Origin of the sequence: Nonomuraea sp. ZG12 (genome assembly GCF_052068115.1) — a bacterium.
Classification (GTDB): domain Bacteria; phylum Actinomycetota; class Actinomycetes; order Streptosporangiales; family Streptosporangiaceae; genus Nonomuraea.
Genome location: NZ_JBQHCW010000001.1, coordinates 952,072 through 1,067,414, shown reverse-complemented (window position 1 = coordinate 1,067,414; position 115,343 = coordinate 952,072). Strand labels below are relative to the sequence as shown.

At 71.2% G+C, this 115,343-nt stretch carries 98 protein-coding genes, 1 pseudogene and 1 riboswitch (2 of these 100 only partly in view); of the genes and pseudogenes, 41 read left to right on the top strand and 58 right to left on the bottom strand.

Annotated features, from left to right (window positions below; genetic code table 11):
- Positions 1–921, top strand: the 3' portion of a protein-coding gene (locus ACTMTF_RS04950; RefSeq protein ID WP_441109427.1) for a M24 family metallopeptidase. 93 nt of this gene lie to the left of the window's left edge; only the last 921 of its 1,014 coding nucleotides appear in the window; its start codon lies beyond the left edge, outside the window; it ends in the stop codon at positions 919–921.
- 8 nt (positions 922–929) lie between these two features.
- Here the strand turns inward: ACTMTF_RS04950 and ACTMTF_RS04945 are convergent, their stop codons facing one another.
- A complete protein-coding gene (locus ACTMTF_RS04945; protein WP_441109426.1) occupies positions 930–3,668 on the bottom strand; it encodes an ATP-binding protein in 2,739 nt (912 codons plus the stop codon).
- Between the two features lie 135 nt (positions 3,669–3,803).
- Between ACTMTF_RS04945 and ACTMTF_RS04940 the strand changes: the two genes are divergently transcribed.
- From ACTMTF_RS04940 to menC, 4 genes are all read left to right on the top strand, one after another.
- The gene (locus ACTMTF_RS04940; RefSeq protein ID WP_441109425.1) at positions 3,804–4,286 is read left to right on the top strand and encodes a DUF1579 family protein; all 483 of its coding nucleotides are present in this window, start codon (positions 3,804–3,806) and stop codon (positions 4,284–4,286) included.
- Positions 4,287–4,313: 27 nt separating this feature from the next.
- The gene (locus ACTMTF_RS04935; protein ID WP_441109424.1) at positions 4,314–4,457 is read left to right on the top strand and encodes a hypothetical protein; all 144 of its coding nucleotides are present in this window, start codon (positions 4,314–4,316) and stop codon (positions 4,455–4,457) included.
- Between the two features lie 187 nt (positions 4,458–4,644).
- Positions 4,645–5,412 carry a GNAT family N-acetyltransferase gene (locus ACTMTF_RS04930; RefSeq protein WP_396999710.1) on the top strand — a complete coding sequence of 256 codons (768 nt, stop codon included), beginning with the start codon at positions 4,645–4,647 and terminating at the stop codon, positions 5,410–5,412.
- The gene (gene menC / locus ACTMTF_RS04925) at positions 5,409–6,509 is read left to right on the top strand and encodes an o-succinylbenzoate synthase (RefSeq protein WP_441109423.1); all 1,101 of its coding nucleotides are present in this window, start codon (positions 5,409–5,411) and stop codon (positions 6,507–6,509) included. The genes ACTMTF_RS04930 and menC overlap by 4 nt, the downstream gene beginning before the upstream one ends.
- Before the next feature lie 72 nt (positions 6,510–6,581).
- On the opposite strand, the gene ACTMTF_RS04920 is transcribed toward menC, so the two are convergent.
- The 8 genes from ACTMTF_RS04920 to ACTMTF_RS04885 form a co-directional block, all read right to left on the bottom strand.
- Entirely contained in the window at positions 6,582–7,268 is a 687-nt protein-coding gene (locus ACTMTF_RS04920; protein WP_441109422.1) for an ABC transporter ATP-binding protein, read from the bottom strand.
- On the bottom strand, positions 7,265–9,064 hold the full coding sequence (locus ACTMTF_RS04915) for a dipeptide/oligopeptide/nickel ABC transporter permease/ATP-binding protein (protein ID WP_441109421.1): 1,800 nt from the start codon (positions 9,062–9,064) through the stop codon (positions 7,265–7,267). Before ACTMTF_RS04915 ends, ACTMTF_RS04920 begins: the two co-directional genes overlap by 4 nt.
- Positions 9,064–10,029, bottom strand: a complete 966-nt coding sequence (locus ACTMTF_RS04910) for an ABC transporter permease (protein ID WP_396999718.1) — start codon at positions 10,027–10,029, stop codon at positions 9,064–9,066. Before ACTMTF_RS04910 ends, ACTMTF_RS04915 begins: the two co-directional genes overlap by 1 nt.
- Positions 10,030–11,613, bottom strand: coding sequence for an ABC transporter substrate-binding protein (locus tag ACTMTF_RS04905; RefSeq protein WP_441109420.1), 1,584 nt, complete (start codon positions 11,611–11,613; stop codon positions 10,030–10,032). It lies immediately after the preceding gene.
- Between the two features lie 95 nt (positions 11,614–11,708).
- Complete coding sequence (locus tag ACTMTF_RS04900; protein ID WP_441109419.1) at positions 11,709–13,307, bottom strand: PucR family transcriptional regulator; 1,599 nt, start codon at positions 13,305–13,307, stop codon at positions 11,709–11,711.
- A 26-nt stretch (positions 13,308–13,333) separates the two neighbouring features.
- Positions 13,334–14,176: a serine hydrolase gene (locus ACTMTF_RS04895; RefSeq protein WP_441109418.1), complete on the bottom strand. Its 843-nt coding sequence runs from the start codon at positions 14,174–14,176 to the stop codon at positions 13,334–13,336.
- Position 14,177: 1 nt separating this feature from the next.
- On the bottom strand, positions 14,178–15,500 hold the full coding sequence (locus tag ACTMTF_RS04890) for a serine hydrolase domain-containing protein (RefSeq protein WP_441109417.1): 1,323 nt from the start codon (positions 15,498–15,500) through the stop codon (positions 14,178–14,180).
- Complete coding sequence (locus ACTMTF_RS04885; protein ID WP_441109416.1) at positions 15,464–17,392, bottom strand: S9 family peptidase; 1,929 nt, start codon at positions 17,390–17,392, stop codon at positions 15,464–15,466. Before ACTMTF_RS04885 ends, ACTMTF_RS04890 begins: the two co-directional genes overlap by 37 nt.
- 301 nt (positions 17,393–17,693) lie before the next feature.
- Here ACTMTF_RS04885 and tuf point away from each other — a divergent pair, with 301 nt between their 5' ends.
- Positions 17,694–18,860 (top strand): elongation factor Tu, encoded by a 1,167-nt coding sequence (gene tuf, locus ACTMTF_RS04880; RefSeq protein ID WP_441109415.1) that lies wholly within the window; start codon positions 17,694–17,696, stop codon positions 18,858–18,860.
- 160 nt (positions 18,861–19,020) lie between these two features.
- Here tuf and ACTMTF_RS04875 read toward each other — a convergent pair whose 3' ends face one another.
- From ACTMTF_RS04875 to fxsT, 4 genes are all read right to left on the bottom strand, one after another.
- On the bottom strand, positions 19,021–19,470 hold the full coding sequence (locus ACTMTF_RS04875) for a hypothetical protein (protein WP_441109414.1): 450 nt from the start codon (positions 19,468–19,470) through the stop codon (positions 19,021–19,023).
- 148 nt (positions 19,471–19,618) lie between these two features.
- Positions 19,619–20,155, bottom strand: coding sequence for a hemerythrin domain-containing protein (locus ACTMTF_RS04870; protein ID WP_441109413.1), 537 nt, complete (start codon positions 20,153–20,155; stop codon positions 19,619–19,621).
- Between the two features lie 37 nt (positions 20,156–20,192).
- Positions 20,193–21,128, bottom strand: a complete 936-nt coding sequence (locus ACTMTF_RS04865) for a DUF2332 family protein (RefSeq protein WP_441109412.1) — start codon at positions 21,126–21,128, stop codon at positions 20,193–20,195.
- 117 nt (positions 21,129–21,245) lie between these two features.
- Entirely contained in the window at positions 21,246–26,315 is a 5,070-nt protein-coding gene (gene fxsT, locus ACTMTF_RS04860) for an FxSxx-COOH system tetratricopeptide repeat protein (RefSeq protein ID WP_441109411.1), read from the bottom strand.
- Positions 26,316–26,523: 208 nt separating this feature from the next.
- Here fxsT and ACTMTF_RS04855 point away from each other — a divergent pair, with 208 nt between their 5' ends.
- Complete coding sequence (locus tag ACTMTF_RS04855; protein ID WP_441109410.1) at positions 26,524–26,730, top strand: hypothetical protein; 207 nt, start codon at positions 26,524–26,526, stop codon at positions 26,728–26,730.
- A 329-nt stretch (positions 26,731–27,059) separates the two neighbouring features.
- Here ACTMTF_RS04855 and ACTMTF_RS04850 read toward each other — a convergent pair whose 3' ends face one another.
- Together ACTMTF_RS04850 and ACTMTF_RS04845 are read right to left on the bottom strand one after the other, a co-directional pair.
- Entirely contained in the window at positions 27,060–27,479 is a 420-nt protein-coding gene (locus tag ACTMTF_RS04850; protein ID WP_441109409.1) for a hypothetical protein, read from the bottom strand.
- Between the two features lie 69 nt (positions 27,480–27,548).
- Entirely contained in the window at positions 27,549–28,274 is a 726-nt protein-coding gene (locus ACTMTF_RS04845) for a DNA-binding response regulator (protein ID WP_441109408.1), read from the bottom strand.
- Here ACTMTF_RS04845 and ACTMTF_RS04840 point away from each other — a divergent pair.
- Complete coding sequence (locus tag ACTMTF_RS04840) at positions 28,273–29,115, top strand: oxidoreductase (protein WP_441109407.1); 843 nt, start codon at positions 28,273–28,275, stop codon at positions 29,113–29,115. The two genes, ACTMTF_RS04845 and ACTMTF_RS04840, sit on opposite strands and share 2 nt — an antisense overlap.
- 139 nt (positions 29,116–29,254) lie before the next feature.
- Entirely contained in the window at positions 29,255–30,466 is a 1,212-nt protein-coding gene (locus ACTMTF_RS04835; protein WP_441109406.1) for an esterase/lipase family protein, read from the top strand.
- 135 nt (positions 30,467–30,601) lie between these two features.
- Here ACTMTF_RS04835 and ACTMTF_RS04830 read toward each other — a convergent pair whose 3' ends face one another.
- The 3 genes from ACTMTF_RS04830 to ACTMTF_RS04820 all read right to left on the bottom strand — a co-directional run bounded on the left by ACTMTF_RS04830 (position 30,602) and on the right by ACTMTF_RS04820 (position 32,740).
- On the bottom strand, positions 30,602–31,045 hold the full coding sequence (locus ACTMTF_RS04830) for a hypothetical protein (protein WP_441109405.1): 444 nt from the start codon (positions 31,043–31,045) through the stop codon (positions 30,602–30,604).
- A gap of 225 nt (positions 31,046–31,270) precedes the next feature.
- Positions 31,271–32,029, bottom strand: coding sequence for an SDR family NAD(P)-dependent oxidoreductase (locus ACTMTF_RS04825; RefSeq protein WP_441109404.1), 759 nt, complete (start codon positions 32,027–32,029; stop codon positions 31,271–31,273).
- 102 nt (positions 32,030–32,131) lie between these two features.
- Positions 32,132–32,740 carry a TetR/AcrR family transcriptional regulator gene (locus ACTMTF_RS04820; RefSeq protein ID WP_441109403.1) on the bottom strand — a complete coding sequence of 203 codons (609 nt, stop codon included), beginning with the start codon at positions 32,738–32,740 and terminating at the stop codon, positions 32,132–32,134.
- 101 nt (positions 32,741–32,841) lie between these two features.
- On the opposite strand from ACTMTF_RS04820, the gene ACTMTF_RS04815 reads away from it, so the two are divergent.
- A complete protein-coding gene (locus ACTMTF_RS04815; RefSeq protein ID WP_441109402.1) occupies positions 32,842–33,768 on the top strand; it encodes an NADP-dependent oxidoreductase in 927 nt (308 codons plus the stop codon).
- Positions 33,769–33,836: 68 nt separating this feature from the next.
- On the opposite strand, the gene ACTMTF_RS04810 is transcribed toward ACTMTF_RS04815, so the two are convergent.
- The 6 genes from ACTMTF_RS04810 to ACTMTF_RS04785 all read right to left on the bottom strand — a co-directional run bounded on the left by ACTMTF_RS04810 (position 33,837) and on the right by ACTMTF_RS04785 (position 46,006).
- The gene (locus ACTMTF_RS04810; protein ID WP_441109401.1) at positions 33,837–36,683 is read right to left on the bottom strand and encodes a glycoside hydrolase family 2 TIM barrel-domain containing protein; all 2,847 of its coding nucleotides are present in this window, start codon (positions 36,681–36,683) and stop codon (positions 33,837–33,839) included.
- Positions 36,684–36,767: 84 nt separating this feature from the next.
- The gene (locus tag ACTMTF_RS04805) at positions 36,768–37,991 is read right to left on the bottom strand and encodes a M20 metallopeptidase family protein (RefSeq protein WP_441109400.1); all 1,224 of its coding nucleotides are present in this window, start codon (positions 37,989–37,991) and stop codon (positions 36,768–36,770) included.
- Positions 37,988–39,139: an amidohydrolase family protein gene (locus ACTMTF_RS04800; RefSeq protein ID WP_441109399.1), complete on the bottom strand. Its 1,152-nt coding sequence runs from the start codon at positions 39,137–39,139 to the stop codon at positions 37,988–37,990. The genes ACTMTF_RS04805 and ACTMTF_RS04800 overlap by 4 nt, the downstream gene beginning before the upstream one ends.
- Before the next feature lie 136 nt (positions 39,140–39,275).
- Positions 39,276–42,536: a phosphodiester glycosidase family protein gene (locus tag ACTMTF_RS04795; protein WP_441109824.1), complete on the bottom strand. Its 3,261-nt coding sequence runs from the start codon at positions 42,534–42,536 to the stop codon at positions 39,276–39,278.
- Positions 42,537–42,776: 240 nt separating this feature from the next.
- Positions 42,777–44,948, bottom strand: a complete 2,172-nt coding sequence (locus tag ACTMTF_RS04790) for a hypothetical protein (RefSeq protein ID WP_441109398.1) — start codon at positions 44,946–44,948, stop codon at positions 42,777–42,779.
- A gap of 308 nt (positions 44,949–45,256) precedes the next feature.
- The gene (locus ACTMTF_RS04785) at positions 45,257–46,006 is read right to left on the bottom strand and encodes a Clp protease N-terminal domain-containing protein (RefSeq protein ID WP_441109397.1); all 750 of its coding nucleotides are present in this window, start codon (positions 46,004–46,006) and stop codon (positions 45,257–45,259) included.
- Positions 46,007–46,171: 165 nt separating this feature from the next.
- On the opposite strand from ACTMTF_RS04785, the gene ACTMTF_RS04780 reads away from it, so the two are divergent.
- The 3 genes from ACTMTF_RS04780 to ACTMTF_RS04770 all read left to right on the top strand — a co-directional run bounded on the left by ACTMTF_RS04780 (position 46,172) and on the right by ACTMTF_RS04770 (position 48,490).
- Positions 46,172–46,822 (top strand): hypothetical protein, encoded by a 651-nt coding sequence (locus tag ACTMTF_RS04780; protein WP_441109396.1) that lies wholly within the window; start codon positions 46,172–46,174, stop codon positions 46,820–46,822.
- Positions 46,823–46,946: 124 nt separating this feature from the next.
- Positions 46,947–47,630, top strand: a complete 684-nt coding sequence (merB, locus tag ACTMTF_RS04775) for an organomercurial lyase (protein WP_441109395.1) — start codon at positions 46,947–46,949, stop codon at positions 47,628–47,630.
- 137 nt (positions 47,631–47,767) lie between these two features.
- The gene (locus ACTMTF_RS04770; protein WP_396999768.1) at positions 47,768–48,490 is read left to right on the top strand and encodes a VIT1/CCC1 transporter family protein; all 723 of its coding nucleotides are present in this window, start codon (positions 47,768–47,770) and stop codon (positions 48,488–48,490) included.
- Positions 48,491–48,594: 104 nt separating this feature from the next.
- Here the strand turns inward: ACTMTF_RS04770 and ACTMTF_RS04765 are convergent, their stop codons facing one another.
- The 5 genes from ACTMTF_RS04765 to ACTMTF_RS04745 all read right to left on the bottom strand — a co-directional run bounded on the left by ACTMTF_RS04765 (position 48,595) and on the right by ACTMTF_RS04745 (position 54,016).
- Positions 48,595–49,176 (bottom strand): LysE family translocator, encoded by a 582-nt coding sequence (locus tag ACTMTF_RS04765; protein ID WP_441109394.1) that lies wholly within the window; start codon positions 49,174–49,176, stop codon positions 48,595–48,597.
- Between the two features lie 406 nt (positions 49,177–49,582).
- The gene (locus ACTMTF_RS04760) at positions 49,583–49,936 is read right to left on the bottom strand and encodes a GerW family sporulation protein (RefSeq protein ID WP_441109393.1); all 354 of its coding nucleotides are present in this window, start codon (positions 49,934–49,936) and stop codon (positions 49,583–49,585) included.
- Between the two features lie 210 nt (positions 49,937–50,146).
- Positions 50,147–50,527, bottom strand: coding sequence for a VOC family protein (locus ACTMTF_RS04755; RefSeq protein WP_441109823.1), 381 nt, complete (start codon positions 50,525–50,527; stop codon positions 50,147–50,149).
- 44 nt (positions 50,528–50,571) lie between these two features.
- Positions 50,572–52,203 (bottom strand): glucose-6-phosphate isomerase, encoded by a 1,632-nt coding sequence (gene pgi, locus ACTMTF_RS04750; RefSeq protein WP_441109392.1) that lies wholly within the window; start codon positions 52,201–52,203, stop codon positions 50,572–50,574.
- Between the two features lie 106 nt (positions 52,204–52,309).
- Entirely contained in the window at positions 52,310–54,016 is a 1,707-nt protein-coding gene (locus tag ACTMTF_RS04745) for an IlvD/Edd family dehydratase (RefSeq protein WP_396999778.1), read from the bottom strand.
- Positions 54,017–54,127: 111 nt separating this feature from the next.
- On the opposite strand from ACTMTF_RS04745, the gene ACTMTF_RS04740 reads away from it, so the two are divergent.
- The gene (locus tag ACTMTF_RS04740) at positions 54,128–56,431 is read left to right on the top strand and encodes a phosphoketolase family protein (RefSeq protein ID WP_441109391.1); all 2,304 of its coding nucleotides are present in this window, start codon (positions 54,128–54,130) and stop codon (positions 56,429–56,431) included.
- Entirely contained in the window at positions 56,407–57,591 is a 1,185-nt protein-coding gene (locus tag ACTMTF_RS04735) for an acetate/propionate family kinase (protein WP_441109390.1), read from the top strand. Before ACTMTF_RS04740 ends, ACTMTF_RS04735 begins: the two co-directional genes overlap by 25 nt.
- On the opposite strand, the gene ACTMTF_RS04730 is transcribed toward ACTMTF_RS04735, so the two are convergent.
- From ACTMTF_RS04730 to ACTMTF_RS04715, 4 genes are all read right to left on the bottom strand, one after another.
- Complete coding sequence (locus tag ACTMTF_RS04730; RefSeq protein ID WP_396999784.1) at positions 57,592–57,972, bottom strand: response regulator transcription factor; 381 nt, start codon at positions 57,970–57,972, stop codon at positions 57,592–57,594.
- Positions 57,969–59,399 carry a PAS domain-containing sensor histidine kinase gene (locus ACTMTF_RS04725; RefSeq protein WP_441109389.1) on the bottom strand — a complete coding sequence of 477 codons (1,431 nt, stop codon included), beginning with the start codon at positions 59,397–59,399 and terminating at the stop codon, positions 57,969–57,971. Before ACTMTF_RS04725 ends, ACTMTF_RS04730 begins: the two co-directional genes overlap by 4 nt.
- Before the next feature lie 46 nt (positions 59,400–59,445).
- On the bottom strand, positions 59,446–59,868 hold the full coding sequence (locus tag ACTMTF_RS04720) for an ATP-binding protein (RefSeq protein ID WP_441109388.1): 423 nt from the start codon (positions 59,866–59,868) through the stop codon (positions 59,446–59,448).
- Positions 59,869–59,938: 70 nt separating this feature from the next.
- Positions 59,939–60,601, bottom strand: a complete 663-nt coding sequence (locus tag ACTMTF_RS04715; RefSeq protein WP_441109387.1) for a response regulator transcription factor — start codon at positions 60,599–60,601, stop codon at positions 59,939–59,941.
- A 199-nt stretch (positions 60,602–60,800) separates the two neighbouring features.
- On the opposite strand from ACTMTF_RS04715, the gene ACTMTF_RS04710 reads away from it, so the two are divergent.
- The 3 genes from ACTMTF_RS04710 (at position 60,801) to ACTMTF_RS04700 (ending at position 63,218) form a co-directional block, all read left to right on the top strand.
- Positions 60,801–61,283, top strand: a complete 483-nt coding sequence (locus ACTMTF_RS04710; RefSeq protein WP_441109386.1) for a cation:proton antiporter regulatory subunit — start codon at positions 60,801–60,803, stop codon at positions 61,281–61,283.
- Positions 61,284–61,342: 59 nt separating this feature from the next.
- Complete coding sequence (locus tag ACTMTF_RS04705; RefSeq protein ID WP_441109385.1) at positions 61,343–62,452, top strand: cation:proton antiporter; 1,110 nt, start codon at positions 61,343–61,345, stop codon at positions 62,450–62,452.
- A 136-nt stretch (positions 62,453–62,588) separates the two neighbouring features.
- Positions 62,589–63,218 carry a pentapeptide repeat-containing protein gene (locus tag ACTMTF_RS04700; RefSeq protein WP_441109384.1) on the top strand — a complete coding sequence of 210 codons (630 nt, stop codon included), beginning with the start codon at positions 62,589–62,591 and terminating at the stop codon, positions 63,216–63,218.
- Between the two features lie 43 nt (positions 63,219–63,261).
- On the opposite strand, the gene ACTMTF_RS04695 is transcribed toward ACTMTF_RS04700, so the two are convergent.
- Positions 63,262–64,362, bottom strand: coding sequence for a hypothetical protein (locus tag ACTMTF_RS04695; RefSeq protein WP_441109383.1), 1,101 nt, complete (start codon positions 64,360–64,362; stop codon positions 63,262–63,264).
- Positions 64,363–64,413: 51 nt separating this feature from the next.
- Between ACTMTF_RS04695 and ACTMTF_RS04690 the strand changes: the two genes are divergently transcribed.
- Positions 64,414–64,770 carry a hypothetical protein gene (locus tag ACTMTF_RS04690; RefSeq protein WP_441109382.1) on the top strand — a complete coding sequence of 119 codons (357 nt, stop codon included), beginning with the start codon at positions 64,414–64,416 and terminating at the stop codon, positions 64,768–64,770.
- Here ACTMTF_RS04690 and ACTMTF_RS04685 read toward each other — a convergent pair.
- From ACTMTF_RS04685 to ACTMTF_RS04665, 5 genes are all read right to left on the bottom strand, one after another.
- The gene (locus ACTMTF_RS04685; protein WP_441109822.1) at positions 64,750–65,811 is read right to left on the bottom strand and encodes a fatty acid desaturase family protein; all 1,062 of its coding nucleotides are present in this window, start codon (positions 65,809–65,811) and stop codon (positions 64,750–64,752) included. The two genes, ACTMTF_RS04690 and ACTMTF_RS04685, sit on opposite strands and share 21 nt — an antisense overlap.
- A 220-nt stretch (positions 65,812–66,031) precedes the next feature.
- Positions 66,032–67,165 (bottom strand): FAD-dependent monooxygenase, encoded by a 1,134-nt coding sequence (locus ACTMTF_RS04680; RefSeq protein WP_441109381.1) that lies wholly within the window; start codon positions 67,163–67,165, stop codon positions 66,032–66,034.
- Positions 67,156–68,820 carry an MFS transporter gene (locus ACTMTF_RS04675; protein WP_441109380.1) on the bottom strand — a complete coding sequence of 555 codons (1,665 nt, stop codon included), beginning with the start codon at positions 68,818–68,820 and terminating at the stop codon, positions 67,156–67,158. Before ACTMTF_RS04675 ends, ACTMTF_RS04680 begins: the two co-directional genes overlap by 10 nt.
- 89 nt (positions 68,821–68,909) lie before the next feature.
- Positions 68,910–70,316 carry an FAD-binding oxidoreductase gene (locus ACTMTF_RS04670; protein WP_396999806.1) on the bottom strand — a complete coding sequence of 469 codons (1,407 nt, stop codon included), beginning with the start codon at positions 70,314–70,316 and terminating at the stop codon, positions 68,910–68,912.
- A gap of 83 nt (positions 70,317–70,399) precedes the next feature.
- Entirely contained in the window at positions 70,400–70,675 is a 276-nt protein-coding gene (locus ACTMTF_RS04665; RefSeq protein ID WP_441109379.1) for a hypothetical protein, read from the bottom strand.
- A gap of 444 nt (positions 70,676–71,119) precedes the next feature.
- Here ACTMTF_RS04665 and ACTMTF_RS04660 point away from each other — a divergent pair, with 444 nt between their 5' ends.
- The gene (locus ACTMTF_RS04660; protein WP_441109378.1) at positions 71,120–72,799 is read left to right on the top strand and encodes an exo-alpha-sialidase; all 1,680 of its coding nucleotides are present in this window, start codon (positions 71,120–71,122) and stop codon (positions 72,797–72,799) included.
- 226 nt (positions 72,800–73,025) lie between these two features.
- On the opposite strand, the gene ACTMTF_RS04655 is transcribed toward ACTMTF_RS04660, so the two are convergent.
- A complete protein-coding gene (locus ACTMTF_RS04655) occupies positions 73,026–74,078 on the bottom strand; it encodes a DUF2382 domain-containing protein (protein ID WP_441109377.1) in 1,053 nt (350 codons plus the stop codon).
- A 152-nt stretch (positions 74,079–74,230) separates the two neighbouring features.
- Positions 74,231–74,800 carry a DUF4142 domain-containing protein gene (locus ACTMTF_RS04650; protein ID WP_441109376.1) on the bottom strand — a complete coding sequence of 190 codons (570 nt, stop codon included), beginning with the start codon at positions 74,798–74,800 and terminating at the stop codon, positions 74,231–74,233.
- 199 nt (positions 74,801–74,999) lie between these two features.
- Here ACTMTF_RS04650 and ACTMTF_RS04645 point away from each other — a divergent pair, with 199 nt between their 5' ends.
- Positions 75,000–75,287 carry a HesB/IscA family protein gene (locus tag ACTMTF_RS04645; protein WP_396999816.1) on the top strand — a complete coding sequence of 96 codons (288 nt, stop codon included), beginning with the start codon at positions 75,000–75,002 and terminating at the stop codon, positions 75,285–75,287.
- Positions 75,288–75,347: 60 nt separating this feature from the next.
- Here ACTMTF_RS04645 and ACTMTF_RS04640 read toward each other — a convergent pair whose 3' ends face one another.
- A complete protein-coding gene (locus ACTMTF_RS04640; protein ID WP_441109375.1) occupies positions 75,348–76,328 on the bottom strand; it encodes an acetylxylan esterase in 981 nt (326 codons plus the stop codon).
- 109 nt (positions 76,329–76,437) lie between these two features.
- On the opposite strand from ACTMTF_RS04640, the gene ACTMTF_RS04635 reads away from it, so the two are divergent.
- Entirely contained in the window at positions 76,438–76,713 is a 276-nt protein-coding gene (locus tag ACTMTF_RS04635; RefSeq protein ID WP_441109374.1) for a hypothetical protein, read from the top strand.
- A 3-nt stretch (positions 76,714–76,716) separates the two neighbouring features.
- Here ACTMTF_RS04635 and ACTMTF_RS04630 read toward each other — a convergent pair whose 3' ends face one another.
- From ACTMTF_RS04630 to ACTMTF_RS04620, 3 genes are all read right to left on the bottom strand, one after another.
- Positions 76,717–80,787, bottom strand: a complete 4,071-nt coding sequence (locus ACTMTF_RS04630; RefSeq protein WP_441109373.1) for a hypothetical protein — start codon at positions 80,785–80,787, stop codon at positions 76,717–76,719.
- Positions 80,788–80,996: 209 nt separating this feature from the next.
- Positions 80,997–81,503 (bottom strand): methyltransferase family protein, encoded by a 507-nt coding sequence (locus ACTMTF_RS04625; protein WP_441109372.1) that lies wholly within the window; start codon positions 81,501–81,503, stop codon positions 80,997–80,999.
- Between the two features lie 163 nt (positions 81,504–81,666).
- Positions 81,667–82,266: a hypothetical protein gene (locus tag ACTMTF_RS04620; protein WP_441109371.1), complete on the bottom strand. Its 600-nt coding sequence runs from the start codon at positions 82,264–82,266 to the stop codon at positions 81,667–81,669.
- A gap of 288 nt (positions 82,267–82,554) precedes the next feature.
- Between ACTMTF_RS04620 and ACTMTF_RS04615 the strand changes: the two genes are divergently transcribed.
- Positions 82,555–83,250 (top strand): L,D-transpeptidase family protein, encoded by a 696-nt coding sequence (locus ACTMTF_RS04615; RefSeq protein ID WP_441109370.1) that lies wholly within the window; start codon positions 82,555–82,557, stop codon positions 83,248–83,250.
- Positions 83,251–83,282: 32 nt separating this feature from the next.
- The gene (locus ACTMTF_RS04610) at positions 83,283–83,816 is read left to right on the top strand and encodes an adenylyl-sulfate kinase (protein WP_441109369.1); all 534 of its coding nucleotides are present in this window, start codon (positions 83,283–83,285) and stop codon (positions 83,814–83,816) included.
- Between the two features lie 51 nt (positions 83,817–83,867).
- Here ACTMTF_RS04610 and ACTMTF_RS04605 read toward each other — a convergent pair whose 3' ends face one another.
- On the bottom strand, positions 83,868–84,851 hold the full coding sequence (locus ACTMTF_RS04605) for a helix-turn-helix transcriptional regulator (protein ID WP_396999838.1): 984 nt from the start codon (positions 84,849–84,851) through the stop codon (positions 83,868–83,870).
- Between the two features lie 130 nt (positions 84,852–84,981).
- Here ACTMTF_RS04605 and ACTMTF_RS04600 point away from each other — a divergent pair, with 130 nt between their 5' ends.
- Positions 84,982–88,398, top strand: a complete 3,417-nt coding sequence (locus tag ACTMTF_RS04600; protein WP_441109368.1) for a S8 family serine peptidase — start codon at positions 84,982–84,984, stop codon at positions 88,396–88,398.
- A 108-nt stretch (positions 88,399–88,506) separates the two neighbouring features.
- Positions 88,507–89,061, top strand: a complete 555-nt coding sequence (locus tag ACTMTF_RS04595) for a GNAT family N-acetyltransferase (protein ID WP_441109367.1) — start codon at positions 88,507–88,509, stop codon at positions 89,059–89,061.
- Between the two features lie 15 nt (positions 89,062–89,076).
- Here the strand turns inward: ACTMTF_RS04595 and ACTMTF_RS04590 are convergent, their stop codons facing one another.
- Entirely contained in the window at positions 89,077–89,631 is a 555-nt protein-coding gene (locus ACTMTF_RS04590) for a CGNR zinc finger domain-containing protein (RefSeq protein WP_441109366.1), read from the bottom strand.
- A 102-nt stretch (positions 89,632–89,733) separates the two neighbouring features.
- Here ACTMTF_RS04590 and ACTMTF_RS04585 point away from each other — a divergent pair, with 102 nt between their 5' ends.
- The 3 genes from ACTMTF_RS04585 to ACTMTF_RS04575 all read left to right on the top strand — a co-directional run bounded on the left by ACTMTF_RS04585 (position 89,734) and on the right by ACTMTF_RS04575 (position 92,206).
- Positions 89,734–90,207, top strand: coding sequence for a mycothiol transferase (locus ACTMTF_RS04585; RefSeq protein WP_441109365.1), 474 nt, complete (start codon positions 89,734–89,736; stop codon positions 90,205–90,207).
- Positions 90,204–91,370 carry a MalY/PatB family protein gene (locus ACTMTF_RS04580; RefSeq protein WP_441109364.1) on the top strand — a complete coding sequence of 389 codons (1,167 nt, stop codon included), beginning with the start codon at positions 90,204–90,206 and terminating at the stop codon, positions 91,368–91,370. Before ACTMTF_RS04585 ends, ACTMTF_RS04580 begins: the two co-directional genes overlap by 4 nt.
- A gap of 71 nt (positions 91,371–91,441) precedes the next feature.
- On the top strand, positions 91,442–92,206 hold the full coding sequence (locus tag ACTMTF_RS04575) for an SDR family NAD(P)-dependent oxidoreductase (RefSeq protein ID WP_396999850.1): 765 nt from the start codon (positions 91,442–91,444) through the stop codon (positions 92,204–92,206).
- Positions 92,207–92,210: 4 nt separating this feature from the next.
- On the opposite strand, the gene ACTMTF_RS04570 is transcribed toward ACTMTF_RS04575, so the two are convergent.
- The 10 genes from ACTMTF_RS04570 to ACTMTF_RS04525 form a co-directional block, all read right to left on the bottom strand.
- Entirely contained in the window at positions 92,211–93,050 is an 840-nt protein-coding gene (locus ACTMTF_RS04570) for a fumarylacetoacetate hydrolase family protein (RefSeq protein WP_441109363.1), read from the bottom strand.
- 134 nt (positions 93,051–93,184) lie between these two features.
- Positions 93,185–93,841, bottom strand: a complete 657-nt coding sequence (locus ACTMTF_RS04565; protein WP_441109362.1) for a CHAP domain-containing protein — start codon at positions 93,839–93,841, stop codon at positions 93,185–93,187.
- Between the two features lie 11 nt (positions 93,842–93,852).
- Positions 93,853–94,000, bottom strand: a riboswitch (cyclic di-AMP (ydaO/yuaA leader).
- A 231-nt stretch (positions 94,001–94,231) separates the two neighbouring features.
- Positions 94,232–95,659 (bottom strand): aldehyde dehydrogenase family protein, encoded by a 1,428-nt coding sequence (locus ACTMTF_RS04560; protein ID WP_441109361.1) that lies wholly within the window; start codon positions 95,657–95,659, stop codon positions 94,232–94,234.
- Between the two features lie 70 nt (positions 95,660–95,729).
- The gene (locus ACTMTF_RS04555; protein ID WP_441109360.1) at positions 95,730–96,986 is read right to left on the bottom strand and encodes a P1 family peptidase; all 1,257 of its coding nucleotides are present in this window, start codon (positions 96,984–96,986) and stop codon (positions 95,730–95,732) included.
- Positions 96,986–98,164: a M20 family metallopeptidase gene (locus ACTMTF_RS04550; RefSeq protein WP_441109359.1), complete on the bottom strand. Its 1,179-nt coding sequence runs from the start codon at positions 98,162–98,164 to the stop codon at positions 96,986–96,988. The genes ACTMTF_RS04555 and ACTMTF_RS04550 overlap by 1 nt, the downstream gene beginning before the upstream one ends.
- Complete coding sequence (locus ACTMTF_RS04545) at positions 98,161–98,961, bottom strand: ATP-binding cassette domain-containing protein (protein WP_441109358.1); 801 nt, start codon at positions 98,959–98,961, stop codon at positions 98,161–98,163. The genes ACTMTF_RS04550 and ACTMTF_RS04545 overlap by 4 nt, the downstream gene beginning before the upstream one ends.
- Positions 98,924–99,862, bottom strand: coding sequence for an ABC transporter ATP-binding protein (locus ACTMTF_RS04540; RefSeq protein WP_441109357.1), 939 nt, complete (start codon positions 99,860–99,862; stop codon positions 98,924–98,926). Before ACTMTF_RS04540 ends, ACTMTF_RS04545 begins: the two co-directional genes overlap by 38 nt.
- On the bottom strand, positions 99,859–100,701 hold the full coding sequence (locus ACTMTF_RS04535) for an ABC transporter permease (RefSeq protein WP_441109356.1): 843 nt from the start codon (positions 100,699–100,701) through the stop codon (positions 99,859–99,861). The genes ACTMTF_RS04540 and ACTMTF_RS04535 overlap by 4 nt, the downstream gene beginning before the upstream one ends.
- Positions 100,698–101,645: an ABC transporter permease gene (locus ACTMTF_RS04530; RefSeq protein WP_441109355.1), complete on the bottom strand. Its 948-nt coding sequence runs from the start codon at positions 101,643–101,645 to the stop codon at positions 100,698–100,700. Before ACTMTF_RS04530 ends, ACTMTF_RS04535 begins: the two co-directional genes overlap by 4 nt.
- A complete protein-coding gene (locus ACTMTF_RS04525) occupies positions 101,642–103,144 on the bottom strand; it encodes an ABC transporter substrate-binding protein (RefSeq protein ID WP_441109354.1) in 1,503 nt (500 codons plus the stop codon). Before ACTMTF_RS04525 ends, ACTMTF_RS04530 begins: the two co-directional genes overlap by 4 nt.
- Before the next feature lie 86 nt (positions 103,145–103,230).
- Here ACTMTF_RS04525 and ACTMTF_RS04520 point away from each other — a divergent pair, with 86 nt between their 5' ends.
- The 5 genes from ACTMTF_RS04520 (at position 103,231) to ACTMTF_RS04500 (ending at position 107,668) form a co-directional block, all read left to right on the top strand.
- Positions 103,231–103,995: a FadR/GntR family transcriptional regulator gene (locus ACTMTF_RS04520; RefSeq protein WP_441109353.1), complete on the top strand. Its 765-nt coding sequence runs from the start codon at positions 103,231–103,233 to the stop codon at positions 103,993–103,995.
- Positions 103,996–104,098: 103 nt separating this feature from the next.
- A complete protein-coding gene (locus ACTMTF_RS04515; protein ID WP_441109352.1) occupies positions 104,099–105,076 on the top strand; it encodes an adenylate/guanylate cyclase domain-containing protein in 978 nt (325 codons plus the stop codon).
- Positions 105,077–105,184: 108 nt separating this feature from the next.
- Positions 105,185–105,661: a SigE family RNA polymerase sigma factor gene (locus tag ACTMTF_RS04510; protein WP_441109351.1), complete on the top strand. Its 477-nt coding sequence runs from the start codon at positions 105,185–105,187 to the stop codon at positions 105,659–105,661.
- Positions 105,658–106,668, top strand: coding sequence for a hypothetical protein (locus tag ACTMTF_RS04505; RefSeq protein ID WP_441109350.1), 1,011 nt, complete (start codon positions 105,658–105,660; stop codon positions 106,666–106,668). Before ACTMTF_RS04510 ends, ACTMTF_RS04505 begins: the two co-directional genes overlap by 4 nt.
- 19 nt (positions 106,669–106,687) lie before the next feature.
- On the top strand, positions 106,688–107,668 hold the full coding sequence (locus tag ACTMTF_RS04500) for an LLM class flavin-dependent oxidoreductase (protein ID WP_441109349.1): 981 nt from the start codon (positions 106,688–106,690) through the stop codon (positions 107,666–107,668).
- Between the two features lie 11 nt (positions 107,669–107,679).
- Here ACTMTF_RS04500 and ACTMTF_RS04495 read toward each other — a convergent pair whose 3' ends face one another.
- Positions 107,680–107,934, bottom strand: coding sequence for a hypothetical protein (locus ACTMTF_RS04495; protein ID WP_441109348.1), 255 nt, complete (start codon positions 107,932–107,934; stop codon positions 107,680–107,682).
- A gap of 253 nt (positions 107,935–108,187) precedes the next feature.
- On the opposite strand from ACTMTF_RS04495, the gene ACTMTF_RS04490 reads away from it, so the two are divergent.
- From ACTMTF_RS04490 to ACTMTF_RS04460, 7 genes and pseudogenes are all read left to right on the top strand, one after another.
- Positions 108,188–109,222, top strand: coding sequence for a helix-turn-helix domain-containing protein (locus ACTMTF_RS04490; protein WP_441109347.1), 1,035 nt, complete (start codon positions 108,188–108,190; stop codon positions 109,220–109,222).
- A gap of 55 nt (positions 109,223–109,277) precedes the next feature.
- Positions 109,278–110,423, top strand: a complete 1,146-nt coding sequence (locus ACTMTF_RS04485; RefSeq protein ID WP_441109346.1) for a hypothetical protein — start codon at positions 109,278–109,280, stop codon at positions 110,421–110,423.
- A gap of 40 nt (positions 110,424–110,463) precedes the next feature.
- A complete protein-coding gene (locus ACTMTF_RS04480; protein ID WP_441109345.1) occupies positions 110,464–111,981 on the top strand; it encodes an acyl-CoA synthetase in 1,518 nt (505 codons plus the stop codon).
- 69 nt (positions 111,982–112,050) lie between these two features.
- A pseudogene (locus tag ACTMTF_RS04475) lies at positions 112,051–112,659 on the top strand (DNA-formamidopyrimidine glycosylase family protein); the annotation flags it as partial.
- 208 nt (positions 112,660–112,867) lie between these two features.
- Entirely contained in the window at positions 112,868–113,935 is a 1,068-nt protein-coding gene (locus tag ACTMTF_RS04470) for a spore photoproduct lyase family protein (RefSeq protein WP_441109344.1), read from the top strand.
- Positions 113,936–114,137: 202 nt separating this feature from the next.
- Positions 114,138–115,142: a glycerophosphodiester phosphodiesterase family protein gene (locus ACTMTF_RS04465; protein WP_441109343.1), complete on the top strand. Its 1,005-nt coding sequence runs from the start codon at positions 114,138–114,140 to the stop codon at positions 115,140–115,142.
- A gap of 47 nt (positions 115,143–115,189) precedes the next feature.
- On the top strand, positions 115,190–115,343 hold the 5' end (the start) of the coding sequence (locus tag ACTMTF_RS04460; RefSeq protein ID WP_441109342.1) for a tetratricopeptide repeat protein. It continues 1,265 nt past the right edge of the window; 154 of the gene's 1,419 nt are visible here — the first part of the coding sequence; the start codon lies at positions 115,190–115,192; the stop codon falls past the right edge of the window.

Genomic DNA, 115,343 nt, shown 5'->3' with positions numbered 1-115,343 from the left:
GACGCGCTGGTGCTGCGGCCCTCGCCCGACTTCCGGTTCCTGGGCGGGCGGGGGGCGGGCTTCCTGGTGGTGACCATGGACGAGGTGGCCGAAGCGGGCGATCCCGCGCCGTACGTGCCCGATGACGCGCGGCGGGTGGGCGTCGATCCGGAGATGCGGGTCCGGGAGCTGTTCGGGCTGGCGATCGAGGCGGAGCTGGTGCCGGCCGCCGCCGTGCTGGAGCCGCTCAGGCTGCGCAAACTGCCGGGAGAGGTCGACGCGGTGAGCCGGGCGGCGCGGGCGGCGGAGGCGGTGCTGGACGGGGCGGGCGAGCTGGCCTGGTTCGGCGCCACCGAGCGGGCCATGGCGGCCAGGCTGCGGGCGCTGCTGCTGGAGACCGGGTGCGAGGAGGTCCTGTCGGTGCGGGTGGCCGCGGGCGAGCACACCGCCCGGCCCGGCCACCTGCCGGGTGGGCGGGTGATCAATCCGGGTGACGCGCTGCTGGTGTCGCTGTGCGGCCGGTGGGACGGTTACTGCGCCGAGGTGGCGCGCGTCTTCGCCGTCGCCGAGCCGCCGGAGGACTTCGAGGCCATGTACTCGGTGGTGCTCGCCGCGCATCACGCGGCCCTGCGCTCGGTACGGCCCGGCGTCCCGGCCGACGAGGTGGCCGCGGCGGTCGCGGACGTGATCGACGGCAGCGGCTACGGCCGGTTCGCGGCCCCGTGCGCCGGCCGGGGCGTCGGCCTCGGCCATGACGAGGGCCCGCGTCTGCGTCCCGGCGACGACACCGTGCTGGCGGCCGGGATGACGCTCTGCGTCGAGCCGGCGATCTACGTACCCGATCTGTTCGGGGCGCGGCTCGCGGACGTGGCGGCCTGCACCGGCGAGGCGGCCACGGTGCTGACGACGAGCCCGCACACACTGCGCGTCCTCGACCACTGAGAGATGGATCAGGAGACGTGGGGAAGGTCGCCGGGCACGCCGAGGGCGGTCAGCTCGGCGCGGCCTTCGGCGGCCCGGTCGGGCAGGAGCATCAGGGTGCAGGCGCGTTCGAAGCGGGCGCCGATGCGTTCCCAGCCTTCGACGGAGGCGGCGAGCGCGTCGGGATCGCCGTGCAGACGCCAGGTGGCGCGGGCGAGGCAGGCGGCGGCCCAGTCGTTCCGCTCGCCCGTCGACGCCGCTTGGCGGAGCCGGTCGGCGGCGTCGGCGAGTCCGGCGACCACGGCCAGTTCGGCGCCGAGGGCGTGACAATATGTCGCGAAATAGCCGCCCCTGTGGTCGCCGAACGCGCGGGTCAGCAGGGAGGCGGCGCCGGTCACGGCCCCGGTGTGCAGCGCCATGCGGATGTCGGCGAACACCGGCGAAGGGAGCTTCGAGGCGAAGTCGGGGGTGACACCGGCGATCTCGTGGACGCGCCCGCGCCACATCCGGAAGTCGGACAGGTCACCGCGGAGCCCATGGGCGAGTGCGGCGCCGGCCACCGAGGCGACGAGCCGGCCATCGGCGGGCCGGCCGGCCCGTTGCCAGCCGTCCCACATCATGGTCGCGTACCGCAGCGCCTCCTCGAAGTCTCCGACCAGCATGAGAGGGGGAATGTGGATCCAGGCGGCGCCGTAGGACCTGCTGTCCAGCAGGTCGTCCGACAGGCTCATGCGGCCCACGGAGAGCGCCGCCTGCAGGTCTCCGGTCCGGAGTGGGCTTCGCGCCGCGGTGAAGAGCGCGTCCAGGATCTCCGGTCCTGTGTACGGGTCGTTCCGGTTCATCGTCGTGACCAGGCGCAGCCGCTCCGCGTTACAGAGCCGGTAGATCTCCGGAGCTCCCACACACCACTCCGCCCAGGCGAGCGCGTCGAGCGCGGCGCTGATCAGAACGGGGTCGCCGGTGCTGCGAGCGGCGTCCACCGCGGTCCGCGCCGAGGGGAGGTCGGCGGCGTACGAGGTGCTGCTGGTCGTCCATGACCGCGCCGACGCCAGGCGAGCCGCCACCACGGGGTCGCTCCGGTCACCGCAGGCCGCCGCCTCCTCCAGGAGCTCACGCAGCCGCTCGGCCGGGATCGCGATGGGGAACAGCGCCGGACTGCGTCTGGCGAACTCCACCACCCGTGCCAGGACGATCGCCTGGGCGTTGCCGTCACCGGCGGCGCGAGCGTGCTCGGCCGAGGCGAGCAGCAGGTCGACCACCTCGGTGCCGGACGCGCCGCCGGTGCGGGCGCAGTCGGCGGCGCTCCGTAGATCCGCCGCCGCCTGTGCGGGGGTGGGCGCGCGCCCGGCGGCGTGCTGGTAGTGGCACCTGGACTCGGCCAGGAAGCGCCGCGCGTAGGCGAGGTGGCCCAGCGAGCGGGTCAGCCGATGCGACCCGGCGTCGGGACCGGGCGGGGCGTTGACCAGCGCGCCGCGAAGATCGTCCACGACGGCGTCGAACTCCTCCCGCCACTGGCCGTCCAGCCGTTCCTCCAGCGCCGTCGCGGTGGCGGCCGCCCAGTCCAGATGCCGTCGCCGGACCTCCTCATACTCCCCGCCGGCCCGCAGCCGATCCTGGGCGAAGGCCCGCACCGTAGCCGCCAGCCGCCATCTGCCGCTGGCCCTCTGGTGGGCGACCAGGCTCTTGTCGGCCAGCCGGCCGAGCAGATCGGCGACCGCCTCCGGAGCCTGCGAGGTCACCGACACGACAGCGGCCACGTCGAAGCCGCCGACGAAGATCGCCAGTCGTCGGAACAGCGTCTGCTCCGCCTCGTCCAGCAGGTCATGGCTCCAGGCCAGGACCGCGCGTAAGGAGCGATGCCGCACGTCAGGGCCCCGGTTGCCGGCCAGCAGGCGTAAATAGTCGCCCATCGCGGTCAGCAGCCCGGCCGTGCCGAGGCTGACGCTGCGTGCCGCGGCCAGTTCGATGGCCAGCGGCAGCCCGTCCAGCCGGGCGCACACGTCCGATACGGTCGCCGGCTCCGCCGACCAGCCGGGATCGGCCGAGGTGGCCCGATCGCGGAACAACGCCTCGGCCGCACCGCCCAGCGACAGCGGCCCGACCGGGATCGTCCGCTCACCCGGCGCGCGGAGCCGCTCCCTGGTGGTGGTCAGAATCCGCGCCTGGGGACAGGCCGACAGCAGCCGCTCGGCGAACGCCGCCACCGCGTCGAGGAGATGCTCGCAGTTGTCCAGCACCAGCAGCGAGCGGCCCGGATGGAGCCGCTCCACGATGGCCTCCTCCAACGGCCGCTGGGAGCTTTCGGCCACCCCCAGCGCCGCGGCCACCGTCTGCGCCACGAACCCGTCCCGCACCGGGACGAGATCGACGAACGCCCCGCCGGACGGGTACGACGACGCCACCACCGCCGCCAGCCGGCTCTTGCCCACCCCGCCCGGACCCAGCAACGTCACCAGCCGCTCCTGCCGCAACGCGGTGGAGACCAGCTCGACCTCGACGCCCCTGCCGACGAACGTGGTGCGGGTGTCCGGAACCCCTGCCACCTCCGCAGGTGGCGGCACGCCCGGGCCGGCCGCGCCGGCCATCGCCGCCAGCTCCCGCCGGTCGGTCAGCCCGTACTTGCGCAGCAGGGATGACACATGGCCTTCCACCGTGCGTACCGAGAGGTGCAGGCGGCCCGCGATCTGTGCGTTCGAGCCGTGCTCGCGCAGGGCCGCCAGCACCTGCGCCTCCCGCTCGGACACCTCGGCCTGCCGTGCTGGGGTCACTTCGACATCATGCCCTACCCGTACAGACCACGTAGATCATACGTGGCGCAAACGTGATCACCACGGGTGTCCGGCAGTGTCGCGCCGGAGGATGCTTCAGGCTCACGGAACGACAGGAATCGAAGGAGATCACCGATGTCCGAAAGCACCGACTTCCAGATGCCGACCCCCGCTCCCGAGCTTGAGCGGCTGAACTTCCTGGTCGGCGACTGGATCCTGACCGGGTCCACGGTCGAGAGCCCGATGGGCCCGGCGACCCCGATCGGCGGCTGGGAGAGCTACGAGTGGATGGAGGGCGGCTTCTTCCTCATCCACCGCTGGGAGAGCAGCTTCGAGGTCGCCGGCATGAAGGTGGTGGACGCCGGTCACGAGTTCTTCGACTACGACGCCGCCACCGGCCGCTACCGCACGCACTTCTTCAACAGTCTCGGCCCCTACGACCACGAGGCCAGCAAGTACCACGGCGGCTTCGAGGGCGACGCCCTGGTGGTGACCGGGCCCGCCCGCATCACCCGTAAGCCGAACGCGGACGGCACGATCACCTTCGACTCCGACGTGCCCGTCGGCCCCGGCGAGTTCGCCCCCTTCATGGTCTGCACCCTGACCCCCGGCAAGTAGCCGTCGACCCTGAGGAACGGTGATCTGATGCGTGCGCCGGTCTACCTGCGGCCGGGTGTGCTGGAAGTGCTCGACGTGCCCGAGCCGGCGGCCGGCGACGATGGGGTGGTGCTGTCACGCGGGCAGCCGCCGGCGCTGCCCCGGCTGGCGGATGCTCGGCGTCCACCATGACGGCGGGTTCGCCGAACGCGTCGCCGTGTCCGCCGGCAGGCCGCGGTCCGGCCGGGACGGCGTGAGCCGGGGGCGTAGGACGCCCCGACGAAGACCGTCGCCCTCTTGGTGGTCTGGCACGAATCCCTCGCGCGCGCCGTCGCGTACCGTCGCGATGACATCCGATGCACCGAGAGGGACGACGGCATTGATCGCCATCAGGGAGCTCCACGAGATCGGGGAGTTCGAGCAGGTCATGGCGCTGTTCGAGGACATCTGGCAGTTCGATCCGGGCGGGCAGCCGATCACCGTGGAGCTGATGCTGGCTCTGGCGCACGCGGGCAACTACGTGTCGGGCGCCTTCGTCGGCGACCGCCTGGTGGGGGCGTCCGTGGCGTTCTTCGCGGCGGGTTCGGCACTGCACTCGCACATCACGGGCGTGTCAGGGGTCCCCGGTGCGGGGCTGGCGTTGAAGCTGCACCAGCGGCGCTGGGCGCTCGATCGCGGGCTGGAGCGGATCACCTGGACGTTCGATCCGCTGGTGCGCCGCAACGCGCACTTCAACCTGGCCAAGCTCGGCGCCAGGCCGGAGGAGTACCTGCCCGCCTTCTACGGGGTCATGGACGACGCGATCAACCAGGGTGACGAGTCCGACCGGGTGCTCGCCGTCTGGCCGCTCACCGCGCCGCACGTCGAGTCTCTGGTACGGCGCGGCGCCGTGCCGGTCGCCCTGCCCGAGGGGGCGGTGGTGGCGCTGGCCGATGAGAAGGGTCGCCCGGTGTACCGGCCGCACGAGGGCGCCGCGACCGTGCTGGTGGCCGTGCCGGTGGACGTCGAGGGGTTGCGCCGCGCGGACCCGGGAACGGCGAAGGCGTGGCGGCATGCCGTACGGGACGTCTTGGGCGGCATGCTGGCAGCTGGACGAAAAATCACCGGATTTCACGACAAGTCGTTCTATGTAGTGGAGAGTGCGTGAAGATCACAGGAGTTGAGCTGCGCCGGATCGCGATGCCGCTCGTCGCGCCGTTCCGCACCTCGTTCGGCACCGAGACGGTCCGCGACGTGCTGCTGGTCCGGGTCGTGACGGCGGACGCCGAGGGCTGGGGCGAGTGCGTGGCGATGTCGGAGCCGCTCTACTCCTCCGAGTACGTGGACGGCGCGGCGGAGGTGATCCGCCGCTTCCTGCTCCCCGCGCTGCCGGCCACCGTGGACGCCGAGTCCGCGGGCCGCGCGATGGAGCACGTCAAGGGCCACCGGATGGCCAAGGCGGCGGTGGAGACGGCCGTGCTCGACGCCCAGCTCAAGACGGCCGGCGAGTCGTTCGGCCGGTTCCTGGGCGCGACCAGGGACCGGGTGCCGTGCGGCGTCTCGGTCGGCATCATGGACTCCGTCCCGCAGCTCCTCGACGCGGTCGCGGGCTACCTGGACGAGGGCTATGTCCGGATCAAGCTGAAGATCCAGCCCGGCTGGGACGTGGCCCCGGTCAGGGCGGTGCGCGAGCGGTTCGGCGACGACGTCCTGCTGCAGGTGGACGCCAACGCCGCGTACACGCTCGTCGACGCCCGCCAACTGGCCAGGCTGGACGACTTCGACCTGCTGCTCATCGAGCAGCCGCTGGCCAACGACGACTTCGTCCAGCATGCCAAGCTCGCCAAACTGCTGCGCACCCCGATCTGCCTGGACGAGTCCATCGAGTCGGCCGAGCACGCGGCGGCCGCGATCGCGCTCGGTTCGTGCTCGATCGTCAACATCAAACCGGGCCGGATCGGCGGCTACCTGGAGGCCAGGCGCATCCACGACCTGTGCCGGGCCAACGGGATCGCGGTGTGGTGCGGCGGCATGCTGGAGACGGGCCTCGGCCGGGCGGCGAACGTGGCGCTGGCGGCCCTGCCCGGCTTCACCCTGCCGGGCGACACGTCCGGCTCGCGTCGCTACTACGCCACGGACATCACCGAGCCGTTCGAGCTGTCGGACGGCCACCTGGCGGTGCCCACGGGACCGGGCATCGGCGTGGACCCGATCCCGGACATCCTGGACGAGGTCACCACGTCCAAGGAGTGGATCGCCCTCTGAAAGGACATGCCCCCTGCGGCTTCCGGCCGCAGGGGGCATGGTCGTCGACCGCCACGCGGGATGCGCCGTCCGTCAGCGGTGCAGCCGGGGCACCGCCTCCAGCAGCATGCGGGTGTAGGGATCGGCCGGCGCGGAGACCACGTCCAGGGTGGGCCCGTGTTCTACGATGCGGCCGCGATGCATGACCGCGACCTCGTCGCACACGTAGCGCACCACGGCCAGGTTGTGCGAGATGAACAGGATCGGCAGCCCGAGCCGATCCCGCAGCGACCGCACCAGGTTGAGCACCGCCCCCTGCACCGACACGTCCAGCGCGCTGGTGATCTCGTCGGCGACCAGCAGGTCGGGCTCGGCCCCGAGGGCGCGCGCGATGGCGACCCGCTGCCGCTGCCCGCCGGACAGCTCGCGCGGATAGCGGCCCGCCACCTCGCCCGGCAGCGACACCAGGTCGAGCAGCCGCGCCACCTCGGTGACGCGGGCCCGCGCCGGCAGCCGCAGCAGCCCCTCCGCCACCGACTCGCCGACCTTCATCCGCGGGTCGAGTGAGGCGTACGGGTCCTGGAAGACCATCTGCACCCTGGACACCCCGGTGATGGTCCCGGAGTACGGCACCAGGCCGCTCACCGCCTTGGCCAGCGACGACTTGCCGCTGCCCGACTCGCCCACCAGCCCGACGATCCGGCCGGGCGGGACCTCCAGCGTGACGGAGTCGACCGCGGTGAACGCGCCGAAGCGCACGGACAGGTCCTCGATCTTCACTTGGCCTCCCAGCAGGCGACCTGGTGCGCGTCGCCGTACACGGACAGAAGGGGACGGTCGGCCGAGCAGCGGGCGGTCGCCAGCGGGCAGCGGGGGGCGAAAGCGCAGCCGTCGCCGACCTCCGCCGGGCCGGGCTGGCGGCCGGGGATGCTGGCGAGCGGGCGGGTCCGGTCGGTGTCCATGTCCGGCAGCGAGGTGATGAGCGCCCGCGTGTACGGGTGGGCGGCGCCGGTGGCGAGCCGGTTCACGGGCAGTTCCTCGACCACCCGGCCCGCGTACATGACCACGACCCGGTCGCACAGCTCGCCGACGACGGCGATGTCGTGGGAGATGAACAGGCCCGCCGCGCCGGTCTCCTCGGTCACCTCGCGCAGCAGCCGCAGGATCTGCCGCTGCACCGTGACGTCGAGCGCGGTCGTCGGCTCATCCGCGATGATCAACCTGGGGGTGCCCATGAGGCCCATCGCGATCACCGCGCGCTGGCGCATGCCGCCGGACAGCTCATGCGGATGCTTCTTGGCCTGCTCTGCCGGCTCGGGCAGGTGCACGTGGCCGAGCCGGTCGACGGCGCGCTTGCGCGCCTCTTCACGGCCGGCGCCCTGGTGGACGACGGCCACCTCGGCGAGCTGGCCGCCGACCTTGAGCGCCGGGTTGAGTGAGGCCATCGGGTCCTGGAACACCATGGCGAGCGAGGTGCCGAGCTCCTTGCGGCTGAGCTCGGTGACGTCCTTGCCGCACAGCCGCAGGCGGCCGTAGGCGACGGTTCCCGGGTAGGGGACGAGCCCGCCGATGGCGGCCGCGGTCAGCGACTTGCCGCTGCCGGACTCGCCGACCACCCCGACGATCTCGCCGGGCCGTACGCTCAGCGAGAGTTGCCGGACCGGGGTGACGCCGCCGGGGAAGGTGACGGTCAGGTCCTTCACCTCCAGTACGGCGTCCTCGTCGGGCTCCCCCGGGTCCGCCGCCACGGGGGTGGTAGACGTTTTTCCGGGTACGGTCGTGCGGGCTGCCCTCCTGGCCAGGGTGTCGCCGAGGAGGTTGAACCCGATGCCCGCGAGCGCGACGGCGACGGCGGGCCCGATCGCCACCTCGGGGGTGACGTAGATCCGGCCGAACCCGTCGAACAGCAGCCGCCCCCAGTCGTACGACGGCGGCTGCACGCCGAGCCCGAGGAACGACATGCCGGCCAGGCCGAGCAGCGCGCCGCCGAGCGCCTGGGTGAGATGGAGGATGAGCGGCTCGGCGATGTTGGGCAGCACGTGCCGCAGGAGGATGCGGCGGCGGGGCACGCCCAGCATGCGGGCGGCGGAGACGTAGTCGGCGCCGGCCACGGAGGCGGCGAGCGTCTGGGTGAGCCGGGCGAAGCCGGGCGCGATGGCCACGCCGATGCCGAGCACCGCGCCACGGGCACCGAGCCCGGCGACGACCGCCGTGAACATGGCCAGCAGCAGCCCGGGGAAGGCCACCAGCGCGTTGACCGTGCCGGTGACGAACCGGCCGAGCCTGGTGGGCAGCACCGACGGCAGCGCGCCGAGCACGATGCCCGCCACGGCGCCGATGGCAGCGGCCGCCAGCGCCAGCAGCAGCGAGAACCGGCCCGCGACCAGCACCCGGGCGAGCAGGTCGCGGCCCAGGTTGTCGGTGCCGAGCGGGTGCGCGGCCGAGGAGCCCTGCAGGATGGAGCCCGCGTCGATGAGGGCCGCCTGCTCGCCCCAGATGGGTGGCCCGATCACGGCCAGCACCACCATCAGGCCGACCAGAACGGTGCCCGCGATCGCCGAGGGAGTGCGGAACATCACGACTCCTTGATGGCGGAGGTCGGGTCGCTCATGCCGAGGACGACGTCGACCAGCAGGTTCACGAGCAGCACGATCGCTCCGTAGACGAGGATGACGCCCTGGGCCACCGGGTAGTCCTTCTGCGTGATCGCCTCGACGATCTTCATGCCCAGGCCGGGCCAGGCGAAGACGTACTCCACCAGCACGCTGCCGGCGATCAGGGAGCTCAGCAGCAGGCCGCCCAGGGTGAGGGTGGCGGTGAGCGTGTTGGGCAGGACGTGCCGCAGATGCAGCCGGCCGGCGGGCAGCCGTTTGGCCCTGGCCAGCCGCACGTAGTCGGTGCCGAGAACGCGCAGCGTCTCCACCCGCGCGATGCGGGCGATCATCCCGATCGGCCCGACGGCCAGCGCCAGCACGGGCAGCACGTACGACTCCGGCCCGTCCTTCCCGGCCGGCGGGAAGAGCTTGAGGCTGATGGCGAACACGGTGACCAGCGCGATGGCGTACAGGAACTCGGGCACGGCCACGACGGCGCTGGTGGCCGTGCCGAAGCCGGCCTCGGTGCCGCGGTTGCGGCCGTTCTCGGTCCGTACGGCGGCCCACATGCCGAGCGGGATCGCGGCCAGCAGCGCGATGACGGTGGCGAGCAGGGCGAGCGCCAGCGTGTTGGGCAGCCTGACGGCGATCACCTCGACGACCGGCTCCCCGGTGAGGAACGAGGTGCCCATGTCGCCGGTGAGCAGCCCGGAGACGTAGGTGGTGAGCTGGGTGAGGATCGGCTGGTCCAGGCCGAGCGCCGCCTGGCGGGCCTCGACCAGCTCGATCGGCGCGGCCGGGCCGAGCGAGGCCCGCACGGGGTCGCCGGGGATCAGGTGGATCATCGCGAACGAGGCGAGCACCAGCACCACGAGCGAGACCGCGAACCGCACGAGCCGCCGGAGGACCGGACGGCTCGTGGGGCCCGTGAGGATGGTCGCGGCCACTCAGCTTCCCTGGGTGAGCCGGATGGTGGAGGCGGCGAACAGGCCGCCCACCATCTCGAAGGTGGCGTTCTTGGAGGCCAGCAGCAGGGTGTTCTCCACGACGGGGACCAGGTCGGCGTTCTCGAACAGCGCCGACTCCGACTCCAGCCACAGCTTGCAGCCCGCGTCACCGGGCGTCTTCTGCGCCTCGGTCACCAGCTTCTCGTAGCGGTCGTTCTTCAGGTGCGCGAAGTTGGCGCCCTTGGGGGCGGCCGGTCCGGACAGGAAGCCGACGAGCTGGGTGGGCAGCGTGACCGTGATCGGCAGCCAGAACACGTCCCAGTCCTGGGTGACGTTGAGCGACTCGGCGAGCTTGGTGTCGAGCAGGCCGACGAGCTTCACCTCGACGCCGATCTTCTTCCAGGCGGCCGCCATGTACTCGGTCGCGGCCTGCACGCCCGGCCCTCTGGTGGTCGCGTAGAGCAGGCGCAGGCTCAGCTTCTTGCCGTCCTTGGCCCTGATCCCGTCGGCGCCGACCTTCCAGCCGGCGGCGTCGAGTGCGGCGGTGGCCGCCGCGGCGTCGAACGCGGGGACGTGGCCGGTCACCGTGTCGCCCTTGCAGGGGCGGGGGTCGAGGACCAGACCGGTCGCGGGTCGTCCGGTGCCGCTGGAGGCGATGCCGGACAGCTCCTGGAGATTGAGGGCCTGGGTGAGCGCCTTGCGGACGGCGGGGTCCTTGGCGGGCCGGTCGTCGCCCTGGTGGAAGAAGAACTGGCCGTTGCCGACGGGCGGCAGGACCTTGTTGATGCCGGGCGTGGCTTCCAGGCGAGTGCGGTCGGGGCCGTAGAACTGGGCGGCGTTGATGCTGCCGGCGACGAGCAGGTTGGCCGCCGTCTGCTCGTTCGGCACGACCTTGAGCACGACCTTCTCGGGCAGGTCCTTGCCGGTGGCGCCGTCACGGCCCCAGGCGTAGTCCCTGCGGGCCTTGAAGGTGTACTGGTTGCCCGGCGCCGCTTCGGTCAGCACGAACGGGCCGGAGCCCGAGGTACCGCGGGTCAGTTTGGAGCGGTCCTTGAGTCCCTCGCCGCAGACGATGAAGATCGACTGGGTGCTCTGCAGGATGAACGAGAACGGCTCGGGCGTGGAGAGGGTGACGGTCCCGGCGGCGTCGTCGGCCTCGGCCTTCATGCCGGTGGGCACGAGCACGCCGTAGATGGGCGACTTGGTGTCCGGGTCGGCGATGTGGTTGACGGTGTCGGCCACGTTGGAGGCGGTGAGCGGGGAACCGTCGGAGCAGGTGACGTCCTTGCGCATGGTGAACATGACCGAGTCCGGCTTCACCTCCCACTTCTCGGCGATCCCGGGGACCGGCGATCCGTCGGCGGCGGTGTGGACCAGGCTGTCGTAGGCGAGGGAGAGCACCGTGTTGGTGATCGACAGCACTCCCGTGGCGGGGTCGAGCGCGCCGGGGTCCGCGGCGATCGCGTAGGTGAAGGTGCCACTGGTGGAGACCGGCCCGGCCGCGGGGGCGTCCGCGGGGGCGTCCGCACCGCCGCAGGCCGTGGCGAACAGGGCCAGGGAGAGGGCCGCTGCTGCTTTTTTCATGGGAACTCCGGGAACTGGGAGGTGATGCCCCACCTTGTCCGCTGGCTGCGCCGCGTTCTTCGTGCCCAGTGACGAAATGTCCGACCGATCTGGTGCTAGGGCCCGAAGATCCGCATCTGCAGCGTCACGGTGAGTCTCGCGTCGGGGTCGGCCAGGTCGAGCCCGCTGATCTCGACGAGCCGCTTGAGCCGGTAGCGGAAGGTGTTGGCGTGGACGTGGACGCGGGCGGAGGCGAGGTTGACGTCGCCGAACGCGTCGAGGTAGGCCCGCAGCGTGGCGACCAGCTCGCTGCCGTGCTCCTGGTCGTGGGCGAGCAGCCGCTGGTAGGGGCCGGTGGGCGTCTGCTCCTCGGCGCCGGCGACGTCGGCGACCTGCAGCAGCAGCGACTCGAAGTGGACGGTGGTGTAGCCGGCCGCCTCGCCCGAGGTGCCCCGGGCGCGCAGCACGCGCAGCGCCCGGTCGGCGTCGGCACGCGACCTGGCCACCTGCCCGAGGCTGGCGGCCAGCCGTCCGACCCCGATGTTGGCCGGGTGGCGGGGGCCGACCCTGGCCAGGAAGTCCTGGGCGATGCGCACGGCCCGCGCCTCCTCGTCCGCGCCGCCGTCGCCATCGCCGGAGGTGATCGGCAGCACCGCGTAGGCGACGGAGCCGACGAGCGCGGCGGCCGCCTTGGGGTGGATGGTGGCCACGTGCAGGGCGAGCGCGTCGCAGAAACGCTGCCGGTCGCTCTCGCCGCGCGCCGGGTCGGCCTCGGGCGTGTCGGTCAGCTGGGCGGCCAGCACGCACAGCCGCTGGGTGGCGACGCCGAGCCGGCCCGCCGCCTCGGCCGCGCCCGAGCCGCCCGCGAGCACGGTGGACAGCAGGTCGGCGCGCAACCGCCGCTGGGTGTCCGCCCCGGCCCGCTCGCGCAGCAACCGCAGCGCGACGACCTTCGCGGCGTCGGCGAGCGCGCGGTGCCGCTGCTCGGTCAGCGGCTCGTGGACGGCGGCCCAGATGGAGCCGAGGATCTCGTCGCCCGACCGCACGACGATGGCGGTCCTGTTGGTGAGGTCGCCGGGCAGCTCCATGTAGACCGGCTCGCGGCTCTGGTAGAGCTCCTTGAGCAGGCCGCGCTCGTCCAGCATGCGCTGGTAGCGCTCGGGCACCTGGCGGCCCAGCACGGTCTCGATCCGGCCGGCGTCGGCCTCGTCCTGACGCCCGGAGTAGGCCAGCACCCGCGAGGACCTGTCCTCGATGGTGACCGGCGCGTCGAGCAGCGCGCAGAGGGCGTTGGCCAGCGAGAACAGGTCGCCGTGCGGCTCCTCCCCCGGCTCGGCCAGCTCGCCCTCGGCCAGCAGCGAGCGCAGCAGGGCGGCGACCTGCGCCCAGGAGGCGGCCCTGGTCAGGCCGAGCACCGCCACCCCGGTCTCCGCGACCGCCGCGCGGACGAACTCGTCGACGTCGACGGGCACCTTCACCACGATGCCGGCGGCCTGGCCGGCGGACCGCAGCAGGGCGCCGATGTCCTCGGCGCGGTGGATGCCGACGGCCAGCACGATCCCGCCCGGCGGCACCAGCAGCTCGTCGAGCGGGTCGTAGATGTGCACCCCGGTGACCTCGGCGTCCAGGTCGCCGGGTGAGGCGGCCACGTCGAGGACCGTGCTGCCCAGGTCGTGCAGGATCCTTCCCAGGCTGGCGCGTGGACGGCTGCTCATCCACTCACCATAGGCGTCGTACAGCGTCATCCGGCCCGCAGCCGGTCCACCGCCAGGCGGGCGGCCCGCCCGATCGCCGCGTCGGCCGCCGGATTGCGTCCGCCGAGGTCATGGGTGCGCAGGAACACCGCGACGGCGTACCGCCCGCCGTCCGGATACTCCACCACGCCGGCCTCGTTGCGGATCCCCCACAGCGTGCCGGTCTTGCCGGAGACCCGCACCTCCGAGGGGAATCCGGAGGAGAGCCGGTGCGGCCAGACCTGCTCGCCCATGATCTTGCGCACCTCGGCGCACGCCTCGGCGGGCCCAGCCTCGTCCCGCCAGATGCGGGCGAGCAGCGTGGTGGTCTCGCGGGGCGTGCTGGAGGTGGTGCGCCCGGGGTCGCGCACGGCCAGCGGCTCGATCAGCTCGCGCGCCATCCCGTCCACCTCCACGGTGCCCAGCTCGGCCTCCACCTGCGCGAACAGCTCGGCGCAGCCGCCGATCAGCCTGGTGCGCCGCAGCCCGAGCTCGGTGAGGGTGGCGTGCACCCGGTCCAGGCCGACCCGGCGCAGCAGCACGTCGGTGGCGGCGTTGTCGCTCATCGTCAGCGTGAAGTGGGCGAGGTCCCGGAGCGTGAGCGAGACGTCGTCGGCGCAGCCCGAGGTGCCGATGCCGCCGTCCTTGTCCGCCGCCGTCACCGTCAGCCGCTCGGTGCGCTCCAGCTCCCCGGCCGCGGCCTGCCTGGCGTACTCCAGCACCACCGGGATCTTGAACACCGAGGCGAGCACCACCGGCTCGTCGGGGTCGAGCCCGACCTCGGCGTCGCCGTCGACGTCGCGGGCGTGCACGAAGCCGCGCGCGCCCGCGTCGTCGAAGATCTGCCGCACGTCATCCCCTCTTGGGAGTGGCGCGCGCGCCCAGATGCACGTACGGGGCGCCGTCCTCAAGCTGGTAGAACACGGCGGACAGCCAGTCGGGGTCGCCCTTCCTGCGCCCGACGAAGGTGACCTCGTCGACGGGCACGAAGTCGATCTCCTCCGGCCCCTGCAGGGCCGCGAGCGGGCCGGTCGGCTCCATGAGCAGCCGCAGCCCGCCTTCCTCACCTGCGCGCTCGGTGAACGTCATGCGCGATCCGGCCCGCTCGTAGACACCCGCGTAGCGGGCCACGTCGACCTGGACCGGCGTCTGCGGCGGGCCGAGCGTGGGCGGTACGGTCAGGCCGTCGAGCTCGGCGAACAGCTCGGTGGCGACCGCCTTGGTGAAGGCACCGCTGTGGCCGCCGTTGGCCGTCACGCAGACGATCGTGCCCGTGTCGGGCACCAGCCACAGCATCGCGTGCTGGCCGATGGTGTTGCCGCCGTGCGAGACGACCCGCCGGCCGTCCCACTCGTCGAGGATCCAGCCGACGCCCCACTGCTTACCGAGCGTGTGCGGGTTGGGGACGTCGGCCTGCGGCTCCCACATGGCCTGAGGGTCGTCCAGCAGGCCGCCTTCGAGGTGGGCACGGGCGAAGGCGACCACGTCGGCGGGGCGGGCGCAGATGAGCCCGGCGGGCCCGGCCGAGCGCATGAGGCCCCAGACCGGGGCGGTCTTACCGCCTTCGACGTGGCCCATGGCCGCGCGGAAGCGCAGCACGTCCTCCGGCAGGGTGGCGGTGTGGGTGAGGCCGAGCGGCTCGATGATCCGCTCGCGCAGCACCTCGTCCCAGGTCTTGCCGGTCAGCTTCTCCAGGATGCGCCCGGCGACGGTGAAGCCGGAGTTGCAGTAGGACTGGGTGACGCCCAGGGGATGGTTCTGCGCCAGGTCGGCGCAGGCCGCGACGTACTTCTCCACGCAGTCGTCGCCGCGGCCGGTCTCCAGGAACAGGTCGCCGTCGATGCCGCTGGTGTGCGACAGCAGGTGCCTGATGGTGACGGTCTTGGTGACCTCGGGGTCGGCGACCTTGAACTCGGGCAGCACCTCGGCCACCGTCGTGTCCAGGGTCAGCTCGCCCCGCTCGACCGACTGCATCAGCATGGTGGCGGTCCACACCTTGGTGACCGACCCGATCTGGAAGAGCGAGTCGGTGGTGGTCTCCACGCCGGTGTCGGTGTTGAGCACGCCGGCGGCGAACTCGTGGACCTGACCGTCGTGCAGGTAGGCGAGGGCCGCTCCCGGCACCTCGTACTCGGCGATCAGCTCGGCGAGCCGGTGACCCATTGTTCCAGCCACGCGATGATCCTCTCGTTGTAGTCCAGTCGGTGTGAGGGGCGTCCGTTGAGCAGGAACAGATGGGACGCACCCGGGTAGCGGACGAGCCGCACGGGCACGCCCTGCTCGCGCAGCGCGGCGAACCACTGCTCGGCCTGGCCCACCGGGCAGCGGTCGTCGTTCTCGCCGTGCAGGATGAGGGTGGGGGTGGTCACGTCCGCCACCTGGGTGAACGGGGACTGCGCGGCGACATCACCCCCGCATTCGTGCTTCGTCAGCAGATGGCCCATGTCCGAGGTGCCGCTCATGCTGGTCAGGTCGGTCACGGCCCCGCCCGGGACCGCGGCCTTGAACCTGCCGGTCCTGGTGGTGAGCCAGCAGGTCATGTAGCCGCCGTAGCTGTAGCCGGTGACGGCCAGCCGGTCGGGGTCGGCGACCCCTTCGGCGACCAGGTCGTCCAGCGGCGCCAGGAAGTCGTCGGTGTCGGCCAGTCCCCAGGCGCCCACGGCCGCCGTGTAGAAGGCCTCGCCGTACCCGTCGCTGGCCCTCGGGTTGACGGTCAGGACGGTCCAGCCGCGGGCGGCGAGCACCTGGTGGTAGAGGTGGGCGCCGTCGAAGACGGGCGCCCACGCGTTGTGCGGGCCGCCGTGCACGTCCAGCAGCAGCGGGGACGGCCCTTCCAGCGTCTCGTCGCGCAGCACGAACCCTTCGACGGGGGTGCCGTCGGGCGCGGTGAACGTACGGCGGCGCGGCACGTACAGCTCGACCCCGTCGAGGCCGTACGCGGCGATCGGCCCCTCCACGTCTGTCAGGTGGACGTCTCCGGCGGTGTGCGGGGTCGTGGCGACATAGGCGATCTGTCCGGCGGCGGCGCTCATGCCGGAGATCGAGACGTCCCCGCCTATCAGCTTGGCCGCCTCACCCGGACGCGTCACGGGCATCGAGTAGAGGTGCGTGCAGCCCGCGTCCCTCGCGGTGAACAGCAGGTCGTCGCCGCGGAGCTGCGGCGGGGCGCCCGGGTAGCCGGGGCCGCCGGTCATGACGTTGCGGTCGAGCCCGGTCTCCAGCTCCACCAGCCCGTCCGGTTCGAGGGTGAACAGCCTGGTGTGCCCGACCAGGCTGAGCAGCCCGGCGACCACCAGTCGCTCGCCCAGCCACCACGCGCCGGTGCAGACCACCCCGTCGGCGGACAGGCGCTTGGGCTCGCCTCCGGTCAGCTCGACGGTGTAGACGGAGCTGGACAGGTTAACGTCGCCGTCGGGCTCCATCCCGGCCGTGAAGGCGAGCTGCCGGCCGTCGGGCGACCATGAGGGCGGGCCGACGTGGAAGTCCCCCTCGGTGAGCCGCACCGCCCCACCCTCACCCGCGCCGCCCGCTCCTTCAACCCCTGCCCGGCCTTCGGAGCCGGCTTCTTTCCCGGGCGCGCTCTCGCGTGGGGTCGCCGGGATCACGAACAGATGGGTGCGGACGCCGCGCAGCAGTCCGGCGCCGTCCGCCTTGTAGTCCAGGCGGTCCGTCACCACGGGCGCGTGCGGCTCGACCTCGCCGTGCGCGCCGGCGTACGCGATGAGAGTGCCGTCAGGCGACCACACCGGCGCGCCCGCGCCGAGCGGCGCGGCGGTGAGCGCGGCGGGCTCGCCGCCGTCCATGGGCAGCAGGTGGATCTGCGGGACGCCGTCCACGGGCTTCAGGTACGCCAGCGCCCGCCCGTCCGGCGACCAGCGCGGGCAGAATCCCTCCGCGAGCCGCCGCGGCTCCGTGCCGGGGCCCGCGAGCCAGATCTCCGTACGGTTCTCGTCCGGATCCTTCCGGGAACCGGTCACCGTGTAGGCGACGGCACCCCCGTCGGGCCGCAGCTGGGGGTCGGACGGCACGGTGATCCGGAAGAGGTCGTCCAGCGAGAGGCGGGGCATAGGCGAACGCTAGGCGAGCGCCGCCCCGCCTGCTTCGGTCTGCAGGACGAACGCGCCCGTCCGAGTTGTCCGCCCGGCCAAACGGAATAATCCGTTGCCGGCGATTGCTCAGATCGTCACTATGGTCTTCATGATCCGGCACGCTCTGCTGACGACGCCCGCCATCGCGGGCGCGTTCGGGCATGCCTGCGACGGCCTGGAGCGCTGACCTCTTCCCGTAAGTCCTGAGAGTGACCCGGCGGGGGGAGGTAGCGGCCCTGTCACGGGTCACCACGCATCCAGGAGTCGTAAGGAAGGGATCATGGCCAAGCAGGCCTATGTGCGCAGCAAGCCGCACCTCAACATCGGCACGATGGGCCACGTCGACCACGGCAAGACCACGCTGACCGCGGCGATCACGAAGGTGCTCGCCGAGCGCGGGCAGGCGACGTACACGCCGTTCGAGCGGATCGACCGCACCCCGGAGGAGGCCTCCAGGGGCATCACGATCAACATCTCGCACGTCGAGTACGAGACCGCCGGCCGGCACTACGCGCACGTGGACATGCCGGGCCACGCCGACTACGTGAAGAACATGATCACGGGGGCGGCGCAGCTCGACGGGGCCATCCTCGTCGTGTCCGCGCGGGACGGCATCATGCCGCAGACCAGGGAGCACGTGCTGCTCGCCAGGCGGGTCGGCGTCGAGCACCTGGTCGTCGCCGTCAACAAGGCCGACGGCGCGGACCCGGAGCTCATCGACCTGGTCGAGCTGGAGCTGCAGGACCTGCTCGACGAGCACGGCTACTCCGGCACCCCGATGGTCCGCGTCTCCGGGCTGCGCGCCCTGGAGGGCGACCCGGTCTGGACGGCGTCGATCGAGGCGCTGCTCCAGGCGGTGGACGACCACATCCCGGTGCCGGTGCGGTACGTCGACGCGCCGTTCCTGATGCCGGTGGAGAACGTGCTCACGATCACCGGTCGTGGCACGGTCGTCACCGGGGCCATCGAGCGCGGCGCGGTCAAGGTCGGCGACACGGTGGAGGCCGTCGGCTTCGGCACCGGCGTCACCGCGGTCGTGACCGGCGTGGAGACGTTCGGCCGCACGATGGAGCGCGGCGAGGCCGGCGACAACGCCGCCGTCCTGCTGCGCGGCGTGCAGCGCCGGGAGGTGCGACGCGGGATGGTGCTGGCCGCTCCGGGCAGTCAGCGCGGTCACCGGTCGTTCACCGCCCGGGTCTACCTGCTCACGGCGGACGAAGGCGGGCGGCGCAAGCCGGTCGCGTCCGGCTACCGGCCGCAGTTCTACCTGCGCACGACGGACGTGCCGGGCGAGCTGCTGCTGACCGAGCCCGCCAAGCCGGGCGACACCATCGAGGTGCCGATCCAGCTGGGCAAGGCGGTGGCCCTGGAGCCGGGGCTCGGCTTCGCCATCCGCGAGGGCGGGCTGACAGTGGGCGCCGGCACGGTGCTCACTGTCACGGACTGACGCGACGCCCGCTGCCCTCAGGGGCTCGGCCTGACTCCTGCCTCAGCTCGGATGCGAGCTGAGGCAGGACACGGCCGTCCCCCTTGAGGCGAGGGTCGTTTCCTGTCGAGGACCGCGCCGCAGCACGCCTGCAGAACCGGCGATCGCTCACTTCGCAACTTCACCTGTCGTCAGGACGGGCGGCCACAATAACCAGCGAGCGTGACTCACTTCGCTTCGCGGCATTCGCCAGGGCCAGCCCGGCATACGCGTTCTCGGCATCATCGAAAATAAATGCGTCGTAACTTGTGACTATCACTATCACGTCTTTCCAGCGGCCGGATGTCATCTCAAATTCGCCATCGGGATGCCCGATGATCTGCCACTCGAGCTCTTTCAGGCGATCGGCCACATCGGCCACTGCGGCGACGACATCGGACTCGCCACCATCGACCATGAAGATCTTCCCGAAGATGTCGACGTCACTCCAGGTGTCCGTCCAATCGACTTCTTCCAGGATCTTCCCGGCGCCGCGAAGCTCTCGGGTGACTCCCGCGTCGAGCCGTAACTCGCTCGGGAACATCCATGTCCCGCAGCCCGAGACGAAGACTCCGCACAACGCGATCAACACCGTGATGGAGAAGCGTGCCCTCCGGAGAGGGTTGCCCGCAGACCGTGCCACCCGGTCAACTCTGTCGCTCAATCCATCACGAGGCAACCCATAGCGCCAGGACGGCGGAATGAGTGGCCCGCACCCCGGGACGACCGGCAGGAGCACCTCACTGAGAAGATGTCGGAGATCCGTTCTCGTCGTCGACCAGCAGGAAGTCGGGGCGGTTCTCGCGCCACTCGGGCACGTCCATCGAGTTGAGCACGGAGATCAGCTTCTTCTCCTCGTAGATGAAGTGCGTCCGCATGACCGCCGACAGCGCCACCACCTCCTCGCGCACCTTGGCGGCCGTGGCCGGGTCCGGTTTCTCGGGGAGGGACTCGAGCAGTTTCTGTAGGTTCCCCAGCAGCCAGTCCAGCTGGTTATGGTCGGCGCGCAGGTCGGAAAGGACCTTGCGCAGCTCCGGGAAATCCTCGGCGATCGCCGGGAACGCGCCCTTGTCCTCGCCGGTGTGGTGGCGCGTCAACGCCGTGCAGAAGGAAAGGCAGTGGGCACGCAGGTCCCGGGGCGGCAGCCCTTTTCCGTAGAAGTAGTCGTCGACGCTGTCCTGGAGGTCTTCCAGCATCTCGCGGAGCCAGATATGCACTTCGAGCAGTTGTGTGCCCATGGCGGTGAGGCGACTGCCCGCCTCGGATCGTGCATCCATACTCTTCCTTCGGATGGGTAACGGTCGTCCAAGCGCATCATGCGAACCAAGTGATCGCCTGCCCGTGCGATCGGGTCCAGGCGAGCGGGATCCCGTCCAGGGCGAGCACGTTGTACAGCGCCTCGCCCGGCGGCATCGGAAGCGTGTCGTAGGCCAGCACGTCCAGCCCCTCGTTCGCGATCCAATGTCCGGATAGTCCGCGTAGCACCTCGGCGAACGCTACCCGTCGCGATAGTGGCACGTGGTGAAGCACCGAGCTGTGGAACACCACCAGCGTCGCGTCGGGTGGGGCCTGCGCGGCCAGTGCCGGCAGGTCGTCCACCAGGTCTCCCCGTACGAGCAGCGGCGGGTCGGCTGCGACGACGGCCGCCGCCGCCCGCAGCCGGGCGCGGCGATGGGTGTGTTCCGGCCAGATGAGGGCGTCGAGCCAGGCGAGATCCGCGGGGTCGGTCACATCGAGGGGGTTCAGGTCCAGGCCGGCCCGCCACACCACCTGGGGCAGGCCGGTCGGCGGCAGCATATGGGTGGCCGTGCAGGCCAGGACGGGATCACCGGAGCCGACCTGATGATCGCCGTAGCGGTAGGCGTACCGGTCGGGGTAGAGGCACAGCCCGGCGGACGCGCCGACCTCCAGCAGCGCGAGCGGCTGCGGCAGCGCGGCGAGCAGCGGCAGCAGGACGGCGCACCGTCCGGCCTCGTTCGTCTGGGTGATCCGGGTGCGCACCTCCGCCTCGATCACCGGCCAGTTGGCCACCGTGTAATCGTGGAACGCGGCCGGGTCCTCGACCGGCCCGCCGAGCAACCGGACCACTCCGAACAGCAGGTTCGGCTGCCGCTTGGCCGGCGGAAGCGCGGCGAGTAAGGCCAGGAGTTCGTGATCCCGCGTCACCGCGGAGGCCAGGCGCTCGTACGCGGGCGATATGCCGCGCGCCTCGCGCGCGGCGAACTCGGCGTAGATCGCAGCGATCGTCATATGCCGATGATCGCAGCGAACTCCCCCGCACTCACCTCCACTGGCTGACGCGGTCCTGGATCATCTTGTCAGGACCTCTCAGGTGGAGGTGCGCATCCACTCAGGTCAAAGACCCTCTCAAAGATCTATGAGTGGGGAGAGTTCGATGTCGGGATTCAGCCGCCGGCGCTGGTTCGCGGCCTGTGTGTCGGGGTGATCAGCAGGTAGGGAGCGCCGGTACAGGTCCAGCGTCTGGGCGTACAGGTCGTCGGAGGCTTGGCAGTCAATTGCCCGGCCGAGATCGAGGGAGAGGTTGAGCGCGCAGGCCAGCGTTAGTGGATGATCCTCCCCCAGGGTCGTGCGGAGAGCGTGAAGGGTCGCCCGGCCGAGGTCAACCGCTCGTTCGTTATCTCCCAGGCTGGAGTGGTCGCTCGCGAGGTTCACCGCGCAGATCAAAGTGTATGGGTGACGAGGGCCGAGTGTCTCTTGCAGTCCCTGAAGCGCGGACAGGCCGCGCTTGCGCGCTGCAGTGGCGTTTCCACGCAGGCGGTGGATGATGGCCAGGTTGCTCGCGCAGCAATGGGTGAAGGGGTGGTTGCCCCCCAAGCTGGCCTGGTATCCGTCGAGGGCTCCTTCGACGTGCTCGGCCGCTTGGTCCAGGTCTCCGCTCCTACGCAGGGCGTTGGCAAGGCTTATCGATCCGGCCAGTTCATGGGGATGCCCGGATGTGACGACGTCGCGCAAGTCGGCGGTCAGCTTGGCGAGCGTCTTGAGGGGGTCACCGGGTTGCAGCACGTGACGGATGCCGGCCATGCGCACGCCGATAACGAGGTCTTTGTGGATGAGGAGCTTGTCAAGATTGCTGGTGGGAGCGAACGACTCGGCCAGCGCGTGGGCGTCGGCGGCAAGTCCGACAGCCGCAGCGTAGCCGCCAGCGAATCGCAGGGTGCGCGCGGCGCCGTTCAGGGCCAGGAGCGACAGGCGACTGTACCGTGATGCGGGTGCGGTGAAGGCCTTGCGACGGATGCCCATGTACAGATCATGCGCGCGTCTGTAGTCGCCGGTGAGTTCGTGGTCGAGGGCCAGGCGGTACTGCGCGTGGAGGGTTGTGTCGTGTGTCACGCCCCGTAGTTCCCGGAGGTGTGCGGCTGCGTCCTGGTCCAGTTCGAGCGCAGCCGAGAAAAGCCCGGTGAGCCTCAGGTCAATGGCGAAGTCTTGGGCGGCGGCCAGCCTGTAATGGATCTCCTGGTCCTCGGCTGCCTCGAAGGCAGCGCGGCTGACCTTGCGGGCCCCGGTGTAGTCGCGACCGGCTCGAAGGGCGATCGCCTGGAGGCTGCGCGCCTGCCTCAGATGTGAATGGGTGGGGTCGAGATCGTGCTCCCACGTGTCGATGGTGGTGGAGATGATGCTCAGGCATGAGGCGTGATCGCCGGTGTTGGCGAGGTATCGGGCGATCTTCGTCATGAGATCCCGCGTTCTCGGGTCCGCGCACTGCTCGGGGCCGGTCGGAGCGATGTGGGGGACCAGTTCGGCGTAGCACGGCCAACTGGCGGGATCCTCGGGATCATCCGGGGCGGCGTTGGCGAGCATGAGGTGCACGCCGTGCCGTATGCGCTTCAGTTCTTCGGACGGCAGTTCGGTCCGGATCAGCGCGCCGACGAGCCGGGGGAGCTGAACCGTACGCAGCCTGTGATTAATGGCGATGAGACCATATCGCGATAGCCGGTCAAGAACCGAGAGCAGGCGAACGGGATTTTTACTGACCCTGCTCAGTGCTGGTGCAGATGATTCGTCCGGCATGCTCAGGGCGTCGTAGGGGATAGGGTCGGGACCGAAAAGAGCGCAGTGGTTCAACACCACCACCGCCTCCGGGTCCTCCTGTAGCAGTCGGTCCACTGACGCCTTATGGCTAGCAAACAGCGACGCCGGATATTCCAGCGGCCTACCCCGCTCGAGGGCACCAGCGATTTCGCCATGGAGTTGCTTCAGATAGCTTTCTGGAGATGATCCGGTCTCCGCCATGAGCGCTGCGGCATTCTCCAGCGAAATCGGAAGGTCGCTCAGTTCGTTGGCGATCTCATCAGCGATTCCGTCGGTGATCCCGGGCAGCCGTCTGTGTAAGAACTTCAGGCTTTCGTCTCTGACGAAGACATCCAGCGGCTGGACCGGAAGCAGTTCCCATCGTGGATTCCGGGATGTGATGAGCACATGTCCTGGACCTTGGGGAAGGTAAGGGTGGAGCTGATCGGGATCATCGGCGTAGTCGAAGATCAATAACCATCGGGAGTAGGGTTCCCCCCGGTGGAGTGCGGCGAGTACGGCGGAGATGCCCGCTGGCGTTCCCACGTCGAAGGCAGGGGGCAATCGGAGATGCGGGGCCAGGGCGGCCAGGGCGGCGTGCAGCGGTGGGAGCTGGTCGGCGGGGATCCACCAGATCACGTCATAGTCGGCGCGGTGGCGATAAGCGTATTCGATCGCCAGCTGGGTCTTGCCGGCTCCTCCCAACCCGTACACCACCTGGGTCGGCGAGGTTGCGAAGGCCTGCCTCAACCCCTCCAGTTCGTCACTGCGGCCGGTGAAGTAGATGTTGCGAGGCGGAACGCCTTCCCAGCCCCTGGGGCCGCTGTCGGCGTCCTTTTCGGAGCTACGGATCCCAGTCTCCTGTGACCACGCGTCGAGGGCCGGGAACCGTGCCGTGAACGCCTCTCCTCCCTGGACGGCGAGCGAATCGAGGAGTCGCCGTGCCTCGGTGTCGCGTGCTCCGGCCATGGCGGCCAGGACCGGGACCCGGATCTCCAGCTCGTGACTGGAGTGGCGGGAGATGTGGCGCAGGACCTCGGCCTGCTCGTCGAGGTCGAGTTGCAGGATCACGCGTGTTCCGTCCAGCCGGGCCTGCGGGGTCAGCGCAGGGTGGACGAGGACACTTTCGAGCGGGCCGAGTGCCTCGGTGTAGCCGCCCTCGGCCAGGGCGAGCAGCGCGCGCAGACGGTGGCCGGGGTCGGCGTCTGAGTCTTGTGCGATCTGCCGGTACCACTGTGCGGCCATCGCGCTCGCGCTGGTGCCTCCGACGTTGGCGGGGGCCAGTGCGGCCAGTTGGGTCCGGTCTTGCTCGGTCGTCCATCCTCGGGCGGCGAGCCGTTCGAGCAGCCAGCGTCGCACGTCGTCCCCGGACGTGCTGCCGGGCACGGATGCGCTGTCGAGTACGGCTCGCAGCAGGCGTGCGCCTTCGGCGCTGACACTGCACAGGGCGTCGGCGGTGAACGCTCGTACCCATATCGGATGGCGCGGATCTTCGGCGAGTCCGGCCAGCCGATCGTTGACGTACCGGTCCGAGGTCAAATTGATGAGCACGGTAAGGGCCTCGGGAGCGCTTCGATCATCCCGGGCCAGCTGCTCGAACATGGTGTTGATCACTTCGCGACGCAGGGCCGTGCCCACGGTAATCCCGTCTGCGACGATTTCACCTGCGATACAGGCGTCGGTGCCGCCGCGCTCCAGCAGTATCCGCACCAGAGGGTCGACTGAATAGGCGCTGCGGGCGAGGGTGAACAGCGCGAGGTTGCGGCTGTCGGGGCTGCGTGCGTCGGCCAGCCAGGTGCTCTGGTCGAAGTCGCGTGACCGGGGTCCTGCGGCGAAATATTCGGCGAAGCTCGGATGCACGAACTGCAGCCCGCCTGTTCTGGGCACGACCAGGCTGGTGGCGGTCAGGACGCCGCGCAGCGAGGTCTCCCAGCCCGCAAGCTCCTCGAACAATCCCGGCGGCGCGTGGCCCTTCACCCACAGCACAGCTGCGGTCGTGACCCGGCCTCCCGATCCGGACAGGAAGATGTCCGCGGTGCCCTCGAGCAGGTTCCGTAGGTTGTCTCTGAGCCAGATCCAGGCTTGCGTACCTTGTTCGCCGTGTCGGGTGAACTCCGCGACAAGCCGGTCCCGCTCCTCGCCACTCACCTGCCGGGAGTTCAGCAGATGCTGGATGAACCGCTCGTACAGTCCCGCGCGGCTGGTCGGGAGCGCGCCGTCCTGGTCGGCCTCCAGGATCAGCGCAGTGATGGTGGCGATGAGCGGGACCCGGGCGATCGCCGACAGCCGGGAGGACGACACGCTGGCCAAGAATCTCTCAATGGTGATCGGCTCGGCTTCCATCTGCGGCGAGTAGATCCGGCTTCGGTGGTCGACCCAGCGCTCGGCGAACGCCTGAAGATCGTGGTGGTCAAATCTGCGCAGCGTGAAGCGGGTGAGGTGCTCACCCTCGAGATTGCCGAGGTCGCCCAGCATCAACGGCCGTGTCGTGATCATGAAGCGGTGATGAGGCAGGTTGTTCGAGACGCTGTCACCGAGCCGGGACAGCACCCGGGATCGCCGCTTCGTGCTGAGCACCTGGTCGATCCCATCCACCACCACCAGCCACGCGTCGGCGTGATCGGGACGCCGGTCAAACAGCTGGGCGGTCATCGAGCAACCGGTCACCTGCCGGCAATGCGCAGCCATCGCCTCCGGGACGGTCATGTCCGCCAGCAACTCCGCCGGGACCAGGATCGGAACGACGCTCCCATACGGCGCCCCGCTCAAGTGGTCCGAACGGCGGGCGTCGAGCCACCATCGGCACTGCTCCCGCAACACCAGGGCCACGGCTGTGGACTTGCCGATCCCCGGCTCGGCGACGACAAGGGTGTTGCGAAAGCCGTAGATCATCTGCCGGATCGTGTACAGCTGGGCAACGCTCGACACAGCGCCGGCCACAGGCTGCACGCTCTCGGCCTTCTGTTCGACATAGATCTCCGGAAGCGGCGGAGCGTCCCCGACGAAATACTCGTACTGATGCCGACGGGCGTCCTGCCACTGCTCGGTCAGCAAGGACCGAATGGCCGTAGGAAGAGGAATGTTCTCCCGCCGGAAGGCCACATAGGAGACGAACGCGGCCACACATGCCAGGCCGCTCACCGCCAGCGCGGCTGATGATGCCGGCCACTGCCACGGCCGCGGCAGCAGGCCGAGCCCGCGCAGCGTAACCATCAGCAGGGCGACCGCCCCCAACACCGCGGCCACTCGCAACCATCGCCGGCCCGGTTGGGTGATCCCTGCTTCGCCCCCAGCGAACAGTGCTTCGCGCCCGCCGAATACGGCGACCGCCAATCCGATGACTCCCGAGGCTGCACCCACGATCGAGGCGAACTTATCTCCGTAATCCAGCCAGATCGGAGCACCCACATAAACAGGATAGGTCACACCGTCGCTTCGGGGTCGTCGTCATGGAAACCCATTCGAAGGCATCCCGATCCGGCCGAGCTCGTGGTAGCTCAGCCGCCTCGATCCACCGAGCTATCTCTGACTCAAAAGCCTTGAACGAGGAACAGGTTTCCCTTTGATTTGGGATGGTGGGAATTCCGACGCTTCCAAGACCCATGCGATCTTCGATGTGGGACATGTGATCGCGTACGCCGGGCTGGCGCCGGTGATGCGGCTCGCCGGCCGCTGTGGCCTGGGCGCGCTGGTCGGCGTGCACGTGGCGATCGCCGACCAGCGCAGAGTGAACGCCCCGGCGAAGGCCGCTTCGATCGTGGCGGCGATGTCGCACCCGACGAGTACGAGGCGACGCTCCTCCCCGCGGCCCGCGACGAGCTGATCGTCGGAGAGGAACGCATCCGATTCCTCGGCAGAAACCATGCCGAGCCGTACGACGCCTCCCTGGGGCAAGGACATCGGGAAATGCGGCCGCTGGAGGAGATCGGCAAGCGTGGACCGGCTGCCATGGCTGGGCACGTGGTGGAGATGCTACGCGGCTGCCGGTTCGGGGGATCGTGGGTAGTCGGCCCAATGAAACCGAGGCGGGCGGCGCGGTCCCCCAGGTCAGGTGACCGCGCCGCCCACAACATGGTGGGTTGCGCACCGACCGGCAAGGGGTGACGGAAGAGCGGGATCATAGCCTTTGCCGGTCAGCAGATCAGGGGTGACTCAGCGCTTGTACAGGGACCATTTGGCGGGCGACTGCTCACAGTAGTACCAGTCCCCGGGGTGGCCTGCGGCTTCGGCCTGCCTTTCCTCGAAGACACCCTCCACGGCGTGGCAGAAGAGTCCGCCGGCCTCGCTGTTGGCAAAGGTGCTGACCAGCGTGGCCGCCTGCGCCGGGGCGGCGAACAGGCCGACGCCGGAGGCGACGAGGGTCGCGACTACGACGACTCGCTTCTTGAGTTTCATGTGCGGCTTCCTTCCGTTTGATGTGCGGCGGTCGACGGCGTCGTTGCGGTCGATCGTCCACCGGTCGCGGAGCCGGCCAGCGTGGCCGGGCTCGTCGAGTGACGGACCTTCAGATCTTGATTTCTTCAAGTATTGACGCTTCAACGATATTTGATGTTGGTCGGCGAGATCAACCATTCGCCCTTGCCCGGTCCGACTCCGCTGGTCAGACCCCCCGGTGCGGCGCTCAACAGGCAGACCGCGGCCTCAGCGGGGTAGGCCCAGCTCGCCCGCGCGCAGCCCGGCCTGGAAGCGGGAGTCGGCATCGAGCTTGGCCATGAGCTCGGCCACGCGCCGCCGGTAGGTGCGCAGCGACAGGCCGAGCCGTTTGGCCGCCGACGCGTCGGTGCGTCCCGAGGCGAGGGCTTCGAGGATCAGGCGCCCGTCGGCATCGAGGTCCGGGACGTCGCTCCGCAGGTAGGCGTCGAGGTCGGCGGCGGTGTCCCAGATCGCCTGGAACAGGGAGTGGACGCCGTTGACCAGGTTCGGCGACGTGGTCACGGTGTACTCGCGGCCGGTGGGGCCCTCCATGCCGGCCAGGATCATCACCCGCCGGTCGATGAGGATGGTCTCGTACGGCAGCCGTGAGCCGCTGATCCGGACGAGGCCTCCCCTGTCGCGCACCTGCCGCAGGTGCGCGCGGGCCTCCTCGTCGGCGAGCGCGACCGGGCTCAGCAGCTTGCGGGAGGTGAAGCCCGAAGCGTGCATCCGGCTCCTGATCGCGGCTCTGGCCTGGGGCTGCGACCAGGTCTGGAGGTCTCGGGCGGCGCACAGGAACTCGGTCCGCGCGGACGCGAAGAGATGACCGGCACGCGCGATCAGCTCCGCGTCCCCACGCACCGAGAACACCTGCTCGTTCCGCATCCTTCCAGTCTGGCAGCATGCTGCCACGAGCTCGCCGGGGGTCGTGGCGGCGGACACCATGAGCGTCATGACGAGCAGAACCTTCTCCCTCGGCGGAGACCTGACCATCAACCGGCTCGGTTTCGGCGCGATGCGGCTGGCGACTGGCACCTTCGGCGGCCCGCCGCGTGCGCCGCAGAGCGGCATAGCGGTGCTGCGGCGCGCCGTGGAGCTGGGCGTGGACCACATCGACACGGCCGGCTTCTACAGCAGGGGCGACGTTCGGGCCAACGAGCTGATCCGTACGGCGCTGGCCCCTTACCGTGCCGGCCTGGTGATCGCGACGAAGGTCGGGCCGCTGCCCGGGCCGGACGGGGTACCGACCGGGCAGGCGGCGCCAGATCAGTTGCGCGGCCTGGTCGAGACGGATCTGCGCGCCCTCGGCCTGGATCGGCTCGATCTGGTCTATCTGCGGGTCGGCGGAATGACCGGGCCGGGCGGCGAGTCGATCGCCGAGCGGTTCGCGGTGCTGGCCGAGCTCCGCGCGCAGGGGCTGATCCGGCATCTGGGCGTGAGCAACGTCGACGCCGCCCAGCTCGCCGAGGCCCAGGCGGTCGCGCCCGTCACGGCGGTGCAGAACCGGCACACCGATGGTCCGGGGCTGCTGGCCCCATGTGAGAAGGCGGGCATCGCGTACGTACCGTACTTCCCGCTCGGCGGTGGTGTCGAGCCGCTCGACACCGCACGGCTCGGCAAGGTCGCGGCACGCCTGGGCGCGACCACCGCGCAGGTCGCGCTCGCCTCACTGCTGGCGACCTCGCCGTCGGTGCTGGCGATTCCGGGCACCGGCCGTCTCGATCACCTGGAGGAGAACCTCGCGGCGAACGATCTCAGTCTCACCGATGAGGACCTGTCCGACCTGCGAGGCTAAACGATCAATTTACGACGCATAGGGGAATCCCTACCCTTCTCCGCCATGTCGATCGGCGTTCGCCCTCTCACGGACCGTCATCATCGCAGTGACCAGGCAAGACCGCCCGGCCACCTGGACGCACCGGAGAGGGAAACGGATGAGCGTAGAGCAAGTAACACAGGCGGAGCAGGCCATCGGGCCGATCAGTCTGATCGCACCGCTGGAGGCCCCCGCACCGGCGCCCACGCCGGACAGGGTGTGGGAGCTTCCGGGCGGCACCGCCTGGGTGTACTACGGAGAAGGCCACCAGAACCTGGTCAATCCGGTCATCCTGGCCGACGGCTTCAACATGGGCCCGTCCGACCTGGACGAGTCCTGGCACTATCTGGAGCGGCAGGCGTACCCCCTGATCGGCGAGCTGCGCGGCCGGGGTCACGACGTCGTCCTTCTCGGCTTCGCCGAGCGCAGCGCCTCGATCCTGGACAACGCGCAGGCCGCGATCGCCGCCATCACCCAGACCATCACCGAACGGCACGGGAACACGCCGCTCACCGTCGGCGGCTTCAGCATGGGCGGCCTGGTCACCCGCTACGCCCTGGCCAAGATGGAGCACGAGGGACTCGACCACCAGACGGCCGTCTACGTCTCCTACGACAGTCCGCATCGGGGCGCGTGGATCCCGATCTCCCTGCAGGCGTTCGCGCACTTCATCAGGAAGGGCAATCCCACCTTCTCCCGTCAGATCAACAGCCCGGCCGCGCGCCAGCTGCTGTGCAGCCACATCTCCGAGGTCGCCGGCGACGCGCGGCAGGACGCGCTGCGTGACGACTTCCTCGCCCGGCTGAGCGAGGTCGGCTCGTGGCCGGTGATCCCGAAGAAGATCGGCGTCGCCAATGGCGCGGGGAACGGCACCGGCAACGGGGTTTCCGCCGGCGTCGAGGCGCTCAAGTGCACCGGCCTGCTCTTCAACGGCACCGTGCTCTACACCCAGTCCACCGGGGACGAGCAGCAGGTGGCCGTGCTCAAGAGCATCCTCGGCGCCAAGAACGTCCAGACCAACGGGCTCGCCGAGCTGGACGGCGCACCGGGCGGCACTCTGGAGTCCTTCGGCATTCTGGCCGATGCCCTGAACAAGCATGGCCAGGCCGAGGTGTACTACCGCTCTGTCTGCTTCGTCCCCGCGGTCAGCGCCGTGGCGATCCGCGACCTCGGACAGGACGATGTGTACGCGGACATCAGCAGCCTGCCCGCGTCGGAGAGCGAGCTGGACGAGTTCCTGTGCGCCTCCCAGAACGAAGGGCACACGCTGATCACCGAAGAGCTCTGCACCTGGATCCTCGGCCGGCTCCCGAAGCCGGCGTCATCATGATCGTTTGAGAGCCCGTGCCGGGATCTCGGTCATATGGACGGAATTCCCAACGGATATGCACTCCAGAGCCTCACGAGCATTCTGCGGGGCGAGGGCACTGCTGCGCATATCCGTTGTTCCTCTTCACCTCGGTATTCACCCGTCCGCTTTCGACACGTGCACGAGGAGATATTTCTCCCACTTCGACGGATCGGCCTTGAGGCCTTTCTCCAACTGCTGCTGCACTTCGAGGAAGAAGGAATCGGCACCCGCGAATCGGCGGGCCACCAACTCCGTGTGCTCCCACTTGCCCGAGCTCATCTTCATGGAGTCGGCGTTCTTGAAGGTGGTCTTCCAGCCATGCTTCGCGAGGCGCGCCTCCGCCCTGTCGAGCGCCTCGGCGAAAGACGAGGCTCCGACGTCCGTGATCAGGACGTCTATCCGTTGAATGTCCTCGTCCGACATCTGGTCGTCCGTGGTCCGCGCCACCACCGTGCCGATACTGAGAACCTCGTCGAGGGCGACCTGGTCGGCCTCCACGACCCTGGGAGCCCAGTCCGCGCACCCCGGAAGCAACAGCATGCCCAGCAGCGCAGGCATAATTCTGACCAGCCCGACGCCTTTGGCATATGTGCGCAACATAGCCCAAACCTCCACTTATGATATGAAACTAAGCCACCTTTCCTTGTGAGCATCATGCACTATCCACGGTAGGCTTGCGACGCGTTCGGAGTCATCCGTACACACTTCAGCGCATTGCCGCCTCGGCGGCGTGCCATTCCATCGCCAGCCCCATTTACGCTTCTTCGACTTATTGAAACGGAATCAGAGGCCGTAGCCGCCGGAGGCTTCGAGATTCTGGGCGGTGATCCAGCGGCCTTCCTCCGAGAGGAGCATCGCGATCACCATGCCGACGTCGTCCGGCTCGCCCAGGCGGCCGAGGGCGGTCTTCGCGGCGATGGCCGGGATCACCTCCGGGTAGCGCTCGAAGGCGTTGTCCCCGATCCGCGTCCGGGTGGCGCCGGGGGCGACGGAGTTGACGCGGATGCCGCGCTTGCTGAACTCCTTGGCCATGTAACGGGTGAGCACGGTCACGCCGCCCTTCATCGTCCCGTAGGCCGAATAGCCCTCCTCCAGGCCGGAGGGCAGCGCCGCGTTACTGGTGGTGTTGACGATGGCGCCGCCGTCGGCCAGCAGCGGCAGCAGGGTCTGGGTCAGGAAGTACGGCCCTTTGAGCAGGACCCGCATGAACTCGTCGAAGAGTTCCTCGGTGGTGTCCTCGAACAGCGCCATCCGGCCGAATCCGGCGTTGTTGACCAGATAGTCGAACGTGTCCCTTCGCCACACGTCGCGCAGCGCCGCGACGACGCTCTCGCGGAAGGCCGGGAAGGTCTCGCTCCTGCCGACGTCCAGAGGCAGCGCGACGGCCTGCCCACCCGCCTTCTCGATCATCGCGACCGTGTCGCGCGCGCCGGCCTGGTTGCCGTTGTAGGTCAGGATCACCCCGTCCCCGCGCTGGGCGATCTGGATGGCGGCGCTCTGCCCGATGCCGGAGCTGGCACCGGCGACAATGGCGATCTTCATCGTACGTACACCTGTCCATTCATGGAGGCCACTAACACTCTGTGGGAATCACTTCTCTCCTATTTGACCAGCTTGACCTGCATGAACGTTAGAACGATGCTCCTAAGAGCTTGCCTGATCCTCCCGATTTCGGGATTGGAGAGTGTCTGAGCCCGGTCCTGACAGAGCGGCGAGGAGCAGGTTCGCCAGTCTCGGAACCGCCGTGCCGGCCCTTTCTGGGGGAAGCGTCCGGAACGAGGCGATGGCCCACAGCCCGACCCGTACGTCCTCGACCGACAGCTCGGGCCGGACGGCTTTCGTACGCCGTGCGCTCTCGACGAGCCGTTGCAGCCCACGCGCGTGTGCGCGGCGCTGTTCGGCGAACGGGAGTCCGGCGGCGTGCGAGCCGAGCACCGCCTCGTTCAACCCCCGCTCCCGGACCTGGTGCTCGGCGAATCGGCGGATGAGTCCGCTCAGCGCGCGCCAGGGGTCGGGGTCGGCCAGGGCGGCCCGCATCGCCGCGCCGCAGTCGGTCACCTGCTCGGTGAGCACGGCGCCGATGAGGTCCGGCCGTGACGGGAAATGCCGGTAGAGCGTCGCGACGCCCAGGCCGGCCCGCCGGGCGATCTCGCGCATGGGCAGTTCCAGCCCTTCCGCGGCGAAGGCGGCATGCGCGACCGCCACGATGTGCCGCCGGTTGTGTTCCGCGTCAACGCGAGGTTTCCGAGTCACCGTGGTCGCCGCCCCTCTCACTTTCCCGCGATCCGAAGCACCCGTTCCGTTTGTCTGTTTAGCGTAGTAGCGCTCTTGCCAGCCAGGTGAAGAAGGTCATCATGTTCGCCGTTCAGTTCGACCGGTTCGGTCCTCCCGAAGTGCTCACCTTCGGGCCGTTCCCCGAGCCGCACGCAGGTCCTGGCCAGGTACGCATCGCCGTCAGGGCGGCCGGGGTCGCACCGGTCGACCTCGCGCTGCGTGCCGGCCGGTCGCCGTCGGGCGCGCAGCTTCCCCTGCCGCACATTCCGGGTGTGGACGCGGCCGGAGTGATCGACGAGGTCGGTGCGGGAGTGACCGGGTTCCGGGTCGGCGACGAGGTCTTCGGCACGGTCGACGTCTCCCGGCTCGGCGGCGCGAGCGCGGAGTTCGCCGTCCTGACCTTCTGGAGCTCGAAGCCGCCGTCGATGTCCTGGGCGGAAGCCGGCGCCGCCGGCACGAGTGTCGAGACGGCCACCCGGGCGCTCGACGTGCTCGGCGTGCGCGCGGGAACGACGCTCCTGATCGACGGCGCCGCAGGCGGTGTCGGAAGCGTCGCCGTGCAACTGGCGGTCGCCCGCGGCGCCCGCGTCATCGGCACGGCACGTCCGGAGAGCCAGGCGTTCCTCGCCGGCCTGGGCGCGATCCCCACCACCTACGGGCCGGGGCTGGCCGAGCGCGTCCGCGCTCTCGGCGAGCGGGCCGATCTCGCGCTGGACGTCGCCGGCGCCGGCTCGCTGCCCGAGCTCATCGCACTGACCGGCACGACGGCCTCGGTCCTCACGATCGCCGACTTCACCGCCCCCAAGCTCGGTGTACGGATCTCGCGCGGCGAACTCGGCGGCGAACCCGACGGACGCCACGGCCTCACCCGGGCGGCCACGCTCTCCGCGGAAGGACGCTTCCGTGTTCCGGTCCAGGAGGTGTTCCCGATGACGCAGGCGGCCAAGGCGCACGACGCCGCCACGCGAGGACCCCGGCAGGGGAAGCTCGCCCTCACCGCTGACTGAGCCCCTGGGCAGGCGCCGACCGGCCGCCGGTCCCTTGGAGGGAACCCGGCGGCCTTCTCAGCCGAGGCCTACACCGGGTCGAAGCGGAGCCGGAGCGTCGCCGCCCGAGCCGTCAGCTCGTACTGCGGCAGCGTGCCGGGGCCGCACGCGGCGGTGCCCACGCCGTGCTGGGCGAGGTCCAGGTTGACGTGCACGCGATCCCTCGGCACCAGGTCCGGCAGGTGGGTGGCGCGGTCGAGGTCGGCGGTGCTCCAGCGGCGGACGGTCAGCCCGAACTCCGGGCCGCCCGTCACCCTGACACCGGGGCCGTCGCCCCCGGTGAGCTCCGCCCAGCGGACGTCGGCCCGCTGTCCGTTCTCCTGCGGGTACACGTACGGCGTCTGCAGCTCGTCGACGCTCGCGCTCCAGCGGCCGACCCTGGCGGCCATCCCGGTGTCCGGGTACGCCTCCCCCGGTCCTCGACCGAACCAGGTGACCCGGTCGAACCGGCCCGGCAGGGACATGGCGACACCTAGCCGGGGGATCGGCTCGCTCCACTCGCCGTCGGGCTCGACGTCCACGACGAGCTCCAGCCCTTCGCCCACGGCGATCCACCGGTACGTGACCCGCATCCCGAGGTCGGTCGCCGCCGGTGCCACCCGGGTGCGCACGACCATCCCGTCCACCCCGTCCCCCGCCTCGACCGCGTCCACCCGGTGGGTGAGCCGATCCAGGCCGAGCAGCCGCCACCGGGCCTCCGCGCCGCTGTACCGGTCGTTGTCGATCGGCGCCCGCCAGAGCTCCAGGGCAGGCCCGTCGACCTCGACCCCGAACAACCGCACCAGCCGCCCACTGGCCGCGTCGAAAACCCCACCCCCGACCGCGACCTCCCCAACAGCGCCGACGCGGCAGGACGTTGTACGGGCATCCTCGGCGCGCTCGTACAGCACCCCACCCGAGGACAGCACCCCACCCGAAGACGGCACCCCACCCGAAGGCAGCCGCACCTGCCCCCAGGCCACCTCATGTCCCGCCGAGGCCCACGCCTCATCACGAGCCAGCACCGCCCGCACGGTCAGCCACCGCTCGCCGTCGCCCTCCGGCAGGTCGGGCAGCTTCACCTCACCCCCACCAGAAGCCACCTCCAGCGGAAACCCGCCGACCTCCACCCCATCCACCTCAACGACAGCGGAGAAGGCCAGGTGGGACAGATCGCGGAATCCATACAAACTGGACACCACCACCGCCCCGTCCGGGAACCCGAAGCGGACCGGCTCGTACACCTTCTTGAGGTCCAGCAGCCCGGGCGACGGCGTCCGGTCGGGGAACACCAGCCCGTCGATGACGAAGTTCCCGTCGTGGACCGGCTCCCCGTAGTCCCCGCCGTAGGCGTACCCGAGGGACGGGTGGGCCAGCCCGTGGTCGATCCACTCCCAGATGAAGCCGCCCGCCAGCCGCGGATACCGCTCGAACAGCTCCTGATACTCCGCGAGCCCGCCGGGCCCGTTCCCCATCGCGTGGGCGTACTCGCACTGCAGGAACGGCATCCCCCGCCGCCGCGCGTCCAGCGCCGGATCGTCCAGCGGGTCCTCGACGCCCTTCCCGATGGCCTCGACCTCGGCGTGCGAGGCGTACATCCGCGAGTACACGTCCACGTCCGGGCACGACCAGTCGCCCTCGTAGTGGATGGGCCGCGACGGGTCGCGCTCGCGGGTCCAGGCGGCCATGGCGGCGAGGTTGCGGCCCACGCCCGCCTCGTTGCCGAGGGACCACATGACGACGCTCGGGTGGTTTTTGTCGCGTTCGACCGTGCGGCGCATCCGGTCGAGGTACGCCTCCTCCCAGCGGGGGTCGTCGCTGGGGTTGTGCCGCCAGCCGACCTGGGTGAAGCCGTGCGTCTCCAGGTCGCACTCGTCGATCACCCACAGCCCGAGCTCGTCGCACAGGTGCAGGAAGTCGGGGTGCGGCGGGTAGTGGCTGGTCCGGACGGCGTTGACGTTGTGCCGCTTCATCAGCAGCACGTCCTCGACCATCGTCGCGTACGGCACCGCGCGCCCGTACGCGGGGTGGAACTCGTGCCGGTTGACCCCCTTGAACAGCAGCGGCCGCCCGTTGGCGAGCAGCACCCCGTCCTCGATGCTGATCGTCCGGAACCCGATCCGCATCCGCACGCTCTCCTCGGGCGTGACGAACACGCCTTCGTACAGCCGGGGCGTCTCGGCGGTCCAGGGCTCCACGTCGGCGGTGACCTCGACGCCGGGCTCCAGGCCGCTGATCCCGAGCTCGGGAACGCTGAGCAGGCCGTCGCCGTCGAAGCTGAGCGTGCCACGCCCCCCGGCGAAGCCCGCGTGCACGAACACGTCGGCGCTCGACCGGGTGAGCGTCACCTCCCGGAAGATGCCGGGCAGCCACCACATGTCCTGGTCCTCCAGGTAACTGGCGGCCGACCACTGGTGCACCCGCACGGCCAGCACGTTGCGCCCCGGCTTCAGCCACGGTCCCGCGTCGAACTCGGCGGGCAGCCGGCTGCCGGTGGTGAAGCCCAGGAGGTGCCCGTTCAGCCAGACCTTGGCGTACGACTCGACGCCTTCGAAACGCAGCCGGCCGCCGGTCCAGTCGTCCGGCAGGTCGAAGACGCGGCGGTGGTCGCCGGTCGGGTTCTCCGTGGGGACGTGCGGCGGGTCGATCGGGAAGGGGTAGGCGACATTGGTGTAGGCGGGCGCGCCGTGCCCGTGCAGCGGCCAGTGCGCCGGCACGGGCAGCTCGGCCCAGGTGGAGTCGTCGTAGCCGGGCTCGGCGAAGTCCTCAGCGGCACCGGCCGTGGGCGACAGGCGGAAGCGCCAGGTGCCGTTCAGGTCGAGGCTGGGGGCGTCGGAGCGCAGGGCCGCCCGAGGGGCGAGTCGGCCGGAACCAGGGGTGAAGTCTTCGCATTCCATCGCCGCAAGAGCCTAGAGGTTCGGCAGGGTTTCGTCAGCAATGAGGCCTGTGCGTACTTCTGGACGATCCGCAGTGATCCAGAGTTACGGCTGGTCCTCGGACGCGGCGAGATAGCCCGCGAGCAGGCTCTCGGCGACGGCGGCCACGCTGGAGTCGTCGGGCAGGAAGTCGGGGCTGTGCAGCCCCGCCTCGGTGTCGACGCCGACGAACATCATCAGCGACGGCACCACCGCGCCGTACTGCGCGAAGTCGTCCCCGCCGCAGGAGCGCAGCTCCTCGCTGACCGTGTGCCCCTGCTCCCGCAGCAGCTCCCCGGTCCGTACGGCGAGCGCCGTGTCGTTGACGAGCACCGGCTCGCCCGGGAAGACCCGCACCTCGGCCTCGCAGCCGTGCGCGCCGGCCACCTCCCGCACCTGCTCGGCGAAGCGCGCGTGCAGCGCCTCCCGCCAGCTCCGCGACAGCGTCCGCAGGGTCCCCCTGGCCACCGCCTCACCGGGGATGGCGTTGGGCGCGGTGCCCGCGTGCACCGTGCCGAACGTCACCACGGTCGGCACCATCGGGTCGGTCACCCGGCTGACGAGCTGCTGCGCGGCGACGATGACCTGCGCCATGGCGACCACCGGATCGCGGGCCAGATGCGGGTAGGCGGCGTGCCCGTCCCTGCCCCTGATCGTCACCCGGAACTCGTCGGCGGAGGCGTTGACCGCGCCGGGCGTGCAGGCGATCACGCCGGCGTCCAGCACGGGCTGCACGTGCGCGCCGACCATGGCGTTCACCTGAAGGCGCTGGAGCGCGCCCGCCTCGACGATGTCCCTGGCCCCGGACGGGAAGCTCTCCTCGCGCGGCTGCAGCACCACGACCAGCGGCGCGACCCGATCTGTGCCGTCCGCCACCGCTTCCAGGTCGCCGTGCCGCGTCCTGTGCGCCTCCAGGATGCACGCGACCCTGTCGACCGTGCGGGCGAGCGCCACCACGGCGGCCAGGTGGACGTCGTGGCCGCAGGCGTGCATGGCGCCGTTGACGGCCGCCCACGATACGCCGGTGCGCTCGACCAGGGGCAGCGCGTCCAGTTCGCCGCGCACGCCCACGGCCGGGCCGCCGCCGCCCACCCGGAGCATGGCGCCGGTGCCGGCGACGTACTCGACGTGCCCGTCCGGGAGCGCTTCGAGCACGCGTTTGAGCGTCGGCCCCTCCTTGCCCGACAGTCTCGGCTGGGCGTGCAGCTCCCGCCTGAGCTCCTGGGCGGCGTGCAACTCGGCGCGCAGCACCTCGCGCAGCAGGACGTCGCGGTGGTGTGCGCCCGTCACGCGGGGACCCCCAGACCGTAGACGCGCCGCGCGTTGCAGCCGCCGACCATGGTGACCACCCGCACCGCCTGCTCCGACGACCACTCGCCGTCGGCGACGAAGCCGCCGAGCACGCGGGCCATCGCCTGCCGCCACAGCACCGCCCCTAGGTGGTGCAGCTCGGCCGGCCCCCACGCGTCGGAGGAGAACAGCAGCTTGGCGAACGGCGCGACCTCCAGGCACTCGGCCACCAGCGCGTCGCTCCTGGCGCCGGTGTGGTGCAGGGCCAGGCCGACGTCGAAGTAGACGTGCGGGTACGCCTGCGCGAGGTAGCCGGCGTGCCGGTGGAAGGGGTAGCAGTGCAGCAGCATCAGGGGCACGCCCGCCGGCTCGGCCAGCTCGATCAGGCCGCGCAGCAGCAGCGGGTCGGAGCGGCGCAGGTCCAGGTCGGGGTCGCCGTAGCCGATGTGGAACTGCAGCGGCAGCCCCCGCTCCAGCCCGGCCCAGATGAGGTGGCGCAGCAGCACCGGGTCGTTCAGGCGGGCGCCGCCGGCGGCCAGCCAGCGTCCGGCCGCCTCGGTCACCTCGGCGGGCTCGGGCGGCGCGGGGTCGAAGTCGAGGCCGTGGCGGTAGGCGACGATGGTCTTGAGCCCCCGCGCCGACCGGGTGCGCTCCCACAGCACCTCGGCGAAGCGTGTGGCGAACCCGGCGGCCGTCACGCCCGTGGCGGCGACCTGCTCGGCGACGGCCTCCAGGCGCACGACCTCCTCCACCGGGACGCCGGTGACGTCGGCCATCGCGGACGGGCCGAGGATCTCCTCGGCCCGGTGGCCGGTCTCGATCAGGTAGTGGCCGACGCCCGAGGCGGTGAGCAGCCGCCGGTTCACCTCGTCGGCGCCGAGCCTGGCGCGGCGGGCCAGATAGGCCTCGGGCGAGGTGTGCGGTTCGAGGCCGAGCACTGGGGCGCAGTGGCGGAGGATGGCGTAGCCCAGCTGGGAGTCGAACTGCGTCATCCACTCCGGCACCGGCCGGTCCGACTCGGTGATCAGCTGCTCGAACTCGACCCGCGACAGGTCGTGGCCGCTGACGCCGTGCGCGTGGTGGTCGATCAACGGCAGGTCCTCGATGATCCGGTGCAGGCCGGGCGGGACGGTGAGGTCAGCGGCCATGTGCGCCCGTCCGGTCCTTGATCTCGTCGGTCATACAGCAACGTCCTACCCTCAGTGGCGAAAACCAGACCGTGCCCGCCACCGAGGCGGACGAACGTGAGGGACGGGCACGAAAGCCGCGCCCGTCCCTCCGCTGTCAGGCCGCCGCTCTGGCCGTGAGGGCGACGCCGGCCTGCGTGGTCTCGCCGCTGACCGTCACCGCCACGGTGACGTTCCCCCTGCGCAGGGCCGTCAGCGTGCCGGTGGCTGGGTCGAGCACGGCGACGTGCCACGGCTTGGCCGTAGACCGGGGGCCGACGTGCAGGTTGGGCGAGCCCGACCAGCGCGCCGACACCGGATGGGCCACGGGGACCACCCGCGTGCCCTGCCGGACGGTGGCGCTCACCCGCGCCGGGGCGCCGATCGCGACCGTGGCGGGCGCGGTCAGCGTGAGGTCGTCCACATGCGGGCGGACCTGGGCGCCGATCCAGGTGGGCGCGTCGACGAACCAGTTCCGCCTGACGTGCGCGGCCTCCTGGTCCGTCACGGGGTCCACGCCCCACAGCGACCAGCCGGTGAAGCCGCCGTCGTCGGGCGCGGTGGCGGGGTTCTTGCCGGAGTTGCCGTTGATGAAGTACGGCACCGCGTCCACGCGGGCGGCGTCGAACGTGCCGACGTGCGCGCCGATGTAGGCGGTGCCCTTGCCGGTCTCCCGCTGGAAGTCCGCCAGCCAGCCCTCGACCAGCGCGGCCTCCTTACGGTCGCCGAGCTGGCTGGCCTTGCCGGGCGTCGGGTCGCGCGGCGGCACGTGGAACAGCACCGCGACCGAGCCGACCGAGCGGTCCTCGGCCGCCTTGTCCAGTTGCGCGCGCAGCAGCGCGATCTGCTCGAAGCCGCCGCCTCGCAGGTTGAGCCTGGAGGTGTCGAGCGTGATGAACCGGGTGCCCTTGTGATCGAAGCTCCGGTACGTGTCGCCGAAGGCGGCCTTGAAGTTGTCGATCTTGCCGCCCATCACCTCATGGTTACCCGGGATGTAGTGATATTTCAGCTCACCGCCGAGTTCCTCGTCGAGGATCTTCTTCGCCAGCGCGAAGTCCTCCGGCGACGCCTCGTCCACCAGGTCACCGTTGATCAGCAAGAAGTCCGGCTCGGCCGCCTTGATCTCCCGCAGGGTGCGGCGGGCGTTGCGCACGATGTCGCTGTCGGGGTCGCGGGCCACGAACTGGGCGTCGGACATCACCGCGAACCGCCACGGCATGTCCGCCACCTGGGACCTGACCACCGGGTCGGCCACCTTCACCGGCTGCGGCGTCTCGACCGACGGGGACACCTTGGCGACCAGCCCGTCGATCAGGATCTCGTTGGTGTAGCTCGCGTCGGCCTTGGTCTCCGCCACGTAGAAGCGCCGCAGCTTGAGCGGGTAACTGACACCCGCCGGCACCGTGAACTCGACGTACTTCCAGCCGGTCCACGTCAGGTACGGCCCACGCAGGACCTGCGACTGCCCGGTGGCGTCGTAGAACTCCAGGCTGGGCCACTCCCCCTTGCCGGTGGAGTGGATCCACATCCCGAACGCCTGCGGCTGCCCCTCCACCACGATCTGCTGCGGCGGGCTCGCGTAGGCGGCGCGGGTGGCCGTGGACCGGGTGAAGTCGTAGGCGAGCTTGAGCCCGCCGCCGTCCCGCCCCGGCGCGGCCGACAGCGAGCCGGTGGCGCGCGCGGCGGCGAAGGTCCACGAGGCGGCGTCGTCGAAGCCGGCGACGGGCCGGTCCTCGAAGCCGACCGTGACGGGCACGGCCGTGCTCAGCTTGCCGACCTTGGCGGTGATGAGCCCGGACCCGGTGTCCCGCTTGGCCTTGACGGTGAAGTGGCCCTGCTCGGCCGGGGTCACCTCGAACAGGTCGCGGTCGTAGTCGAGGGTGAGGTCGTCCGGCTCGATGGGCGCGGAGTTGCCGTTGCGGTCGTAACCCACGACGCCGAAGGCGGCCGTGCCGTCGGCGCCGGGCAGGCCGACGCGGTCGGCGGTGGCGCCGAGCCGCTGCAGCGGTTGCAGCACGGTCAGCTCCAGGCTGCCCTTGGCCCTGCCCTTGGAGGCGGTGACCTCCGCCGTGCCGGGCACCAGGGCGTGGAACTTCCCGTCGCGGATGACGCCGTGCACGGCCGGGGTCGAGCGCCAGCGGGGTGTGCCGCTCGCCGGTCCGTACGTCTCGTCGTATCCGGCGGCGGTGAGCCGGCGGGTGAGCCCGGGGAAGACGCGGTCGGGACGCCCGCCACCGACCGGGGCGGCGCCGGGCGCCTTGGCCGGATCGCTCGCGGTCTCCAGCCAGAAGCCCTTGAGCGTGCCGCTGCCCTCGGGCGCGTAGAGCGCGAGGCCGTTGGGGACGTGCCGCTCGCCGCCGTCGGACGGGCTGTTCTCCACCTGGGCGTCGGCCTGGCCGGGCTCGCGGGCGAGCATGGTGGAGGAGCCGCCGCCGTCGAGGTTGAGCGCGTTGGCGGCGCCCAGCTCGATCATCATGGCGGCGAGCTGGTCGAGGGTGACGCCGCGGCTGTCGGCCTGACGGCCGTCCACGGTGAGCAGGTACATCTCGGTGCCGTCGGCGGAGAAGCCGACGGCGGTGCGCGGATGCGCGGCCTGGTCGGTGGAGTGCTGCGCCTGGCCGTCCTTGACCAGCACGTAGTTGCCGCCGACCGCGGCCTTGACCTGGCTGCCGTCGGAGGCCTTCGGCTGGTACGCGACCTCGACCGCGTCGCCCGGCCGGAGCGCGGCCAGGGCGGTCGCCCCGGCGTCGCGGCCGAGCAGGATCGTGGTCCCGGCCGGGATCGGGCCGCTGCCGGCCGCCTGCCGCACGGCGGCGACCTTCCCGTCGACGAGCTCGACCTCGGTGACGGCGGTGGCGCCCTCGACGGCGCGGGCCCTGGTGTAGGAGCCCCACAGCGGGGTGAACAGCCCGACGCCGTCCTTCTGCACGATCTGGTTGAACTGGGTCAGCTTGACCGGCGAGCCGCCGTCCGGGGTGGCGGTGCCCTCGAAGTACATCTTCAGCACCCGGCCGACGCCGTCACCGGTGATCGCGACCGCGTTCTCGTGGCCGGCGACGGGTGACTGGACGAGGCTGCCGTTCTGGACGCCGACGCCCTGGGCGGCGCCGGAGTTGTTGATGTCGAAGAAGTCGCCGTTGACGGCCGCGACGGCACGCGAGCGTCTGGCGGGCCCGGACAGGGGCTCGGTCTTGGACACCTCACCGGAGAAGACGTAGTCGGCGCGGGCGCCGCCGCCGAGGTCGGCGGTGAGGGCGTCGGCCCTCAGCCAGCCGAGCGCGTCGAACCGGTCGAACGAGGTCAGGGAGATGCCCGGGGCGACCGGCCTGGTCTTCTTGACCGTGTCCAGGCCGTCGCCGGGCTCGGCCGCGGTGAGCATCACCGAGGGGGGCGGGTAGGACGACGCCTTGGGCGCGTCCTCGGCGGGGGGGTGGGGGATCGGCCTGCGCGGGGGCTGCGGTCAGGGACATGGGCCCTAACACGAGCGCAGCGGCGGCCAGTAAACGGAGGGTCTGCACGACCGAACTCAATCGCCCATGGATATAAGTTTCAAGGCTTGAGCGTGAACTAAAAGATAATTTCAGCCCCCGTACGCGAGCCGCCCCGCCCTACTCCCCGCCTATGCCTTGCCCGCCACCACTCCGGCGTGCCCGTCGCTCTCGTTCGCGGCGTCGTCCTCCACGTCTCCGGCCACCGGCGCCTCCTCCGGCGCGGAGTTGATCCCGGCGTAGAGGACCAGCGGCACCGCCAGCGCCACCACCATGGACAGCACGGCGGTGCCCGAGTCGTTGACCAGCATGCCGACCACACCGCTGACCAGCGCGCCGATCAACCCGGCCCGCAGCATGGGGGCCCGGGCGAACGCCAGCGGCACCACCCCGGCGCTGATCTTGCCGGGCCGCATGATCGCGAAGATCAGGAACGCCAGGCCGGCGATCACGATCGGCATGAGGTTCGGCGAGAGCATCGTGCTGAGCATCGCGCCCAGCTTGCGGAAGATCATCGGCAGGAAGGTCCCGTCGATCACCTGACCGACGAACCGGCCCAGATGCGTCTGCTGGGCCAGCGGCCGCTGGAAGTCGAGCACCGCGATCACCGACACGGCCAGCCCGCCCAGCGCGCAGAACCCGACGAACTTCACCACCGACACCCGCTGACCGGCCACCAGCAGCGCCGTCACCGCGATGCCCGGCACGAACGCGATCACCCCGCCGAAGTCGCTGCCGATCCCCGGCCAGCCCGCCAGCAGCATCGCGGCCACGCCGAGCCCGGCCACCAGGCCGACCGCCACCCGCCGGCGCCCGACGCGGACCAGATGGTCGGCGGCCACGGCGGTCGTCATCAGCACCGCGGTGGCCAGCAGCGCGAACGGGATGTTGGCCAGCCCGTAGTAGCGCCCGCCCACCACGGCGGTGTAGCCCATGAGGCTGTTGAACTGCAGCGTCGTCCCCGTCAGCAGGTCGGCGACGAGCACCGCCCCGGTGATCGCCGCCACCACCGCGGGCGGCCCGAGCGCGCTGCGCCGCCACGGACCCGCCACGGCCACGCCCATGATCACCACGGCGATGGCGATCACCCCGCCGACCAGCAGCGCCACCGGCTGGTCACCGCGCACCCACGGCAGCAGGTTGACCAGGTAGGTCGACACCGGGATCGAGGCGATACCGAGCGCCACCACCCCGACCGCGGTGGCCTTCCTGCGCCGGGACAGCACGTAGTAGGCGATCGAGTAGAAGGCCACCTGCGTGATCGCGAAACCGGTGAAGAACAGGCCGGTCGTGCTGCGCACGCTGGTGCCCATCAGGTCCGCGTCGCGCAGCTCGGCCACCGCCGTCTCCAGGGAGGCTCGCTCCCCCGCCTCCCACGGCAGGCCGATGATCGTGGGCGGGATCGCGATGCCCGCCGCGGTCAGCACGGTGGGCGTAATGTCGGTGAGGATGACGATGTCGTCGCGGCGGGTGGAACGGGTGCCGAGGTAGGCGCCCGTCGCCTCGGCGCGCTTCCACATCGCCACCCGCAGGTGCGGCACCGACCCGTGGTCGCCGGTCCCGGCCAGCACCACCTGGGTGTCGGCGGGCAGCTTGGCCAGCACCGCGCCCACCTCGGCGTCGGCGGCGCGCACCGCCTCCCGGCGCGCGTCGGCCGGCAGCACCTCCGGCTCCTTGGCCAGCTTGCCGTCCACGAGGTACGGAGTGATCAGCTCGTCGACGTCCACGGCCAGCACCTGGCAGCGCGTCCAGTCGGTCAGCGCGGCCGGCTCCTCGGCGTAAACGTCCACCTTGCCGTCGCGGTCGGCCAGCGCGAGCGCGGCGCCTCTGCCGACGGCCGTGGTGCACTGGCCCGCGGCGTGCACGGCGGAGCCGAGCGTGCCCACGTAGCCGCCGTCACGCTTGGCGAGAAGATCAGCGAAGCCGGGCACCGTCGCGCCCTCGCCCAGCTTCTCGGGGACGGGCGGCAGGCCGCAGGTCTGGCCGTAGGCGGAGCGGATGCCCGCCGAGACGGTCATCCAGCCGTCGAACGGGCAGGCCACGGTGCCGAGGGTCTTCACCGAGACCGAGCCGAGGTCGCTCTGCCCGGCCAGCCGCCACAGGTTGGGGGTGAGCCCCGGGTCGACGTCGTCCCAGTGCAGGCCGGGCACCCCCACGAACGCCACCCGGCCGGGGGCGGCGCTCTCGGAGACCTCCGACGTGCCGGCGGCCGGGGGGCTGTCGGCGAGCGTCGCCGCCGCGGCGCCCGCGGGCACCGCCCACCACAACGCCGACGCGACCAGCAGGAACAGCGCCCACCTCACCGTTGGCCCCCATACGGAGAAGGAGCCCGCGTGTCGGATATGACCCCGCCCGACCGCGGCGCTCATGTCAGGAAACGTGGGCAACCTAGCACGAGCCGGCCCCTGTTGACTTCCCCGCGCAGATGCCCGAACCGGATGGATTAGGGGGCCGATGCCCGATCACCTGGCCGGAGGCGACCCGCATGGTCCCCGCTGCGGGCCGGACGTCACCACAGGGCTCCGATCACCACGCCGGCCACGAGTATCGCCACCACGGCGTAGCGGAACACCGCCATCCGCGTCCGAGAGCTCCTCATGAGGGTGGCCCCTCAGGCCTCGGGGCCGAGGCCGGCGCGTTCTTCCAGGCGGGCGATGCGCTGAAGAAGAGGCTGAAGCTGGTCGCGCACCGTGGTGGCCAGCAACTGGGCCACGTCCGCCGGTTGCGCCGCCTGCTGAGCCTGCCCGCGCAGGTGGACGTACCCCGCCAGGGCCGCCACCACGGCGCGTCTCGTCAGCCGGGGGTCGGCGCCCAGCCCGCGCAGGACCTGCCCGGCGGTCCCGTCAGGCTCGGCGACGAGGCCGAGCAGGAGGTGCTCGCAGCCGACGTAGTTGTGACCGAGCGAGGTCGACTCCGTGACGGCGAACTCCAGCGCGTTGGCCGCCGTCGCGCTGAAGCGCCGCGCCTGCCCGGCCTCGCCGGGGGCCGCGGGCGTCCGCTGCACGAGGTCGCGTCGTACCTGGTCGAGCTCGATGTCCATGGCGCGCAGCACGTGCAGGGCGAGGTTGCCGCCCTCGTCGAGCATGCCGGCCAGCAGGTGCCCGGTGCCGACGGCCGCGGCGCCGTCCGCGCCGGCCCGGTCGACGGCGAGTTTGAGCACCGTACGCGTCCTGTCCGTCAGGTGGACCAGCGCCCCGGTGGGCACCTCGAGGTCGAGATCGGTCAGCACGGTCTCCCTGATGGCGGTCACCCTGCGCACCGCCTGCTCCAGAGCCCGCTGGCAGACGGCCGACACCGGCACGCCCGCCTCCTTGACCGCCTCCGCCAGCTCGTCCGGCAGATACACGTTGATCTTCGGCATCGCACACCTCCAGCGTTGAGTAACCCCACTATAACCCCCAAGGGGTTATGCACAACGGACGGAAAAGACATCCGATCACTGGTATTGACGCGCACGACAGCGCAGACTGGAAAGACGGCGATCCCGCGAACCAGTGGAGCACCCGTGGACAACCACCTTGATCACATGCCGGTTCTCTCTCGTGGCAAGCACCGCAACCCGAAACGCGGCGCCTGCTTCATGGAGCTCGCGTCCTACCTGGCCGGAGAGCGGTGGAGCGACCACCCGGCCTGCACCCACCCGTTGCTGGCCGCACTCGCCCGCCTGGTCAACGACAACACCGCGGACGAGAACCGGAGCCGGCTCATCGGGCTCGTCCCCTCCATCATCGGCCTGTCCAGCGACGACCTGCGGGTCGACGCCCGGCTCGCGTTGCGCTGCGCGACCACGGCGCTGCCGGTGGCCGCCGCCGAGCGTCAGCTCGCCCTGGCGGTGTCCATCCTGGCGGCCGAGGAGATGCTGGCCCGGCTCGACGGCCTGCCGCCAGGTCAGCTGAGCGAGCGGAGCCAGGAGGCGATGGACCAGGTTCCGCAGGCGGCCGCCCAGGCACGCAGGTTCAGCCGGGCGGCGCGGATCACCGAGAAGGGCTTCCGCCGCTACGCCGCGCCCAACGCGGTGCAGCTGTCGGTGGTGGGCATCGTCCAGGCGTGCATCCCCGATCCGGACACGCTGCTGCGCGAGCTGCTGACCGCCGCGATCGCCGACTGCCGGCAGCTGATCCGCGGCCCGGCCGCCACGGTCGCGCCCGTCCCGGCGTTCGCGAAGCCAGGAGGCTGACCTTCCTCGACGCGCGGTTCACGTACAGGATCTGTCAGGATCCGTCTGCGGGAGTCGTGCGCCGGGTTCGGCGGACGCGGACACCCGCAGCTCCCGTACGCCGCCCCCGCGAGAGGAAGCCGACATGTCCGAGACAGAGCGGGCCGAAGAGGTCCGCCTGGCCGTCTACGGCGGTTTCGCCCGCATCGGCCGCGCACCGGGCGCGGCCGAGCTCGCGGCCCGCACCGGGTTCGACAACCGGGAGGTACGGCAGGCGCTGGAGCTCCTGCACCGGACCCGCGCCCTGGTGATCGACACCGCCACCGGTGACATCGTCATGGCGCACCCCTTCTCCTCGGTGCCGCTCGGGTTCTCCGTCATGGGCTCGCGGACCCTGTGGTGGGGCGGCTGCGCGTGGGACTCCTTCGCGATCCCGCACCTGCTCCGGGACGAGCCGGACGTGCTGGTGGCCACCCGCTGCCCGGCCTGTGACGCCCCGCACGCCTGGGTCGCCCGCCGCGACACCCCTCCACCGGGCGATCAGGTCGCCCACTTTCTCGTCCCCGTCGCGCACATGTGGGACGACGTCGTGCGCACCTGCGGGCACCAGCGCCTGTTCTGCTCCACCGGCTGCGTCGACGCCTGGCTGAAGCGCACCGGGCGCGAGCGCGGTTACGTGATGGACCTGCCCACGGTGTGGCGGCTGGCGCGCGGTTGGTACGACGGGCGTCTGGAGCGCGGCCACGTCCGCCGGGATCCCTCGTCGGCCGCCGCCCACTTCACCGCCGCCGGTCTGCGCGGCCCCTTCTGGGGACTGCCTCCAGACTAGCGTTTTTCGACACCACATTCGAGATCATGCCTGGCCGGGCGGTGGATCCGCACGTCAGGCAAGCCTCTCCTTCGTTGCGGATCATTGGCATTTATGTCTAAATGTCGGACGAATAGCTGTTGTAAGGAGGGGTTTTCATGACCATCGAGCTTGAGCGGACACACTCGCCGGAGAAGCATCACAGCCATCGGGACGTGACCGGCGGCTGGCTGCGGCCGGCGGTGTTCGGGGCGATGGACGGACTCGTCTCCAACTTCGCGCTGATCGCCGGAGTGGTGGGGGCCGCGGGGGCCGGGCGGGGAGCCGTCCTGGCCGGGTTCGCCGGCCTGGCGGCGGGGGCCTGCTCGATGGCGGCGGGCGAGTACACCTCGGTGAAGTCGCAGACCGAGCTGATGCGCGCCGAGATCGCCGTCGAACGCGGCGAGCTGGCCCGCAACCCCGAGGGCGAGCAGGCCGAGCTCGCCGCTCTCTACCGCGCCCGCGGCCTCGAAGCCGACCTGGCGGAGAAGGTCGCGGCGGGCCTGTCGGCCGACCCCGAGCAGGCGCTGCGGGTGCACGTGCGCGAAGAGCTCGGCGTGGACCTGGACGACCTGCCGTCCCCGCTGCAGGCCGCCGCGGCGTCGTTCTGCGCGTTCGCGGCGGGGGCGCTGGTGCCGCTGGTGCCGTTCCTGTTCGGGGCGTCCGGGCTGGTGGCGGCGGTGGTGCTGAGCGTGGTGGGCCTGTTCGTCTTCGGGGCGATGGTGGCCGGCATGACCGCCCGCCCCTGGTGGCTGGGCGGCCTGCGGCAGCTCGCGCTCGGCGTGGGCGCGGCCACGGTGACCTTCGGCCTCGGCCACCTCCTGGGCGTCACAGTGTCCTGACCCCGGCTGTTGTCCTGACCTCGGCTGTCCTGACCGCTGCTGTCGTGACCCCTGCCACGGGCTCAGCGCCCCTCCGCTCCCGCGGGCGGAACCCCGGCGCAGGCTCAGGGGCGGCCGGAGGCGGCCAGGTTCACGCCCAGCGCCACCAGGGCGACGCCGGTGAGCCCGTCGACGGCGCGGCGGACGGCACGCTTGGCGAACACCGCGCGCAGGGCGCCCACCACGTTGGCCACGGTCAGGAACCACACCACGGTCCCCGCCAGCGCGATCAGCGACAGCACCAGCGTGTCCGCCAACGCCGCCCCCGGCGACACGAACTGCGGCACCAGCGCCACGAAGAACAGCGCGGCCTTGGGGTTGAGCACGTTGGTCAGCAGCCCCTCGGCGAACGCGGCCCACGGACTCCTCCCCCCGGGGCCCGCCACGTCCAACCGCAGCCCCCCGTCACCACGCAAGGCCGAGCGCAACGCCTTACCGCCCAGATAGAGCAGATAGACAGCACCCACGATCTTCACCACGGTGAACGCCACCGCCGAGGCGGCCAGCAACGCCGCGACCCCGGTCGCCGCCGCCACCACCCAGGCGAACACCCCGACCGAGATCCCCACCGCCGCCACCATCCCGTGCGCCCGCCCAGACGTGGCGGACCGCCGCACGACCACGGCGAAGTCAGGCCCAGGCGACATCGCCCCAAGCAACACAACGCCCCCGAAAGCCACAACCTGCGCCAAAGAACTCATCCCTCAACTTTAGGCCCCCACCCAAGCCCCCTTGGGGCTGGGCTCGCGGCTTGAGGAACGGCAGCGGGCGGCCGACCGAAAGCTGAAGAACCAGGGCCAGGACCGAAAGCTGAGAGGCCGCAGGCCGGCGGTGGGGACCGGAAAGCCGAAGGCAGGGCGCGAACCCCCAGACCGGAAAGCCGAGGGCCAGATCCCGGAGCCGGAAGCCAGGGACCGGAGCCAGGGCCCCGGAGGCCAAGGCCAGGGGGAAACGGCCGAAGGTCAAGCCGAAGCTCAGGGCCAAGGCAGGGGACCAAGGCGCCAGGGCGGAGCGTAAGGGCCTTGGGGGAGCTTGGAATGGTGGAGTGGGGGGTCAGCGCTTGTGGCGGCTGCGCTTGAAGATGGAGCGCAGGGTTAGGAGCAGGACAATGCCGACGATCTGGCCGCCGAGGACGATGCGGTTGACGTCGACGGCGGGGTGCCAGCGGACGTCGCCGTTCTTGACGACGAACACCCCGGCGGGCGTCGCGCCGACACCGTAGCCGCCCCCTCCGCCGCTGCCCGTCTCCCCCGCGGGCTTGCGCCCCTCACCGCTGCCCCCGCCGCCGCCGTGGGCGACCCTGGCGACAGGGATCACCAGGATGTCCCCATGCTGTATGGGATCGCCGAAGACGCGCTTCACCGTGGCGGAATCCTTGGCCTGCTCGACCAGTTCCTTGATGTCCATTCCCCCATGGTCACCCGGCGGCGGCCGATCCGGCGAATCCCGGTGGCGCCACCGCCATGAACCGCGCATGGGACGTCCCCCGAGCTGACCGACACCGAACTCCTCATCCTGACCATGGCTGGTCAGGCCCTGCGCCCTGCCCAAGCTGCCCGGCTCAAGCGCTGTGGGAGGTAAGGGGTCCCGAACCAGCCGGCCGACCAGAGCGGCCGGTCACCCGCTGTCGAAGTCGTCGGCGGTGAGCCCGTCGGCGTGTCCCTCGGGCCATTGGACGAGCTCGATCAGATAGCCGTCGGGGTCGCGCACCATGGTGACCAGCGGATCATCAGGACCGGCGGTCGGCCGCGCCGGATCGGCCTGGATGCCGTGGGCTGCCAGGGTGGCGATGGTGGCGTACAGGTCGTCCGTCTTGACGGCGAGGTGGTTGAGGCCACCGGTCTCGGTGACGAGCCGGGCGGGGTCGTGCACGAGCTCGATGGTGACGAACGGGTCGTCCGGCAACTGGAGCATGGTCAGGCTGCCGAACGGGGTGTCAGGAACGGTTCCGACGACGGTGTAGCCGAGTGCCTGGTAAAAGGCCCGAGAGCGATCCAGGTCGGTGACGCGGCGCGGGCCCGCGTGCCTACTGGACCACGGGGTCAGGGGCGCCTGCCGCGTAGCTCGCGGTAGTGGCGGACGAGGTGCTCGGTGGACGGGTCGGGGAAGGCCGTCGGTGACTCCTGGGAGGTGAGCGCGGGTGCCAGGTCCATCGCCATCTTCTTGCCGAGCTCGACCCCCCACTGGTCGAAGGAGTCGACGCCCCAGATCGTCCCCTCGACGAACACGATGTGCTCGTACAGCGCCACCAGCTGGCCGAGGGTGGAGGGGGTCAGCTTGGGGGCGAGGATGGTGGAGGTGGGCCGGTTTCCGGGCATCACCTTGTGCGGCGCCACGTCGGCGGGCGTGCCCTCGGCGGCGATCTCCTCGGCCGTCTTGCCGAACGCCAGCGCCGAGGTCTGCGCGAGCATGTTGGCCATCAGCAGGTCGTGCATGCCCTCGCGGTCCTCGTGCGGCTCGGCGAAGCCGATGAAGTCGGCCGGCACCAGGCGGGTGCCCTGGTGCAGGAGCTGGTAGAAGGCGTGCTGGCCGTTGGTGCCCGGCTCGCCCCAGTAGATGGCGCCGGTGTCGACGGTGACGGGGGTGCCGTCGGCGCGCACGGACTTGCCGTTGGACTCCATGGTGAGCTGCTGGAGGTAGGCGGGGAAACGGTGCAGGCGCTGGCTGTAGGGCAGGACGGCGCGGGTCTGGGCGTCGAAGAAGTCGGTGTACCAGATGCCGAGCAGGCCGAGCAGCACCGGCATGTTGGCCTCGAAGGGCGCGGTGCGGAAGTGCTGGTCCATGGTGTGGAAGCCGGCCAGCATCTCGCGGAACCGAACCGGCCCGATGGCGATCATCAGGGAGAGCCCGATGGCGCCGTCGTAGGAGTAGCGGCCGCCGACCCAGTCCCAGAAGCCGAACATGTTGTCGGTGTCGATGCCGAACTCGGCGACCTTGGCGGCGTTGGTGGACACGGCCACGAAGTGCTTGGCGACGGCGTCCTCGCCGAGCGCGCCGGTCAGCCACTGGCGGGCGACCTTGGCGTTGGTGAGGGTCTCCAGGGTGGTGAAGGTCTTGGAGCTGACCACGATCAGCGTGGTCGCCGGGTCGAGGTCGGCGAGGCAGCCGGTGATGTCGGCGGGGTCGATGTTGGAGACGAACCTGGCCTGGATCCCGGCGTCGGCGTAGTCGCGCAGCGCCTCGTAGGCCATGGCGGGGCCGAGGTCGGAGCCGCCGATGCCGATGTTGACGACGGTGGAGATCGGCTGTCCGGTGGCGCCCTGCCACTCCTTCGAGCGGACCCGGTCGGCGAAGGCGCTCATCTTGTCGAGGACGGCGTGCACGTCGCGGCTCACGTCCTGCCCGTCGACGACGAGGCCGGCGTCGGCGGGGGCGCGCAGCGCGGTGTGCAGCACCGCGCGGTCCTCGCTGACGTTGATGTGCTCGCCGGTGTACATCGCCTCGATGCGGTCGCGCAGCCCGGCGCGCTCGGCGAGGGCCACGAGCAGGCCGATGGTCTCGCCGGTGGCGCGGTGTTTGGCGTAGTCGAGGTAGAGGTCGCCGGCGGTGACCGTCATCCGGGCGGCCCGCTCCGGGTCCTCCGCGAACAGCTCCCTCAGGTGTCTGCCCGCCAGCTCACCGTGGTGCTTGCCGAGCGCCGCCCACTCCTGGCTCTGGGTGATGTCGCTGCTCACGTTTCCTCCTCGCGCCGTCAAACTGCGATCACATAGTCCCGTAACCTCGTACCCGGCATGCCTGATTCCGCGCATGGCGGAGCGGCGTGTCCGCCAGGGCGCGCGGTCAGTGGGACTCGCGGCCGGGCGCGTCTCCGCTGGACCCGATGAGGAAGTCGAGGTCGGCACCCCGGTCGGCCTGTGTGACATGGTCGATGTAGAGGCGCTGCCAGCCGCGGACGGGCTCGGCGTGGCCCTCCATGGCGGGCTTCCTGGCGGCGAACTCGGCCTCCGGCACGTCGACGTCGAGCCGTCTGGCCGCCACGTCGAGCACGATCTGGTCGCCGGTGCGCACCCTGGCGAGCGGCCCGCCGGCCGCGGCCTCGGGCGAGGTGTGCAGCACGACCGTGCCGTAGGCGGTGCCGCTCATCCGCGCGTCGCTGATCCGTACCATGTCGCGCACGCCCTTGGCCAGCAGCTTGGCGGGCAGCGGCAGGTTGCCGACCTCCGGCATGCCGGGATAGCCCTTGGGCCCGCAGCCGCGCAGGACGAGCACCGAGGTCTCGTCGACGTCGAGATCCGGGGAGTCGAGCCGGGCGTAGACGTCCTCGACGCTGTCGAAGACGACGGCCCTGCCCCGGTGGCGCAGCAGCTCGGGCGAGGCGGCGGCGGGCTTGATGACCGCGCCGTTGGGGGCGAGGTTGCCGCGCAGTACGGCGATGCCCGCGTCGGGCAGCAGCGGGTCGGCGCGGCGCCTGATGACGCTCTCGTCCCAGATGTCCGCCTCGGCGAGGTAGTCGACGAGAGGGCGGCCGGTGACGGTCACCGCCGTCGGGTCGAGCAGGTCGGCGATCTCCTTGAACACGGCGAGCAGCCCGCCCGCCCGGAACATGTCGTCCATCAGGTGCCGTCCGGCCGGCAGGAGGTCGACCAGGAGCGGCACACCGGATCCGGTGCGGTCGAAGTCGTCCAGGTCGAGCTCGACGCCGAGGCGGCCGGCGATGGCCAGCAGGTGGATGACGGCGTTGGTGGAGCCGCCGGTCGCGGCCAGGGTGACGATGGCGTTGAGGAAGGAGCCGCGGGTCATCACCTGGCTCGGGCGGCGTCCCTCGCGCACCATCTCGACGGCGAGGCGGCCGGTCTCGTGGGAGCGTTCGAGCAGCCGGCTGTCGGGGGCCGGGGTGCCGGACGTCCCGGGCAGGGTCATGCCGAGGGCCTCGGCCATGCAGGCCATGGTGGAGGCGGTGCCCATCGTGTTGCAGTGGCCGCGGCTGCGGATCATCGCGGACTCGGAGTCGAGGAACGCCTCGCGGGAGAGCGTGCCGGCGCGTACCTCCTCGCTGAGCCGCCACACGTCGGTGCCGCAGCCGAGCGGGGTGCCGCGGAAGGTGCCGGTCAGCATCGGGCCGCCGGGCATCACCACGGCGGGCAGGTCCACGGAGGCGGCGGCCATGAGCAGCGACGGGATGGTCTTGTCGCAGCCGCCGAGCAGCACCACGCCGTCGATCGGGTTGGCGCGCAGCATCTCCTCGGTGGCCATGGCGGCGAGGTTGCGCCAGAGCATGGCGGTCGGCCTGACGTTCGTCTCGCCGAGGGACACCACCGGCAGGTTGAGCGGGATGCCGCCGGCGGCCCAGATGCCCTGCTCGACGCTCTTTCCCACCTCGTTCAGGTGGGAGTTGCAGGGGGTCAGGTCGGAGGCGGTGTTGGCGATCGCGATGTGCGGCCGCTCACCGTCGAACGCCTCGCGAGGCAGGCCGCGCCGCATCCAGGCACGGTGCATGTAGGAGTTTCTGTCGTCGCCGGAATACCAAATCGAGCTGCGCAGGGCCATAGCCGCACCTTAACCAGCCGGGCGGGCCGGGCGGTAGCCGCCCCCGGTCTGCGGACCGACCCCGCGGAACCCGCCAGGTCTATCCGGGCGTCGAGCGGGGAGGTGCACATCATGGAACATATCGACGCCTACTGGCGTGCGGCCAATTATTTGTCCGTAGGGCAGATCTACCTGCTGGACAACCCGCTGCTGACCGAGCCGCTGCGGCCGGAGCACATCAAGCCGCGCCTGCTGGGGCACTGGGGCACCACCCCTGGCCTGAACTTCTGCTTCGCCCACCTCAACCGGGTCATCCGTGAGCGCGACCAGGACATGATCTACATCGCCGGTCCCGGCCACGGCGGCCCGGCGGCGGTGGCGCACTCCTGGCTGGAGGGCTCCTACAGCGAGCGCTACCCCGACGTCAGCCAGGACGAGCCGGGCATGCGGCGGCTGTTCCGCCAGTTCTCCTTCCCCGGCGGCATCCCCAGCCATGTCGCACCCGAGACGCCCGGCTCCATCCATGAGGGCGGCGAGCTCGGTTACGCCCTGGCCCACGCCTACGGCGCCGCCTTCGACAACCCCGACCTGGTGGTGTCGTGCGTGATCGGCGACGGCGAGGCGGAGACGGGCCCGCTGGCGGCGAGCTGGCACTCCAACAAGCTGCTGGACCGCGAGCGTGACGGGGTGGTGCTGCCGATCCTGGCGCTGAACGGCTACAAGATCGCCAATCCGACCGTCCTGGCGCGCATCCCCGAGGCAGATCTGTTCAAGCTCCTGGAGGGGTACGGTTACCGGCCGCACCTGGTGGGCCCCGACCACGCGGAGATGGCGGGCACCCTGGACGAGGTGTTCGGCGAGATAGCCGCCTACCGAGCCGGTGACGACGCCCGCCTGCCCATGATCATCCTGCGTACGCCGAAGGGCTGGACCGGCCCTCGCGAGGTCGACGGCCTGCCGGTGGAGGGCACCTGGCGCTCCCATCAGGTGCCTCTGGCCAAGGTCCGCGACAACCCCGAGCACCTGGCGCTGCTGGAGGAGTGGATGCGCTCCTACCGGCCGGAGGAGCTGTTCGACGAGCGGGGCCGCCCGGTTCCCGCGATCCTGGAGACGGTGCCGGAGGGCGCCCGCAGGATGAGCGCGAACCCGCACGCCAACGGCGGCGAGCTGCTGTCGCCGCTGCGCCTGCCGGACTTCCGCGCGCACGCCGTCGAGGTCAAGTCGCCCGCAGGTCAGTCCAGCGAGCCGACCAAGGTGCTGGGCACGCTGCTGCGCGACGTGATCGCCGCGAATCCGCGCACCTTCCGGCTGATGGGCCCCGACGAGACGGCCTCGAACCGGCTCAGCGCGGTCTTCGATACCACCGACCGCGCCTGGAACGCCGAGCGGCTGCCCACCGACGAGCATCTGGCCCCCGGCGGCCGGGTGATGGAGGTGCTCAGCGAGCACCTGTGCCAGGGCTGGCTGGAGGGCTATCTGCTGACCGGCCGGCACGGCCTGTTCAACTGTTACGAGGCCTTCATCCACATCATCGACTCGATGTTCAACCAGCACGCCAAGTGGCTGGAGTCATCGCAGAAGATCTCCTGGCGGCGGCCGGTGGCCTCGCTCACCTATCTCCTGTCGTCGCACGTGTGGCGGCAGGACCACAACGGCTTCAGCCACCAGGACCCGGGCTTCCTGGACGTGGTGGTGAACAAGAAGGCCTCGGTGGTGCGCGTTTACCTGCCGCCGGACGCCAACACCCTGCTGTCGGTCTCCGACCACTGCCTTCGCTCACGCGACTACGTCAACGTCATCGTGGCGGGCAAGCAGCCCGTCCTCGACCTGTTCACCATGGACGAGGCGATCGCGCACTGCACCCGCGGCCTGGGCATCCTGCCCTGGGCCTCCACCGACGACGGCGTCGAGCCCGACGTCGTGCTGGCCTGCGCCGGGGACGTGCCGACGCTGGAGACCCTGGCCGCCGCCGCCATCCTGCGTGAGGAACTGCCCGAGCTGAAGGTCCGCGTGATCAACGTGGTCGACCTGATGCGCCTGCAGCCCTCCTCGGAGCACCCGCACGGCATGCCCGACAACGAGTTCGACACGCTGTTCACGACGGACCGGCCGATCATCTTCGACTTCCACGGCTATCCCACGCTCATCCACCAGCTCACCTACCGCCGGCACGGCCACGCCAACCTGCATGTACGCGGTTACAAGGAGGAGGGCACCACCACGACGCCCTTCGACATGGCCATGCTGAACGACATCGACCGCTTCCATCTGGCCATGGACGTGATCGACCGGGTCAGCGGCCTCGGCAGCAAGGCCGCCCACCTGCGCCAGCGCATGTCCGACGCCCGGTTGCAGGCCCGCGCCTACACCCGCATCCACGGCGAGGACGCCCCCGAGATCAGTGGGTGGACATGGCCGAACACATACTCGTCCTGAACACCGGCTCCTCCTCCATCAAGTACGAGCTCATCGACGCCGCCTCACGGGCCCGGCCGGCCAGGGGGCTGGTCGAGCGCATCGGCGAGGACGAGGGCCTGCTGGCCCACCACCTCGCCGACGGCGCGCCGTACGAGAGGAAGGGGCGGTTCGCGGACCACGCGGAGGGGCTGCGCGCGGTGCTGGAGGCGTTCCGGACGGCGGGACCCGCGCTCGACCCGGTCGCGGTGGGGCACCGGGTGGTGCACGGCGGAACCCGGTTCCGCGAGGCGGTGCTGGTGGACGAGCAGGTGATCGCCGCCGTCGAGGAGCTGGCGCCGCTGGCCCCACTGCACAACCAGGTGAACGTCACCGGCATCCGGATGGCGCAGGAGGCCTTCCCCGGCGTGCCGCAGGTGGCCGTGTTCGACACGTCCTTCCAGCTGTCGCTGCCGCCGGAGGCCTACACTTACGCGGTGCCGCGCGAGTGGCGCGAGCGGCTCGGCGTGCGGCGCTTCGGCTTCCACGGCACCTCGTGCGCGTACGTGTCCCGCCGGGCCGCCGCCTTCCTGGGCCGCGACCCGCAGGAGGTCAACCTCATCGTGCTGCACCTCGGCAACGGCGCCAGCGCCACCGCGGTCGAGGGCGGCCGCAGCGTCGACACCTCGATGGGCATGACGCCGCTGGAGGGGCTGGTCATGGGCACCCGGTCGGGGGACGTCGACCCGGCCCTGTGCGGCTATCTGGCCAGGGTCGCCGGCCTGGACGCGCGGGAGGTGGAGGAGGCGCTCGGCCACCGCGGCGGCCTGCTCGGGCTCGCGGGCACCGGCGACATGCGGGAGGCGCGCCGCCGCGCCGCGGACGGCGACGCCGACGCGCGGCTCGCCCTGGACGTCTACTGCCGGCGCATCCGCAAGTACGTGGGCGCGTACTACGCGGTGCTCGGCCGGGTGGACGCGGTCGTGTTCGCCGGCGGCGTCGGTGAGAACGACGCCGCCACCCGGGCCTCCGCGCTGGCCGGGCTCGACAGGCTCGGCATCACCCTGGACCGGCAGCGCAACGAGGCCGCGCGCGCTGACGAACGGGCCGTCTCGCCGCCCGGCTCGGAGGTCGCCGTGCTCGTCGTCCCCACCGACGAGGAGTGGGAGATCGCCAGGCAGGCGCTGGAGCTGATCGGCTGATCACACCGCCGCGACCCGCCGTACCGCGGCCACGATGTCGGTGTTGGGCAGGCCCTTGAGCAGATACTCCTGTACGCCGACGCGCCGCATCTCGTCGACCGACCCCGAGTCGCCGTACGCGGAGAAGGCCATGACGCGGGTGCGCGGGGACAGCCGGCGGATCTCGCGCGCCGCCCAGGCTCCGCCGCCCGGCATCCGGACGTCGAGGATGGCGACGGCCGGGGTGTGCCGGACCGCGAGCTCGATGGCCTCGTCGGCGTGGCTCGCGGTCGCGACCACGTCCAGGTCGGGCTCGGCCGCCAGCACCTCGCTCAGCACCTCGCGGATCAGCGGCTCGTCGTCGCCGATGAGCACGGTGAGCCGCTCGCGCCGCTCGCTCATGGCGCCTCGAGCGGCACGGCCGGCACCCAGAACTCGACGGTGGCGCCGGCGCCGGGCTCGCTGTGCAGGCTCCACCAGCCGCCGGCGACCTCGGCGCGCTGGCGCATCTCGACGAGGCCGAAGTGTCCGTGCTTGACCTGGCTGTCCGCCGGCTGGTCGAAGCCGACGCCGTCGTCTACCACCCGGACGCGTACCCCCTGGTCGGCCGAGGTGAGCGAGACCTTCACCACGCTCGCCCTGGCGTGCTTGCGGACGTTGGTGAGAGCTTCCTGGCAGATGCGGAAGACGGTGATCGCCGTCTCGGACGGCGGCTCGGCGTCGAGGTCGTGGGTCAGCTCGTAGGTCAGCCCCGCCCCGGCCACCACCTGGTCGAGATAGCTGGCCAGGCCCTGCACCATGCCGTCGCTGTCGATGCCCGGCGGGTGCAGCCGGAAGGTGAGATTGCGCAGGCGGCCGATGGAGGCGTTGACCGTCTCGTTGAGCCGCAGCAGCGCGGCGGCGTGCTCGCCGGGCACCTTGGTGGCGAGCAGTTGCAGGCGCATGCCGACGGCGACCATGGACTGGATGGTGTCGTCGTGCACGTCCCAGGCGATGCGCCGCCGCTCCATCTCCTGGGCCCGCACCAGATGCGCCAGCAGCTGGCCGCGCTCGTCCAGCGCGCGTTCGACGGTGCGCCGCTCGGTCATGTCGCGGGTCACCTTGCCGAATCCGCGCAGCCGCCCCTCGGCGTCGTGCAGCGCGGTGATGACCACGTTGGCCCAGAACCGGGTGCCGTCCTTGCGCACCCGCCAGCCCTCATCCTCCAGCCGCCCCTCCGCGACCGCCGTGGCCAGCTCGCGATCCGGCTTGCCCGCCGCCACCTCCCGGGGAGGGTAGAACACCGAGAAGTGACTCCCGATGATCTCCTCGGCGTCGTACCCCTTGATCCGCTGCGCGCCGGTGTTCCAGCTCACCACGTGACCGGCCGGGTCCAGCATGAAGATGGCGTAGTCGAGGACGTTCTGGACGAGCAGCCGGAAGCGATCCTCACTGTCGCGGATGGACCACTCCCGCACGCGCCGCTCGGTCATGTCCCGGACGACCTCGCCGAATCCACGCAGCCGGCCCTCGGCGTCGTGCAGCGCGGTAATGACCACGTTGGCCCAGAACCGGGTGCCGTCCTTGCGCACCCGCCAGCCCTCGTCCTCCAGCCGCCCCTCCGCGACCGCCGTGGCCAGGTCACGTTCGGGCGCGCCCGCCGCCACCTCCCGAGGAGGGTAGAACACCGAGAAGTGACTCCCGATGATCTCCTCGGCGTCGTACCCCTTGATCCGCTGCGCGCCGGTGTTCCAGCTCACCACGTGACCGGCCGGGTCCAGCATGAAGATGGCGTAGTCGACCACACCCTGAAGCAGCAGGTCCAGGTCGACGTGCTCGTACTCGGGCATACGGCAGCTTCGCACGCCGGCGCCGCGATGCGCCAACGCCCTGGAGTCAGGCTCTGAGGCCGCCCGGATCAGGAGCGAAGGCAGCGAACGGTGTCGCGAGCTCACACCAGACCACCTTTCCGCCTTCGCGGTGTGATGTCCCCCAGCGGGAGGAGAGTCGTCCGATGACGTGCATGCCCCAACCGTCGGCGGGGCCGGGCTCGCGTGCCTTCGGCGCCTCCTCGCTGGAGTCGCCGACCTCGATCCGGATGTGCGTCGCTTCCTTGGTCATCCGCAGCACGGGAGCGCCCGCCCCGTGCATGAGCGCGTTGGTCACCAGCTCCGAGACCACCAGCAGCACGTCCTCGTGCTGCCCGGCGTAGTCCCAGGCGTCCAGGGCGTCGCGCACGATCTGGCGTGCCACGGTGATGCTGCCCATCTCCTCGGTCAGATGGCGCTCCACCGTGAACGACTCAGTATGGCTGCCCATCTTTCCACTCTCGGACAACCAAGACCGGGTCACGAGACGCAGGCGTGCCAGAGCGCCTGGTGCATGTGCACTAGTCGAGCAGGCCCTCGCGCCTGGCGATCGCCACCGCCTCCAGCTTCGACCGGGCGCCGAGCTTCTCCAGCACCCGCTGGACATGATTGCGCGCCGTGTTACGCGCCACCCCGAGCCGCTCACTGATCTGGTCGGTGCTCACGCCCTCCGCCAGCAGCAGCAACGTCTCCCGTTCCCGTCCGGTCAGCGCCGCACCCGCGGTCCACGCGCGACCGGTCAGCCGGTCCAGCACCCCTGGCAGCAGGCCCGGCGCGAACACCACCCCGCCGGCCGCCACCTCGCGCACCGCCGACTCCAGCTCCTGCAGCCCCGACGACTTCTCCACCAGACCGGCGCCCCCGGCCTCCACCACGCGCACGGCCACCGAGGCGGACGCCTCCCCCGTCAGCACCAGCACCCGGGCCTCCGGAGCCGCCGCCGAGATGGTGCCGATCGCCGAGATCCCGTCGCCGTCCGGCAGGCGGCGATCCAGCACCACCACATCGGGCCGCCAGCGGCGGGCGTCGGTCACCGCCCCGGCGATCGAGCCGGACCTGGCCACGACCTCGATGCCGGGGGCGTGACCGAGCGCCATGCCGATGGCCTCGGCCACCATGTCGTGGTCCTCGACCAGCACCAGGCGGATGGGGGCGACCGCCAGGGGGTCAGTTAAGGGCGACATGGTGAAGGACTCCCCCCGGTGCGGGTTGCTGGTCACACCATTGTCCCGCTTTCCATACTCCTTTCCTCCCGTGGGGTGTTGGCGGGCCGAAGGTAGATTCCTCCTGACGCTGCCTGCTCCTTCTCCACAACGCGGTCATCAGGGAGGATTGGTAGGGTTAGCGGGCTTGTTCGCAAATGAGATGGGTGGGGATTCAGCGGTGGAGGTCGAGCAGACGGCGCTGCCAGGGATAGGCCTGCGCCACGATTTCACCACCCAGTCGGGTAAGAGGATCGGCGTCGTGTCGCATCGCACCGGCCGCCGGGACCTGGTGATCTACGACCGCGAGGACCCCGATCGGGCGTGCGAGGTCGTCAAGCTCAACGACGAAGAGGCCGACGCACTGGTCGAGCTGCTCGGCGCCCCGCGCATCGTGCAGCGGCTCAACCAGGCGCACCAGCAGGTCGAGGGGCTGGTCAGCCTCCAGCTGCCGATTCCGCCCACCTCCCCGTACGCCGACCGGCCCATGGGTGACGCGCGCGTACGGACCCGGACGAACGCCTCGATCGTCGCGATCGTCCGCGCCGGGCGGGTGTTCGCCAGCCCGGGGCCGGAGTTCGTGTTCGCCGCGGGCGACATCGTGGTCGTCGTGGGCAGCGCCGACAGCACCTCCGAAGTCGCAGACATCCTGGCTGAAGGTTAGGGCCGCGGGTGCATCACACGGCAATACTTTTCCTTGAGGTCGGAGCGGTACTTCTCGGTTTGGGGATTCTGGGCGCGCTGGCCCTGCGCGCCGGCATCTCGCCCATCCCTCTCTATCTGATCGCCGGCCTCGCGTTCGGCACCGGCGGCGTGCTTCCGCTGGCCACCAGCGAGGAGTTCATCTCCGTGGGCGCGGAGATGGGCGTCGTCCTGCTGCTGCTCACGCTCGGCCTGGAGTACAACGCCGACGAGTTGGTGACCAGCCTCAAGAGCAACGCCCGTGCGGGCATCGTCGACCTGGTGATCAACGCGGCGCCCGGCGCCATCTGCGCCTTACTCCTCGGGTGGGGGCCGGTCGCGGCCGTCGCCATGGCGGGCGTCACCTACGCCACCTCCTCCGGCATCACCGCCAAGGTGCTGTCCGACCTTGGATGGATCGGTAACCGCGAGACCCCCACAGTCCTGTCGCTGCTGGTGTTCGAAGACCTCACGATGGCGGTCTACCTGCCGGTCCTGACCGCCATGCTCGCCGGGCTCAGCCTGGTGAGCGGCGCGGTGACCGTGGCGATCGCGCTGGGCACGGTGAGCGTGGTGCTGGTCGTCGCGCTCAAGTTCGGGCGCTTCATCGAGGCGTTCGTGTCCAGCCCCAACAACGAAGTGCTGCTGCTGAAGATAGTCGGGCTGGCCCTGCTGGTCGCCGGGATCGCGCAGCAGCTGCAGGTGTCGGCCGCCGTCGGCGCCTTCCTGGTCGGGATCGCGCTGTCGGGCCAGCTCGCGCACGACGCGCAGGCGCTGCTGTCGCCGCTGCGGGACCTGTTCGCGGCCGTGTTCTTCGTCTTCTTCGGCCTGCAGACCGACCCGGCGAAGATCCTCCCGGTCGCCGGGCTGGCCGCCCTGCTGGCCCTGATCAGCATGATCACCAAGCTGATGACCGGCGTCTACGCGGCCAGGCGGGCCGGGATCGCGAAGGCCGGTCAGGCCCGGGCCGGCATCGCGCTGATCCCCCGAGGCGAGTTCAACATCGTCATCGCCGGTCTGGCGGTGGCGGCCGGAGTCCACCCGGACCTCGGTCCGCTGGCGGCGGCGTACGTGCTCATCCTGGCGGCGTTCGGGCCCTTGGCGGCAAAGGCCGTGCAGCCCATGATCGAGGCCATCGCGAAGCGGGCCTGACCTCTTTCCCAGCGCTTCGGCTCGTACCCGGCGGGCAGGGGCAGGCTGGAGCGCGGCGGCCGTTCTGTCGGTGGCGGGTGGCAGGCTCTCCCAGACGTCCTTTCATGGCGTCGACGAGGCATCGCATGGAGGGCACATGGCCGATCGCAAGCACGGCATCCCGGCACCCCCGACCGAGACCACGGTCAGGTCCGCCGACTGGGACGGGCGCGACCTGACCGGGGAGACCTACCGGCGGGTGCTGTTCGTCGACGTGGACATGACCGAGCTGATCGACCGCGGCTCGGCCTTCGAGGAGTGCACGTTCCGCAATGTGCGCTTCAACGTGTCCGAGCACGAGGACGCCCTCTTCCTCAACTGCACCTTCTCCCGCTGCTCGTTCTTCGACGCGACGTTCAAGGGGTGCAAGCTGACCGGGAGCATGTTCGACGGCTGCTCCTACGGGCTGTTCAAGGTCGACGGCGGCGACTGGTCCTTCGTCGGGCTGCCCGGTGCCGACCTGCGCGGCAGCGCCCTGCACGGGGTGCGACTGCGGGAGGCCGACCTGACGGGGGCCAGGCTGGAGGGCGCCGAGGTCCGGCGGTGCGACCTGTCGGGGGCATGGCTGCACAGCGCCGACCTCACGGGCTGCGACCTGCGCGGCAGCGACCTGGGAGGCCTCGACCCGCACACGGTCAAGCTCAACAAGGCCGTCATCGACCCCTACCAGGCGACGATCATAGCCACCGCCCTGGGTCTGGAGGTCCGCGACCAGAGCGCGGTCTGAGGCGGTCGGCGGGTGGGCGGCGCCTGGGGACCAGGGTGAGGGATCAGGGCGGGGCGAGGGACTCGGCGAGGTGGCGGAGGCCGGGCAGGGCGGCCATGACCCGGTCACCACGGCGGCGGCGGTCCGCGGAAGTCTCGGCGCCGAGGTCGGCGAGCAGTTCGGTGAGGCCGTCCGCCGGAGCGGGGTGACCGGCGGCGGACAGTTTGGCCAGGCAGCGAGCATGGGTCGCGACCAGCCAGAAGACGGCCTCCCGGTGCAGTCCCTTGTCGACGAGGTCGTGGCCGCCGCCGATGGCGATGGGCTCGGCCTGTTCGGTGATGTCGGAGGCGAAGCGGTAGGACGGGGCCCGCACCCGCTTGGCCAGGTCGAAGACCCGCTCCAGGCCGTGCAGGTGATGCCGCACCCGCTCCGGGCTCAGCTCGGCGCAGCCCAGCAGGTCGAGCAGGTGCTCGTGGTGGCCGGCCAGACCGCGTTCGACGAGCAGCTCGCGCACGGCCTCGTACCGGCGGCGGACGGTCGGGTTGCGCAGGCCCGCCACCAGCAGGACGTGCGTCGTCACCCCGGTGCCGAACAGCCACGCGGCGACCTGCTCGGGCAGCGACGCCCGATCGTCCATGCCGGTGATCCAGCCGCGCGCCCTGTTCTCCGCGTGCGTGCAGCGTTCCAGAACCCAGCGCCGGTCGGCGAAGTGCCGCGCCACGACACGCTGAATCGCGGTGAGCCGCCCTGTCGGGTCGGCGAGCACCCCGGGCCGATGGAAGGCGCCCGCGAGGTGATAGTGCCCCAGCACCGCCTCGGCCTGCTCGCCCAGATCCGCCGTCGGACCAGGCTCCCGCCGTACGGCCTCCGCCGTCGGACCGGGGGCGCGTCCTTCGGGGTTCGCCGTTGGGACGAGGTCCTGCCAGGAGAGGAAGGACACCTCCAGCAGGACGCCGTCGTACAGGAACTTGCCGCCGGCGGTGGGTGGGGGCGAGGGGGCGTTCAGGACGACGAGGACGTCCACGTCGGAGCTGTCGGGCAGGGTCGCGTCCGGGCGGGCCCACAGGGCGGAGCCGGTGAGGAGGGCGCCCGCGAAGCCCGGCAGGCGGGCGCCCTCGTCGAGCACCCACTGCCGGGCGATCCGCCTGGCTCGCTCGATCAGCATTCCCGCCTCCTCCCGCACGGCGATGAACCCTACCCCGGGGCGGGGAGGTTCGTGGCGGTCGTGATCGGGCAGCGGAAAGGGATGGACACCGCCGCGATCGAGGGGCCTGAGCTGGAGCACCTCGTCCGCCAGAAGCTCGCCGGCGCGGGATTCACCGTCGAGCCGTCCCTCATACCGGCCGACGGCGGGCTCGGCGTCTGGCACGAGCCCGGCCGCGGCGTCCTGGTCCGCTGGGGCGCGCCCGACGAGCCGCCCGCCGAGCACCGGGGCAGGCACGACACCCTGCTCACCGCCGTGCGGCTGGCGTTACGGACGATCCTCACCGACGCGGGTTTCGTCGTGGAGGAGGAGTGCGAGCGTCCGCAGCTGACGGTGGTGTCCGTACGGTCAGCCGACGGGGGCGGGTGAGCGGCCGCCGCGCAGCGAGCGGCCGGCCTCGTGCAGGGAGCGCATGGCCTGTGCCCAGGAGGCGATGAGCCCGGTCTCGACGTACTCGACGCCGAGTGCCGCGCAGTGTTCGCGCACGATGGGCTGCGCCTTGCGCAGGTTGGGGGTCGGCATGCTGGGGAACAGGTGGTGCTCGATCTGGTAGTTGAGCCCGCCCAGCGCCGTGTTGATCAGGTGGCCGCCGCGGACGTTGCGGGAGGTGAGGACCTGGCGGCGCAGGAAGTCCAGCTGGTCCTCGCCGGTGAGCACCGGCATGCCCTTGTGGTTGGGGGCGAAGGTGCAGCCGAGGTAGACGCCGAACAAGGCCTGGTGGACGGCGAGGAAGACCAGCGCCTTGCCGATCGGCAGCACGGCGAAGACGGCACCGAGGTAGGCGAGGTCGTGGACGATGAGCGTCACCGCCTCGGTGCGCCGGTGCTTGAGGGTGGGCTTGCGCAGCGAGCGCAGGCTGGAGACGTGCAGGTTGAGGCCTTCCAGCGTGAGCAGCGGGAAGAACAGGAACGCCTGCCAGCGGCCGATGAGGCGCGGCAGGCCGGTGCTGACCTCGGCCTGCTTGGCGGACCAGATGAGCACGTCGGGCGCCACGTCGGGGTCGTGGTCCTCGTGGTTGGGGTTGGCGTGGTGGCGGGTGTGCTTGTCGGTCCACCAGCCGTAGCCGAGGCCGATGCCGAGGTTGCCCACCAGGTGGCCGGCGATCCGGCTGGGGCGGCGGGAGCGGAACACCTGCCCGTGCGCCAGGTCGTGGGCCAGCAGCCCCATCTGGGCGAACACGACGGCGAGGAAGGCCGCGACGAGGATCTGCCACCAGGAGTCGCCGACGAGGGCGAAGGCCACCCAGCCGCCGACGAAACAGGTCACGACCGTGGCGATCCTGACCGTGTAGTAGACGGGCCGGCGATCGAGCAGCCCCTCCTGGACGATGCGGCGGGAGAGCTGGGAGAAGTCACTGCCTCTCCTCTCCGGGCTCACGGGCGCGCGTTCGATCGTGCTGTCTGCCAAAATCGCTCCGATGCTCGACGGGGTCCAAGCCAAGCATCGTTGAGCCGGCGGCGTGGGCGGACTGCCGCTATCACCCATATTCGTGGTAGTGCCCGCCCTACCATCCGGCGGAGCGTCCGGGCAGAAAAAGACCGCGACAGGCCGCGGTCCCGCCGCGACCTGCCGCGGACCGTCCAGTGCGAGCCGAGGAGCCCCAAGGACTCACCCTGGACAGGTCATCGGTTCAGCCCATCACCTTGACGAACTCCTCCCCGATCGGCTCGGTGTCGCCGAAGACGTGCAGGTCCTGGCGGAAGGCCCGCAGGTAGGACGTCCTGTCGTGGAAGGTGCCGGACAGCGCGTCGCCGTAGTCGATGAGCTCGCCGTGCCTGTGCCTGCGGGGCTCGTACCCCGTCTCGAGCATCTTGTCCAGCAGGTCCTGGTCGCCCTCGGCGGCGCAGATGATCTCGGCGAGGATCTCCGCGTCGTGCAGGGTGTAGCTCATGCCCATGCCGGTCATCGGGTGGGTGGCGAACGCGGCGGAGCCCAGCAGGGCGGCGTTGCCCTTGTGGTAGGCGGCCACGCGCAGGGCGGCGATGGGGATCGACTGCCAGGAGGCGGAGCCCAGCACGGTGTAGGCGTCGGCGTTGTCGGTGACGAGCCCGCCGAGCGCGTCGAGCAGCGCCGGCGCGCCGGCTCCGAACACCTCGCGGTCGGCGTCGGCGGGCAGGCCGACGAAGACCCGGGCCTGGTCGTGGTTGACCGGGTACAGGTAGCTGAACCAGCCGTCGGAGTTGAAGTAGAGCCGGTTGAGCTGGGCGACGCTGGCGGTCAGCGGCACGGTGGCGACCCGCAGCAGGTGCGGGTACGACGTGCTCTCCTTCTCGATGCCGAGCGCCTGGCGTACGGCCGAGCGGGTGCCGTCGGCGCCGATGACGACGTTCGCCTGGAGCTCGCGGCCGTCGGCGAGCGACAGGTGCTCGACGCGGTCGCCGTCGCGGGCCAGGTGGTCGATCTGGGAGTCGAACCAGAACTCCACGCCCTGCATGGCGCAGGAGGAGTAGATGACCTCGACCAGCTCGCGGTAGGGGCGGATGAGGAAGCCGTCGGGGTAACGGCATTCCTGGATCGGCTCGCCGTCGTGGTAGTAGCGGACGATGTCGCGTTTGAGCGCGTGCCGTTCGACCAGGCTCACGAGCCCGTGCCGGGCCAGCACCTGCATGCCGGGGCGTTTGACGAAGTCGGCGCCTGCGGTCGGGACGGACGGTCCCTGCTCGACGACGACGACGTGTCTGCCGCTGCGGCCCAGCAGGAGCGCCAGGAAGCAGCCGCCGAGGCCGGCGCCGACGATCGCTACGTCGCAGGATGTCACTGCCATGATGAGAGCCCTTCTGGTGATCGAACAAGCGTGCCCCCGAGGGGACGGGTGGGCGAGCCGGCGGTGGCCCTCATGGCGGGGGCGGGGGCGGTGGCTCGCCGCTGCTGTGGAATGGCGGTGGTGGGACTGGTTGCGGGGCTCTCTCCGGTCTGCTGCGCGGGCAGCAGCGCGTCCGCCTCGGCCGCGACGGTGGCGAGGGTGGTGCGTAGCTCCAGCAGCATCCGGCGCGGCACCAGGACCATGACCTCGCCGGTGGCGTGCGGCATCCGGAGCATCTTGACCAGGGCCAGGGCGCCGACGAGCACGGAGACGGCCACGCAGATGGCGAGCGCGCTGGCGAGCCCGCCCAGTGGCCCGGTCATGAACGGGTGGTCGATGAGGACCGACACGGCTGCGACGCCGACGGCTCCGCCGACCATTCGGGACATGACCGCCGCGCCGACCGCGGAGGCGTACTGATGCGGCTGCGCCGTCAAGGTGGTGGCCATCGAGGTGCCGGGGGCCAGCGCGCCCACGCCGATACCGACGCCGACGCTGGCCGCCAGGCCCCACAGGGTCGGCGAGGTCTGCGCCAGTGCCACCACGCAGGAGCCGCCGCACACCGCCGCGCCGAGATAGATCAGTCCGTACGGGCCGATCTTGCGTACGACCTTGCCCCCGAGCCAGGCGGTGACGGCCACGGCCACCGAGGTCGGGGTCAGCCACAGGGCCACCTCCACCATGGGGAAGCCGAGCTGGAGCAGGTAGAGCGGCTGGAGGGTCAGCAGGCCGTACGACAGGACGCCGAATCCCCAGGTGGCCACCCAGCCCCAGGCGAACCCGGGCCGGCGCCACAGGGTCAGGTCGATGGCGGGCACGCGGTGGCGGCGGGCCTGCGCCAGTGCGGCGAGGAGCAGGACGAGGCTGGCGCAGGCCAGCCAGGCCGCGTCCATCCCCCATGTCGTCATCTTGGAGATGGCGAGCACGATGGTCGCGATCGAGGCGGCGAGCAGCCAGCCGCCGAGCATGTCGGGCCGGCTGGCGCGCACGGCGGGACGGTCGGTGCTTCGGGGCAGCCAGGCGCAGGCCACGAGCAGGAGCACGCCGGTCACGACGACCGGCGCGAACAGGGCGCGCCAGCCGAATCCGGCCGCCAGCCAGCCGCCCGCCGCCTGCATGAGCAGGCAGCCGACGCCGGAGGCGGAGCTCCACAGCGCGATGGCGCCGCGCCGCTGCTGTTCCGGTAGTTCGCCGAGCAGGACGGCGAGGCTCGCGGGGATCATCGCCGCGGCGCCCGCGCCCTGGATCGCCCGGGCCACCAGCACGCCCGGCCAGGAGGGTACGGTAAGGGTCGCGATCCCACCGATGATGAACACCAGCAGTCCGATGACCAGCACCCGCCTGCGCCCGAACAGGTCGGCCCACCGGCCTGCCGTGGCCAGCAGCGAGGCGATCGGCACGAAGGCCGCGCTCGTCAGCCAGACCAGGTCGTTGAGCGGCATGCCGTTGCCGGCGGCGCTGTTGCGCATCAGGCCGACGGCGAGAGTGGTGGCCGTGGTGTCGGCCATGACCGTGAACATGACGCCGGCAGCGACCAGCCGTAGCAATGTCGCGCGCCGGGGGGCGTCGGGACCAGGGACCGAACCTGGCTGCACGGCCGCTGGGGACGAACGCACGTGGCCACCTCCATGAGAGCTCTATGTGGTCCGCCTGCTGGCGCGGTCGAGTACCGGCGCCAGCAGGCCGGGGGGAGAGAGGAGTCGATTCAGGCGCTGATGCTGTAGCGTCCGGGCGAGATCACGCCGCCCGGGTCGAAGGCGCCCTTGAGCCGGTGGAGCATGCTGATCGTGCCGGGGCTGCTCTGCGCGTAGACGTCCGCGGCGGAGTTGTCGATGTCGGAGCGGTAGATGACGCAGCCGTAGCCGCGCAGCAGGCCGCCCGCCTCCTGGCGGAGCCGGTGGGCGCGCGCCGGGGCGTCCGGCACGTCACGGTCGAAGAAGATCTGGAGGACGCCGTTGGCGAGGTTTCTGCTGACCAGGTTCCACTCCAGCAGGCCGGCGGTGCCGTTGACCTCCACGGCGGCCCGCAGCACCTGCAGGATGTTCTCGGTCGAGCGGGCGTCCATCGGCAGCTGCGGCAGCAGGGCGAGGAAGCCCATCCGCCCGCTGTCGACCTGGTCGCAGGAGCTGAGGCCGAGCGCCTTGTGCACGCCGGTGCAGGTGGGGATGCCCTGGGCCATGAGCGCCCGGTTGTACAGCGGGTCGTCGGGCCTGACGGCGGTGGCGTCCAGGACCTGCAGGTTCTCGGCGCCCTCCACTTCCAGGAGCGCCTTGCGGAGCAGTTCCTCGGCCAGGCGCACCGTCTCCCCGCTGCCGATCAGCGGTCCGACGATGGTGAACAGCTCGGGGTCCACCCCGGCCGGCAGCGTCCATTCGCCGCGGCTGGGCACCAGGGCGAGTTCGCGAACCCGGATCAGGCCTTCTGCCGGGTTGCCACGCCGTAGGAACGCTCCCATGGCGCTGACGGCCCGCTCGGCCTGGTCGCGCGGGATGCGGGCCCAGACCAGTCCGAAGGCCTGCGGCCGGGGCACCAGCGCGATGGCCATCGCGGTGACGATGCCGAGGTTGTGCTGGACGAACGCGCCGGTCAGGTCGGGACCCGCGACGCGGCCGCGGTAGCGGCCCCAGGTGTCCAGGCCGCCGGTGGTGATCACGCTGCCGTCGGGCATGACGGCCTCGAGGCCGACCACGTCGTGCACGCGGGAGCGTACCGAGCCGTCGCCACGTTCCAGAGCGTTGCCGAGCACGGAGGTGTCGGCGCAGGATGCGGTGACGTTCAGCAGCCACGGCGTCTCGCGCAGTTCCTCGGCCAGCTGGGCCTGGGTCACACCCGGCTCGACGACGGCGAAGCCGTTCTCGAGGTCCAGGCTGCGGATGCGGTTCATGCCGCCGAGGTCGACGACGATGTTCTCATCGGTGGCGGGGACTCCTGATCCCATGCCCCAGTTGCGGCCCGTGCTGTACGGGAAGAGACGGCGGCCGTCCGCGGCGGCGCACCGTACGAGGGCGCTCACCTCGGCGACGCTCTGCGGCCGTACTTCGCCTGCGATCGCCCGGGGGCGGTGTGCTCCGACGTCGCGCACTGCCGGCGCCAGTCGCGATTGACCCTGCATGACACTCCTCTTGGCTGAAGTCTCTTGTGCGGTTCCCTGGCGGAGATTCGCCTCCGCCGCGGGTCCCCCCGCTGGTCCCTCGATCAGGCGGTGCGCTGGAGCAGGTCGTCTATCGAGCCGATGGCCCGGTTGGATATCTCACGGATCTGCTGCAGGCGCTGGTTGACGTGGGGCTCCGGCTCCTGCGGCGGAGGCATGGTCTCGTCCTGGACGTCGAGCACGGCGAGGCGCGCCCTGCGGGGCGTCTGGCGCCGGTCGCCGCCGTAAGGGTGGCGGTAGGCCTCTTCGGCCGGTGCGTGATGCGGAGTGGAAGCGGGTTCTTGGGACGCTCGCCGGGCGAGGTCGGGCTGGAGGTGCATGACGGGGCTCCTACCAAACGGTGATCTCAGTGCGGTCGGCCTTGACGTCGTGGCGGCATCCACGGGGTGGTGATGCGGATGAACGTTCATCTGGATGCCACCTCCCACCAAGGCCCTCGCCGGGGTGCTATGTGTAAACCCTGACTAATTGCGTGCACCCCGATCCTGCCAGGTGCCCCCTTTCTGTCAACTGCCACTTTACGTATGGGACGCGCCGGGGCCCCTCGCCCGACCTGTGCGTCCCCGTCCGTCACGAGGCGGCACGCCCGCCGCTCCCGCCGCGTCAGTCCGCCGTTTCGGCAGGACTCGGAAGGTGAATGCGGCTCGGCGGACCATTCATGATCTACAGTCCGCGATATGGCGCAAAGGATAGGTGGACGTTCCCTGAGGTTCGCTAAAGCCGACCTTCCGGCTACAGCCACGAAGCCCGCTCGCACTGTGTCGATGACCGCCATGGCGGTCGCGTGCCTGCTGTGGCCACTGCCCGCGTCCCCCGCGGCGGCGGGCGTCGCGTACTGCCCGCTGCCGGAGGACGAGCCGACCGGCGCCGGCGCGGTGTCCTGGATCTATCCCAGCCCGCCGCCGCGGGAGCCCGAACCCACCGCCGAGCAGCGGCGGGACTACGCGGGTTTCCCGAACGCGGCGGCCATCGACACGGTCGGCCCGGACGGCTCACCTCGACGCCACACCATCGTCACCTACTCCAAGAACATCGACGTGGTCATGCCGTACGTCAGCGCCGCGACCACCTCCGGCGACGACGGCCGCACCTTCGGCCCGCCGGCCCGGACACCGCTCCGTGAGGCGCCCGTCCAGCTGCACGACGGCCGCCTGTTCGCCACGGAGTACTACCTGACCGGCGTGAGCGCGCACACGGCGAGCCTGGGCATCCTCACCTCGGCCGACGGCGGCGAGAGCTGGGCCCGCGCCGAGGCCGTCTTCGGCACCCCGGAGGAGCTCGCGGGCGGCGGCGTCGCGCACGGCCGGCCGATCCAGCTGGCCGACGGCACGATCCTGGTGACGGTGTACGGCCGCTACGCCGACGCCGGCCTGGACCAGTCCGAGGTGTACGGCAGCGCGGACGGCGGCAGGAGTTTCACCCGGCGCGGCGTGATCGGCCGGCCGGACGGCCGGTACGCCTACAACGAGGCCGCGATCGAGCAGGTGGCCGACGGCAGCCTGCTGGCGGTGCTGCGCCGCGAGGGCGGCGGCGCCTACGCCACCCTGGCCTACAGCCGCTCCACCGACGCGGGCGTGACCTGGTCTCCCCCGCAGGACCTGCGGCTGCCCGGCCAGGACTGCCTGGTGCGCGGCGTGGCCCCGCGGCTGCTGCTGATGCCGAGCGGCGTCCTGGTGCTGAGCGCGGGCCGCCCCGACGTCTGGGTCGCCCTGTCCTTCGACGGGCTGGGCGGCCGGTGGGACCGGCAGCGGGTGACCTACCACAACCGGGACGGGGTCTACGACGCGCACGGCACGTCCGGCTACACCGGCATCGCGGCGGTCGGGCCGTACCGGCTGCTGCAGGTCTTCGACAACTGCAAGTTGCCGGGCGCCCGCCGGGACGGCTCGCTCAACGAGACGGCCTGCCCGGCGAGCGGCCTGTTCGAGCACGGCAGCTGGTACGCCATCAAACGCCGCCATCTGGACATCCCGCCCCCCGGCGCCGGCAGGCTGGATCTGGCGGCGCTGCACCGGTCCGGGAAACTCACAGTGAACACCACGATGACGTGGACCAGCCCGCGCCGCCCGCGCGCCCGTCCCGGCGGCGCCTTCGACGGCAGCACCGGTTACTGGTCCAGTGCCGTCGCCGCCGGGCCCGGCCGGTACGTCCTGCACCTGAACCGGGTGCGCGCCTTCACCCGGATCGGGCTCAGCCTGCGCCGGGGGCACGCCGCGAGCGCCCGCGTGTTCGTCTCGCGGGACGGCCGCTCCTGGGGCTCCCCGGTCGTGCGGGTGACCGGCCGCACCGACTACGCGCTGCGGCACCAGGCTCTGGCCACGCCCGTCAAAGGCCGCCACGTCAAGATCGAACTGGATGCCACAGGGAACTGCGACCCGGAAATCGGCCGCTCCTGCGCGATGCTGAACGAGGTAGAACTATATGCGACGCCCAAGCGCGCATAACCTCAGTAAAATGCCACATGTCGCATAAGCATCATGTCTTTGACAAGGAAATTGACTTTTTTTGACAAAGGAGAAACATCCTTATTGATGGGACAATTGGTGATAGTCAAATTTCCAGGAAATATCCCGGCGCACCGAGCAGCGGGAGCGCGGATGCACATCCTTGACACCCGGTGGGGCGGGTGCCGCGCTCCCGCCGCGCGAGCCGCGCGGTTCGCGCCGGCCGTCAGCGGTCGCGGCGACGCTCGTCGCGGCGAGGCTGGTCGCGCAGAGGCCGGTCGCGCTCCGACTGGTCGCCCTCGTCCAGCGTCTCGCCGTCCTGGTCGACCTCGAACCGCTCCTTGCGGACTTTCCCGTGCACCGTCTCGTCCCTGCTGACCCTCTCCTTGCGCATCCGCACCCGCTCGACGGGCGTGCTCTCGGTGCCGACGACAGGGCGCTCCTCGTACAGGGTGAACGTCTCCTCTTCCTCTTCGCCGAACTCGTGTCCGTGAACCGGCTGGCCGCCGACGATGGGCTCGCGCTCGATCACCACCTCGTCGCGCTCGAGCGGGATGGTCTCCTCGACGTTCTCGCTCTCGACGTACTTACGCAGCCGTACGTGCCCGGACTCCCTTCTCTCCTTCCCGACGCGCATGTGCTCTTCCGAGCGGATCATGTCGATGTCGTCGTCGCGGTCGCGTGCCTCTCCGGGCTCCCGGCCGGTGGCACCGGTCATCCCTGCGGCGGCGCCCGTACCGGCGGCGGCTCCGGTTCCCGGACCCGGCCGGGGCGCCTCGGGCCGCGGCGCCTCCGGCCGTCCCATCTCCTGCCGTCCCGCGTCCTGCCGCCCTGCCTCCGGTCGCCCTGCCTCCGGTCGCGCCGTCTCCGGTCGCGCCGTCTCCGGTCGCGCCGTCTCCGGTCGCGCCGTCCCGGTGGCCGGGCCTCTCCCCTGGCCCTCCTGGCGCTGGGGCGGGACGCTCGACGGCTGCATGCCGTAGTAGCGGTAGAGGCCGGCCTCTTCCTCCAGGGTCAGGCGGTCGTCCGAGTCGTCGATGGCGGGCGCGCCCTTGATCTTCTCCTTGTCGAAGGGCACGCGGAGCATGCCCGAGCTGCGGTGTGCGCCGGTCAGCGGCACGAAGCTCTCCTTCGTGCCGAAGAACCCGGTCTTCACCGTCACCCACTCGGGTTCGCCCGTGCGGTCGCTGAGGTATACCTGTCCGACCTTGCCGATCTGCTGGCCGTCCGAGCCCACGACACGACAGTCGAGCAGGCTGCGGATCTCTGTTTGCGTAGACACGACGATCCCCCGAATCGTTGTCCCCGCCGGCCGATTCACCTGCCGACAGGTGGCTCAAGACGGACGAATACCCCAGACATCCACAAGCGCACACCCATTGTTCGGACTTTGCCCTTTATCGGCATTTCACCAAAATTCCTACAAAAGCGACGTCAGCTCTCCTCCAGCGCCTTCTTGGTCAGGAGTGAATGGTGTCGCATGACCTGGAGCGCGCTCTTGGCCATCGCCTTCACCTCGGGCGAACTCCCCTTCTTGATCTCCGCCCGCGTCTGACCCATCGCGGTCGCGTGCCGCTTGCGCATCGCGGTGAGGAACGCCTTGTCGAAGTCCTTCCCCGAGACCTCCTCCAGCGCCTTGCCGGCCTTCTCCTGGTCCCCCGACGGCGCGGCCGGCAGCTCGACCCCCAGCCGGGCCGCGGCCTGGGTGAGCTCGGCGTCGAGCTCGGTGTGCGCGGTGACCAGCTTCGCGCCCAGCTCCCTGACGGCGGCGGTGGCGCCCTTGCGCTCGGCCAGGCCGCCCGCCAGCTTCTCGGCCAGGTAGTCCCGGTGGATCTTCTTCATCCAGATCCTGTCCTGGTCGGACGGCGCGACCTGACTTGCCGCCGAGCCCTGCGGCGACGCGGCCGGCGCCATCCCGGCCCCGGTGGTGGCCTGGCCGCAGCCCGCCGTCGCCGTGGCCACGGCGAGCGCGAGCGGAAGGAGATACGAACGCTGAATTGTCATGACTGTCCCCCGAATAAGCTTGCCTACCATCAGCGGCAGGTCAGTCACGTACAGTAATCACAACCGGTACGCCTATGCCCGCCGTGCCACGCCGGTGACCGCCGACGGATCGGCAAAGAATTTCGCGGCGGACGGTTGGGCTCGGCAGACAGGGGAATGGCAGGCAATTCATGTACGTCGAACGCGAGGAGGAGCCCTAGTGCTCACCCTGACAGCCAACGCAGCACAGGCCATCCGAGACCTGACCGCGGCGGCGCCCGAGCCGACGCAGAGTGGCATCCGCATCTCGTCCCAGGGGGAGGGCGCCAATTCGCTGACTCTCTCGCTGGCCACGGCTCCCGAGCCGGCCGACGAGGTCGTGGAGGCGGAAGGCGCCCGCGTCTACCTCGACCCGGTGGCCGCGACGGTGCTGGACGACAAGTCCCTCGACGCGGGCGCCGACGACCAGGGCGCCGTCTCCTTCCTGGTCACCGAACGCCCGGCCTGACCCGCCAGCGCCGGTCCGGTGCCCGGCTCCGCACCGGACCGGCGGCCGGCCAGGCTGCGGTCAGCCGGCCGCGAGCAGCTTGTGCAGGTAACGCAGCTGCTCCTCACGCTGGTAGCCGCTCCCGCCCTCATGGCCGTTCCACGGCCAGATCGTGATCTCCTTGGCTCCCTGCCAGTGGTTGTAGGCGGCGAAGACCGTGGAGGGCGGGCAGATGAAGTCCATCAGCGCCACCGAGTACAGCGCGGGCACCCGGCCCCGGGCGGCGAAGTTGACGCCGTCGAAATACGACAACGTGGTGAAGACCTGGTCGGCGGCGTCCCTGCGGGTCGCCAGGAACCGGACGAGCTCCTGGTACGGGTCCTTGTCGGTGATCTCCAGGGCCCGCCGGAAGTGCGTCAGGAACGGCACGTCGATGAGCGCGGCCCGCACACCGGGGTGCAGCACGGCGGTCGCCTGGGCGATGCCACCGCCCTGGCTGCCGCCGGAGACGATGATGCGCTCCGCGTCCACGGCGGGGTGCCCGGCGGCGGCCTCGACGGCCCGCACGGCGTCGGTGAAGACCCGCCGGTAGTAGTAGTCGTCGGGGTCCAGGATGCCGCGGGTCATCATGCCCGGCGCCTGCGGGGAGTCGTTGCCGTGGGGGTCGCCGGTCGCGCCGGGGCTCTGCGTGTTGGCGCCGCCGTGGCCGCGCGTCTCCATGACGAACACGGCGTGACCGGCCGCCGGCCAGATGAGGTGGTCGTGCGGGAACCCGCGCCCGCCGCTGTAGCCGATGTAGTGCATGACGCAGGGCAGCGGCCCCTCCGCGCCGCTCGGCGTCAGGAACCAGCCGTTGATCCGATGCCCGCCCCACCCGGCGAAGGAGACGTCGTACACCTCGACGTTGGTGTACGGAGCCTCGTACGGAGTGAAGGTCGCGTCCAGGGGGAACTCTCGCGCTTCGATGAGCGTACGGGACCAGAAGTCGTCGAAGTCGGCGGGCTCGTCGCGCTCGGGGCGGTAGTCGCGAAGCTGCTCAAGCGGCAGGTCGAACAGAGGCACTGATAACTCCAGCCAGTAGAGGATGGTGATATTTCACCGTATTGGCTGGCGTCGGTGCCATCCCACCCCCTCGAAGGCAGTATCGCGCGGATTTCGGGTAGTGGGCGGTATGGACGCGTATCTGGTGCAGACGACCAGCACCCACCTCTCCCCCGGCATGGTCCTGGACGCCCCCGCCTATGACGACGACTTCCTCCTGGACTTCGGCGACGACACCGAGACGCGGGCGCAGCTGATCCGCAACGACGGCGGGCGTCCCCTGGTCCGGGTCGGCGGTTACATGACCATGGACGGCACCGTCGTCGCCGAGCGGCTGTGGACGGTTCGGGAGGTGCTCGAACAGGACGGGCGGCGCCTGGTCCGGCTGGGCGAGCCCTTCCGGTGATGGTCAGGCCGGTTCGTCGCACCCGCCCGCCCGCGCCCCCGCGACCTTCCAGTCCGCCCCGGGGAACGGCGACATGAAGTGCGTCAGCAGGTCGACGGCGTAGTCCGGCACCCGGCCGCCCGCGTCGAGCAGCGAGACCATCTGCGGGCCGCCGGAGCCGCGCAGGGTGATCGAGTTCGCCTTGCCCTTCCCGGCGAAGCCCGGCTTGGCGTTGACCGCCAGGCAGGCCAGCCGTACCCCGGCCGCGCTGACCTCGTGCTTGGCGCCGATGCGCCGCATCCGCTGGTCGTAGCGGCGCAGGGCGAGCGAGGTGGTGGGGCCGATCCGCACCGACTCACTGAACACGTCGCCGCCGACGTCCTTGGTCAGCTTGAGGCCGAGGGTGACGTCGGGGCGCAGCTTCACGCCCTCCGCGCCGATGTCGAGCCGGGCGTAGTCCCCCTCGAAGCCGGGCGTCAGGTAGCCGGCCACGCGCGGCCCCTTCAGGCCGAACGGGATCCGGCCCGGCCGGATCTTGAGCCAGGACACCCGCCGCACCGACAGTGACAGATCCTCGATCGTGCTCTTGCCGAGCGCGAAGGCGCCGCCCACGTGATAGGAGAGGAATCCCTTGGTGTTGGGCACCTCCTTGGACAGCGTGATCGGCTGGCGCGCGACCGGGTCGACGGTCAGCCCGGCGTGCAGCTCGATGCGCCCGGTGGGCACCGGCTTCGACACCAGGTCGAGCGACAGGTCGGGCTTCAGCCTGACGGTGGTGTCCGCGGCCAGGTCGGTCACGGCGACCGACACGGCCCCGAGCCTGCCCGACCGGTCCACGAGGCCGCCTTCCACGCCCAGGTAGCCGTCCAGCGTGCTCACGCCTCCCACGGCCTTGTAGGTGAGCGCGGGCACGCGCACCCCGCCGCCGGCCGCGTCGGCGTCCACGCCGAAGGTGGCCGGCACGTCCTTCAGCCGCAGTTCGCCGGTGCCCGCCCCGGGCAGGGTGACCTTCGCGGTGAGCCGGTCGACGGCCGCGGAGTTCTGCACGCGGACGCGGGTCTTCGCGCCGTAGCTTCCGTGTACGGCGACCACGGCGGGCACCGGCTCGACCGTGAGCCGCCCGCGCAGGTCGCCCGCCTGGGCGTGCACGGACAGGGAGCCGAGCGTGGCCGCCGGTTCGATGCGGTAGAAGGCGCGCACGGTATCGCCCCCGGTCACCTCGAACGGGCCGAGCGACATCCGGGTGATCTTCAAGGGCAGGCCGGTGAGCCTGGCGGTGGCCTTGATCGGCACCGGGGCCAGGACGGTGCTGGCCAGGTAGACGCCGAGGCCCCGGCTGCCCGGCCGGTAGCCGTCGAAGGTGAACGTCCTGGCCGCCAGGTCGACCGTGACCCGCTCCGGCAACCCGGTCACGTCGAGGTATCCCTGGATCCCGTAGCAGCCTCTGGCCGTGCAGAACGGACCGGGCGCGCATCCCTGCGATCCCGCCGCGCAGCCGCCGTCCACCAGCGAGAGCCCGCCCTCCACCACGGGGGCCGCGGGCATCCGCCGCAGCGCGCCCGCCTTGCCGAGCCAGGCGCGGGCCCGTACGTCGAGGCGGGTGCCCGCGTAGCTGAGAGTCGAGCCGGCGGCCGTGACGGTGAGGCGGCTGCCCTTCTCCAGGATCGGCCCGAGTGTGCCGAGCATGCCGAAGCGCAGATCGCCCCGGGTGACGTCGGCGTCGATCGCGACGCGCTGCCCGGCCGCGCGGAAGTCGGCGGTGAACCCGTCGCCCGCGGGGCTGAGCCGGACCGTCGACAGGCCCTTGATCCGCACGCTGGCGTCCAGGTCCCCGGTGGCCTCGTCGTAGTGGGCCGCGAGATGGGGGCCCACCGGCGCCTTGGCGCCATCGTGGTTGGTGAAGGCCAGCGCCGCCGTGCCGACCGGGCCCGACAGGCCGCGGAAGTGGTAGTCGCCCGGGTTCCAGGAGGCGTCGAACCTGGCGGGCACGCCGGTGACCCGGGCGGCGGCCCTGACCTCGCGGCCCTGCAGCTTGACGCGGGCGAGTGCGGTCACCGACCGGACGGGGGCGTCCGCGGTCCAGGTCAGCGTCCTGGCCGCGGTGTCCGCCACCAGCTCGGCGCGCTTGCCGACGCCGTCCATGGTGGCCTGGACGTCCTCGCCGCCGGGCGCGGTGACGTACTTCCTGTTCGCGTAGATCTGGACCTTCGGCAACGGGGAGGAGCTGGTGAACGCGACCGTCGACCGCTCTCCCAGCGCCCACGAGGCGCTGACGTCGCCCCGCACGCCGCGGACGGTGGTCTCGATCGTGGGGCCCTGGCGGGTGTTGGCGTAGGCGGCCTGCAACTGGCCGATGTCGCCGCTGGCCCGGTAGACGGCCTTCCTGGCGGCGGGGTCGAGCGTCACGTCGACCCGGGCGGGCGTGTTGGAGATCTCCAGCCTGGCCAGGTGGGTGCCGTCGATGCTGGCGGCGCCGACGAAGGACCGGCCGCTCGCGGCTGCGGTCAGGCGGGCGTGCGGTTCGGCGCCGTACGTGACGTCGAAGCCGGACAGTCCGGACAGCAGCACCGAGACGCCGACGGCGGACCCGTTCTTGATCATGGTGACGTGGCCGCCGCGCGGGGTGGAGATCGCGCCCTCGCCGCGCTGCGCCACCATCGCGAACCGGCCGACGGGCGAGCTGGTCGAGTGCCGCACCCGGTGCTGCGCCGGGTCGCTCGTCAGGCGCAGCCGGGCGGGCAGGCCGCTCAGCTCGGCCCGCAGCACGGTCCTGGCCGCCGCCCGGTCGAAGTAGAGGGCCCGGACCGTGCCCGCTCGGTGCAGCCGGGTGTCGAGGGCCAGCGTCTGCTTCCCGCCGGAGGAGCCGTACCTGGCGGTGAAGGCGGGCGGCACGTCCTCCAGCGTCACGCTCGCCAGCTTGGACAGCCGCCCGTCGGCGTAGGACTGGTCGTGCACCTCGGCCTGGCCGATGGCGGCGGCAGCGGTCAGGCGGATCTCGGTGTCGCCGTCCCCGCGTTCCATCGTCACCCGCGCGCGTGTGGGCATGCGGTCCAGCACCGCCCTGGTCAGCCGGTCGCCGGTCACCACCAGCGCGTCCAGCCGCGCGGGCGCCGAGGCGGTGAGATCCAGCCTGGTCGCGTCGAGGGTGGCGTCGATCGTGAGGGTCTCGGTGGCGGGCGTCTGCCGCAGGCTCACCAGGGTGCGCCCGGTCAGCCCCGCCACGACGGCGGCGGACGCGCCGGGCTCGGTGCGCTCGACGTCGGCCTTGACCCGCTTGCCCGCCAGATCGAGGGTGAACGTGCCCCGGTCCGAGGCGGACAGCGCCGAGCCCTCGCGCATGCCGTCGAAGCCGACCGAGAAACGCTCGTCGTACTCCGCCCATACGCGCGCCTGGAGTTCGGGACGGCCGGGGAGGCGCTTGACCGCGAAGTCGAGCCCGGCGATCTTCTGCCGGTCGGTCGCGGGCAGCAGCCTGGCCGCGAGGTCGGCGACGCCGTCGCCGGTGACGTCGGCGGCGACCGGCTTGATCAGCGGCTGACCTCCCGAGCAGGAGACGGGCACCTCGGCGCTCTCCACGCACAGGCGGTAGGTCAGCGGGCCGGCCGGCAGCCGGACTTGGTTGAACAGCCCCGCCAGCGGGGTGCTCAGCTTGAGCGGGGCGGCCTGGGAGGTGTCCGGCAGCACGGCTCGCGGGTCCGGGTCCGGCCCGCCTGCCCGCTCGCTCGCCTCGGCCTCGATCCGCTGGACCAGCGCGGGGCCCGCGGGCGTGGTCACCTCGGGCGCCTCGGGTCCGACCCGGCGGTCATCGTCCCCGGCCGCGACGGTGGCCGACGACGGCTCCATCGGGACGTCGACCTGCGCGGGGCCCGGCTGGGGCACCGGAGGCACCGGCTTGACGTCGACGGCGGTCGCACGCGCGTCCCTGACCGTACGCGCTTCGCCGGTCGCCCGTGCCTCGCCGGTCGTACGCGCTTCGCCTGCCGTACGGGCATCAGCGGTCGTACGGGCGGCGGCGGTGGAGGGCAGCGGTGCCAGGACGACGGCTGCCAGCGACGCGGACGTGAGCACGCGTACGAGGGCGTGCCTGAAAGGCATGAAGAAGTTCCCCCGAAGCGGTGTAAATCAACCCATCAGCAACAGAAGTTACGAGCTGACCACATATAGTGACTTGTCGTCAAACCCCCGAGGACATGGGGCTCCAGTTTCTTCAGAGCAGGGAGCATGCGGGGCCGGAGTGCGCGAGCTCAGGGAGTCGCGGGCTCAGGCAGGCGCGATGGGCAGGCGCGATAGGCGCAGGCGCGGGGTCAGGGGTCGTGGGGGCGCAGGCGCGGGAGCCAGCCAGGCACGGCCGCCCGGTAGGCGTCGTACTCGGCGCCGAACCTGCGACGCAGCAGCGGCTCCTCGCGCCAGCGGACGAAGGCCGTCACCACGACGGCGACCACCGCGGCGTACCCGAGGAGTTCGGACCGGCCGAGCAGCATGGCCTGGCCGATGATCATCGAAAAGATCGCCACGTACATGGGATTGCGTACGTACCGGTAGAAACCACCGACGACCAGCCGCTCCGGCGGAGCCACCGGAACCGGGGTGCCGAAGCCCTCGACCACGAACCGGACGAACGCGTGCACCAGGACCACGGCCCCGGCGAGGATCAGCAGCGCTCCCACCAGCCGGATCGGGAGCATCAGCGCCACAGGAAACGGCGCGCGAGGCTGCCAGCCGGTGATCCACCAGGGGATCAGGACCGCGACGGTCCCGGGAGCGGCGGCGAAGAACAACGCGCTGCCGACGGCGGCCGGAGTCCTGCGCATGACCCACCTCCATGGAATTCATTCCATGATGAGTTTAGGCACAGCGAAAAGCAGCCGTCAACATTTATCGGATATATCCCTCTACAATCGGCTAAATGCCGCACCCGCGGACGGATGCGGCATTCGCCTTGAGATTTATCGCCAGCCGGCCTCTCGACCTGGCTCAGTACTCGTCGTCGTCACCGCGGCGCTCAGGCCAGCCACGACCGCCATCTTCGTCGGCCCACCACGTGTCGTGCTCGCGGTCGCCCGCCCACCACCGATTCTTGTCGTCGCCCTTGTGGTCCTTGTGGCCCCTGTGGACCCCGTGGTCCTTGTGGTCCTTGTGGTCCTTGTGGTCCTTGTGATCCCTGTCGTCCTTGTGATCCCCGTCGTCCTCGTGGTCCTTATCGTCATCGGGGACTTCCACGGTCGGACCTGCAGGACCCTGCGGTCCGGGCGGACCCACCGGCCCCTGGGGCCCCCTGTTGTGGTGGTCGTCGTGCTTGTGGCCATGGTGGTGGCCATGGTGATGACCGTGGTGGTGGCAGTGGTGGTGACGGCACCCCCACCAGCGGTGACCGCAACCGCGGTGCTTGCAGCCCACGGTCGGCTTCTCGCCGAGCGTGGTCATCTGGACGGCCGCGCCGGCCACCCGCAGCTCGCCGGCGCTGGCCGACTGCGCGGCCGGGAGGAGCATGACGCTCGCCGCCGCCGTCGCGAGTGCGAGGGTGACGGCTCGCTTGGAGAAGAGCGCGCGATGCACTCGACTTTCATTCTTCATGGGCGATCGTTCCGTTCATGGGTTTATCGACCTGGAAGCGGGCGCCGACTCGAACGCCTCGCCACTGCGCCAGACATACCCCTGTCGATCATCCGCTTTATCTTGCATAAATGTAATGTGCACTCAAAGTCTCGCCATTTCCGGCGGCCACCGATTGAACATATGCCCTATGACCCAATTTCACCCGACAAAGTCGCCACACGGGCCTTGGCGGAAAAATCAGTTTTCATGGGGTGGCCATTTGGTGATTCGGGTAACGAACCGCTTGTGATCAACGTTCACCGACCTTTGATTCTCGCCCTCTGCCTGGGGCTCCCGGTCGTTCCAGGCATCGCCGTCGCCGACACCACGCCGCTGGAGATCGTCCTGCGCCCCGGCGACCGTGGCGACAGCGTCAAGCGGCTTCAGCGGCTGCTGCGCGAGGAGGGCTATCTCTGGGGCCGGGTGAGTGGCGTGTACGACGACCAGACCACGGCCGCCGTCTGGGGGTTCCAGAAGCTCCACGGCATCCGCCCGCGCGCGAAGGTCGACCACGCCGTGTGGCGGGCGCTGGAGCATCCGCGCAGACCACGGCCCCTGGTGCCGAGGGGTGCCGGCGACCGGGTCGAGATCGACCTGCGCCGGCAGATGCTCATCGTCTACCGGAGCCGCCGCCCGGTGCTGATCACCCACATGTCCAGCGGCGCCGGCGTGCGCTTCTGCAACGGCGGCTACTGCCGGACGGCGACGACCCCGGTGGGCGACTTCCGTGTCACCACGCGGGCTCCCGGCTGGACGACCGGGCCGCTCGGCTCGATGTACAACTCGCTGTACTTCGTCGGCGGGGTGGCGATGCACGGCTCGACCAAGGTGCCGCTGTGGCCGGCGTCGCACGGCTGCGTCCGCCTGCCGATGAAGGCGGCCGACCGGCTCTACCACCTGGTCGGCATCGGCGAGCCCGTATACGTCCGTGGCCAGTCCATCGTGGTGCGCGGCCGGAGGTAAAAGGCGTTGCGCCGCTGGGCCAGAATGATCGTGTGATCACCTCTGAGCCGCCGCGCGCCCTGCTGATCACCGGCACGGTGGGGTCGGGCAAGACGGCGACGGCCGACGCCCTCGGCGGCCTGCTCGCCGACGCGGGGATCCCCAACGCGGTGGTGGACCTCGACTGGCTCCGCCGCTCGTGGCCGTCCCCGCCGGGCGACCCGTTCAACACCGCGATGACCCTGCGCAACCTGCGCGACGTCGCCCGCAACTACCTGGAGGCCGGGGTCTCCCGGCTGGTCCTGGCGGGGGTCGTGGAGAGCCGCGCGGAGCGCCGGCGCTACGAGGAGACGCTCGCCGCCGAGCTCACCGTCTGCCGGCTCCGGGTCGCCCTGCCCGCCGTGCACCGCCGGCTCACCCGCCGTCACGAGGGCGACGAGGCCGGCCTGCGCTGGCACGTCGAGCGCTCGGGCGAGCTCGACCGGATCCTGGACGCCGCCTCGGTCGAGGACGTCGTGGTCGAGGCGGCGGATCGCCCCGCGGTGGCGGTGGCCGCCGCGGTGCTCGACGCGGTCGGCTGGCGCTGACGTCCGGAGCGGCCACCGTTTCGGCAGAGCCCATCAGGCCGGGATCCGGCGTCACAGCCAGCCGCGCCGGGTGGCCTCCATCGCGATCTGGAACCTCGTCTGCGCCCCGAGCCGCCTCATCAGCCGGGTGATGTGCCGCTGGACGGTCCGCTCGCTCCACCCCAGCGCCCGGCTCGCGGCCTTGTCCGTCGCCCCCGAGGCCAGCAGCGTCAGCAGCCTCGCCTCGTCCTCCGACGGCTCCGCCGTGTCCGGGCCGCCGGCGCCGTGCTCGGTCAGCCGGACCGGGACGCTGCGCTCCCACAGCGCCTCGAAGAGTGCGAGCAGCGCGTCCAGCAGCGGTGACGGGTGGATCAGGTACGACGCGGCGACCGCGTCGTCCCCGGCCCGCAGCAGCGGGATGATGGCCAGCCGGTCATCGGAGATGGCGAGCTTCATCGGCAGGTTCGCGGCGATCCTGGCCTGCTCGCCCTGCCGCATCCCGGTCGTGACGTCGTCCAGCCAGCCGGGCAGTTCCAGCACGCTGGTGTCGTAGATGACCCGGTACTTCACGCCCCGCCGGAGCAGGCTGAGCTCGGTCCGGTTGGGCTCGGTGTGCTCCTGCGGGGCGGCGTACGGCGGCCGGTCGAAGCCGCGCATCTGCGCACGGGTGTTCTGCTGCATCTGCACCCAGCGGTGGTTGACCTCGTCGCGCCCGGAGATCACCTCGATCAGCTCGCCGGGGTGGGCGAAACGGGTGTTGGCCCGGTAGATGTCCATCAGGGAGCGGACGTGTGAGCGCACGTCGTGCAGGGCGCGCTCGCGCTCGCGGACGATCGCCTCCAGGCTGCTGTCCGGCGAGACGGCCACGTAGCGGGTGGGGCGGGCGGTCGAGCGGGTGGCCAGGCCGAGCGTGACGAGCGACTGCAGCGTCTTCCTGGCGGCCGACTCCGGCAAGTGGCAGTCGTGGACGATCTCCGACACCGTCGCCTGCGTCCGGCGGACGAGCGCGTCGTACACGGCCTCGTCCTGACGGCTCAACCCGATCGCTTCCAGCATCCCGGCCTCCTGTCGTACATCCGCCACCTGGCAGGAACTCGCCCCCGACACACCTTGTCAGGAAATATCCGGAGATGTCAGCGTTCATCTGCATCATCGACCCCTGTGGTCACCTGAACGAAGGAGTGTCATGCCGCTGTCCCCCCGCCGGCCATTCGGGCGACGCCTGTTACCAGCCGCGCTGCTGGCACTCGGACTGCTGGCCGCGCTGACGCCCGCGAACCCGGTGGCGGCCGCCGTGGACCCGCCCGCGAACCCGAAGATCGACAGCGCGCTCACCGGCCAGATGCGGGCCGCCGGCGCGCGGATCGAGGCCGCCGTCATCCTGCGCCCCCACCAGGTCCCACCCACGACGAAGGCCGCGCCGGCCGAGATGCGCACGGCGCTGACCCGCACGGCCGAGTCCGCGCAAAGCCCCGTGACCGACCTGGTCGAGTCCCGCGGCGACCAGGTGGTCAACACCTTCTGGATCAAGAACATGGTGCTGGTACGGGCCACGCCCGCGACGCTGGAGGACCTGGCGGCGCTCGACCTGGTCGAGCGGATCATCCCCAACTTCCGGCTGACCGTCCCGGAGACGCCGAAGTCGCCGACCGGCGCGAAGGCCGCCGCCGAGCCGTTCACCTGGGGCCTGACGAAGATCGGCGCCGACCGGCTGCAGACCGAGACCGGGCTCACCGGTGAGGGCGTGCTGGTGGCGATGCTCGACAGCGGCATCGACATCACCCACCCCGACCTCGCGGGCAAGCTCGTCACCGACGACGCGTCGGACCCCCGCCATCCGGGCGGCTGGCTCGAGTTCGGCCCCGACGGCAAGCCGGTGCCGTCCGGCCCGCATGACAGCGCCACCCACGGCACCCATGTGGCGGGCACGATCGTCGGCGGGAACGCCTCCGGCACCCAGATCGGCGTCGCCCCCGGCGCCAGGATGATGGTCGGCCTGGTCACCCCGGGCGGCAGCGGAACGCTGGCCCAGGTGATCGCCGGCATGCAGTGGGCGCTCGCGCCGTACACCGCCGACGGCACCGCGGCGGGCGAGCCCGCGGACGTCATCAGCATGTCGCTGGGCGGGATGGGCTACGGCTCGGAGTTCATCGAACCGGCCAGGAACATCGTCCGCGCCGGCGCCTTCCCTTCCTTCGCCATCGGCAACAACTGCCCCCCTGGTGCCTCGTCGAGCCCGGCCAACGTGTACGAGGCCGTGGCCGTCGGCGCGACCGACGTCAACGACGACGTGGCCGACTTCTCCTGCGGCGGCACGGTCAACCGCACCGACTGGGCCGGCGCGCCGGCCGACTGGCCGGAGACCTACGTCGTGCCGGACGTCTCCGCGCCGGGCGTCGGCGTGCTCTCCACCGTGCCCGATGGCGGGTACGCCTACTACGACGGCACCTCGATGGCGACGCCGCACGTGTCCGGCACGGTCGCGCTGATGCTCCAGGCCCGCCCCGGGCTCACCGTGGAGGAGGCCCTGGAGACCCTCATCGGCACCTCCTTCCACGACGAGCGCTACGGCGAGCTGCCGAACCCGCGGCACGGCCACGGCCGGATCGACGCCTACGCCGCGGTCACCGAGGCGGCGCTGACGAGCGGCGTCCGGGGAACCGTGATCGACGAGCGTGACCGTGAGCCGCTCGCCGGGGTGACGGTCACCCGCGCGGACGGCAGGAGCGTCACGAGCGACGAGGACGGCCGGTTCGAGATGCGTCTGCCCGCGGGCGAGCACGACCTGAAGCTGTCCCGGTTCGGCTACCACGCGCGGACGGTGGGCGTGCGGGTCCGGGCGGACCGGTTCGCCGAGGTGCGGCCGGGGCTGGCACGCACCCGCTGGGGCACGGTCTCGGGCCAGGTGGTCTACGGCCCGACCGGCTCGTCGGTGCCCGGCGCCACGGTCAGGGTGCTCGACGTGCCCGATCCGCTGACCGCGCGGACCGACCGCCACGGCCGCTACCGGATCGAGAACGTGCCCGAGGGCGACTACCGGGTCAGCGCCTTCGCCGCCGGCGTGTCCAGGTCCGACCCGGTGGACGTCAGCGTGGACGGCCGGCGGGCGCACGGGACGGCGGACCTGTCCCTCCCGAGGCCGCCGGCCACCGGGCGGGTCTCCCTGGGCTCCGACGGACGGCAGGGCAACGACGAGGCGTGGTGGCCGGAGCTGAGCGACGACGGCGGCGTGGTGGTCTTCGCCAGCCCAACGGGCAACCTCGCCGACGGCGACACCAACGGCCAGCTCGACATCTTCGCGACCGACGTGCGCACCCTGACGACCACGCGGGTCTCGGTGTCGTCGGAAGGCGGGCAGGGCGACGGTTTCCACCTGTCGCCGACGGTCAGCGCCGACGGCCGGTACGTCGGCTTCAACAGCAACTCCACGAACCTGGTGCCCGGCGACACCAACGGCCAGACCGACAGCTTCGTGCACGACCGGCAGGCCGGCAGGACCGAGCGGATCTCCGTGGGGCACGACGGCGCCCAGGCCGACGCCTCCTCCTACCCGCCCGCCTTCACCGCCGACGGCCGCTTCGCGATCTACAACAGCGACGCCACGAACCTGGTGCCGGGAGACACCAACGGCATGACGGACGTCTTCCTCTACGACCGGCAGACCGGGAAGAACGAGCGGATCTCCGTCGGGCAGGACGGCGCGCAGGCCGACGCCAACTCCCGCGAGGAGACGATCAGCGCCGACGGCCGCTTCGTCGCCTTCCAGAGCGACGCCACCAACCTGGTGCCGGGCGACACCAACGGCGTGGCCGACGTCTTCGTCCGCGAGCTGCGGACGGGGACCACCAAGCTGGTCACCGCGCCGCACCCGGCGACCCAGACCGTCGGCCCGCAGATCAGCGCGGACGGGCGCGTGGTCGTCTTCAGCAACGGCGTCGGACTCGGCCACCTGTACGCGCACACCCTGGAGACCGGCGTGAACGAGCTGGTGTCGGCAACTCCGGCCGGCGGCGAGGCCCACGGCATGTTCTTCGCCCCCTCCCTCAGCGCCGACGGGCGCACGGTCGCCTTCTACAGCGAGGCGTCCGACCTCGTCGAGGGCGACACGGGCACCGGGTACGACGTGTTCGTCCGTGATCTCGACTCCCGCACCACCGAGCGGATCACCCTCGGCCCGAAGGGGGTGGAGGCCGACGGCTGGTCCGACTCGCCGTCGATCAGCGGCGACGGCCGGTACGTCGCGTACTCCAGCAGCGCGGCCAACCTCGTGGAGGGCGACACCAACCGGCGCTCGGACGTCTTCCTCCACGACCGGGTCCCCGGCCCCGAGCCGAGGTTCGCGGTGAGCGAGCTCGAGATCAGGCCGTCCGCCGTCCGGCCCGGCCGATCCGTGCGGATCGAGGCCAGGGTCAAGAACGTCGGCGAGCGGGCCGGCTCCTACGACGCGGTGCTGCGCGTGAACGGGGAGGTGGACCAGCGGCGGAGCGTCGAGCTGGGCACGGACCGGGACACGCGGATCCGCTTCACCGTGCGGCGCGGCGAGCCGGGCACGTACCTGCTCACGCTGGGCCCACTCAGCGGGGAGTTCCAGGTCAAGCGCTGACGGATCGGCAGGACTTGGCAGGAGCGCACCTCACCGGCGCTCCTGCCATCTGCCGTTCGCGCGAAAACAGGTCGAGCCGGGGCGGGGCCACCGGCTACCGTTCGACCGGTGCGCCCCGTTCTCGAGACCGACCGCCTGATCCTGCGTCGCTTCACCGACGCCGACGCCGACGCCCTGTACGACCTGCACAACGACCCCGCCGTGACCCGCCTGATCAACGGCGGCCGGCCGATCCCCCGCGCGGTGATCGTCGGCGAGACGCTGCCCAGGTTCGTCGCGTCGGGTTTCTTCGCCGCGATCGTTCGCTCGACCGGCGAGTTCGCCGGCTGGTTCCACCTGCGGGCCCCCGAAGGCGTCCCGGCCGACGAGCTGGAGCTGGGCTATCGGCTGCACCAGCGGGTCTGGGGCCGGGGCTACGCCACCGAGGGGTCCCTCGCCCTCATCGACAGGGCCTTCACCGAACTCGGCGCCCGCCGCGTCTTCGCCCGCACGATGACCGTCAACACCCGCTCCCGCCGCGTCATGGCCAAGTGCGGCCTGCGCCATGTCCGTACCTTCTTCGAGGACTGGCCGGAGACCATCGAGGGCTCCGAGCAGGGCGACGTGGAGTACGAGCTGCTTCGCGACGACTGGCTGGCAGGCCGGAACACCGCCACGGCGTAGCACGCACGCGCATGCCTATCGGTCGGCGGTCATGGCCCTGGTCTTCCGGGAGCGGTAATTGGCCGCCTTGACGCGATTGCCGCATTCCTCCATGCCGCACCACTGCCGGTTGCCGCCCCGGGACCGGTCGATGAAGATCCGGGTGCAGTCGGGGTGGCCGCACTCGCGGATGCGCGACCGATCGAGGCCGGCCAGGAGCGCGATGGCCGCCCTGGCCACCTCGGCGGCGACCGCCGTGACGTCGCCGGCGCGGATCATGCCCGAGGGGGTGAGCGTCGTCCGGGGCGCCGGGCCTTCCGCCGCCCGGTTGAGCTCGTGCAGGTCGTCCTCCGGCCAGGGCCGGCCGTCCATCGCGTGGCGCGCCAGCCGGTAGACGACCTCGCGCAGCGCCACCGTCCGCCGCAGCCCGGCGGCGTCCACCGGCGGCTCCTCGCTGAGAACCCCGGCCTCGACCGTCCACCGGGCCAGATCGGCGGGCGTGGCCAGCAGCTCCTCGGGGTCGCTCCGCCGCCACTTGAGCGTCCCGGCCAGGTCGAGGGCGAGGTCGCCGCTGACGAACACGAAACCCATGTCACCACCTTGACAGGTGACGCGGGCGGGCGCAATGGTGGCGTCACCTGTCAAGCCGGTGACGCTCTCGCGGGAGGTCGCCGCTCGTCCCCGGAGCTCGCATTGATCACTGACGACGACTACCTCTATTTCACCCGCCGGGCCCTGGACGGCATGATCGGCATCGTGGCAGGGCTCGGTGACGAGCTCGCCAACGTCCGGCCGCCGCTCCCCGGCGCGAACAGCCCGTACGCGCTGCTCACCCACTGCCTCGGCGTGGTCTCGTACTGGGCCGGCGCCCTGGTGGCGGGGCGTGAGGTGGCGCGCGACCGCGACACGGAGTTCACCGCCTCCGGGCCGGTGCGCCCGCTGCTGGACCGGGCGGCGGCGGTGCGCGCCGCCCTGGCCGAGGACGCGCGCGCCGCCGTCCCCGCCGGCCCGCTGCGCGGCACTCCGCCACCCGGCTTCCTGGGCCCCGACCGCGAACTGACCCAGGGCGCGGCGCTGCTGCACGTGTACGAGGAACTCGCCCAGCACCACGGCCAGATGGAGATCATCCGGGACGCCATCCTGGCCGGGGCGGAGGCCAGGGCATGACCGCCTTCCAGCGCGTGGACGTCGATCGGCTGCGCGCGGGCCATGGCGTCAAATGGGGCTCGCTGCCGCCCGGCACCCTCGGTTCCTGGGTCGCCGACATGGATTTCGGGGTCCCGCCCGCCGTGCGGGAGAGCATCCTGCGGGTCACCGAACGGCAGGACTTCGGGTACCCGTTCTGGCCGGACGGGGATCCGGTGGTCGAGGCGTTCGAGGACCGGATGGCCACCCGGCACGGCTGGCGGCCGGAGCCGGGACGGACTCGCGTGTTCACCGATCTCATCCAGGTCCTGCAGGTGATGATCGAGCACGCGACCCGGCCCGGCGACGCCGTCGCGATCCACGTGCCCGCCTATCCGCCGTTCCTGGCGAGCATCGTCAGGTCGGGGCGGCGCGTCGTGCCGCTGCCGATGCGGTGGCGGGAGGCGGGCTGGGACTTCGACGGCGACGGCCTGGCCGACCGGCTGCGCGCCCAGGGCTGCCGGATGCTGGTGCTGGTCAACCCGCACAACCCCACCGGCAGGGTGTTCACCGGCGCCGAGCTGGCGCTGCTCGCCGAGGTGGCCGCGGAGCTGGACCTGGTGGTCCTGGCGGACGAGATCCACGCCGACCTGACGTTCCGGCCCGCCCGGCACATCCCGTTCGCCTCGCTGGGCGACGAGACCGCGGCGCGCACGATCACCACCACCTCGGCCACCAAGGCGTTCAACATCGCCGGGCTTCGCTGCGCCGTCGCGCACGTCGGGGCCGAACGGGTGCACCGGTCGCTGGCCGAGGCCCCGCTGGACTACTTCGGCACGCCGAGCACGCTGAGCCGGGTCGCCACCGTGGCGGCCTGGCGCGAGGGTGACGCCTGGTCCGCGGAGCTGATGCGCACCCTGGAGCACAACCGGGGCCTCGTCGCCGAGTGGGCCGCGGCGCTGCCGTGGGACCTGCGCTATCACTCGCCGGAGGCGACCTATCTGAGCTGGTTCGACTTCACCGGCACGCCGATCGGCGCCGGCGCACCGGCCGAGCACGTGCTCAACAGGGCGCGGGTCAAGCTCAGCGAGGGGGCGGAGTTCGCCCAGGGCACCGATGTCGACTGCGCCGCGTTCGCCCGGCTCAACTTCGCCACCAGCCCGTCCCTGCTGCGGGAGATCCTGGCCCGCCTCGCTGCCCTCTGACCGTCATCGACGGGAAACCGCATGCCAGGGCACCTGGTGCACTGGTCAGACCAGTCGTTAAGGTGCTTCCCATGACGGCATACGAGCGGTTGTTCCGCCTGGACGGGCGGCGTGCGGTGGTCATCGGCGCCGGGAGCGGCATCGGCAGGGAGGCGGCTCTCGCCCTGGCCGCGCACGGCGCCTCGGTGGTGTGCGCGGACAAGGACCTGGCGGCCGCACAGGACACCGCCGGGCAGTGCGGCGGCACGGCGCGGCTGCTCGACGTGCTGGACACCGAGGCGGTCCGGGCGTGCGCCGACGAGATCCCCGCCGACGTCCTGGTGTTCACCGCCGCCACCAACGTGCGCAAGCGGCTGCTGGACTACTCCAGCGAGGAGTTCGACCGGGTCGTGCACCTCAACCTGCGCGCCTCGTTCGAGGTGCTGCGGGCCTTCGGCGCGGGCATGGTGGCGCGGGGCGGGGGCTCGATCATCGGCTTCGCGTCCATCCGCGCCAGCGTGACCGAGCCCGGCCAGAGCGTCTATTCGGCGACGAAGGCCGGGCTCGTGCAACTGCTGCGCACCGCGGCGGCCGAGTTCGGCCCGCACGGGGTGCGGGTCAACGCGATCGCGCCGGGCGTGGTGGAGACGCCCCTGACCCAGCAGATCAAGGACGACCCCGCCTGGTACGACGCGTACGCGGCCAAGAGCGCGCTGGGCCGCTGGGCCACCGCCGAGGAGATGGCCGGCGCGGTGGTCTACCTGGCCGGTGACGCCGCCGGCTTCGTCACCGGCTCGGTGCTCTACGTGGACGGCGGCTGGACCGCCGTAGACGGCCGCTTCGACCCGCCCCGGTGAGCCGTCAGCGGATCTCCATGGCGGGCAACACGTCGTTGGCGAGCGTCCCGACCTCGTCGACCCGGATCCGCACCCGGTCGCCCGGCGTCAGGGTGAAGTCCTGGCCGGGCACCAGGCCGGTGCCGGTGGACAGGATCACGCCCCGAGGGTGACGGTCGGCCCGGAACAGGTAGCCGACCAGGTCGTCGAGGCGGCGGTGCAGCTGCGAGGTGGCGGCCGTGCCCTCCCAGGTGACCTCGCCGCCACGGAAGATCGTCATCTCGATCTCCAGGGCGTACGGGTCGGGGACCTCCCAGGCGGGGCGGATGCCGGGACCGAGCGCGGTGGCGCCGGCGAACATCTTGGCCTGCGGGAGGTAAAGCGGGTTCTCCCCCTCGATGGAGCGGGAGCTGACGTCGTCGCAGACGGTGTAGCCGGCGATCTCGCCGCTGGCCGTGACCACCACGGCCAGCTCCGGCTCGGGGACATCCCAGGTGGAGTCGGGCCGCACACCGATGGCCTCGTCATGCCCGCGCACCCGCCGACCGATCGACTTGAAGAACAGCTCGGGGCGCTCGGCGTCGTAGACCCGCTGGTAGATGTCAGGCTCGGTGCTCTCCTCGACCCTGGCCTCGCGGGACTGCCGGTAGGTGACGCCGGCCGCCCACACCTCGGTGTCGGGATCGACGGGCGCGGCGGGCGTCACCTCGTCGATCGGCTCGGAAGCCGCTTCGAGCAGCGTACGGAAGTGATCGAGGTCGGCGGAGAGCGCGTCGCCGAGCGAGAAGCCGGCGGGCAGCGCGCGGTCGCCGCCCGCGGCGCGCACCGCCCAGCGGGAGGAACGAGAGCAACGAACGAGGTGCATGAGCGCCTTCCTGTCAAGCGAACAGTGCTCCCGGTCAGGGCCCCGGCCGGGGCCCGTCCAGGTCACGGCGTGCCCGCGCCGGGCTCGCCATGTCCGGCAGCCTACTCAAGCGCTTTTCCGGTGCTGTGCCCGCGTCAGGCCGCGAACTCGGGGTAGCCGTATCCGACGACCTGCGACGTGGGACGGACCCGCTCCTCGACCTTGCCGTTGCCGGTGTTGCCCTCGATCGTGGTGATCGTGCCGTCGCCGTTGTCCTTCTTGACCAGGCCGACGTGGTCGATGGCGCTGGTGGTCTTGGCGCCGTTCCAGTCGTAGAAGACCACGGAGCCGGGCTTGGCGACGGTGCCCCAGCGCTGGTTGGCCTTGAACCAGTCGGCGTAGGTGACGGTGTAGGCGTCCCAGCCGACCGAGGTCCGGGCGCCGGCCTTCTCGCCGACCCAGGAGACGAACATCGCGCACCACGGGGCGTTGGCGTACAGCTGCGGCCGGCCGCCGCCGTCGCGGGCCAGCGTCTCGGTCGCGCGCGGGGAGGACATGTACCAGCTGTGGTACGGCGTGCCGCCGCCTGCCGCGTTCTCCTTCACACCGATCTGGGACTCGGCGACCCGCAGCAGGGTCTGCGTGCTGACCTTGCCGGTCTCGGCAGCGGGGACCGCCTTCTGCTGCGACGGGTGCTCCGCCGCCATGGCGGCGGTGCCGCCCAGGGTGGCGCCGGCGGCGACGCTCAGTCCAAGAGCGAAGGTGACGATGTTGGACCGGCTATAAGCGCGCTTGAGGATGTTCTTTGCCATTCTGGGGGTGCTCCTTACTTCCATGCCGCCTACCGGGTTAGCTGACGGGTTCGGGCGTGGAAGTGCCCTACGGATGCCTCAGGAGAGAGCAACCGATTCACCCCAGAAATACGTGGGTCCCCGGTTTCGCGAGTTTCGCGGATTCGGCGGCCGCGGCAGACCTGTGATCGAACAGAGGCACAGGTCAGACGCGGTCTCGGCGATTGAAACGGTCACGCGGGCATGTGAAAGACCCTGGCGTGTACCGCGGATGACTCAAAGGTAAGTGAACGGCATAGAACGATGCAAGTGAAGGGCTTGACTCCCTCACGGAATCCCCTGTCACGCAAGGGATTCAGCCCTCCATTCTTTACCTTTCTCCGGGTTTGACGAGGGCAGAAACGCGCCCCTTCAGGGCCGGATGATCGCCATTCGCGTGACGGTGAACTCCTCGATGGCGAACCGCGGGCCCTCCCGGCCGATGCCGGAGTCCTTGACGCCGCCGTAGGGCATGTTGTCGGCGCGGAAGCCCGGCACCTCGTTCACCACCACTCCCCCGGCCTCGATGCGCTCGATCGCCGCGAACGCCGTGGCCAGGGAGCGGGTGAAGACCGATGCGTGCAGGCCGTACCGGGAGGCGTTGACCGTGGCGAAGGCGGCGTCCAGGTCGGGCACCGGCCGTACGCACACCACAGGACCGAAGATCTCCTCGTCCCAGGCGGCGGCCCCGCCGGGCACGTCGGCCAGCACGGTCGGCGCGATGGCCCGGCCGTCACGCACGCCGCCGGTGACGAGCCTGGCGCCAGAGGATCCGATCCAGTCCAGCACCCGGTCCGTCGCCGCCGGGTCGATGAGCGGCGCCACCCGCGTCCCGGGCGAGCGCGGATCGCCCACGGCGACGTCCTTCATGCGCGCGGCGAGCAGCCCGAGGAACTCCTCGTGCACCGCCTCCTCGACCAGCACCCGCTGCACCGAGATGCACGCCTGCCCCGAGGCGTAGTAGCCGCCGCGCACCACGGCGTCGGCGGCGGCCTCCAGATCTGCGTCGGCGGCGACCACGAGGGCGGCGTTCGAGCCCAGCTCCAGCAGCACCTTGGTGGGGGCGGCGGCGCGGGCGATGGCGTGCCCAGCGGCGGCCGAGCCGGTGAACGACACGGCGCCGATCCGCCGGTCCTCCACCAGCGTGCGGCCGACCTCCACGTCCCCGGTGACGAGCTGCACCGCGGCGGCGGGCAGCACGCCCGCCGAGCGCAGCAGATGCACCAGCCAGAGCGTCGCCAGCGGCGTCGCGGGAGCCGGCTTGACGATGACCGGGCAGCCGGCCGCCAGCGCCGGAGCGATCTTGTGCGCGGCCAGCAGCAGCGGATAGTTGAAGCCGGTGATCCCGGCCACCACGCCGATGGGCCGCCGCGTCCAGAACCCGATCAGCCCCTCTCCCGACGGCATCAGGTCCAGCGGCACCGTCTCACCGTGCAACCTCGCCACCTCCTCGGCGGCGGTGGCCAGGGTGACAAGCGTGCGCGCCACCTCGACCCGGCAGTCCACCAGCGGCTTGCCGGTCTCCAGCACGAGCAGCCGCTCGAACTCCTCGCGCCGCTCGGCGACCGCGTCGTGCGCGCTCGTCAGCGCGGCGCGGCGCGCGTGCGACGGCAGCGCGGCCATCGCGGGCGCGACCGCGAGCGCCTCCTCCACGGCCCGCGCCGCCAGCGCCGCGTCCCCGACGGGCGCGCTCATCACGACGGAGCCGTCGTACGGGAAGATCACGTCAGCGTACGCCGGGGCGTCGGCCCACCCCTCCCCCACCGGAAGGCCGGACGGCCACGAGCCTGCGTAAGTCACTGTTTCCCCCTTTGTCCTGGCGATCGGGTCATGGCATGCGGGTCATGGCATGCGGGTCATGGCGATCGGGTCATGGCGTTCGCCGAAGGGCGCTCGGGAACACGTCGAGATACGCGGGCGCGCCCGCCCGCCCGGTCGCGGCCAGCACCGCGTGCGCCACGGCCCGGCTGAACACGTCGGCCCCGGCGGCGAGCAGGTCGTGCAGGTGCGCCCCCTCGGGCGCCGCACCGTCCCAGGGCGCTCGACGTACGGCGCCGTCCCGGAGCTCCCCACGGGGTCCAGGCCCGTTCACGGCGGCGGGGCGGGATCCGTACAGGGTCCGGCCGGGTTGTGGCGGGGGCAGGGCGCAGGTGGAGACGGCGAAGACGGTGTCGCCGTCGACCATCGTGTGCGCGGGGCGGATGGCTCGGGCGAGCCCGTCGTGCGCGACGCCGGCGAGCTTGCCGCACTGGGCCTTGGTGAGGGTCAGGTCGGTGGCGACGACGCCGATGGTGGTGTTGAGCGAGGTCACCCCGGCGGGCCGCCAGGCGGCGACCTCCTCCGCCGACGGCTCCCCCAGGTGGTCGAACTCGCCGGGAAGCCCGTAACGGGCACCGGACAGGACCCCGGTCCCCGGATCCAGGACGGACCCGGCGGCGTTGACCACCGCGAGCGCGGCCACGGTCACTCCCGAGGGCAGCACGACGCTCGCGCCCCCGATCCCCCCGGCGAGCCCGCCCGCCATGGCGCCGGTGCCGGCCCCGATGGATCCCCCTAGAGCGCCACCGCCCTCATTCGCCCGGGCCGCCGCTCCGCTGGATCCGCCCGCGGCGCCACCGCTCTTCTTCGCCCGGGCCGCCGCCCGGCCGTCCGCTGGAGAGGCCTGGCCGAGAGGGTCTGGAGAGGACGTGGCCGCGTCGTAGGCGGCGTGGCCGAAGGCGGCGTCCGGGGTGGCGCGGAAGCGGGTGCCTCTGCCGAGGTCGTAGATGACGGCGGCCGGGACGATGGGGACGACGCCGCCCTCCACCGGGAAGCCGACGCCGCCGTCCGCGAGCCGGTCCATGACGCCGCAGGCCGCGCTCAGCCCGTAGGCGCTGCCGCCCGACAGGACGATGGCGTGCACGCGCTCGACCAGGTTGCGTGGGTCCAGGAGCTCGGTCTCGCGGGTGCCGGGGGCCGCGCCGCGCACGTCCACCCCGGCGACCATGCCGCCGGGCGGGGCCAGGACGACGGTGGTGCCGGTGAGGTAGCCGTCACCGGTCCGCTGGGCGTGGCCGACGCGGAGACCCGCGACGTCCTGCAGCGAGTTGGCGGGGCCGGGGAGCGAAGAGCCGTCCGGGCCGCTCATCACCGGCTCCGGGTGAGGAAACGGCGGGCCGCTTCGGCGAAGACGCGGGTGCACTGGACGATCTCGGCCACCTCGACGTACTCGTCCGACTGGTGGGCGATCCACTTGCCGCCGGGCCCGTAGACGACGGAGGGGATGCCGCCCCAGTGGGTGAGCACAGTGCCGTCGGTGGAGCCGGGGACGCCGCCGTAGACGGGCTCGGCGCCGGTGACGTCGCGGTGGGCGGCGGCGAGCGCGGCGACCACCGGGTCGTCGACGGGGACGTCCACGGGCGGCCGGTCGACCAGGACGGACACCTCGGCGGTGATCCCGTCCCAGGCGGCCAGGGCGGCGACACGGTCGGCGACCGCCTGGTGCTCCAGGCCGGGGACGGTGCGTACGTCGACGAAGACGGAGGCGGTCGCGGGGATGACGTTGACCTGCTCCTCGGTGCCGGCGCGGACCACGGTGGGGGTCACGTACACCTCGCCGAGGTGCTCGTGGGCGGGGTGGCGCTCCTGCAGGTCCCGCTCCAGCGCACGCAGCCCGGTCAGCAGGGCGCCCACCGCCTGGATGGGATTGCGGCCGTGCTGCGGCATCGCGCCGTGCGCCATCTTGCCGGTGAGGTCGACCCGCAGCCGCAGCGCCCCCTTGGCGACGGCGCAGATCTCTCCGGCCTCGGGCTCGGCCACGATCGCGCCGTCCACGTCGGCGCCGAGCCCTTCGGCGACGAAGTGGTGGGCCCCCAGCATGAGACCTTCCTCGTCGGCCAGCGCGCACACCTTGATCCGCCCCGGGAACGGTCCAGCCAGTTGCAGCGCCCGGGTGGCGTAGAGGGTGGCGGCCAGGCCGGACTTCATGTCGGCGCTGCCCCGCCCCCACAGCCTGCCGTCGCGGATCTCGCCGCCGAACGGGTCCACCGTCCAGGTGGACAGGTCGCCTTCGGTGACGACGTCGGTGTGGCCCTCGAACATCAGCGTCGGCCCGTCCCCGCCGCCGCCTTCGACGACGGCAACCACGTTCGGCCGGCCGGGGGCGGCCTCGTACACGCTCGGCGCCCAGCCCCACTCGCGCATCTTGGCGGCGACCAGGTCGGCGGCGGCCTGCTCGCTGCGCCCGCGCGCCGGGTCGTTGGTGCTCGGCACGCGGACCAGCGCCTGAGTGAACTCGACCACCCCGCGGGCGTCCACCTCGATCACAGAAATCCCTCCAGCGTGGGTACGGCCCGCAGCAGCGTGCGCGTGTAGGCGTGGCGCGGCTCGGCCCAGATGTCGTCGACGGCTCCGGTCTCCACGATCTCGCCGCCGTGCATCACCGCCACCGTCTCGCAGACATGCCGTACGACGGACAGGTCGTGCGAGACGAAGACGAGGGTGAGGCCCAGCTCGTCGACCAGGTCGGCCAGCAGGTTGAGTATCTGCCCGCGTACGGACACGTCCAATGCGCTGACCGGCTCGTCGGCGACCAGCACCTTGGGGCGGGGGGCGAGCGCGCGGGCGATGGCGATGCGCTGGCGCTGCCCGCCGGAGAACTGGTGGGGGTAGCGGTCGGCGGCGGAGGCGGGCAGCCCCACCTGGTCGAGCAGCTCGGCGACCCGCCCGCCGACAGGCTCGCCGAGGGCGACGAGCGGCTCGGCGACGAGGTCACGCACCCGCATGCGGGGGTCGAGCGAGCTCATCGGGTCCTGGAAGACGATCTGCAGGCTCTGCCGCAGGAAGCGCAGCCGCCGCTCCGGTCTGCCGGTGATCTCCTGGCCGTCGAAGCGGATGGAGCCGCTGGTGGGCTGGTCGAGCGCGCACAGCAGGCGCAGCAGGGTGGACTTGCCGGAGCCGGACTCGCCGACGATGCCGAACCGCTCGCCTCGGCGCACGGTCAGCGACACCCGGCGCAGGGCGTGCACCGCCTGCGCCGGCTTGGTGAGCGAGGTGCGCGGCCGGTGGTAGACGCGGCTGAGGTCCTCAGCCTCGATCAGCGGGGTGCCAGCATGCGTGGGCATGGCCCTCTCCTGTCAGCGCGGGCTCCCGCTCGCAGGTCGCGGTGGCGTGCGGGCAGCGGTTTCTGAAGACGCAGCCGCCGGGGAAGTGTCCCGCCGGGGGGACGTTGCCGGCGATGGTGGGCAGCCTGGTGCCGCGCGGTGTCAGCTTGGAGGCGGCCAGCAGTCCTTCGGTGTAGCGGTGCCGGGGGTTGCCGAAGACCTCGCGGATCGGGCCGCTCTCCACCACGCGCCCGCCGTACATGACCAGGACCCGCTCGCACACCGAGGCGACCACGGCCAGGTCGTGGGTGATGAACAGCAGGGCCGGCGCCACCTCGGCGATCAGGTCGAGCATCTGCTTCTGCACGGTCACGTCGAGCGCGGTGGTGGGCTCGTCGCAGATGAGCAGGCCGGGCTCGTTGGCCAGGGCGATGGCGAGCATGACGCGCTGGCGCTGGCCGCCGGAGAGCTGGTGGGGGTAGGCGCGGGCCACCTGTTCCGGCTGCGGCAGGCGTACCCGGCCGAGCAGCTCGACGGCGCGGGCGCGGGCCTGACCGGCGGGCCTGCCGTGCAGGGTCATGACCTCGGCGACCTGCGCGCCGACCCGCATGAGCGGGTTGAGCGCGGTCATCGGCTCCTGGAACACCATGGACACGTCCTGGCCGCGCAGGTCCTTCAGCCGCCGCTCGGGAACGCCCACCAGGTCGCGGTCGCGTACGCGGGCCCGGCCGGCGGCGCGCACGCCCTCGGGCAGCAGGCCCATGAGCGACAGCGCGGTCAGCGACTTGCCGGAGCCGGACTCGCCGATCAGCCCGACCCGCTCACCGGGGCCGATCTCGAACGACACGTCCCGGACCAGCTCGATCGAGCCGGCCCGGACGGTGAGCCTCTCAACGCTCAACGTGCTCACTCGGTCGCTCACCGCTCCTCGATCCTCCTGAGCTTGGGGTCCAGATAGTCGCGCAGGCCGTCGCCGAGCAGGTTGAAGCCGAGCACCGCCAGCGCGATCGCCATCCCGGGCCACAGCGCCAGGCGGGGCGTGGAGAACAGCAGCTCCTGCGACTCCTGGAGCATCCGGCCCCACGACGGGATCGGCGGGCGGGTGCCGAAGCCGAGGAACGACAGCGCCGCCTCGGCCAGGATCGCGATGGCGAACGACACCGACGCCTGGACGATCAGCACCGAGGAGATGTTCGGCAGCACGTGACGCAGCGCCACGGCGGTGCGCCGCCGCCCGGCCGCCCGCGCGGCGAGGATGTAGTCGGTCACCATGACCTGCATCGTGGCGGCCCTGGACACGCGGGCGAAGGCGGGCACCGTGGCCACGCCGATGGCGATCATGGCGGTGAACGTGCCGGCCCCGTAGACGGCGCCGAGCATGATGGCCAGCAGCAACGCGGGGAAGGCGAAGACGAGGTCGTTGACCCGCATGATCAGCTCGGACAGCCAGCCGAGCCTGCCGGAGCTCGACGTCATCCCGGCGATGACGCCGAGCGGCGTGCCGATGACGGCGGCGATGCCGACGGCCACCACGCCGACGTAGAGGGTGGTGCGGGCGCCCACCATGAGCTGGCTGAAGGTGTCGCGGCCGAACTTGTCGGCGCCGAGCAGGTAGCCGCCGCCGGGGTCGCGCAGCTTGCCGGCCGCGTCGACGAGCACGGGGTCGTGCGGCGTCCACACGAACGACAGCAGCGCCAGCAGCACCACGAGGCCGACCAGGACGCCGCCGGTGATCAGGCCCGCGTTGATCCGGCCCTTCATCGTGCCCCCCGCAGCCGCGGGTCGAGCGCGGCGTAGGCCACGTCCACCAGGAAGTTGATCAGCAGGACGGCTGCCACCAGCACCATGACGACGCCCTGGACGAGCAGCAGGTCACGGCCCGCGACGCCGTTCAGCAGCAGGTCGCCCAGGCCGGGGATGACGAAGACGCGCTCGACCACGACCGCGCCGATGAGCAGCGTGGCCAGTTGCAGGCCGAGCACCGTGATCACGGGGATGGAGGCGTTGCGCAGGCCGTGCCGCCACAGGGCGCCCATCCGGCCCCTACCCTTGGCGCGGGCGGTGCGCAGGTAGTCCTCGCGCATCACGTCCAGCACCGCCGAGCGGACGTATCGGGTCAGCACGGCTCCCTGGATGAGGCCGAGCGACAGCCAGGGCAGCAGCAGGCTGCGCAGCCACTCGACGGGGTCGTCGGCGATGGGCACGTAGCCGCCGGACGGCAGCGCCTGTGCCTGCACGGCGAAGACGAACACCAGCAGGATGCCCGCCAGGAAGGCCGGGACGGCGATGCCGACCTGGCTGAAGGCGCTGATGGCGGCGCCGAGCGGGTTACGGTGGTGCACCGCCGCGAACGTCCCCGCCGGCACGGCGAAGACCAGCGCGATGACCATGCCGCCGAGCACCAGCACCGAGGTGACGCCGAGGCGGTCGGCGATCTGCGGCCCGATCGGCGAGCTGGTCACGTAGGAGGTGCCGAAGTCGCCGGTGACGAGCCCGCCGAACCAGTCGAAGAACTGCGTGACGGCGGGCCGGTCGGTGCCGAACTGCTCACGCAGCGCCGCCACGGCGTCGGGCGTCGCGTTGACGCCCAGCGCGACCTCGGCGGGATCGCCGGGGAGCACGGCCATGAAGGCGAACACCAGCACCCCGGCGACGGCGGTGCTCGCGACGAACACCACCAGCCGTCTCAGGAGGTAGAGGATCACTGCTTGGCGAGCCCGGTGAAGTCGAAGGACTCGGAGATGGCGTTCTTCGGCAGCCCGGTGATGCCCTTCTTGGCCACGATCAGGTTCGGGAAGCCGAACAGCCAGTCGGCGGCGGCGTCCTCGGACAGCAGCTTGGCGGCCTGCTTGAGGTCGTCGATCTGCTGCTGCTCGCTGCCCTGGTCGGCGGCGGCGAGCAGCTTGCCGTACTCCGGGTTGTCGTAGCCGAAGTAGTAGGTCTTGTTGGCGAAGATGCTCATGTCGCGCGGCTCGACGTGGTTGATGATCGACAGGTCGTAGTCGCCCTTGGTGAAGACCAGGTCGAGCCAGCGGGCGGGGAACTCCAGCGGCTCGATGTCGGCGGTGATGCCCACCTGGGCGAGCTGCGACTTGACCACCTGCGCGGCGGCCACGGCGTAGGGGAGGTTGGGGATGCGCATCTTGACGGTGTACGTCTTGCCGCCGAGCAACTCCTTGGCCTTGGCCACGTCGTAGGGGTAGTCGCCGGTGCGGTCCTCGTACCAGGGGTCGGTGGGCGGGACCATCGAGCCGATGAGCTGCCCGCGCCCGGCCCAGGCGGTGTCGAGCAGCGCCTGGTGGTCGATGGCGTGCCGGACGGCCTGGCGCACCTTCTTGTCGTCGAACGGCGGGCGGGCGTTGTTCATCGACAGCACCACCTCGCCGTTGGTGCTGCCCTCGATCGTCTCGAAGCGGCCGGGGTCGGCGAACTGCTGCAGCGACTCGGGCGCCTGGACGCTGGAGATGACGTCGATGCCGCCGGTCAGCAGCGCGTTGTTCATCGCCGTGGCGTCCTTGAAGTACTTGAGCGTCACGCCGGGGATCGCCGGTTTCGTGCCCCAGTAGGAGGTGTTGGCGTCCAGCCGGATGGAGTCGCCGCGCCGCCACTCGCCCAGCTTGTAGGGGCCGGTGCCGACGGGCTGGTTGGCCAGGTCCGCGACGCCGGTGCGGCTGAACATCGCGCCGAGCCGGGTGGCCATGGTGTAGAGGAAGCCGTTGCTGGGCCGGTCGAGGGTGACGACGGCGGTGGTGTCGTCCTTCTTCTCGACGTCCTCGACCATGTCGAGCTGCGACTTGATCTTCAGCTTCCAGTCGGACTCGACCCGGTCGAGCGAGAAGACCACGTCGTCGGCGGTGAAGGGGGCGCCGTTGGTGAAGGTGACGCCTTCGCGCAGGGTGAAGGTGTAGGTCTTGCGGTCCTCCGACACCTCCCACTTCTCGGCGAGCAGCGGCTGGATCTTGCCGTCCTGGTCCAGCTTGACCAGACCCTCGTAGACGTTGACCAGCAGCGCCTGCGGGATGGCCGCGCCCTCGGTCGCCGTGAAGTCCAGATTGGCGGGCTCGGCCACGAATCCGACGGAGAGCGCCTCCGCTTTGGCGGGCTGCTCACCAGTGCTCTCCGAGCTTCCGCCACCCCCGCCGCCGCAGGCGCTCATGCTCAGCAGGAGACCGCCCACGGCGATCCATGTCCCGACTCGCCTCATGTCTTTCAGCCTCCTGGCTAGTGCACTGGTCTGACCAGTAGGCTGCACCTTGCCAGCCCCCGAGGGCTGAGGTCAAGGGGGCTTTCATGGGTGGTCCACGGTTCGAGCCGGTGCGAACCGTTCGCGCGTACGAGCGGATCGTGGAGCAGATCGAGGAGGCCGTCGAGTCCGGCTCGCTGCAGCCCGGGGAGCGGCTGCCCAGCGAGCGTGAGCTGATGGCGCAGTTCGCCGTGAGCCGCTCCACCGTCCGCGAGGCGCTGCGCGTGCTGCAGGCCCGCGGGCTGGTCAGGTCCCGCCCCGGCGATCCGCACGGCGCCGAGGTGCTGCCCTTCTCCCCCGCCGCATTACACAAGTCGATGACCACGCTGGCCCGGGTGGACGAGCTGTCGCTGGGCGAGCTGGTGCAGTTCCGGATGGTGCTGGACGCCTCGGCCAACCTGCTGGCCGCGCGGCTGCGCACCGGCGAGGAGCTGACGGAGATGGAGAGCGCGATCGAGCGCATGCGCGCGGCGGTCACCGCGTCCGTCTCCGCCGGCTACGACGAGTTCAGCGCCGCCGACGTGGCCTTCCACGACGCGGTGGCGCGGGCCAGCCGCAACAAGCTCATCCAGATCTGTACGGACGTGGTCAGGTCGATCGTCCTCGACCTGATCGCCGAGAAGCTCGCGGCGGCGGCCGACCGGGAGGCGCTCATGCGGCAGACGATCCGCCACCACGAGGACGTGCTGGCGGCGATCCGCGCCGGTGCGGGCCAGCTGGCGGCGCGGCTGTCCCGGCAGGCGATGTACGACTACTACGTCGGCTACGTGCCCGAGGAGGAGCGGCCCGCGCTGCGGACCCTGCTGGAGTAGCCGCCCGGCCGACGCGCGTCCTCCGCCCTCCGCCGGAGAAATCCCTTACGTCACAAGAGTCGTGTCTGTGCTGAACGCCTGGTGGGAGTGTTATCTTGCACCCGTGGCCGAGGAGGAGACCAGCGACGTGGCGGAGGCGTTCCTACGCGAGCCTCGCCGCTACACCAGCCACCAGGTCGCCGAGATGGCGGGCGTGCCGGTCTACCGGGCCAGGCGGTTCTGGCGGGCGCTCGGGTTCGCCAACGTGGCCGACGAAGCCGTGGAGTTCACCGAGTCCGACGTGGTGGCGCTCAAGACGCTGCTCGGCTTGGTCAGCTCCGGCGTCTACGACGAGGAGCACGTGCTGCAGATCGCCCGCTCCCTCGGCAGGGCCGCGACGCGGCTGGCCGAGTCGCAGGCCGAGATCGGCCTGGAGGCGCTGGACCAGGCCGGCGTGCCGCTGGCCGAGCGGCCCAGGGCCTGGCGCAGGCGGGCCGAGCTGGTGGTGCCGGACCTCGCGCGGCTGCTGGTCTACTCCTGGCAGCGCCAGCTCGCCGCCGCCGCCGGGCGGCTGGCCGTGCAGGACATGAGCACGGTACGGCTGGCCGTCGGCTTCGCCGACCTGGTCGGGTTCACCCGGCTGAGCAGGCAGATCACCGAGACCGAGCTGGCCACCCTGGTCGACACGTTCGAGGCGCGCTCCGCCGACGTGGTGACTTCCAACGGCGGCCGGGTGATCAAGACGCTCGGCGACTCGGTGCTGTTCGTGGCCGACACGTCGCACACGGCGGCGGAGATCGGGCTGCTGCTCCTGGAGGCGCACGCCAGGGACAAGGGCATGCCCGAGCTGCGGGTGGGCCTGGCGGCCGGGCCGGTCATCTGGCGGATGGGCGACGTGTTCGGCACCACGGTCAACCTCGCCAGCAGGCTCACCGCGCTCGCCCGGCCCGACACGATCCTCGCCGACCCGGAGCTGGCCAAGGAGCTCGACGGAGACCGGGCCTTCACGCTGCGCTGCGTCGACCGCCTGTCGGTCCGGGGACTCGGCGAACTCGCCCCGTTCACCGTGACCAGGGCCGTGGACCGCACGGGAGCCGGCTGACCGGTGCGCGGGGCGGCGCGCTTCCCGCCCTTTCCCGCCTCTCGGGCAACCCGGAACCGGCCTGGATGCGTCTGTACCGTCGCGAGCTCTGACGGGAAAGGCGATCCATTGGCAGACAGGGCGATATTTCAGGACTTCGTGATCGCGAGGTCCGACCGGCTGTTACGCACGGCCTATCTCCTCACCCACGACTGGGCGATCGCCGAGGACCTGCTGCAGGAGTCGCTGGCCAAGGCGTGGTTCGCCTGGCCGGGCGTGGACGAGCCCGAGTCCTACGTCCGCCGGGTGCTGGTGACCACGTACACGTCCTGGTGGCGCCGCAGGTGGCGCCGTGAGCTGCCGAGTGACTGCCTGCCCGACACACCCAGCGTCGACGCGCTGCCCGATGACGAGCTCTGGGACGCCGTGGGGAGGCTGCCCGCCAAGCAGCGGGCGGTGATCGTGCTGCGCTTCTACGAGGACCTGCCGGTGGCGGAGGTGGCCCGGCTGGTGGGCTGCGGCACCGGCACGGTCAAGAGCCAGACGGCCAAGGCGCTGGCCAAACTGCGGGTGGACGAGACGATCGTGAAGGAGCTGCGGCGATGACCGTACAAGATCTGCGGGACGTCCTGCGTGAGCGGGCCGAGGGCCCGTCGCCGGCGAACCCGGCACGCCCCGAGCAGGTCGGCGCGCACATCCGCAGGATCCGCCGGCGCAGGCGGGTGGCGGGTGGCGCGGCGGCGAGCGTGACGGCGGCGGTGCTGTTCGGCGCCTGGCTGGTGCCCGGCGCGGCCGAGCAGCCGCAGAAGGCCACCATCGCCACCGGTGCCGTCGCGAAGCTGCCCGAGCGCTTCACCGCCCCGGACGGCACCGAGTACCGGCGCGTCGCGACGACGGCCATCGAGGCGGCCGGTGACGACAAGGCCGTCGTCACGGTCCCGTTCTCCGGCAGGCCGCTGGACGTGGCGGGCGTCTGCGAAGGGGCGGACGCCGGCCCGCTACGGGTGTCGGCCGGCGCGCGAACCACGCCGATCGGCTTCAGAGGGTGCACGAAGGCCATGCAGCTCCACCCGCTGCCCGTGCCCGCGACCGCCGGGGAGGTGACGGTCACCTTCGACACGACGACACGAGGCACGGCCTGCGTGCGGGCCCGCTCGGGCGGGCCCTGCGAGCCGGTGAAGGCGGAGCGCGGAGACTGGTCCCTGGCCGTGTACGAGTGGACGCCACCCGCCCAGCCGGTCGAGCCGGGCCCGGTCAAGGACCTGCCCCGGCGGCTGGACGGCTGGGAGCTGATGACCTCGAAGACCGGCGTCTGGCCGCGGGACACCACGGCGCGCTTCGAGATCGCGGGCACCGGGCGCAAGCTCGCCTTCGAGCAGATCTGCGGCGGTGACCTGGCCTCGCGGCTGCTCGTGCACACGTCCACGGGCCTGGGCGGCGCGTCGCAGAGCACCACCTGCGCCGAATGGAAGAAGGGCCCGTTCCCGATGGCGATGACCGAGTTCCCCGCCGTGCCCAAGGGTGAGCGCATGGTCGTCACCGTCAGGATCAGCGTGATCGGGGAGACCACCAACCGCCCCGTCCGCTGGTCCTTCGGCCTCTACAGCAAGTAGGAACATTTCCGTCTGATCCGTGTTGCACAGATACGTGACCAGGCTCTCGATCCTCGACCGCTCACTCGTCCGGCAGGGGCACCACCCGGCGGCCGCGCTGCGCGAGACCGTGCGGTTCGCGCGGCAGGCCGAGGAGCTCGGCTACCACCGGTTCTGGGTCGCCGAGCACCACAGCGTGCCGGGCGTGGCGGGCTCGGCCCCGACCGTGCTGGCCGCCTCCGTCGCGGGGGCCACCGATCGCATCCGGGTCGGCACCGGCGGCGTGATGCTGCCCAACCACCGCCCGCTGGTGGTCGCCGAGCAGTTCGGCGTCCTGGAGTCGCTGCACCCCGGCCGCGTCGACATGGGACTGGGCCGCTCGGTGGGCTTCACCGGCGGCATCCGCAGGGCCCTCGGCCACGACAAGGACGCCGCCGACCGCTTCGGCGACCAGCTGGCGGAGCTGCTCGGCTTCTTCACCGGCGGGCGGGAGGGCGTGCACGCGGTGCCCGCCGAGGGCCTGCGCCCCGAGGTGTTCGTGCTGGCCATGGGGGCGGGCGCGGACGTGGCCGCCGAGCACGGCCTGCCGCTGGTGATCGGCGGAGGCGGCGACCGGCTCCGGGAGGCGATCGGCCGCTACCGGACCGCCTTCCGGCCTTCGGTGTGGGCGGCCGCGCCGTACGTGATGGTGGCGGCGAACATCGCGGTCGGCGAGACGGCGGAGCGCGCGGCGCTGCTGCAGGTGCCGGAGGCGTGGTCGACGGCGCACTCGCGGACCCGCGGCGTCTTCCCCCCGCTGCTGCCCGCGCAGGAGGTGGTCCGGATGGAGATGACCGAGCGGGAGCGGGCGCTGTTCGAGGAGTCGCGCAAGGGGCAGATCCACGGCACCGAGGACGAGGCCGGCATGCGGCTGCGCGATCTGGTGGAGGTGACGGGGGCCGACGAGGTGCTGGTGACGATGAACACCTACGACCTGGACGAACGGCTCGACTCCTACCGCCGCCTGGCCGGGCTCTCCTGACCGGTGGCCGGTCAGGAGAGCCCGATGCTGAGCGCGACCTGCCCGATGATCGCGACGGCCGCCGCGCCGAGCGCGGCGATGGCGGTGACCACGAGCAGGATGCGGAGCAGGGTGGTGACGACCCTGGCCACCTGGCGGACGGCGAGGACGAGCGCCCAGATGGCGAGCAGGGCGCAGAGGTAGAGGACGCCGCGCGCGGCGGCGACGCCTTCGGGGCTGGCGATGCCCGTCGTCATGTCGGCGGACAAGAGTGTGGTTACGAGCATGTCGAGTCCCAGTGGTTGACGCGCCGCGATGAAGATTTAGTTAACCTTTAGCAGAGCTACAACAGCTCCTAAAGTTTTCATGCCCGGACTGAGGTTTGGTTAATCCTGGGCAATGCGGACGCATCTGGCCTACAATGATGACTTTGTTGTAGCGCGAATCCACTGTTCCAGGGCTGGCCTGGGGATATAGGCTGCGCCTCGCAGCATCAGTAGAGATTCACTGAAGGCACTGAAGTCAGATGGGGGTGTCCTCATGGCGAGTTCCGGTCAAGCCCTAGGGCAGCGGCTCCGCTCGCTGCGGGTCAGCCGGTGGCCTGACATGCGGATCACCCAGCCGCAGCTGGCCCGTGCGCTGGACGTCAGCGTGCCGCTCATCTCGTCGTGGGAGTCGTCGACCGCGCCGAAGGTGCCCCCGGCCGCGCGCCTGCACGCCTACGCCACCCTCTTCTGCACGCCCCGCTCGATCCGGGACGGCGAGCTCACCCCGCTGGACGAGGGCGACCTGACCGACGAGGAGCTCCAGCTCCGCGACGGGCTTCTGCTGGAACTGCTCAGCCTGCGCGCCACCGCGCTCGGCCAGGCCGGCGCGGAGCCGGTCCAGCCGGCCGCGGACCCCTGGCAGTTCGGCGACGGCAAGCCCATCACCATCGTCTGCGGGCGGCTCCCCCCGGAGCTGTTAGCGCGGATGCCGTACGTCGACCCGGACGACCCCGACTACATCGAGCTCTACACCTACGCCGACCTGGACGCCCTGTTCGAGCTGCACGGCCACATCCGCGCGTGCAACCCGGCGAGCGAGGTGAGACGGCACACGGCGAAGGAGCTGGAGCCGGACGATCTCACCACGCATCTGGTGCTCCTCGGCGGGGTCGACTGGAACGACGTCACCACGGACGTCTTCTACCAGCTCGGCCTGCCGGTGAAGCAGGTCAACGACTGGAACGGCGAAGCGGGCGCGTACTTCTCGGCCGGGACCGAGCGCTACGGCCCCAAGCTGTCGGACGGGCAACTGCACGAGGACGTGGCGCTGTTCTATCGGGGCCCCAATCCGTTCAACAGGAAACGCACCCTCACCATTTGCAATGGCATGTACGGGCGCGGCACCCTGGGTGTGGTACGAGCGCTTACCGACAGCCGGTTCAGGGACCGGAACGCCGAATTCCTCATTAGGCGTTTCGGCGATCAGCGGTCCTACGCGATCCTCAGCCGGGTCTCCGTGCTCAACGGTCTCGTCATCACGCCCGACTGGTCGGCCGAGGCGTCGAGACTCATCGAATGGCCTGAATAGCGCAGTCCCGTCACCGTCCTGGCCGCCGCCCTGGAGCTCAAGAAGTGTTTCCCTGATGTCGAGCGATCATCACGCCTCCCACCGGCACCTGCTGCCGTCCGCCGGCGCGCCCGCGAGCCACGCCAGGATCGACGCGATCGTGGTGCCGACCGCCCGCCCCAGCCTGTATCTCAAGCACGCCGTCCGGCTGTCGGTGGAGCTGGGGTGCCCCCTGGTGGCGCTCTGCAGCGGAAGATGGACCGACGCGGCGCGGGTGCGCGCCCTGGCGGACCCCGAGGCGGAGATCATCGCCATCGACCTCACGAGCGTGGAGTCGCTGATCCTGCCTCGCTTCGAGACGTCGTCCGTCCTGCCGGCCGTCTTCCGCCGGGGCACCGACACGGCGGCCAAGCGCAACCTGGCGCTCGCCCTGGCGAGAGTGCTGGGCTGGGAGCGGATCGTCTTCCTGGACGACGACATCGAGGTCGGCGCGCCCGACGATCTCCGGCAGGCGGCCGGGCTGCTCGACGACTTCGACGCGGTCGGGCTGTCAATTGGCGGATTTCCCGATAATTCCGTCGTATGCCACGCTTATCGTGCCGTTGGCGGAGAACAGGAGAGTTTCATCGGGGGCGGCGCACTCGCCGTGGAGATAAGCCGAAATATCTCCTTTTTCCCCGATATTTATAATGAAGACTGGTTTTACATGCTCGAATCGGACGGGCTGCGGCCGTTGGCCGTGACCGGTCAGGTGAGGCAGGCACCCTACGATCCTTTCCGCAGCCCCGACCGGGCGAGGAAGGAGGAGTTCGGCGACGTGCTCGCCGAGGGCATCTTCTGGCTGCTGGACGAGGGCCGGACCATCGACGAGGCGCACGACCCGCACTGGACGGAGTTCCTGGCCAGACGGCGCCGGTTCATCCTCGGCATCCTCGACCGCCTCCCCGGGGCGAACCTCGGCCACGGCGAGCGGCGGCGCGTGGAGGAGGCGCTGCGGGCCTCGCTGGGGCGGCTCATGCTCATCCGGCCCGACCTGTGCTCCCGCTATCTCGACGCGTGGCGATCCGATCTCAAGGTGTGGCGGGACTTCGTGGAGTGCCTTCCCCGCGCCGGATCCGTCCGCCAGGCGCTGCGCCTGCTCGCGCGCCCCGGCCATCCGGCCATGAACGTGCACCTGCGTACCCGCAAACGAGCTCTGGGAAGCGCGCGGCGAGGAGACTAGGATCACCGAACATGGTTCGGCCTAGTGAGGATGTGCCTGGATGACCACTCGCCAGCATGCCATCGGTGACCTCTTGCGGCGTACCGCCGCCCGATTCCCCGCCAAGACCGCGATCGTGTACGGCGATCTGCGCCAGAGCTACGCTGACCTGGACCAGGTGGTGAACCGCACCGCCAACGCCCTGGCCGAGCGCGGGGTGGGCAAGGGCGACCGGTTCGCCGTCCTGTCGCACAACCACCACGCCTTCGTGGTGACCTACTTCGCCCTGGCCCGGCTCGGCGCGATCTCCGTGCCGATCAACTTCATGCTGGGTGCCGACGAGGTGGCGTACATCCTGGAGCATTCCGGCGCGACCGGGATGCTGGTGGAGGAGGCGCTGGCGCCGGTCGCGGCGCGGGCGGTGAGCGACCGCGTGACGGTGCGCGGGGTGATCGGGCGGGCCGAGGGCTGGGAGCCGGTCGCAGACTGGATGGCGCACGACGACGACGCCGAGCCGCAAGTGGAGATCGGCGACGACGACCCGATCCAGCTCATGTACACCAGCGGCACCGAGTCCCGCCCCAAGGGCGCCACGCTGTCCAGCAGGAGCCTCGTCTCTCAGTACGTGACCTGCGTCGTCGACGGTGAGATGAGCGGCGCGGACGTGGAGGTGCACGCGCTGCCGCTCTACCACTGCGCGCAACTGCACTGCTTCCTGACCCCGGGGATCTATCTGGGCGCCACCAACATCGTGCTGCCCGGCGCGGACCCGGCCGCGATCCTGGCGGCGATCGAGGCGGAGGGCGCGACGAAGCTGTTCTGCCCGCCGACGGTCTGGATCGGCCTGCTGCGCCATCCCGACTTCGACCGGCGGGACCTGTCCTCGCTCCGCAAGGGCTACTACGGCGCCTCGATCATGCCGGTGGAGGTGCTGAAGGAGATCGCGGCCAGGTTGCCGGAGGTGCGGCTGTTCAACTTCTACGGCCAGACGGAGATGGCGCCGGTGGCCACGATCCTGGGGCCGGACGAGCAGCTGACCAGGCTCGGCTCGGCCGGTCGGCCGGCGCTGAACGTCGAGACGAGGATCGTCGACGACCTCGGCGAGCCGGTGCCGCCGGGGGTGGTGGGCGAGATCGTGCACCGCAGTCCGCACGCCATGCTCGGCTACTGGAACGACCCGGACAGGACGGCGGAGGCGTTCAGGGGCGGCTGGTTCCACAGCGGCGACCTGGGCGTGATGGACGCCGACGGTTACCTGTCGGTGGTCGACAGGAAGAAGGACATGATCAAGTCCGGTGGCGAGAACGTGGCGAGCCGGGAGGTGGAGGAGGCCATCTACCAGCATCCGGCGGTCGCGGAGGCGGCGGTGTTCGGGATGCCGGACGAGCGATGGATCGAGGCGGTGACGGCCGCCGTCGTGCTGCGCGCGGACGCGACCCTGACCGCCGGGGAGCTCAACGCGTTCCTGCGTGAGCGCCTGGCGCCGTTCAAGACGCCGAAGCGGGTGGAGTTCGTGGAGGCGCTGCCCAAGAACGCCAGCGGCAAGGTGCTCAAGCGAGAGCTCCGCGAGGCGTTCTGACCCGGCCCGGCGCCCGGTGCATGACGGGCTCGTGGGCGTGACGGGTGGGTCTGTCGGCGGGGTGGCCTCATGAGGCGGGGTGGAAGGGGTACGTGCCGGTGTATGCCGGAAGGGCATCTCATCCATCGTTACGCGCGCGAGCAGCACGAGGCGCTCGCGGGCCGGCCGGTGCGGGCCGGGAGTCCGCAGGACAGGTTCGACGCCGGACCGTACGACAGGCGGGTCGTCGCGCGCGTGGAGGCATTCGGGAAGCACCTGCTCTACCACTTCGACGGCGCGGCGACGATCCACGTGCATCTGGGCATGCGCGGGCTGTTCCTGCGCCATGACGATCCTGGGGCGGAGCCGCGGCGCGGCGTCCGGCTGCGGCTGGCGACGGACGAGGTGGCGTTCGATCTCATCGCGCCCTCCCGCTGCGAGGTGCTGGGCCGGCAGGACGTCGCCGCGCTGAGGGCGTCGCTGGGGCCCGACCCGCTGCGTGCGGAGGCCGATCGTGAGGAGGCGGCGCTGCGGCTGGCCGGTTTCCCGGGGCCGGTGGGGGCGGCCGTGCTGGATCAGCGCGTGTGGGCGGGGCTCGGCAACGCGTGGCGGGCGGAGCTGCTGTTCCTCGCGGGGCTCGACCCCGGCGCGCGGGACGTCGGGACGGAGACCGCGGCGCGGCTGTGGGACGTGGCTGTGCGCCATCTCGCCCTGGGGCGGGACGCGGGCCAGGTGGTCAGCGATCCGCAGGCGCCGGACGAGCGGTGGGTGTACAAGCGGGAGACGTGCCGCCGCTGCGGGACCGCCGTGCGGACGTGGACGCTGGCCGCCAGGACGGCCTACGCCTGCCCCCTTGATCAGCCCGCTGACCTGGGAAGACTCGCGTGGCGACCGGTGTTGGACCAGTGTGCGGAACACTCAAGAGCTTCTGGACGTCCGGCGGATCTACCTGGAGCCCGCGGCGGCCGAACTGGCCCGTGGCCGGGAGATCCTCGACCGTTATCCGGCCGCCGAGCGGGTGGAGGTGGACAGCCACCAGCGGATCCCCGAGCTGTACGGCGACGAGGCGAACGTCGCGCGCTGGGTGCGCATCAAGACGGAGGCGCTGGTGCTCGGCGTCAAGAAGTCGCTGACCGCGCGCCCCAACGGCCGCTCCAGCGACTTCATCGCGCCCTCCACCGCCAACGGCTGCGCGATGGCCTGCGCCTACTGTTACGTCCCGCGCCGCAAGGGGTACAGCAACCCGATCACGGTGTTCGCCAACATCGACCAGATCACCGGCTATCTGGGCCGGCACGCGGGCCGCCAGGGCGTCAAGCCGGAGCCGAACCAGGTCGACCCGCACGCCTGGGTGTACGACATCGGCGAGAACTCCGACTGCTCCGTGGACGCCACCATCTCCCGCAACGTCCGCGACCTGGTCGAGCTGTTCCGCGGCCTGCCGAACGCCAAGGCGAGCTTCGCCACCAAGTACGTCAACCGGGATTTGCTCGACTGGGATCCGCGGGGCCGCACCAGGATCCGTTTCAGCCTGATGCCCGCCGCCGACGCCAAGCTGCTCGACATCCGCACCTCGCCGATCGACGAGCGGATCGCCGCGATCGACGACTTCGTGGCGGCCGGTTACGAGGTGCACGTGAACTTCAGCCCGGTCGTGGTGCGTGACGGCTGGCTGGAGGACTGGGCGCACCTGCTGGACCGGCTCGGCGACGCGCTGTCGCCGGCCGCCCGCGAGCAGCTCGCCGCCGAGGTCATCTTCCTGACCCACAACGACCGGCTGCACGAGGTGAACCTCGGCTGGCATCCCCGGGCCGAGGAGGTGCTCTGGCGGCCCGACCTGCAGCAGCCGAAGCGCTCGCAGACGGGCGGCTGGAACGTGCGCTACCACACCGGCCACAAGGGCCGCTACGTCGCCGCCCTCACCGGCCTGATCGCCGACCGCCTGCCTTTCTGCCGCGTCCGCTACGCGTTCTGAGTCACCGCAGGGTGCGGCGGCTCCTGTTCGCGCAGGGGCGCGGAGAGCCGGCTCCATCCTTGCCCGCGAAGGGGTAGGAGATCAGCCGCGTGCTGCTCAGCCCGGCCTCCTTTGCGATCCGGGCGACGTCTGGCCGTAGCCGTGCTCGCCGAGAACGATCTGGGCCCGCCGGGTGTTTCGGTGAAGCTGTACGGTCTTCTTCGTGGTGATCCCGTCTCCCGCCTCCCCTGTCGTCATCGCGCACCGGGGGGCCAGCGCGCACCGGCCCGAGCACACGCTGCTGTCGTACGAGGCGGCCATCGCCATGGGCGCCGACTACATCGAGCCCGACCTCGTCTCCACCAGGGACCACGTGCTGGTGGCCAGGCACGAGAACGAGATCTCCGGCACCACCGACGTGGCCGACCGGCCCGAGTTCGCCGACCGGCACGCCACCAGGACGATCGACGGCCGGGCCGTCACCGGCTGGTTCACCGAGGACTTCACGCTCGCCGAGCTCAGGACGCTGCGGGCCAGGGAGCGGGTGCCCGGCCTGCGGCCCGGCAACACGGCCTTCGACGGACTGGCCCTGATCCCCACGTTCGAGGAGGTCGTACGGCTCGCGCAGGAGCACGACGTGGGCGTCTACCCCGAGACCAAGCATCCGACGCACTTCGCCGCCCTCGGCCTGCCCCTGGAGGAGCCGCTGCTCGACGTGCTCGACCGGCATCGCGTGCGGAAGGCGTACATCCAGTCCTTCGAGACGGCGAATCTGCGCGCGCTCAGCGGCCGGACCGCCCTGCCGCTGATCCAACTCGTCGCGGCGGGCGGCGCGCCGTTCGACTGGATCGCCGCGGGCGGGACCCGCGCCTACGACGACCTCGTCACCCCGGAGGGGCTGCGCGAGGTGGCCGGGTACGCGCAGGGGATCGGCGTCGACACCCGGCGCGTGCTGCCCGCCGGCCCGGACGGCAGACTGGGGAAGGCGACCACGCTGGTGGCGGACGCGCACCGCGAGGGGCTGGCCGTCCACGTCTGGACCGTGCGCAACGAGAACTCCCAGCTGCCCGCCGACTTCCGGCTCGGCGACCCCGGCAGCCCGCACTACGACCGCGCCACCGGTGACGTGCCGGGGTGGCTGTCGCGGCTGCTGGAGCTCGGCGTCGACGGGGCCTTCTGCGACGATCCCGCCATGGGCAGGGCCGTGGTGAGCCGCTGGGCGCGGTAGCGCCTTTTTACGCAGACAGCTCCGCGCACCCTTCCTAAGCTGGGAAGATGACCAACGACCAGCATGGACTCACACTGAGCGGCACGGGCGGGAGCGCCGCCGGCCACTACGATCAGGCGATCGACCATCTGTTGCACTTCCGGATGGAGGTCGAGGACGAGGCGGGCGCGGTGCTGGCCGAGGCGCCGGATTCGCCGATGG

Bases quoted from the DNA above. Each gene is read 5' to 3' on its own strand.
- ACTMTF_RS04795 (WP_441109824.1), bottom strand. From the start codon at position 42,536: ATGCTCACCGCGGCCGAGCCCGGCGACGGCCTGGACACGGTCAAGAAG.
- ACTMTF_RS04800 (WP_441109399.1), bottom strand. From the start codon at position 39,139: ATGGCCGCTGACCTCACCGTCCCGCCCGGCCTGCACCGGATCATCGAG.
- ACTMTF_RS04670 (WP_396999806.1), bottom strand. From the start codon at position 70,316: ATGCAGGGTCAATCGCGACTGGCGCCGGCAGTGCGCGACGTCGGAGCA.
- ACTMTF_RS04520 (WP_441109353.1), top strand. From the start codon at position 103,231: ATGGGTGGTCCACGGTTCGAGCCGGTGCGAACCGTTCGCGCGTACGAG.
- ACTMTF_RS04555 (WP_441109360.1), bottom strand. From the start codon at position 96,986: ATGAGCGGCCCGGACGGCTCTTCGCTCCCCGGCCCCGCCAACTCGCTG.
- ACTMTF_RS04745 (WP_396999778.1), bottom strand. From the start codon at position 54,016: ATGGCCCTGCGCAGCTCGATTTGGTATTCCGGCGACGACAGAAACTCC.
- ACTMTF_RS04810 (WP_441109401.1), bottom strand. From the start codon at position 36,683: ATGGAATGCGAAGACTTCACCCCTGGTTCCGGCCGACTCGCCCCTCGG.
- tuf (WP_441109415.1), top strand. From the start codon at position 17,694: ATGGCCAAGCAGGCCTATGTGCGCAGCAAGCCGCACCTCAACATCGGC.
- ACTMTF_RS04740 (WP_441109391.1), top strand. From the start codon at position 54,128: ATGGAACATATCGACGCCTACTGGCGTGCGGCCAATTATTTGTCCGTA.
- ACTMTF_RS04835 (WP_441109406.1), top strand. From the start codon at position 29,255: ATGAGCGTAGAGCAAGTAACACAGGCGGAGCAGGCCATCGGGCCGATC.
- ACTMTF_RS04650 (WP_441109376.1), bottom strand. From the start codon at position 74,800: ATGACAATTCAGCGTTCGTATCTCCTTCCGCTCGCGCTCGCCGTGGCC.
- ACTMTF_RS04575 (WP_396999850.1), top strand. From the start codon at position 91,442: ATGACGGCATACGAGCGGTTGTTCCGCCTGGACGGGCGGCGTGCGGTG.
- ACTMTF_RS04885 (WP_441109416.1), bottom strand. From the start codon at position 17,392: ATGCCCCGCCTCTCGCTGGACGACCTCTTCCGGATCACCGTGCCGTCC.
- ACTMTF_RS04535 (WP_441109356.1), bottom strand. From the start codon at position 100,701: ATGAAGGGCCGGATCAACGCGGGCCTGATCACCGGCGGCGTCCTGGTC.
- ACTMTF_RS04845 (WP_441109408.1), bottom strand. From the start codon at position 28,274: ATGACGCTCATGGTGTCCGCCGCCACGACCCCCGGCGAGCTCGTGGCA.
- ACTMTF_RS04730 (WP_396999784.1), bottom strand. From the start codon at position 57,972: ATGAGCGAGCGGCGCGAGCGGCTCACCGTGCTCATCGGCGACGACGAG.
- ACTMTF_RS04680 (WP_441109381.1), bottom strand. From the start codon at position 67,165: ATGGCAGTGACATCCTGCGACGTAGCGATCGTCGGCGCCGGCCTCGGC.
- ACTMTF_RS04580 (WP_441109364.1), top strand. From the start codon at position 90,204: ATGACCGCCTTCCAGCGCGTGGACGTCGATCGGCTGCGCGCGGGCCAT.
- ACTMTF_RS04565 (WP_441109362.1), bottom strand. From the start codon at position 93,841: ATGGCAAAGAACATCCTCAAGCGCGCTTATAGCCGGTCCAACATCGTC.
- ACTMTF_RS04940 (WP_441109425.1), top strand. From the start codon at position 3,804: ATGTCCGAAAGCACCGACTTCCAGATGCCGACCCCCGCTCCCGAGCTT.
- ACTMTF_RS04900 (WP_441109419.1), bottom strand. From the start codon at position 13,307: ATGAGCAGCCGTCCACGCGCCAGCCTGGGAAGGATCCTGCACGACCTG.
- ACTMTF_RS04915 (WP_441109421.1), bottom strand. From the start codon at position 9,064: ATGTTCCGCACTCCCTCGGCGATCGCGGGCACCGTTCTGGTCGGCCTG.
- ACTMTF_RS04865 (WP_441109412.1), bottom strand. From the start codon at position 21,128: ATGACGATCGCTGCGATCTACGCCGAGTTCGCCGCGCGCGAGGCGCGC.
- ACTMTF_RS04665 (WP_441109379.1), bottom strand. From the start codon at position 70,675: ATGCACCTCCAGCCCGACCTCGCCCGGCGAGCGTCCCAAGAACCCGCT.
- ACTMTF_RS04725 (WP_441109389.1), bottom strand. From the start codon at position 59,399: ATGCCCGAGTACGAGCACGTCGACCTGGACCTGCTGCTTCAGGGTGTG.
- ACTMTF_RS04720 (WP_441109388.1), bottom strand. From the start codon at position 59,868: ATGGGCAGCCATACTGAGTCGTTCACGGTGGAGCGCCATCTGACCGAG.
- ACTMTF_RS04545 (WP_441109358.1), bottom strand. From the start codon at position 98,961: ATGCCCACGCATGCTGGCACCCCGCTGATCGAGGCTGAGGACCTCAGC.
- ACTMTF_RS04625 (WP_441109372.1), bottom strand. From the start codon at position 81,503: ATGCGCAGGACTCCGGCCGCCGTCGGCAGCGCGTTGTTCTTCGCCGCC.
- ACTMTF_RS04525 (WP_441109354.1), bottom strand. From the start codon at position 103,144: ATGAGGCGAGTCGGGACATGGATCGCCGTGGGCGGTCTCCTGCTGAGC.
- ACTMTF_RS04600 (WP_441109368.1), top strand. From the start codon at position 84,982: ATGCCGCTGTCCCCCCGCCGGCCATTCGGGCGACGCCTGTTACCAGCC.
- ACTMTF_RS04620 (WP_441109371.1), bottom strand. From the start codon at position 82,266: ATGAAGAATGAAAGTCGAGTGCATCGCGCGCTCTTCTCCAAGCGAGCC.
- ACTMTF_RS04715 (WP_441109387.1), bottom strand. From the start codon at position 60,601: ATGTCGCCCTTAACTGACCCCCTGGCGGTCGCCCCCATCCGCCTGGTG.
- ACTMTF_RS04570 (WP_441109363.1), bottom strand. From the start codon at position 93,050: ATGCACCTCGTTCGTTGCTCTCGTTCCTCCCGCTGGGCGGTGCGCGCC.
- ACTMTF_RS04935 (WP_441109424.1), top strand. From the start codon at position 4,314: ATGCGTGCGCCGGTCTACCTGCGGCCGGGTGTGCTGGAAGTGCTCGAC.
- ACTMTF_RS04695 (WP_441109383.1), bottom strand. From the start codon at position 64,362: ATGCTGATCGAGCGAGCCAGGCGGATCGCCCGGCAGTGGGTGCTCGAC.
- ACTMTF_RS04830 (WP_441109405.1), bottom strand. From the start codon at position 31,045: ATGCCTGCGCTGCTGGGCATGCTGTTGCTTCCGGGGTGCGCGGACTGG.
- ACTMTF_RS04660 (WP_441109378.1), top strand. From the start codon at position 71,120: ATGACCGCCATGGCGGTCGCGTGCCTGCTGTGGCCACTGCCCGCGTCC.
- ACTMTF_RS04870 (WP_441109413.1), bottom strand. From the start codon at position 20,155: ATGGATGCACGATCCGAGGCGGGCAGTCGCCTCACCGCCATGGGCACA.
- ACTMTF_RS04815 (WP_441109402.1), top strand. From the start codon at position 32,842: ATGTTCGCCGTTCAGTTCGACCGGTTCGGTCCTCCCGAAGTGCTCACC.
- ACTMTF_RS04505 (WP_441109350.1), top strand. From the start codon at position 105,658: ATGACCGTACAAGATCTGCGGGACGTCCTGCGTGAGCGGGCCGAGGGC.
- ACTMTF_RS04590 (WP_441109366.1), bottom strand. From the start codon at position 89,631: ATGGGTTTCGTGTTCGTCAGCGGCGACCTCGCCCTCGACCTGGCCGGG.
- merB (WP_441109395.1), top strand. From the start codon at position 46,947: ATGTCCGAGACAGAGCGGGCCGAAGAGGTCCGCCTGGCCGTCTACGGC.
- ACTMTF_RS04635 (WP_441109374.1), top strand. From the start codon at position 76,438: ATGGACGCGTATCTGGTGCAGACGACCAGCACCCACCTCTCCCCCGGC.
- ACTMTF_RS04485 (WP_441109346.1), top strand. From the start codon at position 109,278: ATGTCGAGCGATCATCACGCCTCCCACCGGCACCTGCTGCCGTCCGCC.
- ACTMTF_RS04760 (WP_441109393.1), bottom strand. From the start codon at position 49,936: ATGGACATCAAGGAACTGGTCGAGCAGGCCAAGGATTCCGCCACGGTG.
- ACTMTF_RS04850 (WP_441109409.1), bottom strand. From the start codon at position 27,479: ATGGTTGATCTCGCCGACCAACATCAAATATCGTTGAAGCGTCAATAC.
- ACTMTF_RS04905 (WP_441109420.1), bottom strand. From the start codon at position 11,613: ATGAAAAAAGCAGCAGCGGCCCTCTCCCTGGCCCTGTTCGCCACGGCC.
- ACTMTF_RS04605 (WP_396999838.1), bottom strand. From the start codon at position 84,851: ATGCTGGAAGCGATCGGGTTGAGCCGTCAGGACGAGGCCGTGTACGAC.
- ACTMTF_RS04495 (WP_441109348.1), bottom strand. From the start codon at position 107,934: ATGCTCGTAACCACACTCTTGTCCGCCGACATGACGACGGGCATCGCC.
- ACTMTF_RS04735 (WP_441109390.1), top strand. From the start codon at position 56,407: ATGGCCGAACACATACTCGTCCTGAACACCGGCTCCTCCTCCATCAAG.
- ACTMTF_RS04770 (WP_396999768.1), top strand. From the start codon at position 47,768: ATGACCATCGAGCTTGAGCGGACACACTCGCCGGAGAAGCATCACAGC.
- ACTMTF_RS04480 (WP_441109345.1), top strand. From the start codon at position 110,464: ATGACCACTCGCCAGCATGCCATCGGTGACCTCTTGCGGCGTACCGCC.
- ACTMTF_RS04700 (WP_441109384.1), top strand. From the start codon at position 62,589: ATGGCCGATCGCAAGCACGGCATCCCGGCACCCCCGACCGAGACCACG.
- ACTMTF_RS04785 (WP_441109397.1), bottom strand. From the start codon at position 46,006: ATGCCGAAGATCAACGTGTATCTGCCGGACGAGCTGGCGGAGGCGGTC.
- ACTMTF_RS04780 (WP_441109396.1), top strand. From the start codon at position 46,172: ATGCCGGTTCTCTCTCGTGGCAAGCACCGCAACCCGAAACGCGGCGCC.
- ACTMTF_RS04825 (WP_441109404.1), bottom strand. From the start codon at position 32,029: ATGAAGATCGCCATTGTCGCCGGTGCCAGCTCCGGCATCGGGCAGAGC.
- ACTMTF_RS04630 (WP_441109373.1), bottom strand. From the start codon at position 80,787: ATGCCTTTCAGGCACGCCCTCGTACGCGTGCTCACGTCCGCGTCGCTG.
- ACTMTF_RS04840 (WP_441109407.1), top strand. From the start codon at position 28,273: ATGACGAGCAGAACCTTCTCCCTCGGCGGAGACCTGACCATCAACCGG.
- ACTMTF_RS04765 (WP_441109394.1), bottom strand. From the start codon at position 49,176: ATGTCGCCTGGGCCTGACTTCGCCGTGGTCGTGCGGCGGTCCGCCACG.
- ACTMTF_RS04490 (WP_441109347.1), top strand. From the start codon at position 108,188: ATGGCGAGTTCCGGTCAAGCCCTAGGGCAGCGGCTCCGCTCGCTGCGG.